The organism is Geminicoccaceae bacterium (genome assembly GCA_020638465.1).
Classification (GTDB): Bacteria; Pseudomonadota; Alphaproteobacteria; order Geminicoccales; family Geminicoccaceae; genus JAGREO01.
The window spans coordinates 1,355,301-1,470,643 of the sequence record JACKIM010000001.1; the positions used below are offsets into that span (position 1 = coordinate 1,355,301).

Here is a 115,343-nt window from a genome sequence, read left to right on the forward strand (position 1 = left end):
GGGGATATTCAACGCACGAAGCAGGTCATCATCCCACTTATGACGCGAAATGTCGAAAATCATGGTGCGCGCAGCATTCGTGGCGTCAGTCGCATGTTCGCGACCACCAGTAAGCCGCCACAGGAGAAAGCAATCAATGGTACCGAAGGCGAGCTCACCACGCTCGGCACGAGCGCGAGCACCGTCTACATTGTCGAGGATCCAGGCGATCTTGGTAGCCGAGAAATAGGCATCGACCACAAGACCGGTACGCTCGCGCACGGTCTCCACATAACCATCTTCCACCAGCTTGCGGCACACCGGCGCAGTACGCCGATCCTGCCAGACGATCGCACGGTAAACCGGGATGCCGGTATCTCGATCCCATACAACCGTGGTCTCCCGCTGGTTGGTGATGCCGATCGAAGCGATATCCGCCGGCTTCAGTCCGGCTGCCTGACCCGCCTTGTCGAGCGCGTCCCTGCAAACGAGGACGATATCGTTCCAGATCTGCTCGGGGTCGTGCTCCACCCAACCATCGGCTGGATAATACTGCTGCAATTCACGCTGGGCGGTCGCCACGGCCGTACCGGTCCGATCAAAGATTATGGCACGACTGCTCGTCGTACCCTGATCGATCGCCAGCACATAATTCGACACCATCGCCCCCTCCCTGAAGCCGAGATCCTTCAGGCAGGTTAGCAGCGCGTCGATGAAATGACGACAGTGGCGACACCCCTCGACAAGGTCATCGCCCCGCCGGAGAGCATTCCCCTACCAGTTGGAGTCGGACGATGCCGGAGCAGCCGCCGGTGCAGGTGAAGTAGACTGGGTGTTGTCGGTGGGTCGAACGAGAATCTCGACACGTCGGTTCAGTTCGCGGCCGCGGGCTGTCGAATTGTCCGCCCGGGGTTCGGCTTCCCCCCGCCCTTCGGCCTGCAGGCGCCAGGCAGACACACCGTCCTGTTCGAGAGCATCGCGCACGGCATAGGCGCGTTGCTGGCTCAATTGCAAGTTATACTCTTCCGTTCCCGTGGAATCGGTATAGCCGATAATAGTAGCCTCGGTCTCGCTGTACTTCTCCAGAACATCGGCGAGCTTTGCGAGACTTGGTTCGAACGCCGGATTGAGCGTGGCACTGTTGACCTCGAACGACACCTCATTGGAGAGATTGATACGCAGGAGATCGTCGCGCACCCGTTCGATCTGAACCTGATTGTCGGCCCGTTCCTGCTCAAGCTGGTTTTCGAGATCCTTCTGCTGGCGATCGAAGATCGACCCGACGGCAGCACCGGCAGCAGCACCAAGCGCGCCACCGACGGCAACACCACGGACATCATTCTTGTCGACGATAGCACCGATGACACCACCGAGAACCGCCCCGACGCCTGCCCCCGTACCGGTGCCCTTTTCGATCCGGGGCTCACCGGATCCGTTCTGGCAGGCGGAAAGAACAAAGGCGGTAGCAACAAAAAGAGCAGTACGCCGCATGAAACACTCCAGGCAAAAAAGTCAGCACATACCGTACTTCAACCCGGTTAAAGAAAAAAGTACAAGCCTGTCAGCCCGTTGTCATATCGCATGCGATTTTTTGGCGATACGATGCGCAATCGCGCGAGGAAAGGTGAGAAACGACCCGCGACAGCCACGCGTGGAGGGTATCCGCGGATGGCGAAAACGTTCATATGGCAATATGTAATCGTGAACAAATTTCCCCAGCAGTTACTGTTTTCACCATGAAAAGAAATAGAGTTTAACAAAAATTAACTTCGATATGCGACAATGAAATCCATTTTCAACATGGAGGATAGGTAAATGTCTTCAAATGTTGACAAACTTGTCGAGTACGGACACGAAGTCGTCAATCTTGTCATTGCAAATCTGGCGGGCGATAACGGAATGGGTGCGGCATTGCAGACCGAAATGGTCTTTGTCGTGCTGTTTCTTGCCCTGGTGGTGCTGGTGACAAGCAGGCTCTGAGAACCTGAATCATGATTCAGTGAGTTGACCATGCTCTTGCCTGTCGCCGTACAAGGAGTCTCCGGCAAACCCGGAGCCGTCATCATGTCAGATCGGGCGTCATTGACGGATGGCGGTTGGCGGCCGTTGCGAGCGGTGGGCTCAACCACAGGCGATGGAAAACCGGGCCCGGATAGACGACAGCGCCTCCATCCCAGGCGCTGGCTTCACCGAGACTGTCGAGCCGCCACCAGCAACCGCCGGCGCGGGCTCCAAGGAACGCATGCCGACCTACACGAGGAACGTCGGCAATCACGAGGCGCAGATCGCTCGGCAACCACCCGCATTCGGCAAGAATGGCGGCCTTGAGCAGGGCGAAGTCCTCGCAATCCCCTCCTTCCCGCCAGGTCAGTTCGGCCGGTTCCCAATGATCTTCGCCCTCGGGCTCGACACGGAAGGGCCTTTCGTTGACGACACGATTGACACGATGAATGGCGGTGACCGGATCGAGTTGGCGCAGCCCGGCCATGAACATTGTCAGTTCGTGATCGTCAACCGAACCAGGGCCGAACAGGCGTCCCGCCTGCCGTGTCCACCTGTCGAATTTCGACCTCCAGTAAGCCGTGCCATCGGCACGCGCATCCCGGGGACGAATGAACATGCCGGTCCCCAGTGCGGCGACAACACCCAGGAGCCATCGGCGGCTGCACGCATCGTTCAACGGCTGGATCCCTCATAAGTAGCTGAGGGAAATTACAATTAATAAATGGTTAATAGCATCCCGATTTGATTCGATCATACGGAAATGCACTCATGCCGGTAACACCATGCCAACCGCATGATGATGAAATGTGGGCAATGATGAGATGGTGTCGGGCGCACCGGGACGGCAAACAACCATTCCACACGCCAACGTGAAGGTCCGTGCATCGCCCGCCGATTGCATGACGTGCTATCAGGATCCATGGATATCGGCATGACCTGGACCCCGCTTCTGCCGGGTGCCAGTTCGGGTGCCGCCCATACACGGATGAACAGGATCATGGGACATGATGGATAAGCGCTGGCTGCCGTTCCTGTTCCTGCCGCTGGCCTCGGTCATGGCCGGTTCGGTCGCGGCGGAGCAATTCGTCGTGCGCATGGGTACAGCTGCCGATCCGTTCCGTTTCGCCCCGGAGATCACCTATATCCAGCCGCACGATACGGTGGAATTCGTGGCTACCGATCATCTCCATGCCAGCCGATCAATCGCCAGCATGTGCTCGGGCGAGACAGCCTGGCGCGGCCAGATGGGAAAAAGCGTCACGGTAACTTTCGATCAGCCGGGCATTTACGGATTTCGCTGCGATGCGCACTATAATATGGGCATGGTCGGGCTCATCGTCGTGGGAGACAATCCACCGGTCAGCAACGGAATGATGACCATGCATCATCCTCCGCGCGCGGAAGCAGAATTCAGACGCCTTTTCGACCAGTTGGCCGAACACGAGGCCGGCAACCGCTGACCTCGACTGACAGCCCCACGCCCTTTCGTCCGGCCATATTTCCCGAGTTCAGTCGCACTGCCCCATCGTTCGGGCGGAGATCCATCTGAACAGTGAACGGAGAAAGGCTAACGGCGAACGTAGACTTCCACCCGACGATTGGCTCTGCGGCCGGCAATGGTGTCGTTGGAAGCGATCGGAACTTCCTCGCCCATGCCCTCGGTTATGATCCGGGCGGGATCGATGCCGTAATTGCGCGTGAGGTAATCACGCACGCTGTTGGCACGACGCAGGGACAGATCACGATTGACCGCGGCGTCGCCGAAGGAATCGGTGTGGCCGACGATACGCACGTCCGACTGGTCGAAATGCTCGACGAGCGAGGCGATCTTCGAAAGGGCCGGTGAGGCTTCGACAGCCAGCTCGTCACTGCCGGGAGCGAATACGATACCATCCGGCACGGTCATGAGCCAGCCATCGCCCGTGTCCCGGGCATGGAGATCGTTGAGGAAGGAATTGATCTCGGCAATCGGCTCCACCGTGGCCACGACGACCTCAGGTGCCGGCGCCTCGATCCGTTCAGGGACCTCCTGGGCCTGATCGGCCGGAGCCGCCGCGGGTTCCACTGAAGGAGGCGGATTGTCGCGCAGGCTTACGAGTTGCGCCTCAAGCTTGTCGCGATCGGATTCGGTCGCCGCCAGCTGATCTTCCAGAGCGGCGATCCGGGCGTTGGAACTCTCGCCATTCTGGCCACCCGCAGCAAGCTCGGTCAAACGGCTTTCCCGGGAAATAAGTTCTTCCGTCAGTCGTTCGATCTCGGCCTGGGCTTCCTGCAACCGTTGTGCCGTCACATCGTCGCCCCGGGCGGTCGCAGCCTGCGCAGCCTCTCCCGCGGCACCGCTTTGGACCCTGGACAATTCCTCGCGCAGCGCCGAGGCATCGGCCGCGTAGACGCTCACATCCTTGCGCGCAGCCTGAAGCTCTTCATCCAACAACTGCTTGCTTGCCCGCACTTCGGACAGCGCCGTGACCATAACCTCATTCTCGTTGAGGGATTCGAGCAGTTGCTGGCCAAGATTCTCGACCTCGGCCACCGAAGTGGTCGCCACTTCGCGCAGCCCCTGCATCTCGGCTTCAAGTTTTTCGAGACGGCTATTGGCACTTTCGAGATTATTGGTGAGTGTCTGGGTCCGCTCGCGCAGCCGGCCTTCGGACTCGCGCTCCACCTGTTGCACCCGGGCAACCAGTTCGGTCAGCTTCGATTCGGCACCCTGCAATTCGGCAGAACGGGCCTCCAGATCGGTAGTGCGCTGGTTGAGCTGTTCGGTCAGCGTCGCGACCTGCTTGGCCCGCAGATCGGCTTCAGTGCTGCTTTCGGCCAGCGCTTGCCGGAGCCTTGCCAGTTCGGCTGTTTGCTGATCCTGTTCGGCAAGTTTGGCCGAGAGCTGGGCCTCGATTTCGGCCAGCTTGCTCTGGGCATCGCTGAGAGCGGTGTCGCGGGTAGCCACTTCGCTGGTGGCCTGATCGCGGGCTTCCTTGAGCGACTGTTCGACGGAATCGCGGTCAGCCCAGGCCTGCTTGACCGTGGCGGTCAAATCGTCGATTTCGGCCAGCGCATTCTCCAGCCGCTTGCCCGCTTCGGCTGCTTCACTGCGCAGGGCATCGCGTTCGGCCTCGCGCTTGCGCAGGTCGCTATCCAGTGCGGCGATGCGGTTCTTCGTCTCCTCGTTGGCGGTCGCCATCTCGTTCTGCAGGTCGGCGATGCGCTTGTCGCGCTGTGCCAGTTCGTCGGAAAGGTTCTTCAGCTCGGCAAGAATCGAATCACGTTCGCCGCGCAGGCGCGACAGGCTATCGGTGAGGTCGGCGATGCGCTCGCGTGCGTTCTTCAACTCGGCGGCGAGTTCACTGGTACCAGTGCTGGCGCGTCCCTGCTGCTGTTTGGCAAGGCGTTGCTTGATCGCATCGATGGCGGCCTTGAGATCGTTGGCCGAGGCCGGTTCATTGCCGGCATTCGCAGGCTGGCCGTCGCTGCCGACCGGCTGCTGCACGGCTTCGGGCGGGGCGTTGCCGGTATCGCTCTGGGCAACCACGATGAACTCGTCCGAAACCGACATCGTTCTCGGCATGGCCTGAGATGCCGATCGGGCGTGGGCCGTGGAGGCAACGGCCAAACAGCAGCCGGCCAGAAGGAACGACTTGAGCCGTAGCCGGCCGAGTTCATCGCGGTACAACGAAACCATGTCGGGAACTCCCCCACCTGGGAATGCGGCTTTCAGGCCACCTTGATGCGTCAGGCAAACATTTACTTCAACGGGTGATACCGGGTTCGGACGAACCTAGCAATGCAATGGAACTGAACGCTTTCCCGCCAAAGTTGTGAATTTTTCAACTTGGGCACCCTGAAAGTGTCACCTGCATCAACCGCCTGCCCTTGATCCGATGCGCCCGTCGCGATCAGTTGGCCATGAACACCGGTAACTTGGCTTCCGCAAGGATATGGCTGGTCGCACCACCGAAGATCATCTGGCGAAAGCGACTCTGGGTATAGGCCCCCTTGATGAGCAGGTCGCCGCCAACCCGAGCGGTTTCTTCAAGAATGGCCTCGCCAACACTGCGGCCATCCGGCTGCACGTCGTCGAAGGTCACATTGAGTCCCTGCCGGGCAAGATTCTGACACAATTCTGCACCGCTCGGTCCGGGAACGAGCCCTTTTTCGACCGTTATCACGGTAATTTGTTCGGCGGCCCGAAGATAGGGCATGGCAAAGCTGATCGTACGCGCCGTCTCCGTGCTGCCGTTCCAGCCGATGACGACATGCCGGCCCATCGACTGGACAGGTTCGGGCGACGCTACCAGCACAGGCCGCCCGGCGTCGAACAGTGCCGCTTCCAGTGCTGCGACGCTGGGAGTGACATGATCCTTGAGCGGTCGGCCGACGACGATCAGGTCAAAGATACGGCCACGGCTGCCAATCGCCGCCTGTCCACCCCCCAGTTCGATGCGCCAGTCCGCGCACAGTCCGGTTTTACTCTCGCTCGCGCGCTTGAGGCCATGCCTTGCCATGAACGCTTCAAAACGCTCGCTGGCCATCTGCGCACGTTCCTTGGCCTCGCGCTCGAAGCCGGCGACAAGATCCGGCGCTGCTGCCACGAAGCCGTCAGCACCGGCGGCTATGACATCCGGCTGGCCCGGCCGCATATGAAAGCCCTCGATATAGCTGTCGAATTGACGCGCAACCAGGAATGCTGTCTCCAGAATCGAATCGAGCCCCGGGCTGATTTCGAGATGGGCTAGGATCGTGCGCATGGCTGTGTCTCCGGGCTGTGCTGCTGGACTGGAAAAGGGCAATAACTGGAGAATTTCCCGATTGGAAGTGTCCGGGACGTTGCTCCGGAATGCTGTTCTACCGCAATTCCATATTCAGCCGGTTGTTCTTGTCCCATCTGGAAAAACTCAATCATCTCCTTCGCCAGATGCGACCAGCTGCTGATACAGTTCGGGTCGACGCGGGGGCTTTGCAAGTGAAATCGACGGAACATCGATCATGACCAGTTCGCAGGGACCGGACTGTGCGGCAATCCTGCCGGCATCGGGTGCAAAGGCATAGACCCGCCCGTCAAGCAGCCCGATGGCGGTGATCGCGTTCTCGTAAGCCCGGACCCGCAAGAGTGCTTCTTCGAGCCGGGGATCGGCCAGGGGCGACCGCCGCAGCGCAAGAACCAGGGCCGCTCCTTTCAGGGTCACCGCACGAGTGACTTCAGGAAAGAGCACATCGTCGCCAAGCAGGATCGACATCGGCATCTCGAGGCCGTGGCTGACGGTCATCCAGTTGCCGGCATCGAGTGACGGACCGTCCGCGGACGCATCCGGTGGAGGCGTGGGATGCGCACAACGGGTATTTGAAAGGGAATATCCCCTGTCGTCGATAATCTGGGCTGCTGAAAATACACCGGTTCGACAGCGTTCGCGGTAACCGAACAACAGTGCCAGACCATGCCGTTGCGCGGCCACGGCCAACCCGTCGATGCGTTCCTCGTCACTCTCGATACCGCCCTCGGCATCGAGCCACAGTTCAGGCAGCACCAGCAGGCGCACATTCTTCGAGGCGGCAGCCACCATGAGCGCATCAAGGGTAGCACCGGAACGGGTGGCAAGGGCGATACGCAAGGGAGGTTCTCCGGAAAAATCGACCGACATGGCAAACATGAACGACATTTCATCCGGGCGCAAAGTTCCTGACAGGATCGCTCCCCAACTACGCCCTATCGGTCCGCAGAGGGTCGAACGGAATCATCCCACAAGGTCGAAAGAAAATGAGCATTGCTTCCCTGTTCAGTATCAAGAAGTCGCTCGCAATGGCGGGTATCAGCACGCTGGCGCTCGCGTCGGCTGGCGCGCTGGCAGCGGCCAGTCAGGGTGAACCCATCACCGTTCCTCACGAGATCACCACCGATTCCGCCTATCGCGACGGCTATGTCGACCTTGTCGACGCTGTCATTCCGGCAGTCGTCAATGTCCGCGTGAGCGGTGAAGCCGACGAGCAGATGGCGGGCGGGACGGGCATGAGCCCGGAAATCTCCCCGGACATGCGCGACTTCTTCGAGCATTTCTTCGGTCAGCAGTTTGGCCAGCGCTTCGGCAATCAGGATGGACAGCCCGAACGCCATTCCAACCGCCAGCACGTGCGTGGCGAGGGGTCCGGTTTCTTCATTGATGCGGACGGTCACGTCGTCACCAATGCCCATGTGGTACGCCAGGCCTCGAAGATCGAGGTCGTGACCCATGACGGCACGGTCTATCCGGCTACCCTCAAGGGGGTCGATGAAAAGACGGATCTGGCCGTCCTGCAGATCGATGCCGGCAAGCCGACGCCCTATGTGGCTTTTGCCGACAGCGACAAGGTGAAGGTCGGTGAACGAGTCGTGGCGGTCGGCAACCCGTTCGGCCTCGGCGGCACCGTCACCTCGGGTATCGTCTCGGCAACGGGCCGTGAACTGGGTGCCGGGCCCTATGATGACTTCATGCAGATCGATGCTTCGATCAATCGCGGCAACTCCGGCGGCCCGACGTTCAATCTCGACGGTCAGGTGGTCGGTGTGAACAGCATGATCTATTCGCCGTCGGGCGGCAGTGTCGGTATCGGTTTCGCCATAGCGTCCAACCTCGTCCACGATGTCGTCAATGATCTGCTTGACGATGGCAGGGTCGAGCGTGGCTGGCTCGGTGTCACCATCCAGCCGCTTGACGACGATCTGGCCAAGGCGCTGGAGCTTGGCGATGACGAGGGCGTGCTGGTCGCCAATGTCATGGATGACAGCCCGGCGGCGAAGGCGGGCATTCAGTCGGGCGATGTGATCCGCAAAATCGACGGCGACAAGGTCGCGAAGGTTCGTGACGTGACCCGCAAGGTCGCTGCCATTCAGCCTGGTACCGAGGCCGTGCTCGACGTCATTCGCGAGGGCGAGCCGGTAGAGCTGAGTGTTGCGATCGGCAGCATGCCCAATGAGCAGGTAGCATCGGCCGACAGTGTCCAGGGTGACAGCGATCAGCCCCGGCTGGGCCTGCACCTTCAGACGATGGATCCGCAGTCCCGGGAAAAGGCCGGGGTCGACCACGGTCTTCTGATTACCGATGTCGATTTCGATTCGCCTGCTTCGGAAAAGGATATCCGCCCCGGCGACATCCTGCTCGAGGCCGATGGCCGGCCGATCAACACGGTCGACGATGTCCGCAAGGCCGTTCGCGAGCGTCACGACGAGAAGGGCGAGGCGATCCTGTTGCGAATTGCCCGCAATCAGAACCAGATCTTCGTCGCGGTACCCATTTCGGTTTCATGATGTCTTCTCCTTACCCTAGCCTGAGGGAGGCAGCCCGTGCTGCCTCCTCTTTTTTTCAGGCGCCAGCACCACGCGAGTTCCATGAAGATATTGATCATCGAAGACGATCCTTCGACGGCCGATTTCATGCGCAAGGGCCTCACCGAAGCAGGGCATGCGGTGGATGTGGCTCACGACGGACGCAAAGGCCTGTTGATGGCCGCCAGCGAGAGCTTTGATTCGATCGTCACCGATCGAATGCTGCCCGAACTCGATGGACTCGCGGTCATTCGCACCTTGAGAGCGACCGGCAATACCACGCCGGTTCTGGTCCTGAGTGCTCTGGGCGAGGTCGACGACCGTGTCGAAGGACTCAAGGCGGGCGGAGACGACTATCTGGTCAAGCCTTATGCCTTCAGCGAACTGCTCGCACGCCTTGAGGCTCTCGACCGACGTGGCAGTTCCAGACCCGACGGCGGTCATTCATCGGACACACGGTTGACCTATGCCGATCTGGAAATGGATCTCATCAGCCGGCAGGTCCGTCGTGGAGGCAAGCCGATCGACCTCAAGCCTCGGGAATATCTCCTATTGGAGATTCTCATGCGTCATGCCGGACGGGTGATGACGCGCACGATGCTGCTGGAGAAAGTCTGGAACTACCATTTCGACCCGCAAACCAACCTGATCGATGTCCATATCAGCCGCCTGCGCAACAAGATCGACAAGGGGTTCGATACCTCCTTGATCCAGACGGTGCGGGGTGCAGGATACAGCTTGCGTGCCGGTTAGCCAGCACCTGTTGCGGTCGGCGACACTACGCCTGACCATCGTCTATCTCCTGACATTCGCGGTCCTCGCCGCCGGATTGCTCACCTTCATCTATCGCGAGAGCACGTCCTACATGCGGCAGCAGACGGACGAGACGATTTCCGCGGAAATCACCGGCTTGCGCGAGCAGTTCGATCAGGGCGGGCTGGTCGGGCTCGGTATCGTGATCGACCAGCGTATCCGTTCACCTGATCGCGACCGCGAGAGCATCTATCTGCTGGTGGATCGCGCGGGTCAGCCTATCGCCGGCAATCTGCCCTACTGGCCGGACAGTATCCAGACCGACGACGGCTATAACTACTTTGCCATTCCCACCCGCAATGGCGGTGCGGCGCGCGCCGTGGCACGTACCATCCAGATCAAGAATGTCGCCCGGTTGCTGGTCGGACGCAGCATCGAGGACAGGGTGCGGCTGGAAGAAAGTCTTCGAAGCAAGATCATGCAGGGTGCGGCATTCATGTTGCTGATCGCCGTTGTCGTCGGCTTTCTCATTGCCCGCTGGACCACCCGCAGGCTCGATGAGGTCAACCGCGCTGCACGCGAGATCATGGCCGGCGATCTCGGCCGCAGGATCGAGACGCGCGGTGGCGGTGACGAGTTCGATCAGCTCGCGCACAACCTGAATGCCATGTTGGCCCGCATCGAGCGGCTGGTGGTCGGCATGCGGGAAGTGACGGATAACATCGCGCACGATCTGCGCACACCACTGTCGCGGATGCGCATGAGGCTGGAAATGGCGTTATCCGAAGAGCCGAGCGATCCCGCCACTCGCGAACTCATTGCGACAACGATTGCCGATGCCGAAGGGCTGATCGGTACTTTCAACGCATTGTTGAGCATTGCCCGGGCCGATGCGGGCGAACGTCGGGCGGAATGGGAAGTGCTTGACCTGTCGGCCTTGCTTGCCGATGTCTATGAACTGTTCGAACCGCTGGCTGACGAGAACGGCATCGGCCTGGCCGTCGAAACGAATGGAAAATGCCTTGTCACCGGCAGCCGTCAGTTGCTGTCGCAGGCATTGGCCAATCTCGTCGACAATGCGATCAAGTACAGCCACGATGGTGGCCATGTGATCATGAGCTGCGGGGTGAGGAGCGGCAGCACGCGTGCCGAGCGTATTCCCTGGCTCAGCGTGAGCGATAACGGCCCGGGCATTCCGGCCGGGATGCGCGACAAGGTGCTTGAGCGTTTTGTCCGGTTGGCACCGGAACGTTCGACACCCGGCAACGGTCTCGGTCTCAGCCTGGTCAAGGCGGTGGCCCGCCTCCACGAAGCGGAAATGCTGATCGAGGACGCGTCCCGCGAAACACCTCCCGGGTTGCGCATAACGCTGCTGTTCCAGACACAGCCCCACAACGGCAATCCTGCCTCCGGTGCAGCCTCCCTGTCGCAGTAGCAAAACAAGCGACTGGATATCCGCACCTGTTCATGTGCACATATCAGCAATCTTCTTTTACATGATTCGGACTGGAAATACCGTCACAGACGTCATGCAGATGCGAAAAATGACCAAAGCAAAAAAATAAAGGAGGCACGAATGCCTCCTATTGAGATCGGACCTGCGTGTGTGGGCTTTTACCTCTTTATGAATCAACGATTAACAGAAGATAACAGAGCCGCCAAGGCTACAATTAAGGGAACATTTATAGCTTTCTTTCTACTTGAAGTTTCTTGATCTCGGCGATTGCCTTCGCCGGATTGAGGCCCTTCGGGCAGGTATTGGTGCAGTTCATGATGGTATGGCAGCGGTACAGCTTGAACGGATCCTCGAGATCATCGAGCCGTTCCCCCTTGGTTTCATCACGGCTGTCGGCCATCCAGCGATAGGATTGCAGCAATGCGGCCGGACCGAGATAACGATCGCTGTTCCACCAGTAAGATGGACACGATGTGCTGCAACAGGCACACAGGATGCACTCATAGAGCCCATCGAGCTTTTCCCGGTCTTCCACGGACTGGGTTCGTTCCTTGGGCGGATCGGCGCTTTCTGTACGCAGCCAGGGATGAATCGATTCGTACTGCGCCCAGAAATGCGTGAAATCGACGACCAGGTCCTTGATCACGGACATGTGCGGTAAAGGATAGACCGTCACTTCGCCGGACTTCACATCCTCGATGGCACAGGTACAGGCCAGCGTATTGTGTCCGTCGATGTTCATTGCACACGAGCCGCAGATGCCCTCGCGGCAGGAACGGCGGAAGGTCAGCGAACTGTCCGTCTCACCCTTGATCTTGATCAGCGCATCGAGAACCATCGGCCCGCAATCGTCGAGATCGATCTCGAAGGAGTCCATGTGGGGGTTCTGCTGGTCTTCGGGCTCGTAGCGATAGATGCGGAAAGTCTTTGTACGCTTCGCGCCGGCCGGTGCCGGATGCTTCTTTCCTTCTTCGATACGGCTGTTTTTCGGAAGATTGATTTCGGCCATGAGAAGATCCTCAACCGTTCGAATCAGTAAACACGTTTGGCGGGGGGAACGACATCGACCTCGTTCGAGAGCGTATAGTAATGTACCGGTCGCATCTCTATGCGGGGTTTGAACTGTTCATCCACCCATACGAGCGTGTGCTGCATCCAGTTCTCGTCGTCGCGCTCCGGATAATCCTCGCGCGCATGAGCTCCGCGGCTCTCGGTGCGATGCAAGGCCGAGTTTACCGTGGCAACCGCCTGCGACATCAGGTTTTGCAGCTCCAGCGCCTCGACGAGATCACTGTTCCAGATCCGCGACTTGTCCGAGATGGCCAGTTTATCGAGCGTGGAAGCAATGCTGTCGATGGAACGGCAGCCCTCTTCGAGCGCCGGCCCCTCGCGGAAAACGGTGGCATGTTTCTGCATGGAGCGCTGCATCGCCAGGCGTATCTCACCTGTCGGTGTACCCCCCTTGCCGGACAGCAGCCTGTCGACACGGGAGACCGCCTTGTCGTGGCTGTCCTTGGGCAGCGGGCGGAGGCTGGCTCCTGGCTGGACCAGTTCCGCAGCCCTGTGAGCCGCAGCACGGCCAAATACGACAAGATCGATGAGCGAATTGCCACCGAGACGATTGGCCCCGTGCACCGACGCACAGCTCGCCTCGCCGACGGCCATCAGCCCCGGCACCGGCGTATCGGGATTGCCATCCTTCGAATTGAGCGCCTCGGTCCGATGCGATGTGGGAATGCCGCCCATATTGTAGTGGCAGGTCGGCACGACAGGTATCGGCTCCTTGGTTACATCCACGCCGGCGAAGATCTTCGCAGTTTCGGAAATGCCCGGCAGGCGCTGATGCAGCAACTCGGCATCGAGATGCTCCAGGTGCAGATGAATGTGATCCTTGTTCGATCCCACACCACGGCCTTCGTTGATTTCGATGGTCATGGCCCGGCTGACCACATCGCGGCTGGCAAGATCCTTGGCCGATGGAGCATACCGTTCCATGAAACGTTCGCCATCGCTGTTGGTCAGATAGCCGCCTTCGCCACGTGCGCCCTCGGTGATCAGGCATCCGGCGCCATAGATGCCGGTGGGGTGAAACTGCACGAACTCCAGATCCTGCAATGGGAGGCCGGCTCGCAGCACCATCGCATTGCCATCGCCGGTGCAGGTATGGGCCGAGGTGCAGGAAAAATAGACGCGGCCGTAACCACCCGTGGCCAGACAGGTCTGCTGGGCACGGAAACGGTGGATGGAACCGTCCTCGATGCACATGGCCATGACGCCGCAACAGACACCTTCATCATCCATCAACAATTCGAGCGCGAAATACTCGTTGAAGAACTGGACCTTGTTCTTCAGGGCCTGCTGGAACAGCGTGTGCAGGATGACATGCCCCGTGCGGTCGGCCGCCGCACAGGTACGGTAGGCCTGCGACTTGCCGAAACCCACCGATTGACCGCCGAAGGCGCGCTGATAGATCCTGCCTTCCTCGGTGCGTGAGAACGGCACACCGTAGTGATCGAGTTCGTAGACCGCCGCCGGAGCGTTCCTCGTCATGTACTCGATGGCATCCTGATCGCCGAGCCAGTCGGAGCCTTTCACAGTATCATACATGTGAAAGCGCCAGTCGTCCTCGTTCATGTTCCCGAGCGCGGCATTGATGCCCCCTTGGGCCGCAACGGTGTGCGAACGGGTCGGGTAGACCTTGGTGATGCAGGCAACGAACAGCCCTGCCTCGACCATCCCCACGGCAGCTCGAAGGCCCGAGCCTCCCGCGCCGACAACGATGCAGTCGAAGCTGTGGTCTGTGATCGGATAGGCCTCGGCCATGCCTCAAGCACCTCCAGTGGCAAGCATGAGAATGGAAACGACACCGACCGCGGCCAGCGCGAAGCTGACCAGCGCGAGTGCCGTCAACGAAGCGACTTTCAGCGCCTCGCAATGAATGTAGTCTTCGATGACCACCTGAACTCCCAATGCCGCGTGCCAGAAGCCCGACATGACGAGCAGCACCATACCGGTGGCGTGGATGGGACTGGCAAACCATTCGAGCCAGTCCAGCCGGGTGGCGTTGGTCATACCGACGGCCTGGAAGACAAACCATACGATGAGGATGACATTGGCAACGCCAGTGAGCCGCTGGTTCTTCCAGTGACCGACACCTTCCCCGGCAGAACCGAGACCGCGAACCTGGCCAATAGCTGAGCGCATGATAAATTCCCTCCCGTTCGACCGTCAGGCGGCGATGACGACACTGATCCAGGTGATCAACGTCAGCACAGCGGCGACGAGAATGACGATCATGCCGGAGGACCGCGCCGTTTCCTTGTCGAAGCCGTAACCCGCATCCCAGACGAGGTGGCGAATGCCATTGGCGGTATGGAAGAACAGCGCGAGAGTCAGGCCGATCATCACGAGCCAACCGAACGGATTGTCCATGATGGACCGCATGGTGCTGAAGCTGTCCTCGCCCCCGGCGAGGGCCAGCAGCCAGAACGTGAGCAGGACGAGCCCGAAGGTCAGTGCAGCGCCGGTAACGCGATGAGCGATTGAAAGCGCCATCGTCAGATACCAGCGATAAATCTGCAGATGCGGCGAGACAGGTCTGGCGGCGCGTGCCATGGGCTCCCCTTCCAGGTTGCTGGTCATGTGCGAACTGTGGACAGTGTCTTACGTGGTCATGCCGCATGCCGCAACGGTATCCTGTTGACGCACCCCTTCGACGAAGGTCCCTTGCCGGCGACGTCAATGTGGTTTCAAGTTGCGAAAGGGGGATTTCATTTCTACCTTGGGGCAATGGCATGGTGTCGACAACCGATGCTGGCCGGTTCAGCCATCGAAGGACCGCAACTATGAAAAAGAGCCTGGGATCGATTCTGATCGCTCTGGCCGGATTCTCCTGCCTGTCATGGGCACTGACCGCCAATGCTGCGGACTCCGAAGGGCGGTATGCGGTCAAGGGGGCCGGAGGCATCGTGTGCAAGCAACTGGCCGATGTCGTTGCCAAGAAGGACGAACGGACACTGCTCCTGTTAGGCTGGCTTGAGGGATATATCACCGCGGCAAACCGTCATACCGACAAGCTGTTCGATGCAACGCCGTGGCAGCGGGTGGAACTGCTTGCCGAACTCCTTACGGTTCATTGTCAGAACCGGCCCGACCAGCCGGTCTATGTTGCCGTGGAACTGATGCTGGGCGCCATGAAATCCACGAGCCTCAAGACGCAAAGTCCAGTAGAGACCGTGGACATCGGTGATGGCAAGAAGCTCGAAATCTATCGCGAGATCATGCGAATGGCGCAGCAGCGCCTCATTGACCTGGGACATCTTACGGGTACGGCAGACGGCAAATACGGACCCAAGACCGCCAGTGGGTTCAAGAGTTTCCAGAGATCGATCGGCCTCGATACCAACGGCCTGCCCGACCAGGCAACCTTGCTCAATCTGTTCCGCGGCCTGTTCGGCAGCTGAACTCCGCACCTTTCCGACCACGATATTCATCCATTCGACCAAGCCTGGGTTTGCTGTCCGCAGACAAACAACGCGAGACTGACTGATGGTCTACAAGGAGTTCGGCAGGATCGAGGGCTTTGCTAACCGACTAGCCCGAAAAATTGATGAGGGTTGGGAAGTGTCATTTTTTGGCTGAGCTTTTCGGTGGCGCCGTTGGCGCGAACTTTTGGATTGTTTGAGGTTGCAGGGACGGGTTTTCGTTTGGGCACACTGCCCCGCGTTTCATGGCGGCTAGGCGCAATGCCGTTCACTTTATAATGACGATGGTCGGTTTTTGCTGTTTCGGGTTGTATGGTCCGGTGCGGGATTTGGTGGGGTAGTTGTTTATCTTGCGTTTGACGGCGCGTGGGTTGGTTCGGCCTGGTCTCTGCGGGACGCGTTCGTCGAGGATTTCCATGAGCACGGCGTCATGGAATGCGGTCCGGAGTTTCGGGGGGAATGGCGATGGCTTGCGGGAGTTTGCGGCGGATGACGCGCACGGCATGGAGGAATGAGAGCCGGTTGGGGTCTTCGTCGGCGGTGAGCGCGGCGTCGTGCATGAGTTGGCGGACTGCGAAGTGGGCCATGAGGAGGCCGTAGAATTCCTGGATGGCGAGATCGGGAGTGCGGCTTCGCAGTACGATCCGGGCGCCGCGCAAGTGGGTTTTCAATTCGTCGAAAGCGGTTTCGATTTGCCAGCGCTCTTGATAGAGGGCGGCGAGTTCGTCGGCCGGTGCGGTCTTGGGATCGAGGATGGTGGTGATCAGCCGGTAGAGCGGCTCGGCATTTTCGACACCTTCGAGCTGGTAGTCGATGACCCGGACGGTGACGGCATTCGCGCCGTGCGGGCGATCCTTCTCGCAAGGATAGATGCGGCTGAGCCAGGAACCGTCATCAAAGCGCTTTTCGACCTCAAGCCGGATGTTCTTCTTGACCCGCCAGAGCAGATCGGCGCCGGTTCCGGCCGCTTCCTGCCAAAGAGCAAAGCCGAAGGCTCAGTTCCCGTTAGCTGTTGTTCGTGTTATGTTCTCTATAGATTTGGGAGAACCGACTGATGCGCAACGAGGAATTCGAACTCCTTCTTTCGATGGTTGCTCGCCTTGACGTTGAGCAGAAACAGCGGCTCGAAGCGGCGCTTGCCGGTGGCGGGGACGAGGCGGTGGTGATCGGGCTTCTGGAAGCTCGCCTTGGCCCGGAGCCGGCCTGCCCGCATTGCCGGGCGGAAGGTTCGCGGCCGTGGGGCAGGAGTCACGGGTTGCGGCGTTTTCGGTGTGCGACCTGCGGCCGGACGTTCAACGCGCTGACCGGCACACCGCTGGCGCGCCTGCGCAGGAAGGCGCAATGGTTGAGCTTCACCGCCTGTCTTTCCCGAAGTGACACTGTTCGCAAGGCAGCGAAGATCTGCCGGGTGGCGGTGGCGACGAGCTTTCGCTGGCGGCATCGCTTTCTTCGGGCGGGAGTGGCCGATGCCGAGGCGCTTTCGGGTATCGTCGAAGCCGACGAGACCTTCTTCCGGCGTTCGTTCAAGGGGTCGCGGGGGCCTGTCAGGACTTTCGTGTACGGGCCATGATGATGGAAAGAGAGGAACCATCACATGCCTGCACGCAAGAAGCCTGTTTTGTCGGATGAACTCGTCGACCAGTTGATGGCCGGCCGTGACCCGTCGACGATGTTCGACAAGGGTGGGTTATTGGATGATCTCAAGCGCTCGATCGCCGAGCGGGTTTTGAATGCCGAGATGGACCATCACCTAGCCGCTGAGGTGGCGGATGGTGGCAGCAATAGCCGCAACGGCTATGGCAAGAAGACGGTGATGCGGGCCGTCCCGTTGTCATCTCGCGCTCAACAGATTCTCGCCGAGCACCTTCCTTGGCCATTTTCACTGTCCACGCTCCGCCGCCGCGTCAAGGAATGCCGGGAAGCCCTGGGTCTCGAACACTGGGTTCTCCATTCGATGCGTCACACCGCCGCGACCCGGCTGGTCGCCAAAGGAGCCAATCCGGCGCACATCCAGAAGTTCCTTGGCCATCGCACCCAGGCCATGACGAACCGTTACACGCACCTTCAGGCTGCCGACATCAGAGGGATTGCCGACCTCATCGACGAATGAAGGGCACTCAGTCGCGTAGAAGAAAAACGGACCACGCGGTCAATAAAGAAGAAGGCAGGGAGGCAACCTGCGGCGACCTCGGGCTAACTCTTTGAATTTCCAAAGCCTAACCTATGCGCCTAACTCTCAGAGATCGTTTCAGCCTTGAAACAATGAACCTCTGGAATAAATCTAGGGTTGATTACCCCGATTTACCCCGCTGCGGGTAAAATCGCCGACTTCTTTCGATTTATGCCAAAAATCCTAGGAACTGCTAGGCGCTAACTTCTTGAAATTTCTTGGAAAATGGTGGAGCCGAAGGGAGTCGAACCCTCGACCTCTAGAGTGCGATTCTAGCGCTCTCCCAACTGAGCTACGGCCCCACGGGTAGTTCGTTCGGGATGGGTGTATGCGAGGTGGGGGAGGGGAAGTCAAGATACTTGCAAGTTTGTGGCGAAGACCATAACTGGCAGACACGTACTTTGCTACGATGGAGCGTCGCCGGCGCCTGCATCGCTTTTTTCCCGGATCTGAAAGGCTCAGTCATGATTGCCATCTGCCAGCTCGTCGATACGGTCATCAGCCTCTACATCTGGCTGCTCATCGCATCGGTCGTGCTGACATGGCTGGTGGCGTTCAACGTGGTCAATACGGGAAATCGCTTCGTCTACCAGATCGGTGAGTTCCTCCACCGGATTACCGAACCCGCCCTGCGTCCGATCCGCAATTTCCTGCCCTCCATGGGCGGGCTCGACATCTCGCCGATGATCCTCATCCTGGGATTGATGTTCCTGCGTACCTTGCTGATCAGCGATGTTCTCGGCTGTTACTGAAACGGGAATGGGTGCCTGGTGACAGTTGTGCCCGAAAAGCTGGAAAGCTGTTGCAAAATTGTCGATAATGCCCTGGTCCTGCAGGTGCGGCTTACTCCCAATGCCCGCCAGCAACGCATCAACGGCGTGAGCGAGACCCACGATGGTGAGAGCTGGCTTGCGGTAGGAGTCACGCCGCCGCCAGACAAGGGTAAGGCCAACGCAGCTTTGGTGAAATTGCTGTCAAAGGTGCTGGGAGTGGCGAAATCGTCGATCAGCATCGTTCATGGCGAGCTGTCACGGCAAAAGCGCCTGCGGATCGAGGGCGACGTACGGGCGATTGTCGAGACCCTGAGCCGCCACTGCTGACAGATTTCAACCTTTACCGATGTTCTCTTCGGTAGTCGCATTCTCGTCCGCGAGGGTATCCCTTCCGGAAGGCAGGACCGGCAATCGACCCGCCACGCCGCCGAGAAGGAGTGCTTCGACCAGATGACGCCCGGTGTCGATGACCTCGGGAATGACGGATGTGGCGCCCGCCCGCTCCAGCAATTGTCCATGGGCCTCGTCATGAGCGCGGGCGAGGATCGGCATGTCCAGGAAGAGGTAACGCAACACGCCGACAACCAGCAGGTCCTGGCGGGGGTCGTCGAGCGCGATCACGACCGCCCGGGCGCGCTCGATGTGGATCATCTCCAGCACATCGGGTTGGGTGGCGTCGCCGAAGAATGCATGTTCGGTGTGCCGCCGCAACTGGCGGACCTTGTCGACATCGCGGTCGAGAGCCAGCACCGGGACGTGTCGCTCGCTCAATTGCAGAAGCACCTGAGTACCCACAACGCCGCAGCCGATGACGACCACATGATCCTCGATCTCCTCGATCGATTCAGGCTCATTGACGACAGGCGCCGATGATGGTCCCGATGGCACCGCCAGACGGTCGAGAAGCATGAACAGGAACGGGGTCAGGGCCATGCTGATCGCCACCGCCACGATCAGCAACCGGCTGACCTGATCGCCCAGCAGTCCCTGTGAACTCGCCTCGGACCATAACACAAACGCAAATTCACCCCCCTGCGCCAGCATGATGCCAAGGCGAACGGCGTTGCGTAACCCCAAGCCCGACAACAATCCCAATGTGGCGATAATGACGGCCTTGATGGCAAACAGGGAGGCGACGACGAGCAGCACCTCGATCGGAAGATCGAACAGGATGCCCAGATCCAGCTGCATGCCGACACTGACAAAGAACAGGCCCAGCAGCAGCCCGCGAAACGGACGGATGTCGGCTGCGATCTGATGCCGATAGACGCTGTCGGCCAGCAGGACGCCTGCAAGGAAGCCGCCGAAGGCAAGCGACAGGCCGGCGGCGTGGGTGAGAAAGCCGACGCCCAGCACGACAAGTACGCTCAGCCCGGTGAACAGTTCGGGAGTCTTGACCGCTGCGATTGGCAGGTAGAGCAAGGCCAGAAGACGCCCCCCGATGGCAAAGATCAGGGCAACCGCCAGAACCGCCTTGCCAAGGGCAAGCCCCAGAACGAGTGGCAGGTTGTCGCTGCCTTCGCCCAGCGCCAGGATCGCCACCAGCAACGGGCCGACCAGCAGATCCTGGATCATCAGGATGGCAAAGACGGCCCGTCCGACGCGCGAAGTGAGCTGGCCTCGGTCAGTGAGCAGGCGCAGGACGATGGTCGTCGAGGACAGTGCAAGGCCGGCGCCGATCGCCATGGAACCGGCCGATCCGATACCGAAAGTCGAGGCGATCCAGGCAATGATGGCCGTTGTCACACCCACCTGCAGCACGCCGATCACCAGGGTGCGCATGCCGATTGTGCGAATGCGTTGCACCGGCAGTTCGAGGCCGATGGTGAACAGCAGGAAAACGACACCGATCTCGCCAAGGAAGCCCGACAGCTCCGGGCTTTTGACAAGATTAAGCAGGGGCGGGCCAATGACCGCACCGCCGACCAGGTATCCGACGATCGGGCCAAGGTTGAGCCGTATGGCGGCCGCCGCGAAGACCACGGCCGCCGCCAGCACGATCAGAACTTCGACGAGGTAATGCAACTCTTCCATGGCGTCAGAAAGAACCAGAAGTTGACGGCGTCAACTCGAATTATCGCGTCACGATGCGATATGCCCCGTCGGAACTCTGGAAGCGGCTCCGGTGAATGTGTCATCCGGGCATCCTTGCCCTGGTTGGCCGGTTTTGCCAACCGACAAGGATGCCCGGACGTTGCTAGTTGGTGATGATCTCCGGCCCCATCATGACTGTGGGCAGCCAGGTGGAGATGATCGGCACGTAGGTGACGAGAATGAGGAAGATGAACAGGATTCCCAACCACGGCATCGCCGCCCTGACAACCCGCATCAGGGGCATCCCGGCGACGCCGGAGGTCACGAACAGGTTAAGGCCGACCGGTGGGGTGATCATGCCGATCTCCATGTTCACCACCATGATGATCCCCAGGTGAATGGGATCAATACCCAGCTGGATCGCGATCGGGAAAACCAGCGGGGCAACGATGACGATGAGCCCTGACGGTTCCATGAACTGGCCGCCGATGAGCAGGATGACATTGACCACGACGAGGAACATCAGTGGCCCGAAGCCTGCTTGCAACATTGACCCGGCAATGGCCTGCGGAATTTGCTCGTCGGTGAGCACATGCTTGAGGATCAGCGCATTGGCGATGATGAACATCAGCATGATGGTAAGTTTGCCGGCTTCGAACAGTGAGTTCTTCGTGTCCGGGTGGAAGAGGACGGTGATGATGCTGTGCGGCCGCTTCCAGAACGAGAGGTGCTGTTCGCCATCGCCCTTGAGCGGACCCATGTCCTTGTAGACGAAATTGGCGATGATGAAGGCATACACCGCGGCCACGGCCGCAGCTTCGGTGGGAGTGAAGATGCCGCCATAGATGCCACCGAGAATGATGACGATGAGGAACAATCCCCAACCTGCATCGCGGGCGGAAGCGAAGACCTCTTCCCATCCGGCCCATGGCTGGGCGGGCAGGCCCTTGACCTTGGCGGCGATGTAGATGCCCGCCATCAGCATCAGGCCGGCAATCAGGCCGGGAAATACGCCAGCAAGGAACATGCGCCCGACCGATACGTCCACCGATGCGGCATAGACCACCATGACGATAGATGGCGGGATGAGGATCCCGAGTGTGCCGGCATTGCAGATGACGCCCGCGGCGAAATCCTTGGTGTAACCCACCTGACGCATGCCGGCGATGACGATCGAGCCGATGGCCACCACGGTTGCCGGCGACGAGCCGGACAGGGCGGCGAACAGCATGCAGGCGAATACGCCGGCGATGGCGAGGCCGCCTTGCAGGTGGCCGACGCAGGCGATGGCGAAGCGAATGATGCGCTTGGCCACACCGCCGGTCGACATGAAGGTCGAGGCGAGTATGAAGAAGGGAATGGCGAGAAGCGTGTAATGACCGGCAAAGGCGTTGAAAAGCGTCTGGGCGATGGAACCGAGCGAACTGTCGCTGAGAACCATGAGGAAGAGGATCGAGGACAAGCCCAGCGATACGGCGATCGGCACGCCGATGAGCAAAAAGGCAATGACCATCAAAAAGAGAATGACGACATCCATGGATCAGTCCCCCTTGTCCGCTTTTGCTGCAGCTTCTTCGACGAGGTCTTCAGCCTCATGGCTGGCGATGATGCGGTCGGTCTCGCCCCTGAAAACGGCGATGGCGGCCTGGATGAAGCGAAACGTGATGAGGGTCATGCCGAGCGGCAAGGCGAAATAGGGAATGAATCTCGGCAGTTTCTCGTAAGGCTCGTTCTCGTTCATCAGTGGTTCGATGAAGCGCAGCCAGTCGAACATCGGGATGTCATTGACTTCGTACCAGACATTCTTGGTAACGAATGGCCACCAGTATTCCCACGCGCCGATGAGCAACAGTGCGCTGAACAGCAAGCAACTGAGGACGGAGACGATGGCGAGGATCCTGCGAACCGGTGGCGAGACGATGTTGATCACCGCATCCACACCCAGATGTGCGCGGGTCTTCACGCAATATGATGCACCCAGCAATACCAGCCAGGCGAACAGGAAGACCGTGGTCTCCAATGCCCACAGGATATTGGTATTGAAGACGTAGCGGGCTATCACATTGACGAAGGTGATGACGGTCATCAAACCGAGAATGATTGCAATCAGCGATTCTTCGATCTCGTTGACTATTCGACCGAATCCGGTCGCGGCTGGCGCGCTCATTATCCTGTTCCCCCCTGCGGGACGGCTCGTCGTATATCGTGCGAGCCTTGGTCGGGCTGCGTCAGAAGGTCGACGGGATTGCTGTCCCCGTCGACCTTCGGCCGTTCGATGCGATCAGTTCGAGGCGTCGTTATACGACACCGCCTTGTCGATCACGTCCTGACCGATATCGCCGGCGAACTTCTCCCAGACGGGTTTCATCGCCGCTACCCATGCATCGCGCTGCTCCTTGTCGAGTTCGCGGATGACGCCGCCGGCATCAAGGATCGCCTGCCGGTTCTGTAGATCGACCGCCGTCGACTCGGCATTGCGCTGTGACGTCACCTCATCGAGGATCGTCTTGAGCTGGGTACGGACGTCATCGGGCAGACCGTCCCAGAAGTCGGTGGACGTCACCACGAGATAGTCCAGAATGCCATGATTGGTCTCGGTGGTGCCATCCTGCACCTCGAAGAACTTCTGCCCGTAGATGTTCGACCAGCTGTTTTCCTGACCGTCGACGACGCCGGTCTGCAGTGCGCCATAGACCTCGGAGAAGGCCATCTTCTGGGGATTGGCGCCGAGAGCCTCGAACTGGGCCTGTAGAACGTCGGAGGGCTGGATGCGGAACTTCAGGCCCCTGGCGTCCTCCGGCATCAGCAGCGGCTTGTTGGCCGAAAGCTGTTTCATGCCGTTGTGCCAGAAGCCGAGCCCCTGCAGGCCGCGGCGGCGCATGCTGTCGAGCAGGGCCTTGCCATCGTCGGATGCCTGGTAACGGTCCACCGCGTCGACGTCCTCGAACACGAAGGGAAGGTCGAACAGGCGGAACTTCTTGGTGAAGGTCTCGAATTTCGACAGCGATGGGGCGGCCATCTGGACATCGCCGGCCAGCATCGCTTCGAGCACCTTGTCATCATCATAGAGCTGCGAGTTCGGATAGACCTCCATGCAGGCGGTGCCGTTCATCTCGTCATTGACACGCTGAGCCAGCAGGGCTGCGGCAATACCCTTCGGGTGTTTGTCCGTGTTGGTCACATGGGTGAACTTGATCACGGTCTCACCGGGATCGCAATTCGCCTGCGCGGCCGAGGCGCCCAGTGCAACCATGGCAGTCGCCATCAGGGCGGAAAGCAGTTTTGTGGGGGACTTCATGAGGATGCTCCCTGGTCGTTCCAGTCTTGCGGTCGGCCGCAAGATCGGAAGTTGGATCAGTCGGTCGACACAGCGCGACCATACTTCAGTTTTCCGGCGAGGCAATTCATGTGCCGGTCGCCCGGTGCAGAATTTGTAGGCTATCGGAGTATCGAGGTGCCGGAAATTCGGTACGGAACTGATCGCCCACTGCATATTTTCACTGGACGATGATGTTGTCAGATGTGTGAAATTCGAGGTTCTGTGGGTGATATTTTTGCAACTTGCCGGTCAATACCTGACAGGGGTACCCGGCTTCCGAACATCCCAGATACAGTCGCAGGCATACCTGACGCCCGCGACGATGCTCCATCATGGAACTGGAGGTCTGCCCGCGTCAAGCGCACCATGGCGCGCTTGACGCGATGATGTGCGGGACTGTTGTCAGTGCGAGATCAATACCGGCACGGTCATGCTCTCCAGCAGCTTGCGGGTCGCTCCGCCGAGCACCATCTCACGCAGGCGCGAGTGGCCATAACCGCCCATGACGACCAGATCGGCGCCGTTGTCACTGATCTCGTTCAGTATGACTTCACCGGTCGCCATGCCATTTCCTGTCACCGTCCTGATCTGGACATTGATGCCATGGCGGGCAAGGTGGGTGGCTGCATCTGCTCCGGGAAGTTCCCCGACCGTTGACCGGTACTTCTCGGGATCGATGATCAGCAATGTGGTCGAGCGCGCGCTTTCGATGATCGGCAGGCTGTCGTTCAGGGCACGCGCCGCTTCCGGCGACCCGTCCCAGCAGACAAGAACCCGCTCGGGCGGCAGGTTGCGTGCGCCGACATAGGGGACGACCAGAGCCGGGCGGCCCGATTGCATGAATGCAGCCTCGATCATCAGGGCCACTTCGGCACTGTCGTCTTCTTCCGGCTCGACCTGGCCGATGATGGTCAGATCGGCATGGCGTGCCTGGCGTGCTAGTCGCGACGGCCACTGTTCGAAGGATGCCGTCTCGGTGCGGGTCTCCAGGGGTATTCCTGCACGGTCGGCGTGGGAACGTACCGTGGCAATGGTGTCGGCCGCCTCTTTCGCGATAAGCTCGCGCTGGTTCTCCAGAATCTCCAGCGGCATGGGTACGCCGGCAATGACAGGATTGGCCGGTTCGGGAATCATCAGCAGCGCCGTCAGATGGGCATCGAGTGCGCGGGCCAGTTCAAAGGCGGTTTCGAGACGCTTGGTCGCGGTCGGCTTGCGGTCGACAACGACAAGAAGATCCTTGTACTGCATGGCTGAAATGAACCTCTGACTTGTCACATCCGTTATCTAGAGAGGGGCTGTCACCACTTGCATTGATCTGTATCAGCGTCGGGGATTCGTCAATGGCGTCGCTTTTGGCGACTAGCCCGGCATCTAACGTCCGAGGGGGGACATGCCGGATGGTAGACCATTGCACTTCACAGGAGATCGAACTCAAGCTGCTGCTGGATCCCCGGAAGGCGACAAAGCTGGATCTCAACGAGCTTCCGATCCTGTCGGACAAGTCCGACATACGGCGGCAGTCGCTCGAAACCACCTATTACGATACGGATGACGGACGGCTCCGGCAACGTCGCATGGCGCTGCGCGTCCGTCGTGTCGGCAAGCACTATCTGCAGACGCTCAAGACTGCCGGGAGTGGTGGAGTGCTCTCGGTCCGCGGCGAGTGGGAGGTCGCGCTGGACGGGCCCGATCCCGACATGACCCGCATCGGCGATGCGAAGGCGCTCGATCGCCTGGGACTGGTGCTGCCCGAGCAGATCAAGCCGGTGTTCACGACCATGTTCGAGCGGCAGAAGGCCATATGGAGCGATGGTTCGAACAAGGTGGAGATTGCCCTCGACGTCGGTCGCATCGATGCCAACGACAAGAGCCTGCCTGTTGCCGAGATCGAGCTGGAACTCAAGGGAGGTCATTCGCGGGCGATCTTTTCCCTTGTCGAGGAAATTCGCGATTGGGTTCCCGTGCGCATCGGAACCGAGCCCAAGGCCGAACGGGGTTACCGGTTGTGCCACGACCAGCCGCCCGCCTGGAGCAAGAGGCAGTCGCCGCACTTCGAGAAGGATATCTCGCTCAGGGATGGAATACGCACGATCCTGCGTGATTGCCTGACGACCTGGCTGGACAACGAACCTGCCGCGATCGACGGTCGCGACAGCGAAGGTGTGCATCAGTTGCGCATCGCGATCCGCAGGATGCGTTCGGCTCTTGTCCTGTTTGCGCCATGGATGGATGAAGCGGGGCTGAGGACACTGGCGCCGAGGTTGCAGACAGCGCTCAAGGCGCTGGGACCGGCGCGGGAGATCGATGTCTTTGTCGAGGAGCTGCTGGAGCCCTACTGGAACGATCTGGTCGTGCATGCCGATCTGACGGGCCTGCTGGATGTGGCTGCACGTGCCCGCATGGAGGCTCACGCCGATCTCCGCCACTATCTGACCAGCCGCGACCATGCCGACCTGGTCCTTGACCTCGTTGCCTGGATCGAACTCGATCGCTGGAAGGCGCCGCATGTGAGCGGCAGGCTCGTGACCGTTGCCGAGGTGCTTTTGGACAAGCGGCTGAAGAAATTGCTCAAGCGTGGACGCAGGATCGAGCGTCTCTCCGATGAGGAACGCCACGAATTGCGGCTGGCATTGAAAAAACTGCGTTATGCCACCGATTTCCTTTCGCCGTTGTTCCCGGGCCGCAAGGTGAAGAAAGGGCGCAAACTTCTGGCATCGCTACAGGACTCGATGGGGCAGGCCAACGATCTGGCGGAATGCAGCGACCGGATCGATAGTCTTCTCGCGCGAAATGACCTTGGTGAAGATCGCTTTGAAATTGTTCGCAGCGCGGGCTTCCTGCATGGCTGGCACGCTTGCGCCCTGGCGGTATCGCGTGCAGAACTTGACGAGGCGTGGCGGGCATTTGCCGAGAGCAAGCCCTTCTGGAAGTGAAGTCGTGTGGTGCTGCGCCGGGAACCGGGTATCGTGGGGCATGATGCAGGGAGAAGGCGGCCGTGTTGTCCGTGCTGGTGACCAACATCAAGGGAGGCTGCGGGAAGACGACGATCGCCACCAATCTCGCCACGGCATTTGCCCAGGGAGGGTTCAGGACAGCACTTGCGGATGTTGACCGGCAGAAGAGCAGTCTCACCTGGCTGAAGTCCCGCCCGGACACCATGCCCGCGATCATGGGGCTGGACTGGCGCAAGGGCATGGACAAGGTTCCGGAAGATGTCCAGCGACTGGTGATCGACGTACCGGCCGGTTTGAGCATTGGTGACGTGGACGATCTGGTGCGCGAGGCCGACCTGCTGCTCATCCCGGTGCTTCCGTCGACCTTCGACGAAGGGAGCACGCGGCGGTTCCTTGATCGGCTTGATCGCATCAAGCCCATCCGCAAGGGAAAGAAGTCGGTTCTGGTGGTGGCCAATCGTGTCCGGCAACGATCCCGTTCGGCCCAGCGGCAGCTGGCTTTCCTTGCCGACGTGGGACATGGGCCGGTAGCCACCATTCATGATCGGGCAATCTATGACGAAACCGCCTGTTCAGGGCTGGGGATATTCGATCTGGATGCCCGCAAGGCTGAGGAATTCCGCCGGGACTGGCTGCCGCTGATCTCGATTGTCGAGGATGCTGCCTGATCGGCGATCGTCCGAACCATGGTGCCAGGGTCCACGTGGCACGCGGGAGGCGAGGACGCCAATCGGGCAGCCGTGGTGCGGCGAACATTTTGGAACGGCAATTTCCTCGACGGATTGCTTCTGGCTGGCAGGACGGAATTGAAAACGCTAGGTTGTACACGCATATGTGCTTATGTCGTTGACGCCTGCGAGGTCTCCCAAAGCATGCTACGATTTTTCAATCAAAGGTTGCATCATGCCATGCGGCGCCTTTCCCTTGGTGTTGCAGGACTGCTACTTGCATCGCTGGTTGGCTGTGCCGGCCAGAAGGCGGGCGACGAGGAATATGTCGAGCGACCGGCGGAGGAACTGTACGCCGACGCCCAGACCCTGCTGGAGGCCAGGGACTACAAGGCGGCAGCTCGTGGATTCGAGGAGGTCGAGCGTCAGCATCCCTATTCGACCTGGGCAGTCCGCGGCGAGATCATGGCCGCCTATGCGTATTACGAGGGGCAGTTCTACCCCGACGCCATATCCACGCTGGAGAGTTTCATCGAACTCCATCCCGGCAACAAGGATGTGCCCTATGCCCAGTATCTGATCGGCCGGTCCTATTACGATCAGATTACCGATGTGGGGCGCGACCAGGAGATGACCGAAAAGGCGCTCGAGGCCTTTCGTGTGCTCACCCAGCGTTATCCCGAAAGCGACTACTCGCGCGACGCCATTTTGAAAATGGATCTCGCCAGGGATCATCTCGCCGGCAAGGAAATGTCGGTAGGGCGCTATTACGAGCGCAAGCAGCAATACGTGGCCGCGATCAATCGCTTTCGCGAAGTGGTGGAGGCCTACCAGACGACCACTCATGTGCCCGAAGCGCTGCATCGCCTGACAGAATGCTATATGGCTCTCGGTGTGACGACCGAGGCGCAGGCATCTGCTGCGGTTCTCGGATATAATTATCCCGACAGCAGCTGGTACGCGGAGAGTTACGCCCTGCTCGAAGACAAGGGACTCAAGCCCGAGGCCGACGAGGGTTCGTGGTTGTCGCGGATCTTCTAGGCCGGTTTCCGGTATCCCGTTCGAGGCGGATGGATTCCCGGTATCATGCTGTTTGGCTGAAAGTCGGCTGGAACAACAATCATGCTCGCGGGGCTTTCCATCCGTGATATCGTCCTGATCGAACGTCTCGATCTGGATTTTTTCGAGGGGCTCACCGTGCTCACCGGTGAAACCGGTGCCGGCAAGTCGATCCTGCTCGACGCGCTGGGATTGGCCATGGGCGATCGTGCGGATCGCAGGCTGGTGCGCGCGGGTTGCGAACAGGGAAGCGTGGCGGCCACGTTCGCGATCGCGGCCGATCATCCGCTTCAGGCCGTCCTTGCGGAACGTGACATAGACGGAGGTGAGGAAATCGTCATCCGGCGGACGCTTGCGGCGGATGGCCGTAGCCGGGCCTTCGTCAATGACCAGCCGGTGGCGACGGCCCTGTTGCGCGAACTGGCTGCGCAACTGCTGGAAATCCATGGCCAGATGGACCAGCATGGTCTGCTCGATGCCCGCAATCATCGGGCCTTGCTCGACAAGGCCGGTGGACATCAGGCTCTGGTTGCTGCCACGGGCGAGGCGCATGGCCGCTGGAAGGCGCTCGCGAACGAACTCGCACGACTTCGCGACAGGCTTGAACATTCCCGGCGTGAGGAAGAGTATCTTCGCCACCGTCTTCTCGAACTGGAGGATCTCGCTCCACGCACGGGAGAGGAAGAGGAACTGGCGGCGGAACGGCAAAAGCTGATGGCGCGGGAAAAGTTGCTGCAACTGTTCGCCGAGGCGGCCGATCTGCTGAGCGGGTCCGGCGGTGCGATCGAGAAACTGGGGACGGCACAGCGACGACTCGATCGCAACGCCGATCATGCCCGGGACACCCTGCAACCGGCGATCGATGCACTGGAACGCGCGCTGATCGAAGCCGCCGAGGCCGAAGCGCAGATCGAAATCCGGCAACAGGAGCTTGAAGCGGGCGATGTGCGGCTGGAGACCGTGGAGGAGCGTCTGTTTGCCTTGCGCGACATGGCCCGCAAGCATCGCGTCGCCGTCGATGAACTGCCCGCGCTGCTGGAGCGGACGCAGGCGGAGCTTGCCGATATCGATGCTGGCAGCGCCAGTCTCTGCAAGCTGGAGAAGGCTGTCGAAACGGAAAGGCTGGCTCTGGTCGGGCATGCCGAGGCCTTGAGCAGGTCGCGGCACGAGATGGCGCTGCGTCTGCCTGAAGAGATCCACCGTGAATTGCCACCGCTCAAGCTGGAAAAGACCCGTTTCGAGGTGCGCATCGACCGGCTCGATGAACCCACGGCCGAGGGTTTCGACCGGGTCGGATTCGAGGTTTCGACCAATCCAGGCCAGCCTGTCGGGCCATTGGCGAAGATTGCATCCGGTGGGGAACTGTCGCGGCTCATGCTGGCCCTCAAGGTGGTGCTGGGCCGGGGTGAGGACGTGCGCACGCTGATCTTCGACGAGGTTGACTCCGGGATTGGCGGAGCGACGGCCGATGCCGTGGGCGAACGGTTGGCACGTCTGGCACGGGGGCGGCAGGTGATCGTCGTGACCCATGCACCGCAGGTTGCGGCCCGGGCGGATCATCACCTCAATGTCGTCAAGGCGGCGAGGGGACAGTCGACATCGGTCGATGTGCGACGGCTGGAGATCGAGCAGCGCAAGGATGAGATTGCCCGCATGCTGGCGGGTGCGGAAATCACCAAGGCGGCCCGGGCCGCCGCCGAAAGCCTGATGGCAGCGGGAGCCCGCAATCAATGAGTGTCGAGCGATGCAAGGTGGAGGATCTGGACCCGCAGGAGGCAGCGGGCGAACTTGAGCGGCTGGCGCGGCTGATCGCCCATCATGACCGCCTCTACCATCAGCTCGACGCACCCGAGCTCGATGATGGCGAATACGATGCGCTGCGGCGGCGCAATGATGCCATCGAGGAACGTTTTCCCGATCTCGTTCGTCCCGACAGTCCGGCATTCCGGATCGGAGCAGCGCCCGTCGAGGCATTCGGCAAGGTCACTCACAGCGTGCCGATGCTGTCTCTCGACAACGCGATGAATGCCGGGGATGTGGAGGAATTTCTCGCTCGCATCCGTCGTTTTCTCAACATGCCGGTTGACATGCCTGTCGACATCGCGGCCGAGCCCAAGATTGACGGGCTGTCTTGCGCCCTGCGTTATGAGGATGGTTTTCTGGTACGCGGAGCGACTCGCGGGGACGGGACGACCGGCGAAGATATTACGGCCAATGTGCGGACAATCTTCGACATTCCACAACGGCTGACCGGGGAAGCGCCTTCGCTTCTCGAAGTTCGCGGGGAAATCTTCATGCGCCACGATGATTTCCGGGTGCTCAACCGGCGCAGGGAGGATGAGGGCGAATCCGTTTTCGCCAATCCGCGCAACGCCGCAGCCGGTTCGGTGCGCCAACTGGACAGCCGGGTTACCGCAAGCCGCCGCCTGCGCTTTTTCGCTTACGGCTGGGGCGAGGCCGATCCCGCGATCGACGGGAAATACAGCGACTTCCTGACCCTGCTTGAGCGAATCGGCTTCCGCGTCAACCCGCTTCGCCATGTATGCTCATCCGCGCAGGAGCTTGTCGACTATCACGGGGAAATCGGTGTACAACGCCATGCGCTCGGCTATGACATCGACGGAGTCGTTCTCAAGGTCGATGATATTGCCCTTCAGAGAAGACTTGGCTTTGTCGGCCGCGCCCCGCGCTGGGCCATTGCCCACAAGTTTCCGGCAGAACGGGCACAGACCCGCGTCCATGAAATCTGTATCCAGGTAGGCCGCACCGGCGCGCTTACTCCCGTGGCCGAACTCGAACCCGTCACCGTCGGCGGGGTGGTTGTCGCTCGGGCGACATTGCACAATCAGGACTATATCGAGGAGAAGGACATCCGGGTGGGCGATCTGGTCGCCATCCAGCGGGCGGGTGATGTCATCCCGCAGGTGGTGGAGGTCCTCCTCGACCAGCGGCCCGACGATGCGATGGCCTTCGCCTTTCCCGACCATTGTCCCGAGTGCGGCAGCCTTGCGATCCGACCGGAAGGGGAGGCGGTAAGGCGTTGCACCGGCGGTCTTGTCTGTCCGGCACAACTCATCGAACGCTTGCGCCATTTCGTCAGCCGCGAGGCTTTCGATATCGAAGGCCTCGGCAGGAAGCAGGTGCCGCAACTGGTCGATGCCGGCCTCGTTCGCGAGCCTGCCGACATCTTCCGGCTTGTCCGGGATCCCGACAAGCTGGCGCAGCTTGAAGCTCTGGATGGCTGGGCTGCAAGGAAGGTGCAAAAGCTGGTGAAGGCCCTGAACGAGCGGCGGCATATCGGCCTCGATCGGGTCATTTATGGACTTGGCATCCGTTTCGTTGGTGAGACCAACGCCAGGTTGCTCGCTCGTCACTACGGCAGTCTTGATGGCTGGCGATCGGCAATGCTGAGGGTCGCGGCCGGCGACGGGGAAGCTCATGCCGAACTGGCAGATATCGATGGTATCGGACCACGTATCGTCGAGGCATTGCGTGAATTTTTCGTCGAGGAGCGCAATATCGCTGTTCTCGATGCGTTGACCGGTGAACTCGATGTGGAGGCGGTGACGGTTGGTGGCGGAGGAGAAACGCCATTTTCCGGAAAGACGGTGGTGTTCACCGGTTCGCTCGGAACCATGAGCCGGGCGGAGGCCAAGGCGCGGGCCGAGACGTTGGGGGCGAAGGTCGCGGGTAGCGTTTCGAAAAAGACTGACTATGTAATCATTGGGGCCGAAGCCGGCTCCAAGGCAAAGAAGGCAGCCGAACTCGGGGTGGCGGTGCTCAGCGAGGCCGAGTGGCTGGAAATGGCAGGAGCGACATGACGCGAATCGCAATACAGGGTGTTGGCTATACTTTTCTGGTACTGGGTGTTCTCGGCCTGTTCCTGCCGATTCTTCAAGGCATCCTGTTCATCGCCGTGGGGTTGATCATCCTCTCGCGCCATGCGACTTGGGCGGAGAACCTTCTGGCCAGACTCAAGGCCAGGCATCCCAGGGCCGATGACATCATCACCAGGGCAGAGGACTTTGCCGAAAAGTGGACCGCCAGGACGGTCGACTTCGTTCGCAGTAAATTCTGACCGTCATGTAAGCTATCGGGGCGATGGCATTTCGCCCAAGTAGCGAATGGTCAGATCTAGCCAGATATGAGATTGTCTTGTTCGGAGAATCAACCAAAGAACAGGAGAGGCTCCATGAAGAATACCTTGGCCAAGGATGTGCTTACTGGTCGTTCTCTCGTCAGTGCCTATGAGGTCGTATCGGTGAGGGCGGCTGCCCAACTCATGAAACGGCACCATTGCGGAAGTGTGGTGATCACGAAGCACGATGCGCAACTCGTCGGAATTTTTACCGAAAGCGATCTTGCATCAAGGGTCGTTGCCGCCAATCGCGATCCTGACACGACCCTGCTTGGTGAGGTGATGACTCCTCGCCCGATGACGATCGGTCCTCATGATACGGTGCTCGACGCTATTCGAACGATGCACGAATGCCGCTTCCACCATTTGCCGTATGTCGAAGATGATCGGGTGACATCAGTCCTGTGCTGGGTTGATCTACCACTGGATGACCTTTCCATGATGCAGCCTGAACTGCGCGAGCGGACCTTCCTGGCCGAGCGTATCTGGTAGCAGGGCATCGATCAGGCGAGCGGCGCTGTCGCCCGTTCGAACCAGGCGCGACAGGCCGCTTCGTCGATAAGCGGCAGCAAGCGAGACCGGACACGCTCGTGGTATGCGTCAAGCCACTGTTTTTCGTCAGTATCGAGCAGGGCCATGTCGATCATGCGCCTGTCGATGGGGCAAAGCGTGATCGTCTTGAAACGATGGAATTCACGCTCTTCGCCGTCCGTCTTCGGTACCGCTTCGACCACGACAAGATTTTCGATCCGGATGCCGAAATGACCGGTCTTGTAGTAGCCGGGTTCATTGGAAACGATCATGCCCGGTTTCAGCGGAACATTGCCCGTCCGGGCGATACGCTGCGGGCCTTCGTGCACACAAAGATAGGCGCCGATCCCATGTCCGGTGCCGTGGTCGAAATCGAGTCCGGCCTGCCAGAGCGGATAACGCGCCAGCGTATCGAGTTGTGCGCCCGATGTTCCCCTGGGGAACAGTGCTGTCGCGAGGGCAATATGCCCCTTGAGTACCAGGGTGAACGTCCGCTTCACCTCTGGCGAAACCTCGCCCATGGCGATGGTGCGTGTGATGTCGGTTGTGCCGTCCGGATATTGGCCTCCACTGTCGACGAGATAGGTCGTGCCCGCCGTGAGCGGACGATTGCTCTTGTCGCTGACGCGGTAGTGGGGCAGGGCGGCATCGGGACCATGTGCCGAGATGGTATCGAAGGAAGGGCCCCTGTAAAGCGGATCGGCGGCACGTTCCAACTCGAGCTGTCGGACTGCGTCCATTTCGCTGACCGTTCCGTCATGGGGAATGTTGTCGAGCCAGTGCAGAAAGCGGACCATTGCGGCGCCGTCACGCTCCTGCGCCGCGATGGCGCCCCGGATTTCGACATCGTTCTTGACGGCCTTGGCCATGACGATCGGATCATCGCCCTCGACGACCCGCGCTCCGGCAGCTTCCAATATGTCAATGAACCCCACATGGGTATAAGCCGGATCGACCAGCACGGCCTTGCCGGATAGCGAGGATATTGTCTGGTCGAGCGCATCATAGGGCGCTATTTCGATGCCGTCTCCCAACGTCTCAAGGTCGCCGAGCTTGCGAGGATCGACCATCCACAAACAGCGGCCATCACTTTTCAGCAGAAGATAGCTCAGGCATAATGGATTGAACGGGATATCGTTGCCACGAATGTTGAGCAACCAGGCGATGTGATCCGTCGCGGTGACCAGCAACGCGTCAGCGCCGGCCTTGGCGATACTCTTGGCCATCGCCGTCTGCTTCGCGGACGTGGCCAGGCCGGAATATTCGATGTCAAGTGCATGGACGGGAGCCAGAGGTGCCGCGGGCCGATCCTTCCACACGGCATCTACAGGATTTTCGATGGTGATCAGCTCGCCGCCCTTGCGACTCATCATCGCCTTCAGCGACTTCCGTTCGGCCTTCTTCGTCAGCCAGGCATCGTGTCCAAGGCGGGACCCGCTGCTCAGCCTCTCCTCAAGCCACTGCCGCGGCGGCTCGTCGATCAGGTGGCAACGCTCGAACAACGCGCTGTCCACCTCTTCGCCGAGTTGAACCGTGTAACGGCCGTCGCTGAAAACGGCCGCTTGATCGATGGTCACGGCTACGGTGGCTGCCGAACCCGTGAAACCCGTCAACCATGCAACACGTTGCTCGCACTCTGGCAGATACTCGCTGCCGTGACGATCTGTGCGTTGCAGGATGAAGGCATCGACAGATGAACGACGCAGCTCATCCCGAACGGCTTCCAGCCGCTTCGCGAAGGACATGGCCGCTACTTCAATGGCGCCATGACCATGACCATCTGCCGACCTTCGAGTTTCGGCATCTGTTCTACCTTGGCCAGCTCAGCCATCTCACTGCGTACACGCTCAAGAATGCCCATGGCAATGTCCTGATGCGCCATTTCACGTCCGCGAAAACGCATGGTGACCTTGACCTTGTCTCCATCGTCGAGGAAGGTCCGCACCTTCTTCATCTTGATGGCGTAATCGTTGTCATCGATCGCGGGACGCATCTTGATCTCCTTGACCTCGATGACTTTTTGCTTCTTGCGCGCGGCATTCGCCTTCTTCTGCGCGTCATATTTGTATTTGCCGAAGTCGAGTATCTTGCAAACCGGAGGTGTGGCGTTGGATGCCACCTCGACAAGGTCCAGCCCCACTTCCTCGGCCCGGCGAATGGCGTCACGCGTGGAGACCACACCGATCATATTGCCATCCTGATCCACGAGCCTGACTTCTCTTGAGTCAATGCGATCGTTGACGCGAACCTCATCGCGAACATTATTTACCATCAGGTTCGATTGACCTCCTGTAGTTTCACCAGAAATTTCGGCCAAGGTCCATTTTTCGACCTGCCGGCCTTTCCCCCTGAAGCAATCATATCATGGTTGTAAGTCAGGAGGTAATATTTCCCGCTGGCACATTGCTATGACCTCGTCAAGAGAAAGCGCCGACTGGTCCTTGCTTCCGAGTCTTCGGAGGCTGACCGTGCGCTCCTCGGCTTCCCGCCCGCCGACGGCCATGATCAATGGTACCTTGGCCACCGAATGTTCCCGAACCTTGTAGGAAATCTTGTCGCTGCGCAGATCGGTTTCAATCCGCACGCCCGCTGCTCGCAGAGCCTCGCCCACTTCGCGCGCATAACTGTCGGCCTCGTTGGTCACCGTGGCCACCACGGCCTGCACGGGCGCCAGCCACAGAGGCAGGCGTCCGGCATAGTGCTCGATCAGGATGCCGATGAAGCGCTCCATCGACCCGAGAATGGCGCGATGCAACATGACCGGCCGGTGCTTGGCACCGTCGGGACCGATATAGTTCGCGTCCAGCCGCTCGGGCAGGACGAAGTCGACCTGCAGGGTTCCGCATTGCCAGTCGCGACCGATGGCGTCGCGCAGCACGAATTCCAGCTTGGGGCCGTAGAAGGCGCCTTCGCCCGGATTGAGTGTCGTCTCCAGACCGGCAGCATTGACGGCATCCATCAGGGCCGTTTCGGCCCGGTCCCAGACGGAATCTTCTCCCGCCCGGACGGGTGGCCGGTCGGAGAATTTCACGTGCAGATCGGAAAACCCGAAGTCCCTGTAGATACTCTTGAGCAGATCACAGAAAGCGACCGATTCCGAGGTGATCTGGTCGGGAGTGCAGAAGATGTGCGCGTCGTCCTGGGTGAAGGCGCGAACCCGCATGATCCCGTGCAGTGCACCCGAAGGCTCGTTGCGATGGCAGGAACCGAATTCGGCCATGCGCAGGGGCAGGTCACGATAGGAGTGCAGCTTCTGGTTGAAAATCTGTACATGACACGGACAATTCATCGGCTTGAGCGCCAGTGCACGCTCCTCGGCCTCCAGCGTGAACATGTTCTCGCGGAACTTGTCCCAATGGCCGGAACGCTCCCACAGCGAACGATCGACCAATTGCGGCGTCTTCACCTCGTCATAACCGGAACGGTCGAGCTTGCGGCGAACGTAATTTTCCACTTCGCGCCAGACGATCCAACCCTTGGGATGCCAGAAGACGGAACCGACGGCTTCCTCCTGCACGTGGAAGAGGTCCATCTCCCGACCGAGCTTGCGATGGTCGCGACGCTCGGCTTCCTCAAGCTGATGAAGATAGGCCTTCAGTTCCTTGTCCGAAGCAAAGGCGGTCCCGTAAATGCGTTGCAACTGCGGATTGCGCGAATCGCCGCGCCAGTACGCACCGGCAACCTTCATGAGCTTGAATGCACCAATGCGTCCCGTGGAAGGTGCGTGCGGTCCGCGACACAAGTCGAACCATTTTCCCTGATGATAGAGCGTCACCGGCTCGTTCTCGGGAATCGCATCGAGCAGTTCGAGCTTGTAGGTCTCGCCCGCCGCACTGAAGCGCTCATGCGCCTCGTTCCGGCTCACTTCCTCGCGCCGGAACGGTCGATCGGACTTGATGATCTCGGCCATGCGCATCTCGATCTTCCCGAGATCTTCGGGACGGAACGGCTCATCGCGGTCGAAATCATAGTAGAAGCCGTTCTCGATGGCCGGGCCGATCGTCACCTGCGTACCGGGGAACAGATCCTGCACTGCCTCGGCCATGACATGCGCACAGTCGTGCCTCAAAAGGCCAAGGGCCTCGGGATCTTCCTTCTTGATGATGCGAACCCGTGCATCGTCGCCAATCGGCCAGTCCATGTCACGCAGCTGGCCATCGACCTCGATCGCCAGTGCCTGTTTTGCCAGTGACTTGCTGATCGAGGCGGCAATATCGTGACCCGTCACGGGCGTATCGAAGACCCGTTCAGAGCCATCGGGCAGCATAATCGTCGTCATCTGGGGGAAGGCCGTTCCTTGGAAAGTTTGGGCTAAACCCATAACGCTCCGGCGGGCGCTGTCAACCATTGTGCAATGCGTCAATGGCGATGTCCGGCCGTCCGGATCGCGGCGAAAACCATGATCCGGCTCCGATTGTCACGGATTGACGAGATCCTGTCCCTCGTTGTCGGTACGTGTCATGGCTTGAGGAGGTGGACGGGGAGCATCGCGTACCAGCTCACGATAGACATCCAGCGTACGGCAGCACATCTGGTCGACGCTGAGCTCCTCGGCAACGAAATGACGGGCGCGTTCGGCGAGACGCAGGCCGACTTCCTCGTCCATGGACAGGGCCAGATCCAGTGCCCAGGCGAGCTCGTCGGGATTGTCGGGGGCCACCAGCCATCCTGTTGCAGCCGGCATCACGGTTTCGGGCAGGCCACCCGTATGAGTGACGATCACAGGTTTGCCCATGGCCTGCGCCTCGATCACGACGCGGCCGAAAGCCTCGGGTCCGATAGCCGGCAGGGCTACGGCATCGGCGAGCATGTAGGCTGCCGCCATATCGTCGCAGTGGCCACCGAAATGGACGCGATCGGTCAGACCTTTCCTGATGATGTCCTTCTCGATTTCGCGAACATACTGGCTCGACGGATCGAGATCGCCGACGATGAGGACGATGAAGTCCTTGCGGGACATGCGCATCATCGCTTCGAGCATGACGAGATGCCCCTTGATGCGCACGACCCGGCCGGGCAGCATCACGACCTTGCGATCGTAGCCCAGTTGCCAGCGGTCGCTGAGGGCCGCCAGTCGATGGCCGCGGATGAGGGAAGGGTCGAAAGTCTGCAGATCGACACCCCGGCGAATGACGCGAATCCGCGACGGGTCCACGTTGTAGACCTGCTGGATATGTTCGAGAACATAGTCGGAGACGGCAATCACCCGGTCGCCTGCGGTCATGATCGCGTTGTAGCGTTTCTTCAGCCGGTGCTCATATCCCTGATAGACACCGTGGAATGTCGTCATGAACGAGATGCCGGTCCGTTTTGCGGCAAAGGCCGAACTCCAGGCAGGCGCACGCGAGCGGGCATGGACAAGCCGGACATTGTGCTCGCGGATGATCTTCGACAGACGGAGAACGTTGATCGCAATGACCACCGGATTTTTCGAATCCACGGGCAGTTCGATATGGCTTGCACCGGTTGCAACGAGCTCGCGCACAAGTCTGCCGCCCGATGATGCGACGATCGCATTCCATCCATTGTCGACCAGCGCTTTGGCGATCTGCAGCGTGCCCCGCTCGGCACCGCCGCTTTCCAGCGCCGGCAGGACCTGCAGCACGGCGGGACGGGCTTGAGGTTGCATCGATGGCGCAGCTGTCATCATGAACGAGGGCAAACTCCATCCGCGGGGGCAGGGCGGGCCTGATTCACCGGCCGGACGGTCCGTTTCGCGGTTGAACACACCGCTCCTTGCCGTACCATGCCGATGTCCCGATTTCCGGTGGCGCATGTGTCCTTCCACCAGGGGGTGATCGGAACTCGCCACCTTGCCAGTCGCGTGCTAGCACGATTGTTGCATTTGACAAACCAGGGAAGAGACGAACCGTGATCGATGGGCCGAGTTTTCTCGACGATGAGGACGGACGGCGCCTCGCTTTTGTCCGCTCTGCGGGACATTCTCCAGAAATTGTATTTCTTGGGGGCTATGCGTCCGACATGACCGGCACCAAGGCCCTGTTCCTCGAAGCGCATGCCCGGCACCTGGGGCAGGCTTTCACCCGGTTCGACTATCGCGGTCATGGCCAGTCTCCCGGCGTGTTCGAGGAGCATACCATCTCGGACTGGAAAGATGACGTTCTCGCCATTCTCGATCGGGTGGTCAGGCATCCCTTTGTGCTGGTGGGGTCCAGCATGGGAGGATGGCTCATGCTGCTCGCCGGGCTGGCGAGGAAGGAACGGCTCAAGGGGCTGGTCGGCATCGCCGCAGCTCCGGACTTCACGCAAAGGTTGATGGAGCCCGGGCTCAGCGATGAACAGCGCGCCGAGTTGAGTGCTACCGGGCGGATTCTCATGCCATCGACCTATGGTGAACCGGTTCCTCTCCAGCAGGGCTTCCTCGAAGACGGACGCAGGAATCTCGTACTTGACGAGCCGGTGGAGATCGACCGGCCGGTGCATCTGCTGCACGGTCAGCTCGACCCTGACGTGCCCTGGCAGACGTCGCTCGATCTCGCCGCACGGCTGCGGTCGAGTCATGTGACAGTCGAACTGGTGAAAGATGGGGACCATCGCCTGTCGAGGGATGAAGACCTGCGGCGCATTGCCCATGCTGTCGACCGAGTGCTGGATGCCAACATATGACCCAACGATCCGTTCTTTTTCGTGAATTGCGGGCGCCTGAACTGCGAGCCCTTGCGACCCCGTCAACGATTGTCCTTCTGCCGGTGGCGTCCATGGAGCAGCATGGCCCGCACCTTCCGGTAGGGACGGACAGCATGCTGGGCCATGCTGTCTGCGAGCGGGCTGCAAGGATGCTCGTTCGTGAGCGGCCGGTGGTTGTCATGGACACGGTGTGGACCGGGCTGAGCGAGCATCACATGGCCTTCGGGGCGACCGTGACGCTCGATTTCGATACATTTCACAAGCTGATTTCCGGAATTTGCCGGTCTCTCCAGCGACATGGCTTTCGCAGGATCGCGCTGGTCAATGCTCATGGCGGCAATATCGCGGCATTGCACACCATCACGGACGAAATTACGAGGGATACCGGATTGCCCATCGTGTCGCTGACCTACTGGCAGCTGGCCGCGGACAAGCTCGGTGCGCAGTTGACGACGCAAAAGGGCATACGTCACGCCTGCGAGGCCGAGACATCGATGGTCATGGCGCTCGCTCCGGAACTGGTCGACTGTAATGCCCTGGAGCAGGCCCGCTGGCCGGACATGCGCGATCGGCAGGATTCAACGCCGGATGATGGCTATCACTGGTTGAGTTTTGCGGAGAAGACGCCGACGGGCGTGCTGGGCGATCCGACCGCTTCCAGTGCCGAACAGGGCGAAGTCCTTCTCGACATGGCGGCCTCCCACCTTGCGGAAAGGCTGGCATCTCCGGATTTCTGGGGACCTCGCGACAAACCTTGAGACAATGGAGTGGTCATGACCCGGGTGCGGGAAGATATCATGCCCGGGACTTGACCAGATCGTCGACTTTCAGTTCACCCTTGTCGAAGATGGCCGAGCGTACATGTTTGAGACGTGGCGGTTCTTCCGAGATGTAGGGTAAAGGTCGTGCCTGACGAATGGCCTCAAGCCCGAGCCGTGCCGCAAGAAGTGCATTGCCCGCACCCTGTCCGGCACGAGCCGAAAGCATTGCCGTGATCGATGCGCCCACATGCTCGACCGTCGCGTGGCTGACAGCGTCGGCAACGCCGGCGATGGCGGCATTGCGCAGGCATTTCCTGAGCAGGCTGAAGCTGGCGGCCGGACCCATGTGCAGCCCGTAGAGCCGCGCGACCTGCCGGATCATCACCAGCGTGCGCCAGATGACCAGAAATCCGTCGAGCAGTCCGAGCGGGCTGAGGGCGGTGAGGAGACCGATGTCCCGGCTGCCCTCAAGGACCAGCCTGTAGGCCCCCTTGTCGAGTGGGGCCATGACATGACGTTCAAAGATGGCGAGCTGTTCGCCATCGCTGTACTGGTCGCGGTTGGCCTGCTCGAAGCGCTGCAAGCCCTGTGGCGAACCCAGCCGCTGGCTGATGCGTGAGATCAGCGGGCGGGCCTCGCCGTGCAATTCGGAACTTTTGAGGCGCTCGGCGGTATCCCGCAACATGCTGCCGTTGCGCATGGCCCGGATGTCGAGAACCTCGCGGGCAAGAAACATGACCGTCGTTGCGCCCACCACCAGCAGCAACACCAGAAATGGCCAGCCGATCAGGGGATTGGTATCGATCATGCCGGTGACATGGCGAACAGCCTCAAGTGTCACCAATCCCCCTAGTGCGGCAAAGAAGGCGCCGGCAAGACGGCCGGTCCAGCCCTTCTTCTCCTTCCTTTCCGGTACGGTCTCGCTGCGTCCCGTCCGTCTGCCTTCCGGGGACGGGAAGGTGGCAACGGGCTTGCTTTCAGCACCGCTTTCCGGTTCCAGTTCGAAGGGCAGAATCTGTGGCTTGCCCTCGTTCATGCGAGTTTGTCTCCCAACAGGAACTCGATCGCCTGATCGAGGCGAACATGCTGTCCGCGCTTGCGCCGCTTCAACCTGCGCGGAGCGAAGTCGTGGAAGCGGAAACGTCCGCTTTGCCAGTCCTCGTCACTGGGCAGTTCGGGAGGGATTTCCCCCGGAAACAACACCGTCTCGCGATCCTCGTTCTTGAGCTTCCCGCGCACGCAGGAAAGCAACTGTCCTTGATGTTCGGTCGTCACCGTATCGGTACAACGCAGCGCAGACAATGCCAGGACATCCTGGCTGATGCCTTCGAAGCGGGCCCGCCGGGAGGCCGGTTCAACCATGAGTTCCAGAAGCTGCTTGAGGTTCGGGTGCTGGTTGGCGGCGACGTGATCCGCCTTGCTGGCGGCGAACAGCACCTTGTCGATGCGCGGAGCCACCAGCCGCCTCAGCCAGCTGCCCTGACCGTAGGTGAAGCTTTCAAGGATTGTGGACAGGGCCTTCATGCTGTCGTCGAACCAGGCTGGGCCGGCATTGAGGCAGGTGAACAGGTCGACCAGCACGATCTGGCGGTCGAAATTGCTGAAATGGTCGTAGTAGAATGGCTTCACGACTTCCTCGACGTACCGCTGGTAGCGGTGGGCCATTTCGGCCTCGAGCCGGTGCCGGCTCGGCACGGGAGAAAAGGTGGCGCCGTCGGGCAGGTCGTCGAGGCCGTGCATCAGCCGTCCGGGCTGGACGAAGGACAGTCCAAGCTCATGCTGACAGCGTTCGAGGTAACGACGATAGCTGTCGATCAGTACAGTCGTGTCGCCATTCTCGATCTGGTCCAGCCACTCGCGAGCCACGGTGCTGCGGGGATGCCGCTCGGCGAGGGCCAGAGTATCCCGCGAGAGCTGGGCAAAGCTGGTGGCGACCAGCGGCAGGTCCAGTAGCCATTCGCCCGGGTAATCGATGATATCGACAACCAGCGTCTGAACGGATGACCTCAGGCTCGAAAAAAAACCCGAGGCGCGATATCGCATTTCGAGCCGCAGGGAGGTGAGGCGGTCGGTGGCTTCGGGCCACCGTGGCGGTTCCGCCAGCAGGTCGGTCTCGAACGATTCGAAAGGGAAGCGTTCTCCCAGTCCATCAACGACCCGCGCGCCGAGGAACCTGTCCTGGTGTGCCGCGGACATGAAATCGAGATCGTGAGCCTGCAGCAGATGATGAACGAAGGCCGTCGTGAACACCGTCTTGCCGCTGCGGCGAAGGCCGGTGATGGCCAGCCGGACGTGGTTGTCGAACAGCCGGCTACCAACTTCGCCCACGATGTTCAGGGCCTGGTCGAGCGGACCGATCCTTTTCATAGGTGGCCCAGTGCCAGGGCTGCGAGAACGAGGAGACCGGCAAGCCGATTGGCGCGAAAGATCATGAGGCAGTTGTCCCGGTCATCGATGGAAAGCGAGCGGACCTGCCAGACCATGTGGGCGGCGGGCACGAGCAGGGCAGGGTATAGCGGCCATGAAAGACCAGCCATGGTTCCGGCCACTGCTATAAGGACAATGGCAATCGTGTAAAAGCCGCAGATCCACGGAACGGTCGCCGAACCGAGCCTCAATGCGGAGGAACGTACCCCGACGAGGATATCGTCTTCCTTGTCCTGATGGGCATAGATCGTGTCATACCCCAATGTCCAGGCGATGCCGCCCGCGTAGAGGACGACGGCTGACCAGTCGAGTTGATCCGCCATGGCCGCATATCCCACCAGGGCTCCCCAGTTGAAGGTCAGGCCGAGAAATGCCTGCGGCCAGTAAGTAATACGCTTCATGAAGGGATAAATGACAATGAGCGGAAGACTGCCGATGGCAATCAATTGCGCTGTGCGCGGCAACCAGAAAAGTACCGAGAGGCCAATCAGCGATTGAAACGCCGTAAAAAGCACGGCCGCCGGAATACTCACGCGACCTGCCGCAAGGGGGCGATTTCGGGTTCGTTCGACGCGGGCATCGAATTTTCTGTCGGCAAGATCATTGACAGTGCAACCGGCACCGCGCATGGCGATAGCGCCGATTGCGAAAAGCAGTCCTGTGACAGGATCGAGCCCGCCTTCGACCAGCGCCATGCCCCACCAGCACGGGATGAGGAGGAGCCAGGTTCCGATCGGGCGGTCGAGACGAGCGAGCGTGGCGTAATCACGCCACGCCGCCGGCAGCCAGCCCAGGAACGGGATCTGCTGGTCTGCGACATTTTCGATTTTGTGGTAGGATCGTTGATGCATGGCTGTTCATTTAGAGTTTTTGGTCGCCACATGTAAGCCACCTAGAGGCAGTATGAGAATTCCCCGTCTTTTTGTCGACCTGCCGCTGGGCTCCGGCGCGACGATCGAAATCACCGACGAGCGTGCGCACTACTTGCGCAATGTCCTGCGTCTTCGGCCCGGCGCCCAGGTCAGCCTGTTCAACGGCGAATCGGGTGAGTGGCGCGCGACGATGACCGGCATCGAGCGTCGCACGATCAGCCTCGATATTTCCGAACGCCTCCGGGCGCCGCGGAAGGTGCCGGGACCGTCCCTCTATTTCTCGCCGATCCGCCGCAACCGCCTCGAATGGATGCTGGAAAAGGCTGTGGAGTTCGGTGTCGCGAAACTCGTTCCCGTCCTGACGGAACGCTCGGTTGTCGAACTGGGCCGCGTCGACCGGCTGCGGGCACGCCTCATCGAGGCCGCCGAGCAGTGTGAACGGATCGATGTGCCCGAAATCGAGGATGCGCAAACCCTGGAGGATGTCATCGGCAGCGGCGTGAAACTCGTTGTCGGTGTCGAGCGCCACAAGAACGGCTCCCTGCTTCAGGCCCTCGAAGAACTTCCCGATGCGGGACTGCTTGTCGGTCCTGAAGGGGGCTTCACCGATGACGAGCGGCGCATGCTGGGTGAGGCGGATGCCCGCATGGTCAGCTTCGGCCCCTTGATCCTGCGCTCCGAGACCGCTGTGCTGCACATGCTGAGCGTGTGGCGGGCTCTCGAAAATGACGTCGTTGAAGGCGATGCGGGGGGCGAGTGACGTCGTGCCGGACGAAAGGCCCGCCATTACGCGCATTTATGCGACACCATGTCACTGACGCCGGGCGGGCTGCATTTCTATCTTCGAGCCGACCGCGACCAGCCTGCCAATCAGGGGCTGTCGTGCCATTGTTCCACCATCAAGAGAGTGACCACGCACGCCGGTGGTCGACATAAGGACGGAGAGCCCATGCGCTGGCTAGCTGCCTCGATCGTGTTCCTGACGGCATCATTCGCCAATGCTCCGGCGATGGCCGAAGCGGTGTCCTGGCAGATGGGGCTTCAGGGTGCCGTCTCCCCGATCATGGACCGGATCGCGAGCTTCCATCACCTGCTGTTGTGGATCATCACGATCGTCACGTTGTTCGTGCTGGGATTGTTGATCTATGTCTGCGTGAATTTCCGGGAGGAGAAAAACCCGACGCCATCGCGCCGGTCGCATCACACCATGCTCGAAGTGGTATGGACGGCAGTGCCGGTGTTGATCCTCATCATCATTGCGATTCCGTCGTTCAAGCTGTTGTACTACAGCGATATTGTTCCGAAGACCGACATGACGGTGAAGGCCACGGGCCACCAGTGGTACTGGTCGTACGAATATCCCGATAACGGGGATTTCGGTTTTGATGCCTATCTGATTGCCGACGAGGATCTTCAAGAGGGGCAGAAGCGCCTTCTTGAAACCGACAACCGTGTGGTCCTGCCTGCCAATACCAACATTCGCATTCAGGTAACGTCTGCCGATGTGCTCCATTCCTGGGCGATGCCGCCCATGGGCATCAAGATCGATGCCGTTCCCGGCCGCCTCAACGAGGTCTGGGTGAACATCGAGGAGCCCGGTACCTATTACGGCCAGTGCTCGGAGTTGTGTGGCGTCAATCACGGTTTCATGCCGATCACCATCGAGGCGCTGCCGAAGGCGGAATTTGATGCGTGGGTGGAGACGGCCAAGCAACAGTTCGCTCGTGCAGATGGCGTGACGACAAGGGTCGCCGATGCCTCGGCCGCGGTCAGTAACGCGAAGTAACCGGAAAGCGGAGTTCAAACGATGGCACATGCCGTTCACGACGACCATCATGGGGCGCCATCCAGCTTCTTTCTTCGCTGGATCTGCTCGACCAATCACAAGGATATCGGGACACTCTACCTGATCTTCGCCTTCTTTGCCGGCGTGATCGGGATGCTGATGTCCGTGGTATTCCGTCTCGAACTTTTCGCACCGGGTACCCAGCTCATCCAGGACCATCATGTGTTCAACATGCTGGTTACCGCGCACGGCCTCATCATGATCTTCTTCTTCGTGATGCCGGCGCTGATCGGCGGCTTCGGCAACTGGATGGTGCCTCTCATGATCGGAGCGCCGGACATGGCGTTCCCGCGGATGAACAACATCAGCTTCTGGTTGCTGGTTCCCGCGTTCGCCCTCCTGCTGCTCTCCCCGTTCTTCGGCGGTGTGGACGGCGGCTGGACAATGTATCCGCCCCTCTCGTCAACGCTCGGCAATCCTTCGCCCGCGGTCGACATGGCGATCTTCGCCCTTCATCTCGCCGGTGCCAGTTCATTGCTGGGTGCCATCAACTTCATCACCACGATCTTCAACATGCGCGCTCCCGGCATGACCATGCACAAGATGCCGCTGTTCGCTTGGTCGGTGCTGGTGACCGCATTCCTATTGCTGTTGTCGCTGCCGGTCCTGGCCGGTGCGATCACCATGCTGCTGACCGATCGCAATTTCGGAACGCATTTCTTCATCCCCGAAGGTGGCGGTGATCCGATCCTCTTCCAGCATCTGTTCTGGTTCTTCGGTCACCCCGAGGTGTACATCCTGATCCTGCCCGGATTCGGCATCATCAGCCACATCGTGTCGACCTTCTCGCGCAAGCCGGTTTTCGGCTATCTCGGCATGGCCTATGCGATGGTCGCCATCGGGGCGATCGGCTTCATCGTCTGGGCGCACCACATGTACACGGTGGGCATGGGCGTTGATATCAAGGCCTATTTCACGGCGGCGACCATGGTCATCGCGGTACCCACGGGCATCAAGATCTTCTCCTGGATCGCGACAATGTGGGGCGGGTCGATCCGTTTCACGGTGCCGATGATGTGGGCGATCGGTTTCATCTTCCTGTTCACCATCGGTGGCGTGACCGGTGTCGTCCTGGCGAATGCCGGCATGGATGCCGCCCTGCACGATACCTATTATGTCGTGGCTCACTTCCACTATGTCCTGTCGCTGGGCGCCGTGTTTGCCGTCTTCGGTGGCTTCTACTACTGGATCGGCAAGATCACCGGTTACCAGTATTCCGAGCGGCTGGCGAAAATCCACTTCTGGCTTACCTTCGTGGGTGTGAACGTCACCTTCTTCCCGCAGCATTTCCTGGGTCTTGCAGGAATGCCCCGGCGTATTCCCGACTATCCCGATGCCTTCGCACCGTGGAACATGATCAGCTCGATCGGTGCGCTGATCGCCGGCATGAGCGCCTTCTTCTTCTTCTACGTCCTCTACGACATGTTCTCGAACAAGGAGAAGTGTGCGGGCAATCCGTGGGGTGAAGGTGCGACGACGTTGGAATGGACGCACAGTTCACCGCCTCCGTTCCACACCTATGACGAACTTCCTCAGATTCGCTGAAGTTTGTCAGGAAACGCAAGGTCATGGCTACAGTCGTGCGTGAAGCAGAAGACATGGACCTGGTCGGCATTGCCGGTCAGGTATCCAGCCCGCACGACTATTGGCGTTTGCTCAAACCGAACGTGATGCAACTGGTGGTTTTCACCGGGGGTGTGGGAGTTTATCTCGCTCCTGGTGAAATTCACCCGTTACTTGCATTCGTGGCCATTCTCTGCATCGCCGTCGGTGCGGGTGCATCGGCGGCCATCAACAATTGGTACGATGTCGACATCGATCGGGTGATGGTCCGCACGCGGAGGCGTCCGACCGCCAGCGGTCGTATCGACCCTGCCGAGGCGCTCGGTACAGGCATCGTGCTCGCCATTCTTTCCGTATTGCTCATGGCCGTGGCGGTCGGTCTGCTTGCTGCGGTGTTGCTTGCCTTCACGATTTTCTTCTACACCGTCATTTATACGATGGTGCTCAAACGCCGTACCCCGCAGAACATCGTCATCGGTGGAGCGGCCGGTGCCTTTCCCCCCATGGTTGGCTGGGCGGCGGTCTCGGGGGACATATCGACGATGCCCGTCCTTCTGTTCCTGTTGATCTTCTTCTGGACGCCGCCACATTTCTGGGCCTTGGCCCTCTATCGTACGGGAGACTACGAGCGCGTCGGGATTCCCATGCTGCCCGTGGTGTTCGGGCCCGAAACAACCCGGCGGCACATCCTCGCATACAGTGTCATTCTGGCATTCATTTCTGTTTTGCCGAGTGTAATAGGCACGGCCGGCTGGCTGTATCTTCTGGTTTCGATCGTTGGCAGTGGCATTTTCCTGACCAGGGCGTGGCAATTGTATAGAGCACCGTCCGACCGTAATGCGCTACGATTGTTCAAGTTCTCCATAGGTTATCTGTTTGGGTTATTTCTCGGATTGGTTGTCGACCACGCATTAATTGCCTCCGGTGGAACATGGATCGGAGGGGCATGATCATGTCGTCGGAGTCGACGCTGGACCGCAGAAGGAAACAGCGTGCAAAGAATATTGCCGTGGCCTTGGTATTGCTCGGATTCGTTGTGCTCGTCTATTTCGTATCGATTGTGAGGATGGGGGGCGCATGAACGATATCGAACGTCGCAAAAGACGGACGGCCCTGGCGGGGGGAGTCATTATCGCATGCATGCTCGGGCTTACTGCCGCATCGGTGCCACTGTACAATCTCTTCTGCAGTGTCACGGGGTACGGTGGAACGCCGAAGCGTGCCCTGGAGGAAGATGTCCCGCGGGAAGTTCGCGATGTTGTCATCGAGGTGAGCTTCAATGCGGACGTGGCGCCGGGGCTTCCCTGGGCGTTCAAGCCCATGCAGCGAAGCGTCGATGTCCATCCCGGCGAGAATACTTTGGTGTTCTTCGAAGCCGTCAATCACGGGACGCAACCCATTGTCGGTCGTGCCGTGTACAATGTGACGCCACACAAGACAGGCTATTATTTCAACAAGATCCAGTGTTTCTGCTTCGACGAACAGGTGTTGCAGCCCGGGGAGCGGGCCGAGATGCCGGTGTCGTTCTTCGTCGATCCGGAGATGCTGGGCGATCCCGATACGAAGGATGTGCGGCAGTTGACGCTGTCCTACACCTTCTTTGCGGATGACGAGGCCACTCAGGAGCTTGCCCGATCCGCTGATGACAAACAGAGCCCAGCCAAGAAAGACACCTCCTTGCAGGGGAATGGAGTATAAGCATGGCCGATACTGCCCACGCCGGCGCCCATCACGGTCCCAGGCACAACTTTAATCTCGTCGATCCCAGTCCCTGGCCCATGGTGGGGTCGATGTCGGCCTTTATCCTTGCGGTCGGTGCCGTCATGTGGATGCATGATGTCGGCGGTGGCATCGTCGTTCTGCTGCTGGGATTCCTGGCCGTCCTTTTCACCATGGTCGTATGGTGGCGGGACGTCCTGAAGGAAGCGTATCGGGGCGATTACCACGAAATTGTCTCGCGCATGCTGCGCATCGGCATGGTGTTGTTCATCACTTCGGAAGTGATGTTCTTCGTTGCCTGGTTCTGGGGCTATTTCTGGGGGGCGCTGGTGCCACCGGAACTGGTTGCCACGAGCTGGCCGCCAGCCGAAGTGACGCCCGTTCCGGCCTGGGGAATTCCCTTCCTCAATACAATGATCCTGTTGCTGTCCGGCACGACGGTGACGTGGGCGCATCATGCACTGCGGGAAGGGGATCAGGAGACGACCTTCAAGGCGCTGCTTTTGACGGTATGTCTCGGCCTGATCTTCACCGGTTTTCAGGCTTATGAATATATCCATACCATTCATGAAGGCTTGACCATCGACAAGGGAATATTCGGTTCCGCCTTCTACATGGCTACCGGTTTCCATGGTTTTCATGTTATTGTCGGTACCATTTTCCTGATCGTGTGCACGGTTCGCGCTTATCGGCGGAGGTTCGATCCCAAGACCCATGTGGGATTCGAAGCGGCGGCATGGTACTGGCATTTCGTCGATGTCGTCTGGTTGTTCCTGTTCGTCTGGGTGTATGTCTGGGGTGGCAGTCTCAGCTGGACGGTTTCGGGCACGGGCAATTGATCCTGGGTTGAACAGGTTCAGGTTCGGGGGAACGGCGTCAGGGTCGTTGCCCCGTCCGGAACACGTGTGGTCTCTTGCGATTTCTGCAAGAGTGCCCTCCTTCTTCGGGGATTGAGTTTTCCCACCCGACACTTGTGCTCAACGGGAGTATTCGTTGCCATGTCAGTATCTCCCATTTCGGCCGGCTTGGGGTGCAGATGTCCAAACTGCGGGAAAGGCCCGCTTTTTGACGGCTTCCTTACCGTTCGAAAGAAATGCGAGCATTGTGGAGTTGATCTCGCGGGTCAGGACAGTGGGGACGGTCCCGTAGCGTTTATCATTCTCATCGTCGGTTTCGTCGTTGTAGGCGCTGCACTTGTTGTTGAGGTGAAATACGGTTGGCCGGTGTGGTTACACATGGTTGTGTGGCTGCCGCTGGCCCTGGTTGGTTGCCTCGGACTGATGCGTCCGGCGAAGTCCCTGCTGATCGCGATGCAGTTCCGCCATCTGCGGCACAGCTTTGAGGGGGAGCGTCCGGACAGGACGTGATTGGATGAGCCCCTTCAGACCGGGTATGGCCGCCACCGTTGCGGCCATCATTTCGTTATGTATCCTTCTGGCTCTGGGGACATGGCAGATCCGGCGCCTCCATTGGAAGGAGGCGTTGATCGCGGACATCGCCAATGGTCTTTCGTTACCCGCCACGGACCTGTCCGAAGTGCTCCATTCCACCTACAGGCATGTAACTGCGAGTGGAGAAATTCTCGCCGAACCGCGGTTCTTCCTTGGCAGCGCCACCCGATCCAGTGAACTGGGTACATCACTGGAGCAGGTCTTTGTCGATTCGAGCGGACGCCAGTGGCTGCTTGAGCGTGGATGGATCCCGGATCCGGCGATGGAGTCGGGCAGGAGAGGGGCCTTCGACATTGGCGGCACCGTGCAGATCGAAGCGGTGACCCGACCCCTGAAGGCGACCGGTGTTTTCACACCATCGGCCGATTATGTGCAAGGCCGGATCTATGGCGAGGATGTGTCCGATCTCGACCGGCGTTTCGGTCTTGAGCTGCAACCAATGGCACTGGTCCTGCAATCCGTGGCACCCGCCTCGGGTGGTGCGAACCTGCAGCCGGTGCCCGTCGATGTCGATCCGCATCTGCCGAACAACCATCTGGGCTATGTCATTACATGGTACGGGCTGGCCCTGGCTCTCATCGGGGTCTACATCGCCTTCGGATGGAGCCGGGGCCGGGAGGAGAGCGAATGACCTTTCAACGTGCACTGGCCGCCCTGACGCTCGGTCTGGTCTATGTGCTCATCATCCTCGGCGGCTGGATACGGGCGAACAACGCGGGGCTGTCCTGTCCCGACTGGCCGACCTGCTATGGGCATTGGGTGTTGACACCGGGGCAGTTCGATGCGCTGGGCGATGTCGGCTACAGCTACTATCAGATGATGCTTGAGTGGACGCACCGTTTCATCGCGGGCGTTGTGGTGGGGCCGTCCATTCTGGTGTTGACCGTCCTTGCCTGGCGTCGTCGCGGCATGGATCCCGCGGGTTTCAGGATTGCAGTCGCGATTATGGCCGTGCTTTTGGTGCAGGCATCGCTTGGCGGGATCACTGTGCTCGATCAGAACAGCCCGTGGTCGGTGGCATTGCACCTCGGAACGGCTCTGCTGCTGCTCTCCTTGATGGTGCTTGTCGTCCAGCGGCTGGGACGGTCTTCAATGGAGGAGGCATCGGGCGCGCTGCGGATCTTTGCTTTCACGTTGTGGCTGCTGGCGATCGGGACGATGGTCACCGCAGCCATGACGGCCAAATCCGGTGCATCGCTGGCCTGTTACGAATGGCCATCCTGCGATGGAAGCTATTTCCCTTCACTGGATGATCCCCTGGTCCGCATCCATTACATTCATCGTACACTGGCGGCGCTGACGGGGATCGGCGTATTCCTCATGCTGCTCTGGACACGTCATGCCGGTATGCAGCACCTTTCCGGCAGGGTTCTCGCGGCTTGTGTCGTGGTCATCGTGCAGGTGGCGCTCGGTGCCACGGTGATCCTACTTGAAGTTCCGCGCTGGTCGCAGTCGGCGCATCAGGCCACCGGGGTACTGCTTTTTGTATTTCTCTCCAGCATACTCTGGCAGACGTTGCGCAGCGGACAGGAAGTGGAGCATTCCCATGCAGGCTTATCCAGCGCTCAGGGAGCGATTTAGGCGTATTTCCGGCCTCAGTGGAGCTTCCGCGATTCTCGGCTGGGATCAATCGGTGATGATGCCGAAAGGAGCCAGTGCTGTCCGCGGGGAGCAACTGGCAGTGCTCAGCGGCATGATTCACGAATTGGTCGCGGCGGCCGAAACCGGCGATCTCATCGAACGGGCACGCGAGGAGGAACTTGACGGTTGGGAGGCTGCCAACCTGCGGGAGATCGAACGCAGTTTTCGTCGGGCGACGGCGCTTGATGGTCGGCTGGTGGAGGCGATCACCCGGGCCACCAGCGCTTGTGAAATGACCTGGCGCACAGCGCGTGCCGACAATGACTTTGCGTCGCTGGCACCCCGGCTGGAGGAGGTTCTTGCGCTCACCCGGGAGTCTGCCCAGCGTTATGGTGAAGTTCTCGATCTGAAGCCCTATGACGCCTGTCTCGAAAATTTCCAGCCCGGGCTGAAACGCGGTGAGATCGAGTCGCTGTTCGCGCCACTGGAAGAACAACTTCCGGAAATGATCGACGCAGCCCTGGCGCGTCAGGGAAAGCCGCAAAGACCCACGGGGCCGTTTGTCCTCGACAAGCAGCGCCAGCTTGCCCGTTCGCTCATGGAGCAGATCGGTTTCGACTTCGATCATGGCCGCCTGGATGAAAGCGCCCATCCCTTCTGCGGTGGCGTGCCCGGCGATCACCGGCTCACGACGCGTTATCGCGAGGATGAACTGACGTCAGCGCTCATGGGCGTGCTGCATGAAACCGGGCATGCGCTCTACGAGGCCGGTCTGCCGGCGGAATGGGTCAGCCAGCCGGTGGGCGAGGCTCGCGGCATGGCGGCTCATGAAAGCCAGTCGCTGCTGATGGAGATGCAGGCCTGTCGTTCGCCGCAATTCGTCGGCTATCTCTCCGGTCGCCTGATCGAGACCTTCGGCGATCAGGCAGCCTTTGCCACCGGCAATCTCACACAACTTTATACCCATGTGGAGCGTGGGCTCATCCGTGTGGATGCCGATGAACTCACCTATCCCCTTCACATCATCCTGCGCTTCCGGCTGGAACGGGCTTTGATGGAAGGTGATCTCGCCGTGGCCGACCTCCCCGGAGCATGGAATGACGGCATGGAGGAATTGCTGCAACGCCGCCCCGACACCGATCGCGAAGGTCTGATGCAGGACATCCACTGGCCGATCGGAGCGATCGGCTATTTTCCCAGCTATACCGTCGGCGCCATTCTTGCAGCCCAGCTTTTCGCGGCGGCGCGGCGAGCCATGCCGCAGATGCCGGATGAAATAGGCCGGGGCGATTTCTCCGGCCTCCTGAGCTGGTTGCGCGAGCATGTGCACGGCAAGGCGTCGCGGCTGGAGCTGTCGGCACTGGTCGAGGAAGCGACCGGCAGACCCTTGGGAACGGAGGATTTTCTTGCGCATCTTCGGCAGCGCTACCTGACGTAGGTCAGGTTTGTCCACTCCTTGGGTTCGTTGTCATATCGGCACTGAACGGTTGCAGTCATCTCCTTCCCGGAGTGCCGAACGATCTCGATGGATTGATCATAATGTTTTCGAGAATGTCGCCAATTCGTGTTCGACATGTTCGATGGTCTGGCAGCCGACGGCCAGCGCATGCGCCCTGCCGTCATTCATGGCCAGCAGCATCGGGTAGCCGGTAACCCCCATGGAAACCGTCTGTTGCCATTCGCGGTGCACGGCATCGGCCAATGCCGGATCGTCGAGGCGCTCCCGGAATTCGGCGACATCCTGTCCGAAGTCACCGGCGATGGCCGAGAGGCGGTCGGGATCGGTGATGTCGTCGTTAAAGGCGTAGAAGCGTTCCTGCAGGCGATGCAGGAACACCGGTGCGAGGGCGGGGTAGGAGGCGCGCATCAACGCGAGTGCCCGGCATGCGGGAGCGGTATCGTAGACGAAGCCATCGCGATCGAAGAACGAGACGTCGAAAGGCTGGCCTGTCAGCTCGATGACATGCTGCCAGTGCTTGCGAACGGCCTGCTTGTCCTTGTCGCGCATGGGTTCGCCCGTGGACCGGCCCAGCGGTCCCGTGGCGACGGTCAGCCTGAAACGACCCGAATGACGGGATCGCAGGGTCTGGATGACCGGCGAAAAACCCCAGCACCATGAACACATCGGGTTGGCAAAGTACAACAGTTCCATGCGTGCGACCATGCCCGATCGGGGCAGGGCACTCAAGGTCTGCCGTCGAGCGATTCCCGTTTCACGCGTCCCTGCTCATCCCGGGAACGGTGTCGAGGCGATGATGATCGCTGTTGTCATGATCTTCGTCATGGCGATGTCTGCGTTCGCGATGATGCCTGTGCCTTCGGGAGCGCCGACGCCGATAGTGTCTCTTGACGTAGTCCTGACCGACACCCAGTCCCAGGATGACACCCGCCGCGTTGGTGGCCGCATCGAAGATGTCGTCCGTACCGATGCCGGTGGTAATGGACTGAATCAGCTCGACCATCGCGGCGACTGCGATGAGCGGGATGGCGAGCTTGCGGACGGGATCACGGCGCCGCGCCAGCCGCACCAGGAATCCGATCATCATGAAAGCCACCATGTGCAGGGATCGGTCGGTCCAATCGCGCTCCGCCATGTCGTTGTGCGGGGTGAAGGCCGAGATCATGTCCATGAACGGCTCCTTGAGCGCGTAGGGCATGAGTGCGAAGGCGCCGCCAATGGCAACGATGGTCACGGCTGCCACTGCTGCCGGTTTGTGTGCGGCCGCGGCAATGAACCAGCCGCCGGCGATGACCAGCAACGCAAACCAGCCCCCGCGAACGATGAGCGACATCTGCGCGAATTCGGCACGTTCGACGGCCGGACGCAATTGGAGGTGAGACAGGGTCATCCGGCCGGTCGTCTTGGCCATGCGAATCGACAGCCTGGCCTCGGTGATATCGGGGGCGATCTCGATGACCTGCCGGTAGGGGAAGGCCGGTCGCGTACCGACCGTGTCGAACAGCTTGTGCGGCCGGCCATAGTCGGCCTTGCCGTCGACGCGCAGGCCGACAAGTTCGACCCGGGCCCGTTCCCAGGGCTTGTCGCCGCCCACGCCCAGCGCCAGTTCGATCACCGCGCCGAGTTCGAACGACCGCTGGCCATCGGGCAGCCTGATCGTCTGTTCGATGCCGGCCGTGGCATTGGGATGGTCGTTGTCGATGATGACCCGGTCGCCGCGGAAGACGATCCTGCCGACCTTGCCGATGCGATCCCAGCCCTCCGGCATCGGTTCGGCGAAAAGGAGGTCGTCGATGGCCATCGAAAAACCGGGATTGACCAGATAGGCCGGTTCGCCGATGTCCCAGCGTTTCATGGTCAAAAACACGATGGCCGTGAGGACGCAGAGAGCCAGTGCCATGAGGGTGAGCAGGACGAAGCCGATGGTTGCCTTCTTCACGCCCATCGCTGCCTGTCCTGAAGTTTCATGTCGACGATACATTTCCAGGCTATCAATTCCTGACCGTCAAGGTTCCGGTCAATTCTCTCAAAAGTTGAAATATTCCGTTTCACGAGATGTTGCAACATGGCGGTGCAAATTGTGACATTTCGAGGATAACACGTTTTTCCGCATCGCGATGCGAGTGGGACAGGCTGCCACTGGACCATCAACGCGACCTGTGGCAGGCATGGTCGCGACGCCTCATTGCCGGGATCGGCCAAGCCTGATCGGGACACCATGACCACGCCATTGCCCAGTTCGATCGATGATACTGTGGAACTCCTGCGACAGGCGGACTATGTCCCCGATCGTCCATTGTCGACCGCCACCTTTCTCGCCCTCAAGCTTGGCCGGCCGCTTTTCCTTGAAGGGGAAGCCGGCGTGGGCAAGACCGAAATCGCCAAGGTGCTGGCCAGCAGTCTTGGACGCAAACTGGTCCGCCTTCAGTGCTACGAGGGGCTCGATGTTGCCTCGGCGGTTTATGAATGGAACTACCAGCGGCAGATGATGGAGATTCGTCTGGCCGAGGTAGCCGGCGATACCAGCCGCGAAGGTCTCGCTCAGGATATTTTCGACGAGCGCTTCCTTGTGCGGCGTCCGCTTCTGCAGGCCCTTGAGGAAAATGCGGGTGGTCCACCAGTGCTGCTCATCGACGAGCTCGATCGAACCGACGAGCCGTTCGAGGCCTACCTTCTTGAGGTACTCTCGGATTTCCAGATCACCATTCCCGAAATCGGCACGATCAGGGCGGCCGAACCGCCGATCGTCATCATCACCAGCAATCGCACGCGCGAGATTCATGATGCGCTCAAGCGCCGCTGTTTTTATCACTGGGTCGACTATCCCGGTGTTGAGCGTGAACTGGAAATTATTCGGGTAAAACTGCCTGGTGTGGAAGAACGCCTGGCGCGGAAGATCGTCGAATTTGTTCACAGTGTCCGTCAGCGCGACCTGTTCAAGTTGCCCGGTGTTGCCGAAACGCTCGACTGGACACGCGCGCTCACGACGCTCGACGTTCTTGAGATTACCCCCGATGTTGTTAGTGATACACTTGGAACCCTTCTCAAGTATCAGGACGATATCGCCCGCATCCAGGGTAGTGAAGCGGCCAAGATCCTTGGCGAGATCAACATGAAGATCGGAGCTGCAGCGAAGTGAACGGAGTGCGGCCGGTCACGTCGCGACAACCCGCCTCCGATCCCTCGGGCCGTTTTGCGCGCAACATCATGCATTTCGCCCGGACGCTTCGCACGGCTGGGCTGCCGGTGGGGCCGGGTCGGGTGCTTGCCGCCCTGCGTGCAGTGGAAGCTGCCGGCGTTTCCAGCCGACAGGACCTGTACTGGACCCTGTTTGCGGTGTTCGTCAACCGGCAGGACCAGCGCGAACTGTTCGACCAGTGTTTCCATGTCTACTGGCGCGATCCGAAGCTGCTCGAACGCATGATGCACATGCTGCTGCCGACCCTGCAACCTGAACAGCAGCAGCAGACCGAAGACATCAATCGCCGGGTCGCCGAAGCGCTCGCGCCGGAGAAGACCCCGGGACAGGGAGAGTCTCCCGAAGACGAAGAAGACCCGCATATCGAACTCGACGCCGTGATGACGTGGTCGGAAAGGGAAATTCTCCAGACGAAGGACTTCGAGCAGATGACGGCCGACGAACTCGATGCCGCCCGGCGCGAGATCGCCCGTTTCCGGCTGCCGGTGATGGAGGTGCCGACCCGGCGCTTTGCCCTGCACCCGCACGGTCGCCGCATCGACATGCGCAAGACCCTGCGCCAGTCGCTGCGTGGTGGCGGCGGTTCCATCGACATCGCCCGCAAGAAGCGCATCCGCCGTCATCCGCCCCTGGTCATTCTTTGCGACATTTCCGGCTCGATGAGCCGCTATTCGCGCATGCTGCTGTTGTTCATGCACGCGATCACCAATGATCGCGACCGCGTGCACTCTTTCGTCTTCGGCACGCGACTGACCAACATCACCCGCTATCTGCGCCACAAGGATGTCGACATCGCGCTCGATCGCATTGGCGATCTTGTCGAGGACTGGTCGGGTGGTACGCGTATCGGTCACGCGCTGCACGACTTCAATACACACTGGTCCCGGCGGGTTTTGGGACAGGGACCCGTGGTATTGCTCATCACCGACGGACTGGATCGTGACGCGGGCGAGGGACTCGCGCCCGAGATCGAACGCCTGCACAAGAGTTGTCGACGGTTGATCTGGCTCAACCCCCTGCTGCGCTTCGAGCGCTACCAGCCGATCACTCGCGGTGCGCGTGCCATCATCCGCCATGTTGACGATTTCCGCACCGTTCACAATCTGTCAAGTCTGCGCGAACTTGCCGACGTGCTCGGCCAGCCGCCGAGCCGGCGGTCCGGGGAGCTGCTGGAATGGAACCGCCAGTCCGAAGGAGGATAGGATCGATGGAACCGCAAGAGGACTTGCTGCGTCTTGCCTCGTCATGGAAGGAAGAAGGGCGCAAGGTCGCCATGGCGACCGTGGTCTCGACCTGGGGATCGAGCCCGCGGCCAGCCGGTAGCCAGCTTGTGGTGGATGATGCCGACCATATGCAGGGCTCCGTTTCGGGGGGGTGTATCGAGGGGGCGGTCATCAGGGAAGCGCGCGAATGCATGGCTGGCGCCCCGCCCCGGCTCCTGTCGTTTGGCGTCAGCAACGAGCAGGCGTGGGAAGTGGGGTTGGCCTGCGGCGGCAAGGTCGAGGTCTATGTCGAGGCGCTGGCATGAAGACCGACCTCCTTGTCGCCCTCAACGAGGCGCGTGCCGCCAAGAAGCGTACCGCACTGGTCCGTCTGCTTGAGAGCCATGAACAGGCGCTGGTGGTCGAGGACGAGGTGGTGAGCGGTACGCTCGACGAGGATGGTCGCGAACAGGTGCGCATCGGCCTGCGCCAGGATCGCTCGAAAACGGTCGATCTTGCGGCCGGCCGGGCGTTCATTCAGGTATTCAACCCGCCCTTGCGTCTGGCGATCGTCGGTGCGGTACATATCAGTCAGGCCCTCGCACCGATGGCCCGGCTCACCGGCTACGATGTCAGCATCATTGATCCGCGTGGAACCTTCGCAACCGAGGAACGCTTTCCGGGGATCGCCCTGCTCGACGACTGGCCGGACGAGGCCATGCAGGAACTCGATCCCGACCGGCGCACCGCCGTAGTGACGCTCACGCATGATCCCAAGCTCGACGATCCCGCGCTCGACGTGGCATTGCGCTCCGAGGCGTTCTACATTGCAGCACTGGGCAGCAGGCGTACCCATGCCGGCCGTATCGAGCGCCTGAAGGCCCTGGGACACGGCGAGGCCGCCATCGCCCGTATCCATGGGCCGGCCGGGCTGGATATCGGTGCGGTGAGCCCGCAGGAGATTGCCATTTCGGTGCTTGCCGAAATGACTGCCGCGCTGCGCAAGGAGCCCGGCTGAACCTGCCTGCCACCAGCCATCATCGAAAAGAAAGCACTCAACAAACGGGGAGGATCGATATCATGGGTGTACAGGAACGCTTCCGTCTCGACGGCAAGGTCGCTGTCGTCACCGGTGCCACCAAGGGCATCGGCTTCGAGATCTGCCGCGTGCTGGCAGATGCCGGTGCCGACATCATCGCCATGGGTCGTGACGAGGGCGGGCTTGCGGACGTTGCCCGTGAGGTCGAGGCATTGGGACGCAAGTGTCATCGCGTGCCGGTGGATCTCGCCGACGCGCCGGCGGTGAAGAAGGCTGCTGCCCGAGCGCTGGAGATCGCCCCGGATATCGATGTGCTTGTCAACAATGCCGGCATCGCCCTCAATGAACCCCTGCTCGAAGCGACGGTCGAGAACTGGGACATGACCCAGGCGGTCAACCTGCGCGCACCTTTCCTGATGGCCCAGGCCATCGTACCGCAGATGATTCGCCGGGGGGCGGGCAAGATCGTCAATGTCTCGTCGCAGACCAGCCAACTCGCCCTTCAGGACCACGGTGCCTATGCCGCCTCGAAGAATGGCCTGAATGCGCTCACCAAGGTGATGACCATCGAATGGGCGAAGCACAACATTCAATGCAATGCCGTGTTGCCCACCGTCATCCTAACCCCCATGGGCGAGATGGTCTGGGGCAAGCCGGAAAAGGGCGATCCGATGAAGGCCAGAATCCCGCAGGGGCGCTTCGGCTCGACCACAGAAGTGGCCGATGTCGTACTCTTCCTCTCCACCACCGCCTCCGACATGGTCAACGGCGAAACCGTCCTCGTCGATGGCGGCTACACGGCGCAGTAGCCGCAAAACCACAGAATCTCCTCGGGTTTGCCGGCTTTCAATGACCTGCAAATGTTGTTCGTCAGTTGCGGATGACCAGGTGGATCAGCTTCTTTCGCAGTACCTGGTTTCAGCAATTTGACGATGTTTGTTGTGTAGAATATCTTCCGGATCCCGGCGCTGAGAGTCTCCCGATTACAACCGCAGATCGCTTTGGTCGGCGGGCAGGACATATTTCAGATCATAGAGAACATGGTCGGCGCGTCCCAGGCGTCTCATGCCGGACGCGCCGATATCGACAAACTCATTGTGTGCGACGGCGAGGATGATGCCATCATAGCAGGCGAGCCCGGGCTGGCTGATCGGTGTTATGCCGTATTCATGCTCGGCTTCGGCGGCGTTGACCCAGGGATCGAAGACATCGACCTCAATGCCGTAATCCCGCAACTCGGTGATCACGTCGACGACGCGGGTGTTACGCAGGTCGGGGCAGTTCTCCTTGAAGGTCAGGCCCATCACCAGAACCCGTGCGCCCTGGACGTGAATACGCTTGCGCAGCAGGGCCTTGACCATTTGCCCGGCCACATAGGCCCCCATGCCGTCGTTCAGCCGCCGTCCGGCGAGGATGATCTGCGGATGATAACCGATCGATTCTGCCTTGTGGGTCAGGTAATACGGATCGACGCCGATGCAGTGACCGCCAACGAGACCGGGGCGGAAAGGCAGGAAGTTCCACTTGGTTCCCGCGGCCTTGAGGACGGCTTCGGTCTCGATGCCCATGCGGTTGAAGATCACCGCGAGTTCATTGATCAAGGCGATGTTCAGGTCGCGCTGGGTGTTCTCGATGACCTTCGCCGCCTCGGCTACCCGGATCGAAGATGCCTTGTGCGTGCCCGCCTTGATGATCGAGGCATAGAGGCTGTCGACGAACTCTGCGACCTCGGGGGTCGAGCCCGAGGTGACCTTGATGATCGTCGTCAGTCGATGCGTCTTGTCGCCCGGGTTGATCCGTTCGGGGCTGTAGCCGGCGAAGAAATCCTCGTTGAACTGCAGGCCCGACTTGCGCTCGAGAACCGGCACGCAGTCCTCCTCGGTGGCACCCGGGTAAACGGTCGATTCGTAGATCACCAAGTCACCGCGCTTGAGTACCTTGCCTATGGTCGCGGACGCCTTGATCAGCGACGTCAGGTCGGGGCGCTTGTGGTCGTCGATCGGGGTGGGCACCGTGATGATATAAATGTTGCACCCTTCGAGATCGACGGGATCCGACGAGTAGCTGAGCTTCCTGGCCTCTTTGAGTTCCTCGTTGCTTACTTCGAGCGTTGCATCGTGCCCGTCCTGCAATGCCTTGATGCGCGCGGGATTGATGTCGAAACCAACCACGTCGTGGATCTTCCCGAATTCCACCGCAAGCGGCAACCCGACATAGCCAAGGCCAATAACTGCAAGCTTGGCGGTTTCGAGGGAGAAATCATGCACTTTGATCTCGGACATCGTAATTGGTCCACTCCCCCTTGCCCCTTTGTAACCAGTTCAGGACTCGCAAATTTCGATAGAGACGGCATTTGCGTTGAGAAGATCGAGGCTCATCATCACGAGGTCATCGCTCAGAAGCTCCCCGCTACCCGATACGCGTGTACGCAATCCCTTCACCAGGCGGTGCGTGACCCGAAAGCCGAGTTTCTCGTAGAATCGGCCCGCTGTTTGCGTGCCGAGATGCAGGACGGTCACGTCTTGTCGGCGTAGAATGTCGAAGACTGCCTCGGCGAGACGGGTGCCAGTTGTGGGCGGCAGTCCCGGCACCAGCGACAGGGTCGCGAGATAGGCGAAGCGTTTCCCGTCGCGCTCATGGATCGAACCGCAAGCGCCGCCACGGAGGTGGCCATCGACATCGGCCAGCCTGACGACAAATGCGGGACGGATTTTGTCATCCGCCTCGTCGACCGCTTCGAGATAGAGCACGCATCCTTCCGTCGCCTGGTTCTCAAGATCCCGGGTGAACGCGTATGTATGGTCAGGGCCAGCCGGCATATCGATCCATGCAGGTGTGTAGCCGGCGGCAGAGAGCGGTCCGAGCAATTGCTGGCCATAGGTTGTCAGGATGACAATTCGCGAGATTGACCGGCTCTTTTGAAGCTCGGCCACACGCGTGGCGATGTAGCCAACAGGATCAGTGAGAAAGCCGCTTGTTTGCGATTCCCCGATCGGGGGATATTCGACCATGACATTCGGGCCGAACCCGAATTCGCGTTCGCGCTCGGCGAAGATCTGATAGATGGCGAGGGCTTCCGCATCGAGTTGCTCGCGCGGCGTATCGGCCAGCATCATGACGCTCAGGCTGAATGCTTCAGCACCCGCTTTTATCGTCGCCACAAAACCCTCCATCTCCATTGAAGAACACGCAGTGGATGTCCGCCGGACCGTCGGTAGGGCAGCATCCGTACGAAGACAAGGCAATTCAAGGCCAGGTGATACCGGTCGCCACGATGTCCCTGTGTCCCGCCGATCGATAGCTACGCCCGCGACCTGTTCGCGGAATAGGAAGGTGCCGGTCTTGCCTCCAATTTTCGTAGAATTTTATCGATCGGGGCGAATCCGGTGCGCGCGTATGATGGCTCTTGCGGTGGGGAAGGTCTCCACGGGGGGAGGGATGGCGCTCCGGGATGCATGGCCTGCCGTCCGCAGTGGCCGGGTATCGGCCGGAGCCACAACCGCAACGCGCATGTAGTGAAGGGCTACAGGTGCGGCGGGAGCGGCCGCGATGGGGGCAGGCCGCATCCGCTGCCACGCCTCGCGCCGATGGGTGCGATGGGCCAGTTCGGCATCGGCCGTCCGCGGGCCTTCAACCTCGTCCAGGTACATCATCCGCCAGAAATCGCGGTAATACCCGGCCGCCATGATGGCAAAACGCAACTGCCGGGCGAGATCGCCGCCCCTGAGCGTGGCGTAGCAGAACGAACCCGCCGGTATCCGCAGGAAGCCGGGCAGGGCCGCCTCGCGGACCCCGCCATGCGCCCTGCGCCGCGACACCAGCAGCCAGCCCAGCAGCAGGAGCCGCCCCAGGCACAGCAACAGGATCTCCCGCCCCGCCGACAGCGGGCGCACGGGATTTCCGGCAGGAACGGGGCTCGGGGCACATCGTGTCATGCTCCCGTACCTGCCATGAACCGCAACGAAAAGTCAAGGAAATAATTCCTTGCACCGTCATTTGAGCGAAATGCCGGAAGTCCTCAGTGCGAGGCGTTGGGGAAGAAGAGTTGCTGACCGTCGATCCTGTAACCGGCGATGGCGTCCTGCCCCTCGGGCGAAAGGATCCAGTCGATGAACTGCTGACCCAGTTCGGCCTTCACGTTCGGGTGCTTCGCCGGATTGACCAGCGTGATGCCGTACTGGTTGAACAGTGCGGGATCGCCCTCGACGAGGATTTCGAAGTCACCCTTGTTCTTGAACGAGATCCAGGTGGCGCGGTCGGTGAGGGTATAGGCTCCCATGCCCGTGGCGGCATTCAGCGTGGCTCCCATGCCCGAGCCGGTTTCGCGATACCAGCCGCCGGAAGCCGCCTCGATGTTGATGTCGGTCTTCTTCCAGAGCCTGAGCTCCGCCTTGTTGGTGCCGCTGTCGTCGCCGCGTGAGGCGAAGGGAGCCTCGGCGCCGGCTATGGCCTCCAGCGCGGGCACGGCATCCTTCATGCCCTTGACATGGGCGGGATCGGCTGCCGGGCCGACGATGACGAAGTCGTTGTACATGACATCGAAGCGCCTGACGCCATCACCGTCGGCCACGAACTTCTCTTCGGCCGCCTTCGCGTGAACGAACAGGACATCGCCGTCGCCGTTGGCGGCGTTCTTGATGGCCTGACCGGTTCCCACCGCCACCACGCGGACCTCGATGCCCGTCTTGTCGGTGAACATCGGCAGGAGATGGTCGAACAGTCCGGAGTTCTGGGTCGATGTGGTCGACTGCACGACGATGAAGTTGTCGTCGGCCGCATGGGCCGGGGGAGCGGCGAGCCCGGCAGCGATGCCCGCGAGGGTCGCAAGGGCCAGCAGGGTTTGCCGGAGCGCGTGGCGTCGGGTCATGATTTCCTCCATTGTCCTGTCACGGGTTCGGATTGTCGTCATCGGATGGCAGCCGGCCTTCGAGCCACTCGCGGGCGGCCCTGGAGCGGGGCTGGTCGAGGATCTGCGCAGCCGGGCCGGATTCGACCAAACGGCCATGATGCATGAACAGGATGTCCTGGGCGAGCCGCCGTGCCTGGCCCTGGTCGTGGGTGACGAGCACGGTGGTGACACCGCGTTCATGTGCCGCCAGGATCTGCTGTTCGATGGCCAGCGTCGAGGCGGGGTCGAGGCTGGCGCTGGGTTCGTCGAGGAACAGCAGTTCGGGGCTGCAGGCAATGGCCCGGGCGATGGCGAGGCGCTGCTGTTCGCCGCCGGAAAGGACACGGGCCGGGCGGTGAATGACGTGCTCAAGGCGGGCGGCACGCACGGCATCGGCGATGCGGCGATTGCGTTCCGCGCCGCGGAACCCGCGCACGGCGAGCGCGAATTGCAGGTTCGCCAGGACCGAGCGCCGCAACATGACGGGACGCTGGAACACCATGGCCTGCGCGCGACGGGCAGCACGGTCGAGCGGTTCGCCTTTCCACATTATGGCACCCGAGGTCGGGACGATGAGACCGTGGAGCAGGCGCAGCAGCAGGCTCTTGCCGCTGCCGTTGGCCCCCATGATCACGGTGCGCCGGCCCGGTTCTATGATGAGGTCGACATGATCGACAAGCCGCTTGCCGCCGGCTTCATAGATGAGGTCGCGGGTTTCGATCAGGGCGGCACCGCGGGAGCCGAAACCGGCCAGCGGCAGGGGCGTGAAGCAGGTGACCGGGTTCGTCTCGTCCATGGCTCAGACGAATGCCGAGCGGGCGGCCGACGCGCGAAGGCTCATGACGGCGGCGTTGACGGCGATGACGATGGCCAGCAGCACCATGCCGAGCGCCAGGGCGAGTTGCAGGTTGCCCTTCGACGTTTCGAGAGCGATGGTGGTCGTCATGACCCGGGTGACGTGGTTGATGTTGCCGCCGACTATGATGACCGCTCCCACTTCCGCCACGGCCCGGCCGAAGCCGGCGAGGGCGACGGTGAGCAGGCTGTAGCGGGCATCCCACAGCAGTGCCGTCACGCGGTCGAGCGGCTGCACGTCGAGCGATGCGAATTGTTCGGCATATTCGCTGTGGAGATCTTCGATGACCTGGCGGGTTAGGGCGGCGACGATCGGTGTGACGAGGATGACCTGTGCCATGACCATGGCTGCCGGTGTATAAAGCAGGGCGAGCCACCCCAGCGGTCCCGCAGCCGAGAGCATCAGGTAGACGGTAAGCCCGACCACGACGGGCGGCAGGCCCATGAGAGCGTTGAGGATGATCGTGACCAGACTGCGGCCGGGAAAGGTGAAGGCGCCGACGACGGCCCCCAGCGGCAGGCCGATGAGGCAGGCGACGGCAACGGCACTGATCGTCACCTTCAACGAAAGGGCGATGATCTCAAGCAGTGCAGGATCGCCGCTTGTGATCAGGTTGAAGGCCTGGACCAGAATGGTGGAAAATTCCATGTTTACGGCATTTCCTTCGATAACGCGGAAAAAATACATGAAAATGCAGAATTGGCCATGCCCGAATCATGACGGGAACCGGTCTCGGCCCGGCATCAGCGGAATGTCGGTCGCGAGCCGTGCCCGAGCGAGCGGACGCGACGATGGCAGGTCGATGTGAGCGATTTTGGCCTGACATTCGACAACAGCTTTTTCAGGCAGCTGGAAGGCTTCCATGTGCCGATGCGGGCGACGCCGTCGCCGTCGCCCCGGCTGGTGCGGATGAATTGCGAGCTTGCCGCCGAACTGGGGATGCGACTTGATGGGGTCGATCCTCATGTGCTGGCCAGCGCGTTGTCGGGAACATCCCCGATGGCTGGTTCCGATCCGTTGGCGATGGTCTATGCCGGACACCAGTTCGGCGGTTTCAGCCCGCAACTCGGCGATGGGCGCGCCCTGCTGCTGGGCGAGGTGATCGATACCCACGGCGTGCGCCGTGATATTCATCTCAAGGGCTCGGGCCGCACGCCCTTCTCGCGAGGCGGCGATGGCAAGGCGGTGCTGGGGCCGGTACTGCGGGAATATCTCATTGGCGAGGCCATGTACGCCCTGGGAATTCCCACCACCCGGGCGCTTGCCGCGATCACTACCGGCGAGGAGGTGATGCGCGAACAGCCGGAACCGGGGGCGATCCTCGTGCGGGTGGCGCAAAGTCATCTGCGTGTGGGGACATTCCAGTACTTTGCAGCACGAGGCGCACACGGTCAGGTGCGCCAGCTGGCCAACTATGCCATCGAACGACATTATCCCGAACTGGAGCCATCCGACGACCGTTATCTGCTGCTGTTTGCGGAGGTCATGCAAAGGCAGGCATTCCTCGTCGCGCAATGGATGCTTGTGGGGTTCGTTCATGGCGTGATGAACACCGACAACATGACAATATCCGGCGAAACCATCGACTACGGCCCCTGCGCCTTCATCGACGCCTTCGATCAGGCAGCCGTGTTCAGCTCCATTGACGAGGGCGGACGCTACGCCTATGGCAACCAGCCGGGTATCGCCCAGTGGAACCTCGCCCGTTTCGCAGAAACCCTGGTGCCGCTCATCGACCCGGACGATGCCGACAAGGCGGTGTCGAAGCTGACCGACACGATCAACCGTTTCCCCCAGCTCTACGTGGAGGCATGGCTTTCCGGCATGCGGGCGAAGCTCGGCCTGACGACCGCGCGGGAGGAAGACCTGTCGCTGGCTCATGATCTCATCAAGGCGATGGACGCCCAGCGTGTCGATTTCACCCTGCTGTTTCGCCGTCTTGCCGGTGCCGTGCAGGGCGATGTCGAACCCGCTCGGGCACTTTTCGCCGATCCGGCATTGTTCGACGGATGGCATGATCGCTGGAACGAGCGTATCGCGGTTGAGGGAAACGTGTCATCCATGGAGCGCGTGGCTGCCATGAATCGCGTCAATCCACTGTATATCGCCCGCAATCACAAGGTCGAGGAGGCATTGTCCGCCGCCCGATGCGGCGATCTCGCACCATTCGACCGGCTGCTCGAAGCGATCGGCAAACCTTTCGAGGAGCGGCCGGGGTTCGAGGAATTCGCCCAGCCTGCGCCCGCCGGTTTCGGCCCCTACCGAACCTTCTGCGGCACCTGAGTTCGAGCGAATCCTTCGCGCTCGAACATGGACAATGCGCCATTGTACAAGAATGAACTGGAAACCTTGCGCCCGCCGGCATCGACGTCCTTGCGTCGATATTCTACGGAACCGAGCTGGTGAATGGCCGTCGGGTGAGAAAGTCGAGATCGGCTCCCTCATCGGCCTGCAGGACATGCTCCAGATGCAGCCTGCGGTACCCGCGCAGTGCGGGATCGGCCGCCGGCGGCCGCCATGCGGCGCGGCGGTGTTCGAACGCCTCGTCGCCGATGTCCAGCGTCAGCCGGCGGTTGGGGACGTCGAGCGTGATCGTGTCGCCGGTTTCGACCAGCGCCAGCGGCCCGCCGACGGCGGCCTCCGGTGTGGCATGAAGGACGATGGTGCCGAAGGCCGTCCCGCTCATGCGGCAATCGGAGATGCGTACCATGTCCTTGATACCTTGCATCGCCAGCTTTTTCGGAATGGGGATGTACCCCGCTTCGGGCATTCCGGGAGCCCCCTTCGGTCCGGCATTGCGCAGGACGAGGACATCGCCAGCCTGAACGTCAAGGTCGTCGGCGTCGATGCGTGCGGCCAGATCCTCGAGTCCGTCGAATACCACGGCACGACCGCTGTGGGTCAGCAGTTCCCGGCTGCATGCCGATTGCTTGATGATCGCTCCGTCACCGGCAAGATTGCCTTCGAGGAAGGCGATGCTGCCGCCGGAATGGATGGGCGCGCTGCGTGTACGGACGACATGCTGGGGGAAGGGGGCGGGCAGGGCGTCGATTTCCTCGCCCAGCGTGCGCCCGGTCACGGTCATGCAGTCGCGGTGCAGGAGCGGCGCGAGCTCCCGCAGGATCGTCCCGCTGCCGCCGGCACGGTGCAGATCGTCCATGTAGTGCTGACCGCTGGGCTTGAGGTCGACCAGCACGGGCGTTTCGGCTCCGATCCGGTCGAATGCGCGCATGTCGATGCGGATGCCGAGTCGTCCGGCAATGGCGGCCAGATGGACGATGCCGTTGGTCGAGCCGCCCACCGCCAGCAACATGCGCAGCGCGTTTTCCAGGGATTGGGGTGTGATGATGTCGGACGGCCTCAGTTTCCGTTTCACCAGTTCCATCGCCTGCGTGCCGGCAGCTTCGGCATGGCGGAGCCGGTCGGCGGTCACGGCCGGGATGGTGGCCCCGCCGGGAAGCATCATGCCCAACGCCTCGGTCATGAGGGCCATGGTCGACGCGGTGCCCATGACACCGCAGGTTCCGGCTGTCGGAACCAGTCGCCCCTCGATCTCGTTGATCTCGGCCTCGTCGATGCGTCCACCGCGATAATCGGCCCAGAAGCGCCGGCAGTCGGTGCAGGCGCCGAGTCGGGAGTCCTTGTGGGTTCCGGACAGCATCGGCCCGGTGACGAGCTGGATGGCGGGAATGTCGGCACTGGCAGCGGCCATGAGCTGGGCCGGAACGGTCTTGTCACAGCCGCCGACGAGAACGCAGGCATCCATCGGCAGGGCCATCAGCATCTCCTCGGTATCCATCGCCATCAGGTTGCGCAGATACATGCTGGTGGGAAATGCAAAGGCCTCATGCAGCGAGAGGGTCGGGAATTCCATGGGCATTCCGCCGGCGAGCATCACCCCGCGCCGGACCGCCTCGATCATCTGCGGCACGTTGGCGTGACAGGCGTTGTAGGCCGACGCCGTATTGGCGATGCCGACCACCGGCCGCGACAGGGCGTCGTCCGAATAGCCCATGGCCTTGATGAAGGCCTTGCGCAGGTAGAGCGAGAACGCCTCGTCGCCATAGCGCGTCAGACCGCGCCGCATCCCCGTTCGATCATCGTCCATCATTCCCCTCCCCGGGACGGATATTGGCTTGCCGTGCAGCGGTGCGCGAGCCGATGACGGCTCGCTCAGCAGGCATCAGTAGGCGTAGGCCTCGAACACGGGGTCGACATGACCGCCCCATTCGGTCTCCACCCGTTGCAGCAGTTCCTCGGCGCGGGTGGTACCCGACCGGGCGATGTCCCACAGGCCGCGAATGTACTTGCGTTCATCGGTGCTGCCGTCCCAGTCCAGCACGCCGCGGGCGGCCAGTCCGGCATCCGCGATCTCCATCATGCGCAGGGCGATGTCCTGGAGGGTGCCATTGCGGAACTTCGTGTGCAGGGCGGTCTTCGGTACCTCGCGACGGAGTATCTCGTGCTCCTCGATGGTCCAGTCCTTCGCCAGATCCCATGCCGCGTCGAGCGAGCCCTGGTCGTAGAGCAGTCCGACCCAGAGGGCCGGCAAGGCGCACAGATTGCGCCACGGACCGCCGTCGGCACCACGCATCTCGATGTAGCGCTTGAGCCGGGCCTCGGGGAACAGGGTGGTGATGTGATCGGCCCAGTCGCTGATGGTTGGCTTTTCACCGGGCAGCGCCGGCAATCGGCCGTCGAGAAAGTCGCGGAAGGATTGTCCACTGGCGTCGATGTATTGACCATCGCGGTAGACGAAATACATCGGTACGTCGAGGACGTGCTCGGCATAGCGCTCGAAACCCATGCCATCCTCGAACACGAACGGCAGGATGCCGCAACGGTCGGGATCGGTGTCGGTCCATATCTGGCTGCGGTAGCTCAGGAAGCCGTTGGGTTTGCCATCGGAGAACGGTGAATTGGCGAAAAGCGCGGTGGCCACGGGCTGGAGGGCGAGCCCCACCCGGAGCTTCTTCACCATGTCGGCTTCCGACGAGAAATCGAGATTGACCTGGATGGTGCAGGTACGCAGCATCATGTCGAGGCCGAGTTTGCCCACCTTGGGCATGTAGGCGCCCATGATGCGGTAGCGGCCCTTGGGCATCCAGGGGATCTCGTCCCGCGGCCATTTGGGCTGGAAGCCCATGCCGAGCATGCCGACATTGAGCGGATCGGCGATTTCGCGTACCTGCGAGAGGTGATTGTGAACCTCGCTGCAGGTGTGGTGAATGTGCTGGAGCGGAGCACCGGAGAGCTCGAACTGGCCACCCGGCTCAAGCGTGATCGAACCGCCTTCGCCCTTGAGGGCGATCACCTTGCCGGCTTCTTCCACCGGTTGCCAGTCGAACCGTTCGGCCATGCCGGTGAGCAGGTCGCGGATGCCGCCGGGTTCATCATAGGCGAGCGGCCGCAGCGTATCCTTGTGGAAACCGAATTTCTCGTGCTCGGTGCCGATACGCCAGTCCGCCTTGGGTTTGCAGCCCTGCTCGAAATACTCGACAAGCTGCCGACGGTCGGTGATGGGCTCACCCTGACCTTCCGGAGGTGCGGACATGGGACGTCTCCTCAGCTGAGCCCCGACGTCATCGCGCGGGCTTCTAGTTGATCAGGGCAAGGGTCTCGGCGACGAGTGCCCTGCATTCGTCTGTCGCCGGGCTTTTCGGATCGCTCTCCACAACTCCCAGTCCTTTCGCGAGACTGGTAACAAAGGCCTGCCGATTGCCGAAACGCGTGGTCAGTGCCGGATAGCCGTCACGCTCGATTGTCGCAAGGGCCTGATCGAGGCTCCTGCCCCGGGGCGGCACGCGGTTCATCAGCAACGCCGGGCGGATTCCCTCGCGTACGGCCGTCTCCACGGTGACCTTCGAAGCCCATATGTCGAGCGGGCTCGGCTGCACGGGAATGATGACGAGGCGTGCCGCCTTGATCGCGTTCTTTGCATCGCTTTCGGCATGGGGCGGGCTGTCGACGATGATGAACTCGTGATCGCGGCGCATCCTGTCGAGCTCGGCATCGAGACGCCATCCGCCCACCATGGAGAACCGGATCTCCCGCGCGTCGCGAGCCTGATGCTCGCGCACCTTCATCCATTCGGTAAGGCTGCCCTGGGGATCGATGTCGACCAGTGCGACGTTGCGGCCCCGTTCGGCGAAACCGGTCGCGAGCTGGGCCGCAACGGTGGTCTTGCCGGCGCCACCCTTCTGCTGGGCGATGGTGATGACTGTGGCGGTGGTCATGATGGCTAATATCCCCTGCTGCGGTCGACCACACCACGCAGTTCATCACCACGGCGCAGACGTCGCAGATTGTCGATGACATTCTCCGCAGCAGTGGAAGGGTGGCAGTAGCTGGCGGCATGCGGGGTCAGGTCTATGGCCGGATGCCGCCACAGTGGCGATTGAGCCGGAAGCGGCTCCACCGGGGTGACATCGAGCGCCGCGGCGGCAAGGTGGCCGCGATCCAGCGCATTGATCAGATCCCGCTCCACCAGCTGGCGACCGCGCCCGACATGGATGAGGATCGCCCCTCTCGGAAGTCTGGCGAACAGTGACGCGTCGAGAAAGTTCTCCGTTTCGGAGGTCAACGGCAGCAGGCAGACGAGCATTTCGCAGCCGGAGAGAAAATCACCAAGTGCGGAAGTTCCCGCGAAGCACTCCACGTTGTCGATGACCTTGCGGCTGCGGCTCCACCCGCGTACGGCAAAGCCGTTGGCCGCCAGTCTCGATGCCGTGGCGGTCCCCAGTTCGCCCAGGCCCATGATTCCCACCGTGCGCTCGAAGGAAGGCTTCGGCAAATGGAGGTTCCACTCGCAGCGGCGCTGCTGGGCCGCATAGATGTGCAGGTCGCGATGATAGCGCAGCACATGGGCGAGCACGAATTCGGTCATGCCGTCGGTCAGCGAACGGTCGATCATCCGGCAAAGCGGCAGGTCGGGCAGGCTCGGGTCCTGCAGCATCGCATCGACGCCCGCCGCCAGCGAGAGGATGGCTTTCAGGTTGGGCAGGCTGGCCAGCAAGCCTGGTGGCGGGAGCCAGACCAGCGCAGCCTCGATGTCCCCGACGTCGCCCAGGTCCGGATGAATGCGGAAATCCAGATCGGGCTCCAGCCGTTTCAGGGCGGCTTCCCAGCTCGCCGGATCGTCATCATTGCTGTACCACAGGAGCGCCATGGGTCTCTTTCGGAGATGTGATGTTTCCGTTACCCGACTTGTGCAACCATGGCGGCGAATTGACAAGGCGGGCCTGCGGGAAGGGCGGATACCTCCGCGCCGGTCGGGGTGCCGAATTTCATGCGGCGGATGGAGAAAGGTGTGCTGACGGTTTTCTTGCGCGGCTTCGGGCTGCTGCTGCTCGCGGGTGTTCTGGGCACGGGCATTGCGACGGTCAGGTACTTTTCCGGCGAACGGCCGCACTGGAGCTCGGCCCGCTGGGACAGTGCGGGAAGCGCACCGGACCCGACCGCCGAGCGGGAGGCCATCATTCAGGTCTATGGCGCGCGTGCATGGGGTTGGCGGGGCATTTTCGGAATGCACACGTGGATCGCTATCAAACGGGAAAATGCACCAATTTTCGAACGTTACGAAGTGGTGGGCTTCGGCGTGTCGGGTGGCGCGCGCGCCGTGCGCCGGAACCGCTATCCCGTGGATGCCTACTGGGCCGGCAATGCTCCGGTGCTGCTGGGCGAGATACGCGGGGAACGGGCCGCAGCGGCCATTCCGCGACTGATCGAGGCCGTCGATGCCTATCCCTACGATCACCGCTATACGATCTGGCCCGGCCCCAATTCCAACAGCTTCACGGCGTTCGTCCTTCGTCGGGCGGGTGGTATCGGCATCGAACTGCCACCGCTTGCGGTGGGCAAGGACTATATCGGACAGGGGCGATGGTATGCCCGTGCGCCATCGGGCACCGGCTTCCAGTTTTCGATGATGGGGCTCATCGGCATGACCATCGCAGCTGACGAAGGTTTGGAAATCAATCTGTTGGGCCTCACCTTCGGTGTCGATTTCACCCGCCCGGCGCTGAAATTACCTGGTCTGGGCCGTATCGGGCTGAGCTGAGCATTCACTCAACAACCGAGGAAGTTCGCCCAACGGGCATCGGTTGGTCTCCCGCCGAAGACGCTCCAGTTCGTTATGGCGGGTTTCAAGGCCGCGCCGGCCGAATTCGTCGCGAACATGGCTTTCAAGCCAGCAACAGGCCTGGACATGGCGGTGCCGGACGAGGTCTCCCGTTTCGATCCTGTGGGACGCATGACGGGCAATCAGCAACCGCAGTTCGTCGATGCCGAGCCCCGTGGTGGCCGACACCTTGAGCGCCTCCGGTTTCCAGCCTTCGAGTTTGCGGCGTCCACGCAGGATAGGCAGCAGGGTCTTGAGCGCATCGTCGGCGAGCCGGCCCAGATCAGCTTTGGTGACAATCGCGATATGGGGAATTTCGACAATGCCTGCCTTGATCATCTGCAGGCCATCCCCCGACGCGGGTTGAATGGCCAGCAGCACGGTATCGGCGACATCCCCGATCTCGGTCTCGGACTGCCCCACACCCACCGTCTCGATCAACACGATGTCGAACACGGCACGCAGGATCACCATGGTCGGAAAGACCGGTGTCGCGAGCCCGCCCAGCCGCTGCCGTGCCGCCATGGAGCGAACGAAGATCCCCCGATCCTCCGGGTCGAGGTCCAGCCGGGTACGGTCGCCGAGCAGTGCGCCACCACTGCGACGCGAGGAGGGATCGACCGCGATGACCGCAACCGTCGTGCCGGATCGGCGCCAGCTGTCGACGAGGGCCGAGACGAGCGTCGATTTCCCGACGCCGGGCGGACCGGTAAGGCCGACCGCATGCCCACGCGGCGTTCGCCACGCCTCGTCGAGCCGTGCGATTTCACCGTCGCCCAGAACCGGCCGGTCGAGCCGGGCGAGCAATCGCGCGAGCTCGACCTTGCCCATCGAGGAAAGTACGGCGCTCATCCCGGATTTCAGACGATCATCCCGGCATGGTCAGCCGCGCAGGGCGGCCTGGGCCGCAGCGAGACGGGCAATGGGAACGCGGTAGGGGGAGCAGGAGACGTAGTCGAGGCCGGCCTCGTGGCAGAACATCACCGAGGCCGGATCGCCACCATGCTCACCGCAGATGCCGAGCTTGAGATCGCCGCGTACCGCGCGTCCGCGCTCCACGCCGATGAGCACCAGCTCACCGACACCCTCTCGATCGATGGTCTGGAACGGATCGCCCTTGTAGATCTCCGCACGGACATATTGTTCGAGGAACGAGCCCGCATCGTCCCGGCTGAGGCCCAGCGCCATCTGGGTGAGGTCGTTCGTGCCGAAGCTGAAGAAGTCGGCAGCCTCCGCGATTTCGCCGGCGCGCAGGGCGGCCCGCGGCAGCTCGATCATCGTACCCGTGAGATATTCAATGGATTGACCGGTTTCCTTGCGGACATCCTCGGCGACTGCATCGATACGGGCCTTGAGAATCTCGAACTCGCGCTTGGTGGCAATGAGCGGAATCATCACTTCGGGGATGACCGTGTCGCCGCTCTTCTTCTTCACCTCGACAGCGGCCTCGAAGATGGCCCTGGCCTGCATCTCGGTGATTTCGGGGTAGAGGATCGCCAGCCGGCAACCGCGCAGGCCCAGCATCGGATTGGTTTCGCGCAGCTCCAGAACCCGGCGGCGCACGGTCTTGACGTCGACACCCACGGCGGCGGCCACCGCCTCGTCCTCGTCCTCGCCATGCGGCAGGAATTCGTGCAACGGCGGATCGAGCAGGCGGATGGTGATCGGCTTGCCCTTCATGATCTCGAACAGCTCGACGAAATCGGCGCGTTGCATCGGCAGGATACGGGCCAGCGCCTTCTTGCGGCCTTCGACATTCGAGGCAAGGATCATCTCGCGCATGGCAACGATGCGGTCTTCCTGGAAGAACATGTGCTCGGTGCGGCACAGTCCGATACCTTCGGCGCCAAAGCGCAGGGCGGCACGGGCATCCAGTGGCGTTTCGGCATTGGTGCGGACGCCCAGTCGACGGACTTCGTCGGCCCAGCCCATCAACGTCGCAAAGTCGCCCGAAAGCTGGGGATCGACCGTGGGAACCTCTCCCAGCATCACCAGACCGGACGAGCCGTCGATGGTGATGCTTTCGCCGTCCTTGACCACCTTGCCGGCCGCCGTCAGCGTGCGTTCGGCATAGTCGATGAGGATCTCGCCCGCGCCACAGACGCAGGCCTTGCCCATGCCGCGGGCGACCACCGCCGCATGGCTGGTCATGCCACCGCGCGAGGTGAGGATTCCCCGGGCGGCATGCATGCCGTGAATATCGTCAGGTGACGTCTCGATACGGACGAGGATGACCTTCTCACCTGCACCGGCCGAGGCTTCGGCCTCGTCGGCGGTGAATACCACCTTGCCGGAAACGGCTCCGGGCGAAGCCGGCAGTCCGCGGGCGAATATCTGGATTTCGGCCCTGGGGTCGAGCGTCGGGTGGAGCAGCTGGTCGAGCGAGGCGGGATCGACGCGCCGTATCGCCTCGTCGCGGGTGATGACCTTTTCGGCCGCCATGTCGACGGCGATCTTGAGGGCGGCCGCCGCCGTGCGCTTGCCCGTCCGGGTCTGAAGGACATAGAGTGTCCCGCTCTCGATGGTGAACTCGATGTCCTGCATGTCCCGATAGTGGCTCTCCAGCCGCTCGAACACCGACACCAGCTCGCTGAAGGATCGCGGAAGCAGGGTCTCCATCGAGGTGCCGGGTGACCCGCCCGCGACCGCCATGGACTCGCTGAGGGCCTGCGGCGTGCGGATGCCTGCCACGACGTCCTCGCCCTGGGCATTGACCAGGAATTCGCCGTAATAGACCTTTTCGCCTGTCGACGGGTTGCGGGTGAAGGCGACGCCGGTCGCGCAGTCGTCACCCATGTTGCCGAAGACCATGGCCTGCACGTTGACCGCGGTACCCATCTCCGCACCGATATTGTGCAGCCGCCGATATGTGATCGCCCGCGGGACCATCCACGAGCCGAAAACGGCACCTATGGCACCCCAGAGCTGCTCGCGCGGATCGGCGGGGAAGGCGGCGCCGGTATCCTTTTTGACGATATCCTTGTATGTCTTGACGAGTGCCTTGAGCGCATTCGCGTCGAGATCGGTATCGAAGCGACAGTTCCGTTCGCGCTTGAGGTCCTCAAGTGCCTCCTCGAACATGTAGTGGTCGACGCCCAGGACCACGTCGCCATACATCTGGATGAAGCGGCGGTAGCTGTCGAAGGCGAAACGCTCGTCGCCGCTCCTCTCGGCCAGACCCTTCACCGTCTCGTCATTGAGCCCCAGATTGAGAACGGTGTCCATCATGCCCGGCATCGACACCGGCGCGCCGGAGCGCACCGATACCAGCAGTGGATCGGCCGCATCGCCGAACGACTTGCCGGCAATGGCCTCGATGGCAGCCACGGCCTCCTCGACCTCGGACGCGAGGCTTTCCGGGTAGGACCGCTCATGAGCGTAATAATGGGAACATACATCGGTCGAGATGGTGAAACCCGGCGGTACCGGCAGGCCAAGGCTCGACATCTCGGCGAGATTGGCACCCTTGCCGCCGAGCAGCGCCTTCATGTCCGAACGCCCTTCGGCCTTGCCGCCCCCGAAGCCGTAAACCCATTTGCTCATGACCAGGATCCCGTAATTGCGCCAAGCCCTTCCGGAGCCTAGCCTGTACTGGTTAAGACGCTGTTAAGTCTCGATGACTGAAAAATCGGCGATGTCGTCGAACTGGAGGACGAAGCCCGCGAGGAGCCGCAACCGGTTGCTTCGCAGCTGCGGGTTCTCTGAATTGACCATGATCTTCTCGAAGAACCGGTCGATCGGGCTGCGCAGTCCGGCCGCAGTCATCATCGCTGCCGCATATTTCTCGCCGTCGAGAAGGTCTCGCATTTCGGCGCTTGCCGATCGCAAGGCCTCGTACAGCTCGCGCTCCGTTTCTTCATGCAGTGCATCTTCGTCGATGTCGGCATTGAAATGGTCGACGGTCACACCGTCCTTGCCAGCCTCGATCTGCAGGATGTTGTTGGCCCGGCGATAGGCGGCGAGCAGGTCGCTGCCGGCTTCGCTGTCGAGCAATTGCTGTACGGCCGAGGCACGGGCCGCGAGATCCACCAGATCCTCGCTGCCCTCGCGTGACGAGACGGCGCGGACCACATCGTGACGTGTGCCGCTGCCGCGCTGCTGCACGGCCAGCCGGTCATGGAGGAATTCGATGATCTCCCGACCGAGGGCCTTCCCGTCGAGGGCGGCAAATCGTTCGCCATAGCCAGCAAGAGCCATCTCGACCACGTCGCGCAGGTCCAGGCGGATGTCCTTTTCCAGGAGCAGGCGGATGATCGAGAGGGCAGCGCGGCGCAGCGCGAACGGATCCTTCGAACCCGTGGGGCGAATGCCGGCGGCGAAGAACCCTACAAGGGTGTCGAATTTATCGGCCAGTGCAACAGCCACGCCCTCGGCACTTTCCGGTAGGCTGTCAGCCGGACCCTGCGGGCGATAATGCTGGGCGATGGCGGTGGCGACGCGCTCGTCGAGACCCTCGTGCCGGGCGTAATAGCCGCCCATGATGCCCTGCAATTCGGGAAATTCCCCGACCATGCCGGATACGAGATCGGATTTGGCGAGAAGGCCAGCCTGCCGGGCACAGGTCTCGTCGGCGCCGCAGGCCGCTGCCAGCCATCCGGCCAGCCTTTCCACTCTGTTGACCTTATCGCAAAGGCTGCCGAGTTCGGCATGGAAGACCATGGGTACAAGGGCGTCCAGGCGGCTTTCCAGCGAGCTCTTGCGGTCGAGGTCCCAGAAGAACTTCGCATCCCAGAGACGGGCCCTCAGTACCCGCTCGTTGCCCTCGATGATCGCCTTGCCGCCGTCCGGAGCCTCGATGTTCGCCACTGTAATGAAGAATGGTGCAAGTTTTCCGGCATCGTCTTCCAGGGCCAGGTAGCGCTGATGCTCACGCATGGAGGTGACGAGAACTTCCTCCGGCAATTCCATGAAACCGTCGTCAATTCGCCCCAGCAGCGGCACCGGCCATTCCACGATCCCCTTCAACTCATCGAGCAGGGCCTCATCCTCGCGCAGGCGAAGATTCCTTCCACGGGCGAGATCGGCGGCGAGCCGGGCGATGGTCTCACGCCGCCGCGCTCCATCGAGGACCACCCGGGCCTGTTCCAGCTTGGCAGCATAGTCGGCAAAACCGCTCACCTCGAAAGGGGTGGGAGCCATGAACCTGTGCCCGCGAGTCGCCGATCCACTCTGGACACCCGAAAAGGTCATGTCCAGCACGTCGTTACCCACGCGTGCCAGAATGCCGTGCAACGGCCGCACCCAGCGTGCCTCGTCGTCGCCATGACGCATGGATTTCGGCCAGGGGAATCCGGCAAGAACACCGGGCAGCGCTTCTTCGAGCAGATGTCGGGTCGTGCGGCCCTTTTCAGTGTAGCGGGCGAGGATGAAGCGCCCTTTCTTGTCCTCGACCTCGCCCAGTACGTAGTCGACGTCACCGAGGCTGCGCAGGAAGCCGTCACGGGCCTTTTCCGGGGCATCGCTCCGCGGCCCCCGGCGCTCGATCTCACGGTCGGCCTGCTCAATGGCGACATTCTCCATGACGAGACAAAGACGGCGGGGAGTGGCAAAGGTCGAGACATCGCCATGATCGAGGCCGGCTTCATCGAGCACGGTGCTGACCATCGTCGCAAGATCGGCCCGGGCACGATCCTGCATCCGCGCCGGAATCTCTTCTGACAGGATTTCCAACAAGAACTCAGCCATGGGTCGGCTCCCGGCTGGCCAGCCATGATTGCGCACAGGCCTTGGCCAGCGCGCGCACACGGCCGATATAGGCCTGGCGCTCGGCCACGCTGATGACGCCGCGGGCATCCAGCAGGTTGAAGGTGTGGCTTGCCTTGAGGCACTGGTCGTAGGCGGGCAGGGCGAGGCCGCGTTCGAGAATGCTGGCGCATTCCTTCTCGGCATCGGCGAAGTGGCGAAACAGCATGGCCGTGTCCGCGACCTCGAAATTGTAGGCCGAATATTCGCGCTCGGCCTGGAGGAAGACATCGCCGTAGCGCACGCCGGCACCGTTGAAGTCGAGGTCGTAGACGTTCTCGACGCCTTGAATATACATGGCAAGCCGTTCGAGCCCGTAGGTGAGTTCGCCCGAGACCGGCCTGCAATCGAAGCCGCCCACCTGCTGGAAATAGGTGAACTGGCTCACTTCCATGCCGTCGCACCAGACTTCCCAGCCAAGTCCCCAGGCGCCGAGTGTCGGGCTTTCCCAGTCATCCTCCACAAAACGGAGGTCATGCAGGCGGGGGTCGATACCCAGGGCGTAAAGGCTGTTCAGGTAGCGTTCCTGGAAGTCCGGCGGCGAGGGCTTCATGATGACCTGATACTGGTAGTAGTGCTGGAGCCGGTTCGGATTCTCGCCATAACGTCCGTCGGTCGGGCGTCGCGACGGTTGCACGTAGGCCGCGTTCCAGGGCTCGCTACCCAGTGCGCGCAGAGTCGTCGCCGGATGGAACGTCCCCGCTCCGACCTCCATGTCGTAGGGTTGGAGGATGACGCAACCCTGTTCCGCCCAATAGCGGTGCAAGGTGAGGATGAGATCCTGGAAGCTGGGTGCTGACAAGGCGGAGTTCCGGCCCGTTGGGTTCATGTTGCGCTGCGGCAAGCTAGTGAGCGGGATGGTGAGGGTCAAGCGTGCGCGGTGCCGCAAGGCGACCGGTAACGCCATCGTCGTCTCATGGTCCTTGCATCGGCGGGCAACACTTGTTGAACTGGAGAAGGGCACCAAACAAAGAAAGGTGCCTTTCACGGGGAGGATAACATGCCGTTCATGGAAGCCCGGCGTCGGCGCCCGGGCGAGACCAGTATCGGTTGGGCACTGTCGTCGCTTGCCGCCGTCATGGTCGCGCTCATTTTTTTCTTTCCCCTTTACTGGGGATTGTCAACCAGCCTGCGCAATCCGATGGATACCTTCACCACGGCGGGATTGGGTATTCCCTGGTTGAATTTCGAGCCAACGCTCGACAATTGGCGGGATCAGTTGTCCAATCGGGAAACTCAGGCAGCACTCGTCAATTCCACCTTCATCTCGACTTTCGCCACCTTTCTGGCCTTGTTCATCGGCATACCCGCCTCTTATGCCCTCGCGCGATTTCACTTCGCCTGGCCGTCCAATCGCGACCTCACCATCTTCTTCTTCATGCAGCGGGTATTGCCGCCGGTCGCCACCGTCATTCCATTCTACCTGATGATGCGCTTCGTCGGTCTGCTCGACACCTATTCCGCACTGATCCTGGTCAACACCACGTTCATTCTGCCGTTCGTCATCATCATCCTTCGGCAGGCTTTCCTCGACATGCCTCGTGAACTGGAGGAGGCCGCACTGGTGGACGGGGCCGGTTATGTCGGAGCATTCTGGCGTATTGCCCTCCCGCTGGCGGCACCGGCCGCCGCCGCCGCGGGGCTCATCATCTACGGGCGTGTCTGGAACGAGTTCCTTTTTGCCATCGCCATCGGCTCACGCGATGCGATCACCGTCCCGGTCCATCTGGGCGCCTCGAACACCACCCGCGGCGTGCAGTTCTGGTTCATGGCGGTAAGGCAGATGGCGGCCATCGTGCCACCGGTGATCCTCGCCCTGCTCGCCCAGCGCTATATCGTCCGTGGGCTGACGATGGGGGCAACCAAGGGATGAGCGGCTGTCCGGCATTTTTCTGTTGTTCGAGTATTCTGCCTGAACGGGAAAGGCCCTAAACTAAAATAGGAGATCCCCCGGCTATGCCGGGGCGGCAGCCCGAGTTTGACGTTTCCGGCAGTCCATCGCCGGGTTTCTTTCGTTTGCCACCACGCATACGGAAGGAACGTCAGCGATGGACACGTATCAGAGCCTAAGTCACAGCGTTTGGGACTGCAAATATCATGTCGTCTTTATCCCGAAATGCCGACGCAAGACGCTGTATACAGGCCTGCGCCCACATCTCGGCGCGGTTTTTCGACAGCTAGCCAAACAAAAGGAGAGCAAGGTCATAGAAGGTCATCTGCTACCGGATCACGTCCACATGATGCTCGCCATTCCCCCCAAATATGCTGTCTCCAATGTCGTCGGCTTCATCAAAGGGAAGAGCGCCATTCACTTAGCCCGTGTTTATGGCGAACGCCGACGCAATTTCGTTGGCCAACATTTCTGGGCAAGAGGATATTTTGTCAGCACGGTCGGGCGAGACGAAACGGTCATCCGCGACTACATTCGCAATCAGGAGAAGGAAGATCGCCGGCTCGATCAACTCGCGCTGTTACCCTGAACATGCCGCCTTCAGGCGGCGAACGGATTGCGGCCGCGCAGCGCCGCAAACCGCCGCTTTGAGCGGCTCTCAACCAAAGCCCCCGGCTCTGCCGGGGGATATTTACTTCCGGCTGAAGGCGACGTTCAGACCGAGGGCGACGAGGATGCTCCCGCCAATCCGTCGGGCGACACGGCCGGCTGTCTCCGAGCCGCGCAGCACGGTCGTCACTCTGTCAGCAAGCCATACGCCAAGGACGTCGGCACTGGAAAACATCACGTTGACAATCGTTCCGAGCACGAACAATTGCAACCAGATCGGAAAACTTGCTGCCGGATCGGTAAATTGCGGCAAAAATGCGACATAGAAGATCGCTGTCTTGGGGTTGAGTATCTCAACAGTGACGCTTTCCCAGAACGCCCGCCCGGGATTTGTTTCATGAAGGCGAAGATCAACTTCGCCGGTTGCCTGCCGGGTCCGAAACATGCCGATGCCGAGCCAGACCAGATAGGCGGCTCCACCGAACTTGAATATTGCATAAAGAACCGGAACGGCCTCGAAGAGCATGGCAAGCCCGAGAACAGCGGCCATGACATGCACATAGCCACCAAGATGCACGCCAAGCACGGCTCGCCAACCCGCGATTCGGCCACGCGCCATTGTCTGCGCCGCGACATAAAGAAGTGCCGGCCCCGGCATGTAGGCAAAGATGCCGGTTGCTATCAAAAATGAAAGAAGGATATCGGTTGATGGCATCTTTCCCGCCCAGTGTTGATTCTCTTGCCAGTCAGGCTTGCCCGGATTCCCATGACGGTCCACCAGCTGATTGCCGCAGGTGAATGCTCCCAGACTTGTTCAGGCCGAAGCCTGATCATGCTGGTGTCGGGAAATCCTGTAATGTGAGCTTACAAGACCGCTGGGATATTGCCGTGTATCGACATGCGACAAGACAATGTCTTCGACCAGCGAACCGAACAACAGTCGTCCGGATCCCAGCAGAACGGGTACGCGCGCGATTGTCATCTCGCTGATCAGGCCGGCACGCAAGAAGGACTGCACGAGTCTGGCGCCATCGACCTGGACCCGTTTCCAATCGGTCTCGGCTGCCCTGTCGAGAAGGTCTTCCGGCCGTGCGGCGCTGACCTGTACCCGGTCAGCGAGATCCGCCGGGAGAGTTGCCGCCTCGATCGAGCGGCTGGCCACGAGGACCGGTTTCTCGTGAGGCCAGGTTTCAAACCGGCGAACCACATCGAAGGTGCCGCGGCCCATGATCAGCCCGTCGATGCTGTCCATGAAGGCGGCGTAACCATAGTCCTCGTCGGGGCGGTCGAATTCTGTCAACCAGTCGACATTACCGTCGGCGCGGGCGACATAGCCGTCAAGACTGGTGGCAATGAAGACGTGGGCTGTCGTGGGCATGATCGATCAGAGGTCCGGTATGCCGCCGACAAAGCTGCGATAGGGCGTGGCGGCGGTCCAGCCCGCATCCACCGGCATCATGACACCGGTGACCGCCCGTGCGGCATCGCTGGCCAGGAAGGCAACGACATCGGCTATGTGTTTGGGATAGACAAGCATGTTGAGGGCGCCGCTCTCGCGGATCCGCCCGGGATCGCGTTCGCCGGCGTCAATACGGCTCTGCATCGCAGGCGTGATGACATAAGTCGGTGCGACACCGTTGACGCGGATGTCATAAGGACCGAGTTCGACGGCAAGAATCTCGGTGAGCCGCAATATGGCAGTCTTGCTCACGCAATAGGCGGGCAGGGGAAGGGCGGCAAAGCTGTTGATCGAACCGACGGTGACAATCGCGCCGCTTCGGCGCCGTTTCATGATCTGTCCGAAAACGCGGCAGGCATGGACGGTGCCATGGTAATTGACCCGCCAAAGGCGGTCATGAGCCTCGACGTCCATCGAGGTGAACGTATCGATTCCCTGCAGGATCCCGGCGGAGGTCAGCAGAACGTCGACGCGCTCGAACTGTTCGGTGATCCGGCCCGCAGCATTTTCCACTGCGGACAGGTCGGCAACATCGGTCTGGATGGCCATGGCATCCGGCAGGTCGGCCGCGACCGCCCGAGCGCGTTCGGTATCGCAATCGAGAATGGCGATCGTGTACCCATCCTTAGCCAGTCTGCGTGCCGAAGCCTCGCCAATGCCGCTTGCCCCGCCCGTAACGACGGCGACCTTGCGCTCCATGTTCCGTTCCCCCCTGCACACTGCGGTCATTTCGACCGGACGCCTCCATCAAAGCGCAGCTGCCGTTGCGTGTCACGACTGCCCGTCCGCAATCGCCGGGGTTTCGGCTGGCGACGCGATCATCCGACGTTGCTCGAAACCGTCTTCTGATCGCATTGGTGAACGCCCAGATAAAGGAGGAGAATGCGCTCATCGACCTTTTCCTGAGTCGAAAGCGTGACCCGTGCCTTCGGCCAGTGGTGACGGATTTCGCTTTGGAAATCCATCGGATCGCCCATCATGCCCGCGCGGAAACGAATTGCAATGACGGCCTCATCGGACTGGTGAAAGCCGAAATCGACGCCGAAAGGAATGGCGTTGCTGGCCTGGCAGGCCAGGTAGATGTCCCGGATGACATCTCCGTAGGTGTGCTCGGGAGTATACAGTTCAAGACGGACGAATTCATCAATGGCGGTAGGCCGGCGGCGATGGCCGATACGGACCGAACGCGTGATCATCGCCGGTTGCAGAGGAGCTTCCGACTTGTCGGTGCGATGACCTAGCAGCGCTTCGAGCCTCTTGAGTGCCGCGCAGCGTTCGGCTTCGGGCGTACCATGATGCGTAATCATTTGGCGAAGCTTGTCGAGTCGGTCCGTCAAGGGCCCCGTTCCAGCATTGCGGTGGTGCAGGGAAGATAACCTGAAACGGTAAGAATTTTATTAACAACGCCCCGATGAAAACGACTGCCGAAAATTTTTCCCGGGCCAGGTCCGGTGGGCAATGGACCTTGATGCGCCGATGATTGCGGCGGTGTGCACCCCACTATCGGCATTTTGCCGGTGGGCTGTTAGACTGCCCGGCAACACGCTGGGAAACGGTGCGGGAGGGCAGGTGCCGATGGCGGCCGAAGAGATTGTCGCCACGTTGGTCGGAAGGGCGCGCGAGGCCATGGGCGCCTTTCGCAACGATGACCAGCAGGCGATTGACGAGGCTGTCACGGCGCTGGCCTGGTCGCTTTATGAACCGGGCCGCGCGCGGGCGATGGCCGAGCTGGCAGTGGCGACGACGGGCCTGGGGGAGGTCGAGAGCAAGGTCGCCAAGAACCAGCGCAAGACGTTCGGAACGTTGCGTGACCTGTTGCGGGTGAAGTCGACTGGCGCCGTTGCGCGGGACGAAACTCGCGGTCTGGTAAAATATGCCAAGCCGGTTGGTGTCGTGGCGGCGGTGACCCCTTCGACCAACCCGTCGGCCACGCCCGTGAACAAGGCGATGATGGCGGTGAAGGGCGGCAATGCGGTGATCATCGCGCCTTCGCCGGCAGCCTTCGAGGCGACGGCGGCGACAGTTGCCAACATGCGCAGTGAACTGGAGCGGGCAGGGGCGCCTGCGGATCTGGTGCAGATCGTGCCCCAGCCGGTCGATCGTGAACGGACGGCGGCCCTGATGAGGGCGGTCGACCTCGTGGTATGTACCGGCAGTCAGAACAACGTGCGGGCCGCTTATGCCTCCGGCACGCCCGCCATCGGCGTCGGCGCCGGCAATGTGCCGGTGATTATTGACGAAAGCGCGGATTTCGACGACGCGGCGGAAAAAATCGCCCGTTCGAAATGTTTCGACAATGCCACATCGTGCAGTTCGGAGAACAGTCTCGTCATTGTCGATGATGTATATGACGAGATGGTATCCGCCCTGGAGAAAGCGGGAGGCTATCTCGCCGACAGTGACGAACGGGCGCGTATCATTGATCGGCTCTGGGTGAACGGCAGGCTCGGGCGGGATGTCATTGCACGAGACTATGCCGTGCTTGCCCGGGTCTTCGGTCTTTCGCGAACGGACGCGCGGTTCGTGATGGTGGAGGACAGCGGCGTCGGGCCGGGGCATCCGCTGTCGGGCGAGAAGCTGTCGCTGGTCCTGACGCTCTATCGCGCCCGCGATTTTTCCGATGCAGGGCGGATCGCCCGGGCCATTCTCGATCATCAGGGCCGGGGGCATTCCATCGGCATCCACACGCGCAACATGGATCGCGCCCATGAGCTGGCGCGGACAGTCGACGTGGTCCGGGTGCTGGTCAATCAGGCCCACACCTTCGCCAATGGTGGCGGCTTCGATACGGGCCTGCCGTTCACGCTGAGCATGGGGTGCGGTACCTGGGCCGGGAACTCGATCAGCGGGAACCTCGCCTGGCACCACTTCGTCAATATCACCCATCTGGTGACAACCATCAAGGAAGACAGGCCTGCCGAAGAGGAGCTGTTCGGAGCCTACTGGGAGAAATTCGGCCGATGAATCTTCTCGAACATGCGGGCAAGTCATTGCTGGCGGTCGCCGGAATCAATGTTCCCCAAGGATATGTCTGCCGGAATCTGGACGAGGTGGCTGTCGCGGCCGAGGCGCTCGGACCCTGCGTCGTCAAGGCTCAGGTACCCGCGGGACGGCGCGGCAAGGCGGGTGGCATCCGGCTGGCGGACAACATCGAGGAGGCCGTGGCGGCAGCCGAGCAGGTCTTCGACATGGTCATCGGCGGGCATGTGGTCCGCGAATTGCTCGTGGAACAGCAGGTCGAGATCGTCGAGGAGATCTATGTCGCGCTCGTCAACGATCCGGAAACGAAAGGGCCGATGCTGCTTTTCAGCGCCGAGGGCGGGATGGAGGTCGAGGACCTGGTGCGTGAACGGCCGGAAACGCTGCTGCGCCTGCCGGTCGACATCCGTGATGGCATGGGGCAGGTTCCGCTGGAACGTGGCGTCTCGCAACTCATTCAGATCCTCTATCTGCTGTTCATCGAGGCCGATGCGGAGCTGCTGGAGATCAACCCGCTGGTGCGTACCGTGGACGGCGAACTCGTGGCCCTCGATTGCAAGCTCGCCTTTGACGACTCGTCGGCCTGGCGGCAGCCGGACCTGGTCGAGATCAGCGAGCCGGAACGGCTGACGGCGCTGGAGGCCCGGGCACGGGACATGGGGTTGCGGTACATCGAGCTGGACGGTGACGTGGGCATTCTCGCCAATGGTGCAGGACTGACCATGACGACAATGGATGCGGTCACTCACTATGGTGGCCGGCCGGCCAATTTTCTCGAGATCGGCGGCGATGCCTACACGCGGGCCAAGGATGCCCTGTCGCTGGTGCTGTCGAACCCGAGGGTGAAGAGCTTGCTGGTCAATTTCTGCGGTGCGTTCGCCCGCACCGATGTGATGACCGAGGGACTGCTTGCCGCATGGGACGAGGTCCCCGACGACATGCCCGTATTCTTCACGATCCATGGCACGGGCGACGAGGAGGCCATTGCCATGATCCGGGATAGGCTGGGAATGGAACCGTTCGAGTTGATGGACGATGCGGTCGTCGCGGCGGTCGAGGCTGCACGATGATCGTCGGCGGGAACGAGACGGTTCTCGTCCAGGGCATGACCGGCAGGCAGGGCACCTTCTGGACAGGGCGCATGCGCGAGTATGGCACCGGCATCATCGGCGGCGTCAATCCGAAGAAGGCCGGAACCCGACACATCGGCCTTCCGGTCTGGGGATCGGCAGTCGAGGCCGCGGGCGATGTCGCCATCGATGCGACGGTGCTGTTCATTCCGCCGCAAGGTGTCAAGGCCGCAGCCCTTGATGCCCTTGCTGCCGGTATCCGCAAGCTTGTCATCCTGACCGAGCACGTGCCGGTGCACGACGTCATGTGGGTGCTCGCTGCCGCACGCGAGGCGGGGGCGCAGGTGATCGGTCCCAACACGGCTGGCATCGTTACCGCGGGCGAGAGCTTTGTCGGCTTCATGCCGGCCTCCAATCCGCGCATCTTTCGTTCAGGCACCGTGGGGGTCATCTCCCGGTCCGGCTCGCTGGGAACCTTTGTCTGCCTGCGCCTGTGCCAGGCCGGACTCGGTATCTCGCATTTCATAGGTATCGGCGGCGATCCGGTGACCGGCACCACGACGCTGGATGCCGTGCGCATTCTCGATGCCGATGAACATACCGAAGCGATCGCCATCGTGGGTGAGATTGGTGGATCGATGGAGGAAGCTGCCGCTGAATATGTGAGCACCATGACCAAGCCGGTTGCCGCCTTCATCGCCGGCGCTGCCGCGCCCGAAGGCCGCAGGATGGGGCATGCCGGGGCGATCGTCGTCGGTGGCAAGGGATCGTTCGCCAGCAAGCGCAGGGCCCTGGAGCGTGCGGGGGTACGCGTCGTGCCGACACCCGCCGGTATTCCCGATGCCCTGCAGCTGTGATGGAGGTGGTTCGAAACGGACAGTGCCGGAACTTTTGTGATTGACACGAAATGCGGGAAAAGTGCATATTTCCCAGTACACCGATAGACTATCACAGGAGGTCAAGTGTTGGTCACGCAAGTAGGCGTGATCTGATAAGGTAAGCAATTCCGTCAACTTCCAGTGTGGAGAATATGATGGAGACTCTGCCACCCACTTGTTCTTTTCGGTCCTGATATCCTTCCAGATTATACCTTCTCATTATGCAGTATATACTGCGTAATGAAATGTCAGTGCTTGGAGGGTTGTGTCGTCTGCAGCATGATTGATGACACCATACAGGGCTATCGGAAATTTCTTCAACTGCCTTCGGCAGTATGTACCGTGTCATGATACGGTGAGTTTTCGGTTCAAAAACCGGAAAGCCTTACGGCAATGACAATATGGCCCCGTTTGCCTTCGAGCAAACGGGGCCTTGCTGTTATAATGACCACCCTGCCACAAGCAGCCGGGTGGAGAACAGGCCGCCCGTAACGGGTCGTGCCGCTCGCCATCGGTTGCTGTGCTGCCGGCCGGGCCGTCTCGCGATTTGAACCGACAACCACACGCCGCCAAAATGACCCACCCGCCATCGAACGCGGCGATGATCTTCTTGCGGAACACCGCTGGCAGGGCGAGCGGCAAATGGCCATTGCCGGTCATGGCGAGCATGACCAGACCGGTCGGTCGTACGGAACGGGCTCGAACGCCAGTTCCTTGTACCATCCCGGATACCTGGGCCATGCCCGCCAGCCCGAAAACGAATCGTCGATGAATGGAGCGGGTTAGTGGATATCCTCCGCTTCTCCCATTGCCGCGCGCAGCTTCTCGATGGAGAAGTCATGACTGCGTGCCGCCTTGAGAACGGGTTCCTCCTTGCGCACACAAAGATCGATGGCCGCTGGCAATTCGGCAACGCGGTCATGCGGGATGACCACGGCACCATGGCGGTCGGCGTGGATGAGGTCTCCGTGATTGACCGTCATCCCGTGGATATTGACCGGCACGTTGAAGGCTTCGACATGCACCTTGGCATGGCTCGGGCCGACGAGGCCGGCCAGAAGCTGGAAGCGGGAGTCGACGGCATCGAGGTCGCGGATAGAGCCGTTGGTAATGCAGCCGAGTACGCCGAGACCACGATGCACAGCCGTGTTGACCTCGCCCCACATGGCACCGATCCCCGGTTGGGGATCGAGGTCCTGGACAACGGCAATCGTCGGGCCGGGCTTGCTGGCCACGTATTCGTAATAGGCGAGGCGGTGGGCCTTGGCTTCGGCACCGGCAAGCCTGGAACCCTGAACCGCGCGCATCGTGGAGGTACGGGCGAAACCGACGATGGGTTTCATGTCGGGGAAAGCGCAAAAGAACGGCTTGGTGGTGAAACCGGTTATCACCCGGTCGCCATAGACGACTTCCAGCGCGTTGCAGATGGTCGGTGTATCGAAGCCGGCCAGATGGTCGAGAAGTGATTGTTCCAGGGTCATGACTTATCCCAAAAGATCGTTGATGCGGCCGTCATCGATACCCACCGAGCGGGCAGCACCGAGAATGGCGTTCCAGGTATCCTCCGGAAGGGGTATTCCGTTGGCTGTGCGTTCGCTCTCAAGCTTGCGCTCCTTGTCGCCCGGAACCATCACGGGCGTGTCCGGGTCGGCAGGTTCGCTCGCGTGAATCCAGTCAACATAGGCCTGGGCTTCATCGCGCAACGCCTCTTCCCCGCCGAAGAAGGAAGGCTTGAGATAGATCGAAAGCATGCCGTTGTGGAATATCCCCACTTCGCCCTTGTTGGCACCGGACCCGCCCAGCGCGCCGGCGAGCAGGTCGCAGGCAAGCGACAGGCCCGAGCCCTTGTGTTCGCCGAAGGTGCGCAGCGCACCCGGTCCTTTCGTGGGGTCGGGATAACCATCATCCGGCGGAGGTCCATAAAGGGCGGAGGTATCGTTGGTGAGCGTACCGTCGGGGCTGACAAGCGCGTCGCCGGGGATCGGCTTGCCCCCCTGACGAGCCACCAGCGCCTTTCCCTCGGCGACCATCGACGTGGCGAAGTCGAGGATGAAGGGCTTGCCGTCGCGGGTCGGGACACCGATGGCTATGGGATTGGTCGATGTGCGGCGGTCCCGACCGCCATAGGGCGCGACCAGCAATGAACTGTGAACATTGACGAAATGCAGTGAAACCAACCCGGCTTTCACAGCCATTTCGGCATAGTCGCCAATACGGCCCAGGTGTCCGGCATTGCGCAATGCCACTACCGACACGCCGTGAGCTTCGGCCTTCTCGATGCCGATCTGGCAAGCCTCGGGACCGACCGTCTGACCCATGCCGTGCTTGCCATCGAGCATGGTGATGGCCGGCGTATCGACCAGTCGTTCAACATGCTGGCCGGGCTTCACACGGCCGATGCCGATCCACTCGACATAGCGTGGAACACGGATCACGCCATGACTGTCGTGACCGGTCAGGTTGGCCTTGCTGAGATAGTGCGCGATACGAACGGCTTCGTCGTCGGGACATCCGGCTTCGACGAAAATGGCCTGAACGAGACGCTTGAGTGACGTCACTGTGACGAGCACACCAATTTCCTCCCCTTTTGCAGAATTGCCGGATGAACCTAGCGAAGCGGGGCGGAAACGAAAAGTGCGGTTGAAGGTCGATTATCGCGCCTGCATGCCGTGCAGCGTCAGACAGCGGCTTTCAGGGGTTGGCCCGGGATCTCGATGTTGACTTCGAGGGTCGAGAATCCGGTGCCGGCCTGGAAGTCGACATTCACCTTCTCGTCGTCGATCTCGACATATTTGCGGATGACCTCGATCAGCTCCTTTTGCATCAGGGGCAGGAAGTCGGGTCCCCCGCCACACTTGCGATCGAGTGCCACGAGCACCTGAAGCCGCTGTTTTGCCGTATCGGCCGAGGACGGGCCCCGGCGCGACAACTGCGAGAGCTTGAAGAAATCGAAAAGCCTCATGCACTTCTCCTCCAGAGCCAGCTCATCAGACCCCGCTTCTGCGGTTCGAGAAAGCGCATTTCGACTTCCTCGCCGAGCAGGCGCCTGACGGCGTCGAGGTAGGCCTGGCTTGCCGGAGACTTCTCATCGAGAGTGACCGGCATGCCCAGATTGGATGCCTGCAGTACCGATGGGCACTGGGGAATCACGCCGAGCACGGGAATGGCGAGGATTTCGAGAACATCATCGAGCCGGACCATCTCGCCCTTTTCCACGCGGTTCGGATCGTAACGGGTCAGCAACAGGTGAGCCTTGACCGAACCGTTGCCCTCTTCGGCGCGCTTGGACTTGCTGTTGAGGATGCCCAGAATGCGGTCACTGTCCCGGACCGAGGAGACCTCCGGGTTGGTCACGACAATGGCCTCGTCGGCGAAATAAAGTGCCATGAAGGCGCCCATCTCGATGCCGGCCGGGCTGTCGCAGATGATGAAGTCGAAGTCCTTGCGCAACTCGTCGATGACCATTTCCACGCCCTCCCGACTGAGCGCATCCTTGTCGCGCGTCTGGGATGTGGGAAGGATGTAGAGATTATCGACTCGCTTGTCCTTGATCAACGCCTGGTTGAGGCGAATGCCATCATTGATGACGTTGATGAAGTCGAACACGACACGCCGCTCACAGCCCATGATGAGGTCGAGGTTGCGCAGTCCGACATCGAAGTCGATGACGACGGTCTTCTTCCCCTTGAGGGCGAGACCCGTGGCGATCGCGGCTGCGGAAGTTGTCTTGCCGACCCCGCCCTTTCCAGATGTGACGACAATGACCTTGGTCAAAGGAACCTCCTGAGAACAGCACCGAATACGTGGGCGTGCACCTCAATGGATGACACAGGCCCGTCAACTCTAGGGCAAGGGCTGGAAGTGCAGCCTTTGACCTTCGCACGAAACGCGCACCCGCTTGCCCAGCAGACGCTCGTCGATATCCTCGTTGACCGCATGGATGCCGGCAATCGAGACCAGCTCGGCATTCATCTGGTCGCAGAAAATCATGGTGGTCTCGTCTCCGTCGATACCGGCAAAGACGCGCCCGCGCAGCGAGCCGTAGACATGAACATTGCCCACCGCGGCAATCTCGGCTCCGGAGCTGACGGCCGCCATCACGACGAGATCCCCCTCGCTCATCACCTGCTGGCCACCGCGTACCGGCTGGCGCGCGACCACCGAGGCTACCCGCTCGATCCTGACCTGTTCGCCACGGGCGGGAGAATTCGGCCGGCGAGGCGGCGCCTGCTTCGGCTCGGCGCCAGCAGCGAAGACGCCCAGCCCCAACCGTCCGGCCTCCTCGTTCCACTCATCGGAACCATTCTGCAGGCCGACGGGAGCAAGGTGCTGCGAACGCAGGCGCTCGACCAGAAGCTTGAGATCGGACGGATCCATCCCGAGGGCAGTCCCTACGTCGATAACCAGTGGCGCATTGCGAAAGAACTCGGGATTGTGGGCAATCTTGGCAGTCAGATTTTCGAAGAAGGCCGGATCATTGGGCCGAAGCACGCGCAAGCAGAGCACGGTCTGCAACGAACCGCGAATCTGGAAGGGCAGATCAGATGCGCCTCCCAGAGCCAGTCCCGAACTCGATGTCGATGTGTTGTCCACTCCTGTCCCCTGCACGGCGCTCATGCACCCCTTGCTCCGATCTTTTGTATGCTTTCAAGGCGTCAAACACAAGATCTGGTATTCACTCATCGCAATACCACCATGCATGGATTCGCTGATCCGCCAGCATGGATGTTTGAGGTGTTGTTCTAGGCTGCGGAACTCGATTGACAAGCCCCCAACTGCCTTAGCCCATAAGTTGCGATCCATTCGTCGATGTGATCCAGTGCCCGCCGCGCCATTGCGGGCTTGCGATCGCGTTTCCCAACCCTGGTCGCAAGCGGCGGGAAGAGACCGAAATTGACGTTCATCGGCTGGAAGGTGGATGCGTCGGCGCCGCCGGTCACATGCTCGAGGATCGCGCCATGGGCGGTCTCGGGAGGTGGCCGCCGGAACGCGCGCCCATGCCATTCGGAAGCGGCAGCCAGCCCTGCCATCAGCCCTACGGCAGCACTCTCCACGTACCCTTCGCATCCGGTGATCTGCCCTGCAAAGCGAACATGCGGCGCCGACCTGAGCCGCAATTCGCCGTCAAGCAGCCGGGGGCTGTTGATGAAGGTGTTGCGATGGATACCCCCGAGGCGGGCGAAGACGGCTTCCTCAAGGCCCGGAATCATCGAGAACACCCGCTTCTGCTCGCCATGCTTCAGCTTGGTCTGGAACCCGACCATGTTGTACAGGGTGCCAAGCCTGTTGTCCTGACGCAACTGTACGACGGCATGCGGCCGTTTTCCGGTACGCGGATCGGTCAGTCCCACCGGTTTCATCGGGCCGAACCGCAGGGTTTCGCGACCGCGTTCCGCCATCACCTCGATCGGCAGGCAGCCCTCGAAATAGGGTGTGTCAGCCTCCCAGGCCCTGAAGGTGGTCTTCTCGGCCGCAAGCAGCGCATCGATGAACGCCTCGTATTGCGCCTCGTCCAGCGGGCAGTTGATATAATCGGCAGTGCCACCGCCGGGACCCGGCTTGTCATAGCGCGATTGAAACCATGCCACATCGAGGTCGATACTGTCGCGGTGAAGGATGGGAGCAATGGCATCGAAGAATGCCAGCGAGGTTTCGCCCGTCGCTTCGCCTATCGCGCGGGCCAGTGCCGGCGAGGTGAGCGGGCCGGTGGCGATGATGGCAAGGCCGTCCCCGGCATCGGGCAGAGTCGTGAGTTCCTCGCGATGCAACTCGATCAGCGGTTCATCGAGGATCGCCTGTTGAACCCTCGCGGAAAACGCCTCCCGATCGACGGCCAGGGCTCCACCTGCCGGTAGCTTGGACTCATCGCCCGAGCGCATGACCAGCGACCCGACGCGGCGCATTTCCTCGTGCAGGAGGCCCACGGCGTTGTTCAGTGCATCGTCGGAGCGAAACGAGTTCGAGCAGACCAATTCGGCCAGACCATCGGTCTGATGGGCTTCCGTGCGGCGCATCGGGCGCATTTCATGCAGTTTGACGGGAACACCGCAACGCGCAAGCTGCCAGGCTGCTTCCGATCCCGCAAGCCCGCCTCCCACGACATGGACGGGACGGTCGTTCATTGTCCTGCCCTTCCGGGAAGGGGGCTGTACAACTGGCTGTACAACGGGAAGCGCTTGGTCAACGGGTCCGGCTCCGTGTGAATGTCCGTGCCCCGATGGGCACGTGCCTGTCCGACAACAAAAATCGCACGCACCTTGAAACCCGGCAAGTCCCGACCACATCTAATTCGTGCGGTTGCCTTGAGGACCGCTTTCGTAGAGCCCGGGTGGGCATGCTGGCCCGCCTTCATCAAGTCATGGCGCGGACTTGTGCTTCATCAGGCAGGTTCGCGCTGTTCATGTCGCTTTTTGGAGAACATGATGCGTAATTTCGACCTGAGCCCCCTTTTCCGTTCCACGGTCGGTTTCGACCAGCTTGACAAGCTGCTTGACTCGGCCCTTCGCGACAGTGCCCGCGAGAATTCGTATCCGCCCTACAACATCGCAAAGCTGGGGCAGGACAAGTACCGGATCACCATGGCTGTTGCCGGTTTTGCCGAGGAAGACCTCGACATCACCGCCCATGAGAACATGCTGATCGTCAAGGGTCAGATTGCCAAGGCTGACCAGAATGTCGAATTCCTTCATCGGGGGATTGCCCAGCGCGCCTTCGAACATCGTTTCCAGTTGGCGGATCATGTCCGCGTCGACGGTGCATCCCTGGAGCGCGGCTTGCTGAGTATCGAACTGCGCCGTGAAGTCCCCGATGCGATGAAGCCCCGCAAGGTGCAGATTGGTGGTGCAAAGCGACCGACCGTCATTGAGACGTCGGCCAGTGACGCCGCCTGAGGTGCAGCATTTTCTTTCTCTCCATCGATAACGTGCTTTCGGTCTTCCGGTTTTCGGACCAATAGACCGAATTCCCGCCCGGTTCCTCCCCACCGGGCGGGATTTTTGTTGTGTGTCGCTGGCGTCCGAGGCTGCCGGACCCGGCGGGAATAAGGGAACCCTTGATGCGTATCCTTGTCAGTGCCTGTTTGCTGGGGCACGCTGTTCGATATGATGGCGGGCATCGCCGGCTTGGGGATCATCGGCTTGAAAGCTGGCGCAGGGAAGGAGCGCTGGTGCCCTTCTGTCCCGAGGTGGCCGCCGGCCTGGCGGTTCCGCGTCCTCCGGCGGAAATCGAACCCGGCAAGGATGCCGATGACGTGCTGAATGGCAGGGGCCGAATCCTCACCAGTTCCGGCGAGGACGTCAGTCAGGCGTTCATGGATGGTGCGGCCAGGGCGCTGGCCGAGGTGCTGGCTCATCGCTGCCGGTTTGCCCTGCTCACCGATGGCAGCCCGTCCTGTGGCTCGACCTTCGTCTATTCCGGCCATTTCGACGGACGCAGGCAGGTGGGGCTGGGGGTGGTCGCAGCGCTGCTGACACGCCACGGGGTCGCGGTCTATCCTGCACATGAGATCGGGGCGTTGGCCGCCGATCGGGAAATTGCCTTGTCTGAGTTGAATATCTTCCGATAGAATTCTCTTATGAATAGAAAATCTAAAGTTCCTCTTGTGGCGATCTGCTGCTGTTTGCGTGAAATCGGCAGTGGTACCGCCCACACTGTGCGCGAGCGCTACATCGAGGGACTGCTTGAGGGCGCCGGTGTTGCGCCGGTGCTTCTGCCGGCCATCGGCGAGGGTGCCCATGTCGAGACCTGGCTTGAGCGCATCGAGGGATTGGTGCTCACGGGCAGTCCTTCCAATGTCGAGCCCTTCCATTATGGTGGTGGAGAGCCGCTCGACAGGCATCTGCGCGACCCGGCCCGCGATTCAACCACGCTGCCGCTGATCCGTGCGGCGGTCGCGCGTGGCCTGCCCTTGCTGGGCATCTGCCGCGGCATTCAGGAACTCAATGTCGCCCTGGGCGGCAGCTTGCATCAGCGCGTGCATGAGGTTCCGGGTCGTATCGACCACCGCTCGAACAAGACCGTTCCGGCGGACGAACGCTATCTCGATGCTCACCTTGTCAGCCTGCGGCCGGGCGGGCTTCTCGAACGGATCACCGGACTGACCGGGCGCGTTGCCGTCAATTCGTTGCACGCGCAGGCAATCGATCGCCTGGCCGAACCGCTGGTTATCGAGGCGCAGGCGGATGACGGTACCATCGAGGCCGTATCGTTGAGTCAACCCAAAGGCTTCGTGCTCGCGGTTCAGTGGCATCCGGAGTATCAAGTCCGCAGTCACCCCTTCAACCTCGCCCTTTTCGAGGGGTTCGGGAACGCCTGTCGGGGCGCGGCCGTACATCGGGACTGATGGTCGGGGATATGAGAACGGAACATGGTTGACCTGGAAAGTTGGCTGAAGGAACGACGCATTACGGAGGTCGAATGCATCGTTGCCGATATTAACGGGGTTGCGCGGGGCAAGATCCTGCCCGGCTACAAGTTCATAAAATCTACTCGGGATGACAGTCTCCGACTGCCGGAAAGCATCTTCATCCAGACGGTGACCGGCGATTATCCCGAAGGAGACGTCATCGACCCCACCGATCGCGATGTGCGGTTGCGCGCCGACCCGTCGACGATCAGGGTTGTCCCATGGTATGATGAGCCCACGGCGCAGGTAATTGCCGACTGTTTTCACCATGACGGCGATCCGGTGGAGATTTCCGCACGTTTCGTGCTGCGCAAGGTTCTGGAGCTGTATGCGGCGAGGGGCTGGCGACCGGTGGTCGCCCCGGAGCTTGAATTCTTCCTCACGAGAGTCAATGCCGATCCGGACTATCCGCTCGAACCGCCGATCGGCCGTTCAAAGCGCGCCGAGACCGCAAGGCAGAGCTACGGCATCGATGCCGTCAACGAGTTCGATCCGGTATTCGAGGATGTCTATGACTGGTGCGAAGCGCAGGCGCTGGATGTCGATACGCTGATCCACGAAGCTGGTGCTGCGCAAATGGAGATCAACTTCAATCATGGAGATCCGCTGGAGCTGGCCGACCAGGCCTTCCTGTTCAAGCGGACGCTGCGCCAGGCGGCGCTCAAGCACGACATCTACGCCACCTTCATGGCCAAGCCGATGGAAGGCGAGCCGGGCAGTTCGATGCATGTGCACCTGTCGATCTACGATGCGGGGACAGGCGACAACCTGTTTGCCGGGAATGGCGAAGAAGCCTATTCGCCATTGTTCTTGAGTTTCATCGCCGGGTTGCAGAAATATCTGCCGCAGGCGATGCCGTTGCTGGCCCCCAATGTGAATTCCTATCGTCGTCTGCGCCGCTGGTCGACCGCCCCTATCAATGTCCACTGGGGCTGGGAGAACCGCACGGTCGGCCTGCGTGTCCCGGCATCGACGCCTGAAGCGCGCCGCGTCGAGAACCGTATCGCAGGAGCCGACGCCAATCCCTACCTCGCGATTGCAGCATCTCTGGCCTGCGGGTATCTGGGCATGGTCGATGGACTCGAGCCCACCGACCCGATCACCGGCAGTGCCTATCGCCTCGCCCAGACACTGCCGCAGCAGATGCCCGAAGGGTTGAAGAAGCTGAACAGCTCCACACCGCTGAAGGAGTGTCTGGGCGAACAGTTCGTCAAGGTGCTATTGGCAGTGAAGCTCGCGGAGCACGACGCCTATCAGAGCGTCATCAGCTCCTGGGAGCGCGAGCACCTGCTCTTGAACGTATGACGTGTGTCGCAACCGGCAGGGGCATCCGGAGGATTTCCCCCGTCTGATATCATGCTGGAGCCCTGTTGATGACAGAAGCCTTATCGGCGCAGAGGATTCGCGAGCTCGATGACCGGCACCACCTGCACCCGTTCACCGTGTTCAGGGAACTGTCCCGGAAGGGAGCGCGGGTCATCACGCGTGCCGAGGGATGTTATATCTATGATGCCGACGGCAAGAAGATATTCGACGGCATGTCGGGACTGTGGTGCGTCAATGTCGGCTACGGCCGGGAAAGGCTGGCGAAAGCCGCCTATCAACAGCTGCATGACCTTCCCTACTACAACACCTTCTTCCAGACGACGACACCACCGGTGGCCGAACTGGCCGCAAGGCTTGCCGGGATCCTCCCGTCGGGCATGGATAGGGTGATCTTCAACAATTCGGGATCAGAGACCAACGACACCATCATCAAGACCATCTGGTATTACTGGAACCTGATGGGCAAACCGGAAAAGAAGCATTTCATCAGCCGAACACTGGGTTATCATGGCGTCGGTCTCGGTTCGGCCAGTCTCACCGGCATGAGCTTCATGCACGAGCCCTTCGATCTCCCGCTCGACCGCTTCCATCATATTGGCAATCCCTACTGGTTCGCGGTGGGCGAGGGGGAGGATCCGGCCGCGTTCGGTCGCAGGGCCGCGAAATGGCTCGAGGACAAGATCCGGGCCATCGGTGCCGACAAGGTGGCGGCATTCTACGCGGAGCCCATTCAGGGCGCGGGGGGCGTCATCATCCCGCCCGACACCTACTGGCCCGAAATCCAGCGCATCTGCCGGGAAAACGACGTCCTGCTGGTGGCCGACGAGGTGATCTGCGGTTTCGGCCGTACCGGCAACTGGTGGGGAAGCGAGACCTTCGACATCCAGCCGGATATCATCGCCATGGCCAAGGGCCTTTCATCGGGCTACCTGCCGATCTCTGCTGCCGCCCTGGGCAAGCGCGTGGGCGACGTGGTCTGGGCCGGCGAGAAGGAATATGCGCATGGCGTGACCTATTCCGGCCACCCTGTCGCGGCCGCGGTGGCGCTGGAGAATATACGCATCATCGAGGAGGAAGATCTGCACATGGCAGCCTCCGGTCCGGTGGGTTGTTATTTTCGCGAGCAGATTGCCACACTTGCTGATCATCCGTTGGTGGGGGAAGTCCGCAGTCAGGGTTACCTGGCCGCCATCGAACTTGTCGAGGACAAGGCGACACGCAAGCCCTTCCCGAGCGAGCGCAAGGTCGGTTACACTTGTCGGGAACTGTCGATTGACGGAGGTCTCGTCATGCGTGCTGTCCGTGATGCGATGATCCTTGCCCCGCCGCTCATCATCGAGCGCCATCATGTCGACGAGATCGTCGAAAAGGCCCGCAGGGCCATTGATGGAACCGTTACCGCTCTCGGACTTTGACAGGTCATCCGCACGATTTTCCGATCGAGCCGGCACAATGGCCGGTCCCCGGAATGAAACGTTCACCAGTCGGGTTTCAATGACGACACCGCAGATCTCGCTGCTGTTGCTCTTTGCCCTCATGCTCGTCCTCTTCATCTGGGGACGGATCCGCCATGATGTCGTCGCTTTCGGCGGCCTGATGCTGGCGGTAATGGCCGGGCTGGTGCCGATCGGTCAGGCTTTTGACGGGCTTTCGCACACGGCGACCATCACGGTCGCCCTCATGCTGATCCTCAGCCGGGCGCTGATGACCAGCGGTGCCACCAACAGCATCAGCGACTGGGTCTCGCGTCGTACAGGGACCATTTCAAGCCATGTCGGCGCGCTGGCGGGCGTCACCGCGGCGATGTCGACCGTGATGAACAATGTGGGCGCTCTCGCCCTCACGCTGCCGGTGGCCATCCGCACGGCCAAGAATGCGGGGCGTTCGCCGTCGCTGCTGCTGATGCCCATCTCGTTCGCCGCGCTGCTGGGGGGACTTGTCACCCTGATCGGAACGCCGCCCAACATCATCGCCGCGAGTTATCGCGAACAGGCCATGGGCGAGCCGTTTCATCTGCTCGATTATACATGGGTCGGACTGCCGCTGGCCGTGGTCGGGGTGACATTCCTTGCTCTGGTTGGCTGGCGCTTCCTTCCCCAGCGTGCCCGTCCGGCAGCCGGTACGGAGGATTTCCTCGATATCGGCGACTATGTCACCGAAGTGCGCTGCGGAGCCAGGAACAAGCTGATCGGCCAGACCATCGGCGATGTTGCCAACCAGTTCCGTGAACTCGACGTGGCCATTCTGGGTCTGCTGCGCGATGGCCGCAGGGTACCGAACGTGCCCAGGCGTTTCCTCGTGCGTCCCGATGACGTCCTCATCGTCGAAGTCTCTCCGGCCGCGCTGCCGCGGCTGCTTGAGCATTTCGATCTTGAAATAGAGGGACAGAAGGGCGGCGCGGCCATGAGCCTGCTCAGCAATGACGATGTCCGTCTGGCCGAGGTGGTCGTGACCCACGGTTCCGACCTCGACGGTTGCAGCGATACCCGCGAGCGGCTCGCACACCAGTTCAATGTCAACCTGCTGGCGGTCGCACGTCAGGGCGCGCGGGTCCGCGACAGGATCGACCGGGTGGTGGTCCGTGCCGGCGACGTGCTGCTGTTGCAGGGGGAGGAGCAGAGGCTCGGCGAGGTCATGCGTCTTCTGGGGTTCCTGCCTCTTGCCGGCCGCGAACTCGACGTGGGCAAGCGCAAGAAGAGCATGGCGCTCCCGACCATAGCCCTGTTCGTGTCGGCGATCCTGTTGTCGGGGTTGGGAATATTGCCGTTGGAGATCGCTCTCGGTTCGGCGGTGTTCCTCATGGTGGTCGCGGGTATCATTCCCACCCGCGAGATCTATGACGCGGTGGAGTGGCCCGTGATCCTCCTGCTGGCGTGCATGATCCCCATCGGGGACGCGCTGGAAACCACGGGGCTGGCGACCATGTTCGCCCAACTCATCATCGGCATCGCCCGTGACAACGGTCCGATGATATCGCTGGTCATCCTGTTCTTCATGACGATGCTGCTCACCGACGTCATCAACAATGCGGCGACCGTGGTCATCATGGCACCGGTGGCGATTGCCGTGGCACAGGCCCAGGAGGCCAATGTCGACACCTTCATCATGGCCGTGGCCATCGGCGCATCCTGCGCCTTCCTCACGCCCATCGGCCACCAGAACAATACGCTGGTGATGGGGCCGGGCGGTTACAATTTCGGCGATTATTGGCGCATGGGCCTGCCTTTGCAGGTCGTCCTCGTATTGATCGGTATCCCCTTGCTGCTGTGGATGTGGCCCATCCACGGATAGCCGGTTCCTCAGGTAGCGGAAGGCCAAGTTCTTGACGTTCGACCAGGCCACGTTGTTCTCGATCCTCGCGTTTGTTTTCATCTTCCTGCTATGGGGCCGGTGGCGATACGATATCGTGGCCTTTTCAGCATTGCTGATCGCCCTGCTTGCCGGCGTTGTAACCACGGACGATGCCTTTTCGGGCTTCGGTCATCCGGCCACGGTTATCATCGCCCTCGTTCTCATCGTCAGCCGCGGCCTTGCCAATTCCGGCGCGATCGAGCTTCTCGCGAGGCTGGTGGTCGACAGTTCGCGTCGTCTTGCCGCGCATATCGCGATCATGGGCGCGCTGGCTGCCGCACTGTCGGCGATGATGAACAATGTGGCGGCCCTGGCCCTGCTGATGCCTATCGATCTCCAGGCTGCGAAAAGTGCCAAGCGTAGTCCTTCCCTGTCGCTCATGCCGCTTTCCTTCGCCTCGATCCTGGGCGGTCTGGTTACGCTGATCGGCACGCCGCCCAATATCGTCATCTCGGCCTTTCGCGAGAAGGCTTTCGGCGAACCGTTCGGCATGTTCTCGTTCACTCCGGTTGGCCTCGTCTGTGCCGTGGTCGGCGTCGGGTTCATCGTGGCCGGAGGCTGGCGGCTCATACCGCGTCCCGATGCCGGCGACGTCATCGACGACAGTACCGCACTGGGCGACTACATTGCCGAATTGCGGGTCAAGGATGGTTCCAGATCGCAGGGACAAAAGCTGATCGACCTGCGAGAGCAGGTCGAGGACGACGGTGTCACCGTCATCGGTCTCGTACGGCGTGGTCAGCGACTGCCCGGCTATGGCCTGCAACAGCAGGTCGAGGCCGGCGACCTCATTGTCGTCGAGGCCTCGGCGCAGGCCATTGACGGAGTGGTCGGCAAGCTTGACCTCGAATACCTGGGCACGGGCAAGGATGATGGCGGTCTGATCGGCACGGGTGATCTGCAACTGGTCGAGGTTGTCGTACAGGAAGGAGCGCTGATCGAGGGGCGCTCGGCGGTCGGGTTGTCGCTGCTTTCGCGCTTCGGTACCCATCTGCTCGGAATTCGCCGACAGGGGACGCGGTTCCGCGAAAGGGTGCGCCGCCTGCAGGTCGAGGCAGGAGACGTGCTGCTGTTGCTGGGGCCGGCCGAGCGCCTGCCTGAGACCGTGAACTGGTTGGGCTGCCTGCCTCTGGCGGAGCGAGGGCTCACCGTGGTGCGCCGCGACAAGGCGTGGCTGGCGGTCGGCATGTTCGCGGCCGCAATCGTCCTGGCCTCGCTGGGAGTAGTCTACCTGGCCGTGGCACTGGCCTGCGTCGCCGTGCTGATGGTGCTCACCGGTATTCTTCCCGCACGTGAGATCTATGCCAGCGTGGAATGGCCGGTGATCGTATTGCTGGGCTCCATGATCCCGATCGGTGCCGCTTTGGAGACCAGTGGCGGTACGGGACTGATCGCCGGCTGGATTCTGGATGTCGCCGAAGGACAGTCGCCGGTGGTGGTCCTTCTCCTGTTGATGGTGGTCACCATGACGTTGTCGGATGTCATGAACAACACCGCGACCGCTGTCATTGCGGCCCCGATTGCCGTCGACATTGCCGGCCGGCTGGGTGTGAATGCCGATCCGTTCCTGATGGCCATCGCGGTTGCTGCATCCTGTGCCTTCCTCACGCCCATCGGCCACAAGAACAACATGCTCGTCATGGGGCCGGGAGGATATCGCTTTGGCGATTACTGGCGCCTGGGGCTGCCCCTCGAACTGTTGATCATCGCCGTCGGTGTACCGATGATCCTGCTGGTATGGCCGCTTTGAGCGGAATTCTTCCGGGGAGGAAATGATCATGAACCTGTTTTCCGGGCTTCGGCGACGGGCTGCACAAGGGGAACCCCTGCGACTGGGGATGATCGGTGCCGGCAAGTTCGGCACCATGTTCCTTGCGCAGGCCACACGCCTGCCCGGCATCCATCTGGTCGCGGTCGCCGATCTGCGGGTCGATGGTGCCCGCTCCAACATGGTGCTTGCAGGGTGGACCGATGAGCGCATGCAGGCGGTCTCCATCGATGATGCCGCGCAAGGCGGACGGACGCATGTGGGCGATGACTGGCAGGCGCTGGTCGATCATCCCTCCATCGATATCGTCATCGAGTGCACGGGAAATCCGGTCGCCGCTGTCGATCACATCCTGCGGGCCTTCGCGCAGCACAAGCATGTCATCAACGTCACCGTCGAGGCCGACGCCTTCTGCGGTCATGGTCTCGCCCGCAAGGCCGCCGAGGCGGGAGTGGTCTATTCGATGGCCTATGGCGACCAGCCCGCGCTGACCTGCGACCTGGTGGACTGGGCGCGAACCTGCGGCTTTCCGGTGGTGGCGGCCGGTCGCGGGCACAAGTGGCTGCCGCATTATCGCAAGTCGACGCCCGATACGGTATGGGACCATTGGGGGCTCACCCGCGAGCAGGCCGAACGCGGCCGGCTCAATCCCAAGATGTTCAATTCCTTCCTCGACGGATCCAAGCCCGCCATCGAATCGGCAGCCATCGCCAATGCCTGCGGCCTCGATGCGCCCGAAGGCGGACTGGTCTTCCCGCCCGGCTCGGCCGAGGATATCCCGACCTTGATGCGGCCCCGGGACGAGGGGGGCGTGCTCGACCACAAGGGCATGGTCGACGTCATCTCCTGCCTGCGCGAGGATGGTAGCGCGATCGACCATGACATCCGTCAGGGCGTGTGGGTGTGTGTCGAGGCCGATACCGACTATCTACGCCATTGCTTCGAGGAATATGGTGTCTTTACGGACCCGTCGGGGAGGTATTGCTGCAACTACCGGCGGTGGCATCTGATTGGTCTGGAACTGGGCATATCCGTGGCTTCGGTTGGTCTGCAACGGGAACCGACTGGTGTTGCCCGTGAATTTCGTGCCGATGTGACGGCCATTGCCAAGCGCGACCTGAAACGAGGCGAGATGCTCGACGGCGAGGGAGGGGCTACCATCGCCGGCGGTCTGCGCCCGGCGAAGATCTCCGTTGGAGGCAACTACCTCCCTTTGGGACTGGCTCACGATGTGCGCCTTCGCCGGGACATTGCCGACGGCGAGCCCGTGCGATGGGACGATGTCGATATCGACCGCAGCTCCGCCGCCGCGCGGCTCCGTCTGGCCATGGAGGACGAGTTGCGCGCGACGAGCTGCTGACCGGCCATACCACCGGCCGAAGGGCGCTGCGTGGTCAGGTGATGGCCGGGCGCCCGCTGGCGACGGCGCGCAGGCGGATCTCGACGATCATTTCCCGGCCGGTATCGATCATGGCTTTCCTGTCGTCGCGTTCGAACGCGATGTCGGCATCCACACCGCCAGACTCGCTGAATGCGGCCCGGACCATCCGCGCCAGGGCTGCACGCGCGTGCTCGACGGCGACTTCGGCATCGGTCGTCTCGAATCGGTCGTTGCCGATCTGTACCGCATAGCGGTCCTCGGCGACCTGCAGGATGGTCGTCTCCGCATGGCGGATGACGTCGCCTGTGACGGCGCCAATGGCGTTGCACACGACGTGGTGCCGGGGAATCGTGAGTGTGGTCGACAGGCGGTCGGTTGCCTGCGGATAGAAGATCGGCGCCGGGCCACCCACTGCAATCACCGGGAGACCCAGTGTCAGCCGGGTTTCGAACCGGTATTCGCCTTCGGGTTCCGGATCCAGTGCGCGGTCGATCGCGGGCAGGTCGAGCCAGCGGGGGCTTTCCTCACCGCTGGCCAGATCCATCAGGGCACGTGCCGTGCGCTTGCGGGCGAGATTGAGAACGGCGCGGGCGAAGTCCTCGCCCGTCTCGCCCAGTGGAGCCTGCCTGCGCCCCTTGCGTCCCTCCAGAGTGGCTCCCAGGGTGGCGGCAGCCCGGCTCCAGGTCCGTTGTGAGCCAAGCAGATGGGCGGCATCGGATGGCGTGAAACCGGCCAGCAGCACGTGTCCGCGTTCGACCATCCGCTTCAGCGGGATGTGCAGGTGATCGCGGTCGACGATCTCCTCCATGCTGCGAGGGCCTGCATCCAGCAGTTCGACGAGCTGTCGCTGGCTTCTGGACAAGGTGCCCGATACGGGGTTCGCCAGCATGGCGAATCGGGCATCGAGCGCTCGCGGCAGCGGCCTTTCCGCCTGCTTTTGCATCTCCAGCAAGGTTTCGGGGTATTGCTCCGCGAGCAGGCTCAAGGGCATGTCGCGTCTCGGACCGAGGGTGAGCTGCCTTTCATCGTCGCGATCCACCGCACTGTCGCCGCCGAGGCCGCTGGTGCGCAACTCGATCGCCTCGACCATGGTACGAAAGCCGCCGACCATCGCACCGCGCGGGTCGATGCGCGGCCGGCCGTTCTCCAGCAGGGCGATATCGGTCGTCGTGCCGCCGACATCGGCGACAAGGGTATCTCCCGCCGATGATCCCGCCAGCCGGGCAGTGCCCACGACGCTCGCTGCGGGGCCGGAGAGAATGGTCTCCACCGGTCTCAGCCGCACGGCGTCGGCACGCATGAGCGAACCGTCGCCGCGCACGACCATGAGCGATGCCCGGATGGAGAACTGTTCCAGCAGGCTTTGGGTGGCATCGAGCAGACGAGTGATCTCGGGGATCAGCCGCGCATTGAGAACGGTGGTGAGCGCCCGTCGCGGTGCGTCGAGCCGGGCACTGAGCTCGTGCCCCATGGTGCAGGGTCTGTCGCAGATCTCCGCAACGACGGCGGCCAGTGTTCGTTCATGTTCCGGATTGCGCACGGCAAAGCGGCTGGTGATGGCGAATGCGTCGACGCTGCGGGCCATCTCCGCGATGTGCCTGCGGGCTGCGACCGTGTCGAGCGGCCGCCGTTCGACGCCATGGGCATCGTGACCGCCTTCCAGCAGGGCAACCGGATCGGACCCCAGGGCGGTCGAGAGGCCGGCCCGGCGGATGAGGTCCGCTTCGAAGCCCGCCAGCAGCAGACCGACACGGCCGCCGCGCCCCTCGACGATGGCATTGGTGGCGAGTGTGGTCGACAGGCCGACCAGTTCAATCTCGACATCGCGGCCCTGGAGTACGGCGCTCACGGCGTTGCGAATCCCGATGGCGAGGTCGTGGCGGGTCGTGACCGATTTGCTCGATGCCAGCAATTCGCCCTCGCTCGAGAGAATGACGGCATCCGTGTAGGTTCCGCCTGTGTCGATTCCGAGACGCGCCTTCACATCGCCTCCTTTTTCCTCTGGCTGCAACCAACAGGTGGCGATATGAGCGCCGCCATGCTTTTGTCGGCGCGACGCGCATGCCGTTTGCACGCATGTGCCTTTTCCCCGCATCGACTAGTGTCATGTTTCGTTGCGGACCAAGGACGGCTCATGCTTGTCACCATCAGATCCAACTGGGCGCTACTCGTCGGCATCGGGTTGCTCATGCTCGGCCATGGGCTGCAGGGCACCCTGCTCGGTGTGCGCGCAGTCATCGAGAACTTCTCGTCGGCGACCACCGGTATCGTCATGTCCGGCTATTCGCTGGGTTTCCTTGCCAGCGCGGTCATCACCCAGAAGTTGGTTCGTCATGTCGGCCATGTACGGGTGTTCGCGGCACTCGCGTCGGTGGCATCCTCGGCCATCCTCCTGCATTCCGTGCAGGCGGAGCCGTTCACCTGGTTCATTCTCCGCTTCATCACCGGGTTTTGCATGAGCGGCGTCTATGTGATCGCCGAAAGCTGGCTCAATGCCTCGACGGACAATCAGCATCGCGGACAGCTCCTGTCCATCTACATGGTGGTCCAGCTTTCAGCCTGGGCCTGCGGGCAGCTCCTCCTGAACCTCGACGATCCGGCCAGCTTCGGCCTGTTCATCATCGTTTCGGTTCTGGTATCGCTTGCGGTCGTTCCCCTGCTGCTGTCGGCGGTGCCGACTCCGGTGGTCTCGGCTCCAAGCAAGTTCAGCCTCGGAGATCTCTATCACACCTCGCCGCTAGGTTGTATCGGCATGGTCGCCGTGGGCGTCAGTCAGGGCAGCTTCTACAGCATGGCGGCGGTGTTTGCGCGGAACATCGGCTTCACCGTGGCCGATATTTCCATGATGCTGGCGGTGGCGACGTTTGGCGGAATGCTGCTGCAATGGCCCATCGGCCAACTCTCCGACAAGCTCGACCGTCGTACCGTGCTGACCGTGGTGACCCTCGTCGCCTCGCTTGCGCTGGCCCTGGCGCTGCTGCTGGGCCTCGATGATCCGCTATCGCTCTCGGTCGCCTTTTTCGTCTATGGCGGCATGTGCCTGCCCATGTATGCCCTGTGCATCGCGCACACCAACGACTATCTCGACAGCGACCAGATGATCGGAGCATCCAGCACGCTGGTGTTCGCCAGCGGACTCGGCATGGTGGCGGGTCCGCTGATCGTGGGCCAGTTGATGAGCGTCCTCACGCCGTTCGCCTTCCTCGCCTTCATCTCGATCGTTCATGGCGCACTCGGGCTGTTCGCCATCTACCGCTCGCGGGTCCGTTCTTCCGTACCCCTGGATGCGCAGGGGCAGTATGTCTACATCCCGACGGCCGCTCCCACGGTCATGGTCACCTCGATCGCCCAGGAGGAAGCGGCCGAACAACTCGATTCCTGATGGAGGCGACCGGGGAGGGCGGCAGGTCAGGCGGCGCTGGCCGTAGTTCCCTTCGCCGCAATCCGCTCGATGAGACCGGCGAGACGGCGGATGCCTTCCTCGATGAGCGGAGCATCGTTCATCGAGAAATTGAGGCGGATGGTCGATGCACCCGAGCCGTCGGCGAAGAACGCCTTGCCCGGGACGAACGCCACACGTTCCTCCGCCAGCGAGCGTTGCAGCAGGGCTGCCCCGTCGATATCCGCCTGCATGTCCAGCCAGACGAACATGCCGCCTTCGGGCCGGGTCCAGCGCACGCTCTCAGGCATGTGCCGCTCCAGCGCGTCGAGCATAGCGTCGCGCCGCTGACGATAGACCTCGGTATTGCGGGCGGCCTGGGTGTCGAAACACCGGCGAGCCAGCTGCTCGATGATCATCTGGTTCAGGGGCGGGCTGTGAAGGTCGCTCGCCTGCTTGGCAAGGACCAGCTTCTGCACCAGCCGCGCCGAGGCACAGATCCAGCCCACCCGCAGGCCGGGTGAAAGGGTCTTGGAAAACGTGCCGCAGTAGGCGGTGATCGTGTTGTCGATCCCGCCTGCTGCGGCACAGTCTATGGCTAGGCACGAGGGGACGCTCTCGCCCTCGAAGCGCAGCGCACGATAGGCTGCGTCCTCGATCAGCGGTACGCCCGTTCGCCGCAGTCGTTCGACCAGCGCCTTGCGCGCCTCGAATGACAGTGTTTCTCCCGTGGGATTGGCAAAGTCGGGGACCAGATAGGCCACCGTCAGCCCATCGTCGAGGCCATCCGGGTTGTCCGGATCCAGAACGGAATAGGTGGGCTCATAGGCGTTGAACGCCTGTAGCGCACCCAGATAGGTCGGGGCGGTGACAGCGATCCGGTCGCCGGGATCGACCAGCAGCTTGGCCAGCAGGTCGAGGCCCTGCTGCGAGCCGGTGGTGAGCAGGATATTGTCGGTGGTGCATGCGACACCTTCGCGCGCCATGTACTCGACCAGCCACTGGCGCAGCGGCATGTAGCCCTCGCTCGGCGCATATTGCAGCGCCTGGATACCGCTCCGGCGATCGGAGAGCAGGCTGGCGGCGATCTCACATGCCTCGTCGAGCGGGAACAACTCGCCTTCGGGAATGCCACCGGCAAAGGAAATCACGTCGGGCTGGTCGAGCAGTTTCAGCAACTCGCGGATCTCGGAAGCCTGCATGCGGCTGGTCCGCCCGGCCAGGGCTTGCAACCAGGAATTGTCAGGCTCGATGGTCATGAATAATCTCCCCGGATAGGTCCCTCAGCCTGAGGGGTACGCATGATCCCGGCAGACCCAGGTCGTCGTCAACCGGAACATTGTGACCCGGACAAAATGGTGTGTTCATCCGTCTTCGTCGATATTCCCTCATCGTTGCGCAGGCCGCCGCAGGGCAATGACGGTCAGGGCGGTCGCCATCAACGAATAGGCGGCACAGCCCAGCAGCAGGACGGGAAGGGCCATTCCGTTGTCGATGCCGAAGCCGAAGATCGGCGGTCCCAGCGCACTCGCGAACACGCCCAGCGACATCATCAGCGCCTTGATCGCGCCCAGATACCGTCGGCCGTACAATTCCGGCCACAGGGCGCTCATTGTCGTCTGGTTCATGCCGACATGGACGCCGATCGCCGTCATGAACAGCCAGGCGCCCGAAGGCGCGGCGGACAGTGCGAGGATCACCAGCGCGGCGCACATGACCGGCATGGTCAGGGGAGCGATCCGCGCCGCCGTGAACCGGTCGATGGCCGTCCCGGTCAGCAGCCCGACGGCCACCTTGGTCACGGCGAAGGCGGTGAAGGCCAGTGCGAAGGTGGAAAATTCCCATCCCTTGGTGGCGACGATCACCCCCTGGTGAAAGAACACGGCTGTAAGGATCCAGGCCGGTCCGGTCGTGGTCGGCAGCATCAGCCAGAAACGCGGGTCACGCAGGACTTGTGCCCGCGACCATGACGGTATCTCGTCGTCATACGGGGCATCGTCGATGCCTCTCTTCGGCGTCCGTTCGCCGTGCCAGACCAGCATCAGACACAAGGGGGCCAGGATCGCGGCGACAATGGTGGCGAACAGCCACCAGACGTCGCGCCATTGCATTGCGCCCAGCAGAACCACCACCAGCGGCGGCAGCAGCGCCTCGCCGATGGGTGCGCCGAGGCTGGCGATGCTGATGGCCTTGCCGCGATTGCGCGCGAACCAGCGGGCCATGCAGGTGATCGCGATATGTGTGGACATGCCCTGACCGCACAGGCGCAGCATCAAGAAGGCGATGGTAAGCGTGACAACGCCCGTGCTCGAGGCCAGCACCGCTCCCGCCGCCGCCAGCCCCACGAGGGTGAAGCCCGTGATCAGATGGACCGGATTGTGATCGATGGCCCGCCCGATCCAGAACAGCACCAGACTGCCGAAAATGGTGCCTATCGCATAGAGGCTGGCGAAATCGGCGTGTCCGAGCCCCAACTCCTGCCGGATCGGTTCATTGAACAGGGAGATGAAGAACGTCTGTCCGAGATTGCCGGTAAAGGTCAGTACTACCCCGAAGAACAGCCACCGCGCCTCGGCACGAACGAAGGAAAGGTAGGATTTCAAGGAATGAAAGTCCAATCATGGCACGAAACAACGCCAATGCTCACAAAGGTCTACGCTCAGGGCGACAGGTATTCAACCACCCGTCTGTCAAGGTCCGGGAGCCGGGGAAAGCCTGGTCGGGAACCCTTCGCACGGGACGGGTCGATCGCCGGCGCCAGGATCTTGCGGTGTTCCTCGGGAAGCGTCAGCCGACGGGCGTCAGCACCTTCTTGCCAGAGAAATGTGCCGCAAGGTTATCAACGACCAGTTGTGCCATGGCGTCACGGGTTTCGACCGTGCCGCTGGCCATGTGCGGTTGAAGCACGACATTGGTCATCTGCCGCAATGCGTCCGGCACATGCGGCTCCCTTGCGAAGACATCAAGTCCCGCTCCGGCAATTTTCCCCTGTTGCAGGGCGTCGACGAGGGCAGATTCGTCGACGACGCTGCCGCGGGCGATGTTCACCAGATACCCGTCATGGCCGAGGGCCTCCAGTACCGCGGCATTGACGAGGCCATGCGTTGCCGGGCCGCCCGGGCAACACAGCGCCAGCACATCGCTCTGCCGTGCAAGTTCGACGAGGTCATCGACATGGGTGTAGGCGACACCCTTGTCGCTGCGGTTGTGATAGCTCACGCTCATGCCCAGCACCTCGGCCCGGCGCGCCAGCTCCATGCCGATGCGCCCCAGGCCGAGGATGCCGAGCCGCTTCCCGCGCGGCGTGTGCCCGAGCGGGAACGGCCCGTCCGCCGGCCAGCGGCCGTTGCGCACATAGCCGTCGGCCTGAATCATGTTGCGCATCGTCATCAGGATCAAGGCGATCCCCATGTCGGCAACTTCTTCACTGAGGATATCCGGCGTATTGGTGACGATGACCGAGCGTTCCCTCGCTGCCGGCAGGTCGATGGCGTCGACACCTACGCCAAAACAGGAGATGATCTCCAGATTGGGCATCTTGTCCATCTGGGCTGCACTGACGCCATACTCGCCGATGGATACGGCTCCCGTGATGCGTTGGCCCACATCGGCCAGAAGGGCTTCGCCATCCTGTGCCTTGTAGTAATGATGACATATGTAGGTCTCTTCGAGCGCGGCCATCGCCTTCGGGCGGATGGGGGCAACGATCAGGATTTCCTGCTTGCTCAAGAGCGAAACTCCCTTTTCTTCAAATGTCTCAGACCTGGAATTGCTCGTCGACCGGGACCTTCATGGCCGTCACCATCGCATTGCCCTGCGATGCAAGCCCCACGACCGCCAGGAATTCGTTGTACTGTTCCTGCGTCAGTCCTTTCGCCCGGGCAGCGGCCGTATGCGAATGAATGCAATACTCGCAGCTGTTGGCGATCGAGATGGCCACATAGACCAGCTCCTTGGTCAGCGGATCCAGCGCTCCCTTTCCCATCACGGCCTTCATGCGTTCCCAGAACTGGCGCATGGCTGCCGGATCGTTGGCCATCGCCTTCCAGAAATTGTTGACATCATCCACGTTTCTCGTGGCCTTGATCTCATCGAAGACAGCTTTTGCGTCGCCCTCGACCTCGTCCTGCCCGAGCAGCCTGACCGTTGCCATGTCAGCCTCCCACCGGCTTGTAGGCGATGGCCTCGACCTCGACCTTGCCGCTGATCATGAGCTTGCTTTCGACGCAGGAGCGGGCCGGGAGCGGCTCCTCGAAATAGCCTACATAGATCTTGTTGAACCGGACAAAGTCGCGTGCGTCGTCGAGCCAGCAGGTACACTTGACGACATCGCCCATGTCGCAGCCTGCTTCCTCCAGCGCGGACCTGATGTTGTCCATGACCTGCCGGGTCTCGACCTCGATGGAGCCGGTCACGAGATTGCCATCCTTGTCAAATGGTACCTGTCCCGAAACAAAGACGAAATCGCCGGCACGGACGGCCTTGGAGTAAGGCATTCCGGCGGGTGCTTTGGTGGCGGCCTGACGTGGCATCGGAGTTCCTCCCCTGACAGTGTGAACGTGGCCTGTTCGGACCCGTTCACATCACTCATCGACATGCCCGTGAAATGCAACCAAAACGTCCGGGATCAACGACATGAGGCATCATGGACAAGCTGCCGCCACTTGTGACTCCGATCGAAAACGCCGGCTTCATCGTGCTTGGCTCGTTCGCGCTCCAGTCCGCCGACGGGGCGGGGGAAGGCTTTGTCGTCCTTGTCGGCAGCGGAGGAGCCGCATTCGAGCGCACTTTCTTTGCCAGTGCTGAAGCTCGTGACGGTATCGTTCATCCGCTCGACCGCTGGACCCGGCGGACCCTCGGGGCAATCGCGCAGGATCTCGGTGGCCACCTTGTCCTGCCTTTCGATGGACCGCCCTATCATCCGTTCCAGCGATGGGCCCGGCGGGCCGATCCGCGTTTCCACATCTCTCCGCTGGGCCTCCTGATCCACCCGGTCCACGGACTGTGGATCGGATTGCGCGGTGCGATCATCCTCGACTCCGACCCGCAGCTATCCGCGCACCGACCCGAGCCGTCTCCGTGCGATGATTGTCGCTCGCGTCCATGCCTGTCGACGTGTCCCGTGAGCGCATTTGACGGTCAAGGCTATGATGCCGACGGCTGCAGGGAGCATCTGCACGGTCCACATGGCCGGACGTGCCTGGAGGGCGGCTGCCTTGCACGTCATGCCTGTCCCGTGGGTGCGCCGTGGCGTCAGGGAGCACGCATGGCGAGGCTGCACATGCGCGCCTTCGCACGGGCCTGAGATCGCCGCCGCCTCGCCGGGACTGACCTGCATGGTTCTTTTCTGCTAAGAAGGGGCATGCAGACAGGGGAGGAAAAACGGTGGCCGGAGACCTTACCGTCACGCTCGGCGACAAGTATGAACTCGCCAGTGGCCGGATCTTCCTGACCGGTATTCAGGCGCTGGTCCGGCTGCCGTTGGTGCAAAAGGAGCGCGACCGTGCGAACGGGTTGAACACCGCCGGTCTCGTCACCGGCTACCGCGGTTCGCCGCTGGGAGCCTATGACCAGCAACTGGCTCTGGCGACAAGATATCTTGCGGCCTCGGACATCATTCACCAGCCCGCCGTCAACGAGGACCTCGCGGCTACGGCATGCCAGGGAACCCAGCAGGTGGGGCACATGCGCGAAGGGCGCTTCGACGGCGTCTTCGCCATCTGGTATGGCAAGGGACCCGGCGTCGATCGTTCGGGCGATGCCTTCCGGCACGGCAATCTGTTCGGTTCATCGAGGCATGGCGGTGTCCTGCTGCTGCTGGGGGATGACCACATCTGCGAAAGTTCGACGACGGCTCACCAAAGCGAATACGCGATGGTCGACGCATTGATTCCTGTCCTCAATCCGGCAGGTGTGCAGGAGATCCTGGAGTTCGGCCTGCTGGGGATCGCCATGTCGCGCTTCAGCGGCGCCTGGGTTTCGCTCAAGTGCATTCATGATACGGTCGAAGCCACCGCGAGCATCGATGTCGGCCCCGACCTTCCGGCGATCCGCCTGCCAGATGAACACGAAATCGAAGCCGGCGAACGCAACCTGGATCTCGATACCCGCAAACCCCTGCCTCGCGTCGCAGTCGATCTGGAACGCCGGTTGAAGACGGTGAAGATGGAAGCTGCCCGCGCGTTCGCGCGCGCCAATGCCATCGACAAGGTCGTGATGGGCGACGAGCGGGCGAAACTGGGGGTCATCAGCTGCGGCAAGTCCTATCTCGATCTGGTCGCGGCCCTGGCATTGCTGGGCATCGACGAGGGCCAGGCACGTCGGCTCGGCCTGCGAATCTACAAGGTCGGCATGGTCTTTCCACTCGAACCGCTGATGCTGGAAACGGCCCTGCGCGGGCTGGAAAAGGCGATGGTGATCGAGGAAAAGCGCGGCCTGATCGAAAGCCAGGCGAAGGAGCTGCTCTATGGCGGCGACGTGCGGCCCGTGATCATCGGCAAGGAGGACGAGATGGGAGCGCCGCTGTTCCCGTCCCATGGCAGCCTCGACGCCAATATCATCGCCGTGGCCATCGCCCGCCGTCTTCTGGATCTGGGCGAGGATGCCCAACTGCGGCGGAGGCTTGAGGCGATCGAGGCGGCGATGTCCGCCCATTCGGGTTTCACACCGGCCATGGTGCGCTTGCCGTGGTTCTGCCCCGGTTGCCCGCACAATACGTCGACCCGGGTGCCGGAAGGCAGTCAGGCGATGGCAGGTATCGGTTGTCACACCATGACAATCTGGATGGACCGCGAGACGTTCGGCTTTACCCAGATGGGGGGGGAGGGGGCATCATGGTGCGGAGAAGCTCCCTTCAGCAAGACCGGCCACATTTTCCAGAATGTCGGTGACGGCACATTCTTCCATTCGGGATCCCTCGCCATCCGGGCAGCAATCGCCAGCGGCCAGAACATTACGTATAAATTGCTGTATAATGATGCGGTGGCCATGACCGGCGGCCAGAAGATGGAAACGGGCAACCTTTCCGTCCCGCAGATCTGTCGCATGCTCGCAGCCGAAGGTGTGGCCGAGACCGTCGTGGTGACCGACGACGTCGGCAAATATCCCATCGCCGCGGGCTTCCCCCATGGTGTCAGGGTCCGCCATCGGGACGATCTCATGGAAGTGCAGAAACGGTTGCGCCGGATCGCAGGCGTGACCGTCATCATCTATGACCAGACCTGTGCTGCAGAGAAGCGGCGGCGCCGAAAACGCGGACGCTTGGCCGACCCAGATGAGCGAATATTCATCAACGATCTGGTCTGCGAAGGTTGCGGCGATTGCGGCGTGCAATCCAATTGTGTCGCCATTCAGCCCCTTGAGACCGATTTCGGGCGCAAGCGCCGCATCGACCAGTCAGCCTGCAACAAGGACTATTCCTGCATCAAGGGCTTCTGTCCGTCGTTTGTCAGTGTCCATGGTGGAAAGCTGCGCAAGCCGGCGCGGCAGGAGGTGAGCGCATTGGGCGCATTGCCCGTACCGACGCTGCCCGGATTGACGGCGACGATGGGCATTCTGGTCGTGGGCATCGGCGGTACCGGCGTGGTCACGATAGCGGCCCTGCTGGGCATGGCCGCCCATATCGAGGGCAAGGGCGTGGCCGGCCTCGACATGATCGGACTGGCCCAGAAGGGAGGAGCCGTTGTCTCGCACCTCAAGCTCGCCCCTGATCCGGCCGGAACCGGTTCGCCTCGACTGACACATGGCGGAGCGGATCTGGTGATCGCCGCCGATCTGGTCGTTGCGGCCGGTCCCACGGTCATTCCGCTGATGCGGCATGGCCGGACGCGGATCGTGCTGAACACCGAGCAGACCACGACC

At 61.4% G+C, this 115,343-nt stretch carries 107 protein-coding genes and 1 tRNA gene (2 of these 108 cut by a window edge); 52 read left to right on the forward strand and 56 right to left on the reverse strand.

Annotated features, from left to right (window positions below; genetic code table 11):
* Together glpK and H6851_06455 are read right to left on the reverse strand one after the other, a co-directional pair.
* Positions 1 to 642, reverse strand: the start of a protein-coding gene (gene glpK / locus H6851_06450) for a glycerol kinase GlpK (GenBank protein MCB9943247.1). The gene continues 882 nt to the left of window position 1, outside the view; the window shows 642 of its 1,524 coding nt (coding positions 1–642); it begins with the start codon at positions 640 to 642; its stop codon lies off the left edge, out of view.
* 111 nt (positions 643 to 753) lie between these two features.
* On the reverse strand, positions 754 to 1,470 hold the full coding sequence (locus H6851_06455) for an OmpA family protein (protein ID MCB9943248.1): 717 nt from the start codon (positions 1,468 to 1,470) through the stop codon (positions 754 to 756).
* A gap of 324 nt (positions 1,471 to 1,794) precedes the next feature.
* Here H6851_06455 and H6851_06460 point away from each other — a divergent pair, with 324 nt between their 5' ends.
* Complete coding sequence (locus H6851_06460; GenBank protein ID MCB9943249.1) at positions 1,795 to 1,959, forward strand: hypothetical protein; 165 nt, start codon at positions 1,795 to 1,797, stop codon at positions 1,957 to 1,959.
* 82 nt (positions 1,960 to 2,041) lie between these two features.
* On the opposite strand, the gene H6851_06465 is transcribed toward H6851_06460, so the two are convergent.
* Entirely contained in the window at positions 2,042 to 2,659 is a 618-nt protein-coding gene (locus H6851_06465) for a transglutaminase-like cysteine peptidase (GenBank protein MCB9943250.1), read from the reverse strand.
* Between the two features lie 328 nt (positions 2,660 to 2,987).
* On the opposite strand from H6851_06465, the gene H6851_06470 reads away from it, so the two are divergent.
* Positions 2,988 to 3,443, forward strand: a complete 456-nt coding sequence (locus H6851_06470) for a pseudoazurin (GenBank protein MCB9943251.1) — start codon at positions 2,988 to 2,990, stop codon at positions 3,441 to 3,443.
* 107 nt (positions 3,444 to 3,550) lie between these two features.
* Here H6851_06470 and H6851_06475 read toward each other — a convergent pair whose 3' ends face one another.
* From H6851_06475 to H6851_06485, 3 genes are all read right to left on the reverse strand, one after another.
* Positions 3,551 to 5,662 (reverse strand): OmpA family protein, encoded by a 2,112-nt coding sequence (locus H6851_06475; protein ID MCB9943252.1) that lies wholly within the window; start codon positions 5,660 to 5,662, stop codon positions 3,551 to 3,553.
* A gap of 214 nt (positions 5,663 to 5,876) precedes the next feature.
* The gene (locus H6851_06480) at positions 5,877 to 6,728 is read right to left on the reverse strand and encodes a universal stress protein (protein MCB9943253.1); all 852 of its coding nucleotides are present in this window, start codon (positions 6,726 to 6,728) and stop codon (positions 5,877 to 5,879) included.
* Positions 6,729 to 6,875: 147 nt separating this feature from the next.
* The gene (locus tag H6851_06485) at positions 6,876 to 7,637 is read right to left on the reverse strand and encodes a carbon-nitrogen hydrolase family protein (protein ID MCB9943254.1); all 762 of its coding nucleotides are present in this window, start codon (positions 7,635 to 7,637) and stop codon (positions 6,876 to 6,878) included.
* Between the two features lie 98 nt (positions 7,638 to 7,735).
* Between H6851_06485 and H6851_06490 the strand changes: the two genes are divergently transcribed.
* The 3 genes from H6851_06490 (at position 7,736) to H6851_06500 (ending at position 11,465) form a co-directional block, all read left to right on the forward strand.
* Complete coding sequence (locus H6851_06490) at positions 7,736 to 9,259, forward strand: Do family serine endopeptidase (GenBank protein ID MCB9943255.1); 1,524 nt, start codon at positions 7,736 to 7,738, stop codon at positions 9,257 to 9,259.
* An 81-nt stretch (positions 9,260 to 9,340) separates the two neighbouring features.
* A complete protein-coding gene (locus H6851_06495) occupies positions 9,341 to 10,030 on the forward strand; it encodes a response regulator transcription factor (protein MCB9943256.1) in 690 nt (229 codons plus the stop codon).
* Positions 10,020 to 11,465: a HAMP domain-containing protein gene (locus H6851_06500; protein ID MCB9943257.1), complete on the forward strand. Its 1,446-nt coding sequence runs from the start codon at positions 10,020 to 10,022 to the stop codon at positions 11,463 to 11,465. Before H6851_06495 ends, H6851_06500 begins: the two co-directional genes overlap by 11 nt.
* Positions 11,466 to 11,712: 247 nt before the next feature.
* Here H6851_06500 and H6851_06505 read toward each other — a convergent pair whose 3' ends face one another.
* From H6851_06505 to sdhC, 4 genes are read right to left on the reverse strand one after another with little or no spacing between them, the layout of a single operon-like run.
* Positions 11,713 to 12,495 (reverse strand): succinate dehydrogenase iron-sulfur subunit, encoded by a 783-nt coding sequence (locus H6851_06505; GenBank protein ID MCB9943258.1) that lies wholly within the window; start codon positions 12,493 to 12,495, stop codon positions 11,713 to 11,715.
* A 23-nt stretch (positions 12,496 to 12,518) separates the two neighbouring features.
* Entirely contained in the window at positions 12,519 to 14,309 is a 1,791-nt protein-coding gene (locus tag H6851_06510) for a succinate dehydrogenase flavoprotein subunit (protein MCB9943259.1), read from the reverse strand.
* A 3-nt stretch (positions 14,310 to 14,312) separates the two neighbouring features.
* Positions 14,313 to 14,690, reverse strand: a complete 378-nt coding sequence (sdhD, locus tag H6851_06515; GenBank protein ID MCB9943260.1) for a succinate dehydrogenase, hydrophobic membrane anchor protein — start codon at positions 14,688 to 14,690, stop codon at positions 14,313 to 14,315.
* Positions 14,691 to 14,714: 24 nt separating this feature from the next.
* On the reverse strand, positions 14,715 to 15,101 hold the full coding sequence (gene sdhC, locus H6851_06520) for a succinate dehydrogenase, cytochrome b556 subunit (GenBank protein MCB9943261.1): 387 nt from the start codon (positions 15,099 to 15,101) through the stop codon (positions 14,715 to 14,717).
* A gap of 230 nt (positions 15,102 to 15,331) precedes the next feature.
* Between sdhC and H6851_06525 the strand changes: the two genes are divergently transcribed.
* Positions 15,332 to 15,949, forward strand: a complete 618-nt coding sequence (locus H6851_06525) for a peptidoglycan-binding protein (GenBank protein ID MCB9943262.1) — start codon at positions 15,332 to 15,334, stop codon at positions 15,947 to 15,949.
* 449 nt (positions 15,950 to 16,398) lie between these two features.
* Here H6851_06525 and H6851_06530 read toward each other — a convergent pair whose 3' ends face one another.
* Positions 16,399 to 16,917, reverse strand: coding sequence for a transposase (locus H6851_06530; GenBank protein ID MCB9943263.1), 519 nt, complete (start codon positions 16,915 to 16,917; stop codon positions 16,399 to 16,401).
* Between the two features lie 107 nt (positions 16,918 to 17,024).
* Here H6851_06530 and H6851_06535 point away from each other — a divergent pair, with 107 nt between their 5' ends.
* Together H6851_06535 and H6851_06540 are read left to right on the forward strand one after the other, a co-directional pair.
* Positions 17,025 to 17,540 carry an IS1 family transposase gene (locus tag H6851_06535; GenBank protein ID MCB9943264.1) on the forward strand — a complete coding sequence of 172 codons (516 nt, stop codon included), beginning with the start codon at positions 17,025 to 17,027 and terminating at the stop codon, positions 17,538 to 17,540.
* Positions 17,541 to 17,564: 24 nt separating this feature from the next.
* The gene (locus H6851_06540) at positions 17,565 to 18,080 is read left to right on the forward strand and encodes a tyrosine-type recombinase/integrase (protein ID MCB9943265.1); all 516 of its coding nucleotides are present in this window, start codon (positions 17,565 to 17,567) and stop codon (positions 18,078 to 18,080) included.
* A gap of 286 nt (positions 18,081 to 18,366) precedes the next feature.
* Here the strand turns inward: H6851_06540 and H6851_06545 are convergent.
* Positions 18,367 to 18,442: transfer RNA gene (locus H6851_06545), tRNA-Ala, on the reverse strand.
* A gap of 162 nt (positions 18,443 to 18,604) precedes the next feature.
* On the opposite strand from H6851_06545, the gene H6851_06550 reads away from it, so the two are divergent.
* Together H6851_06550 and H6851_06555 are read left to right on the forward strand one after the other, a co-directional pair.
* The gene (locus H6851_06550; protein MCB9943266.1) at positions 18,605 to 18,892 is read left to right on the forward strand and encodes a YggT family protein; all 288 of its coding nucleotides are present in this window, start codon (positions 18,605 to 18,607) and stop codon (positions 18,890 to 18,892) included.
* Between the two features lie 39 nt (positions 18,893 to 18,931).
* Positions 18,932 to 19,240 carry a DUF167 domain-containing protein gene (locus tag H6851_06555; GenBank protein MCB9943267.1) on the forward strand — a complete coding sequence of 103 codons (309 nt, stop codon included), beginning with the start codon at positions 18,932 to 18,934 and terminating at the stop codon, positions 19,238 to 19,240.
* 6 nt (positions 19,241 to 19,246) lie between these two features.
* Here H6851_06555 and H6851_06560 read toward each other — a convergent pair whose 3' ends face one another.
* The 5 genes from H6851_06560 to H6851_06580 form a co-directional block, all read right to left on the reverse strand.
* Positions 19,247 to 20,947, reverse strand: coding sequence for a cation:proton antiporter (locus H6851_06560; protein MCB9943268.1), 1,701 nt, complete (start codon positions 20,945 to 20,947; stop codon positions 19,247 to 19,249).
* A 163-nt stretch (positions 20,948 to 21,110) separates the two neighbouring features.
* Positions 21,111 to 22,484 (reverse strand): TRAP transporter large permease subunit, encoded by a 1,374-nt coding sequence (locus H6851_06565; GenBank protein MCB9943269.1) that lies wholly within the window; start codon positions 22,482 to 22,484, stop codon positions 21,111 to 21,113.
* A 3-nt stretch (positions 22,485 to 22,487) separates the two neighbouring features.
* Positions 22,488 to 23,114: a TRAP transporter small permease gene (locus tag H6851_06570; protein MCB9943270.1), complete on the reverse strand. Its 627-nt coding sequence runs from the start codon at positions 23,112 to 23,114 to the stop codon at positions 22,488 to 22,490.
* A 114-nt stretch (positions 23,115 to 23,228) separates the two neighbouring features.
* On the reverse strand, positions 23,229 to 24,245 hold the full coding sequence (locus H6851_06575; protein ID MCB9943271.1) for a TRAP transporter substrate-binding protein: 1,017 nt from the start codon (positions 24,243 to 24,245) through the stop codon (positions 23,229 to 23,231).
* A gap of 423 nt (positions 24,246 to 24,668) precedes the next feature.
* Positions 24,669 to 25,541 carry a universal stress protein gene (locus tag H6851_06580; GenBank protein MCB9943272.1) on the reverse strand — a complete coding sequence of 291 codons (873 nt, stop codon included), beginning with the start codon at positions 25,539 to 25,541 and terminating at the stop codon, positions 24,669 to 24,671.
* Between the two features lie 122 nt (positions 25,542 to 25,663).
* Here H6851_06580 and H6851_06585 point away from each other — a divergent pair, with 122 nt between their 5' ends.
* From H6851_06585 to H6851_06615, 7 genes are all read left to right on the forward strand, one after another.
* Positions 25,664 to 27,199 carry a CHAD domain-containing protein gene (locus tag H6851_06585; GenBank protein MCB9943273.1) on the forward strand — a complete coding sequence of 512 codons (1,536 nt, stop codon included), beginning with the start codon at positions 25,664 to 25,666 and terminating at the stop codon, positions 27,197 to 27,199.
* A 62-nt stretch (positions 27,200 to 27,261) separates the two neighbouring features.
* Positions 27,262 to 27,888: a ParA family protein gene (locus H6851_06590; protein MCB9943274.1), complete on the forward strand. Its 627-nt coding sequence runs from the start codon at positions 27,262 to 27,264 to the stop codon at positions 27,886 to 27,888.
* 240 nt (positions 27,889 to 28,128) lie between these two features.
* The gene (locus tag H6851_06595; GenBank protein ID MCB9943275.1) at positions 28,129 to 28,929 is read left to right on the forward strand and encodes an outer membrane protein assembly factor BamD; all 801 of its coding nucleotides are present in this window, start codon (positions 28,129 to 28,131) and stop codon (positions 28,927 to 28,929) included.
* Positions 28,930 to 29,010: 81 nt separating this feature from the next.
* A complete protein-coding gene (gene recN, locus H6851_06600) occupies positions 29,011 to 30,681 on the forward strand; it encodes a DNA repair protein RecN (GenBank protein ID MCB9943276.1) in 1,671 nt (556 codons plus the stop codon).
* Positions 30,678 to 32,768: an NAD-dependent DNA ligase LigA gene (gene ligA, locus H6851_06605; protein MCB9943277.1), complete on the forward strand. Its 2,091-nt coding sequence runs from the start codon at positions 30,678 to 30,680 to the stop codon at positions 32,766 to 32,768. The genes recN and ligA overlap by 4 nt, the downstream gene beginning before the upstream one ends.
* On the forward strand, positions 32,765 to 33,025 hold the full coding sequence (locus tag H6851_06610) for a hypothetical protein (GenBank protein MCB9943278.1): 261 nt from the start codon (positions 32,765 to 32,767) through the stop codon (positions 33,023 to 33,025). Before ligA ends, H6851_06610 begins: the two co-directional genes overlap by 4 nt.
* Positions 33,026 to 33,139: 114 nt before the next feature.
* Complete coding sequence (locus H6851_06615; GenBank protein MCB9943279.1) at positions 33,140 to 33,577, forward strand: CBS domain-containing protein; 438 nt, start codon at positions 33,140 to 33,142, stop codon at positions 33,575 to 33,577.
* Between the two features lie 11 nt (positions 33,578 to 33,588).
* Here the strand turns inward: H6851_06615 and H6851_06620 are convergent, their stop codons facing one another.
* The 4 genes from H6851_06620 to H6851_06635 form a co-directional block, all read right to left on the reverse strand.
* A complete protein-coding gene (locus tag H6851_06620; protein ID MCB9943280.1) occupies positions 33,589 to 35,361 on the reverse strand; it encodes an aminopeptidase P family protein in 1,773 nt (590 codons plus the stop codon).
* Positions 35,362 to 35,366: 5 nt separating this feature from the next.
* Entirely contained in the window at positions 35,367 to 35,888 is a 522-nt protein-coding gene (locus H6851_06625) for a translation initiation factor IF-3 (protein MCB9943281.1), read from the reverse strand.
* 90 nt (positions 35,889 to 35,978) lie between these two features.
* Positions 35,979 to 37,895: a threonine--tRNA ligase gene (gene thrS, locus H6851_06630; protein MCB9943282.1), complete on the reverse strand. Its 1,917-nt coding sequence runs from the start codon at positions 37,893 to 37,895 to the stop codon at positions 35,979 to 35,981.
* A 138-nt stretch (positions 37,896 to 38,033) separates the two neighbouring features.
* Entirely contained in the window at positions 38,034 to 39,245 is a 1,212-nt protein-coding gene (locus H6851_06635) for a glycosyltransferase family 4 protein (protein ID MCB9943283.1), read from the reverse strand.
* Between the two features lie 245 nt (positions 39,246 to 39,490).
* Here H6851_06635 and H6851_06640 point away from each other — a divergent pair, with 245 nt between their 5' ends.
* Both H6851_06640 and H6851_06645 read left to right on the forward strand, forming a co-directional pair.
* Positions 39,491 to 40,243: an alpha/beta hydrolase gene (locus H6851_06640; GenBank protein MCB9943284.1), complete on the forward strand. Its 753-nt coding sequence runs from the start codon at positions 39,491 to 39,493 to the stop codon at positions 40,241 to 40,243.
* Positions 40,240 to 41,022, forward strand: coding sequence for a creatininase family protein (locus H6851_06645; GenBank protein ID MCB9943285.1), 783 nt, complete (start codon positions 40,240 to 40,242; stop codon positions 41,020 to 41,022). The genes H6851_06640 and H6851_06645 overlap by 4 nt, the downstream gene beginning before the upstream one ends.
* A 37-nt stretch (positions 41,023 to 41,059) precedes the next feature.
* Here the strand turns inward: H6851_06645 and H6851_06650 are convergent, their stop codons facing one another.
* From H6851_06650 to H6851_06660, 3 genes are read right to left on the reverse strand one after another with little or no spacing between them, the layout of a single operon-like run.
* On the reverse strand, positions 41,060 to 42,061 hold the full coding sequence (locus H6851_06650; protein ID MCB9943286.1) for a DUF697 domain-containing protein: 1,002 nt from the start codon (positions 42,059 to 42,061) through the stop codon (positions 41,060 to 41,062).
* On the reverse strand, positions 42,058 to 43,392 hold the full coding sequence (locus H6851_06655) for a YcjX family protein (GenBank protein MCB9943287.1): 1,335 nt from the start codon (positions 43,390 to 43,392) through the stop codon (positions 42,058 to 42,060). The genes H6851_06650 and H6851_06655 overlap by 4 nt, the downstream gene beginning before the upstream one ends.
* A complete protein-coding gene (locus tag H6851_06660; GenBank protein ID MCB9943288.1) occupies positions 43,389 to 44,303 on the reverse strand; it encodes a 4-hydroxybenzoate octaprenyltransferase in 915 nt (304 codons plus the stop codon). Before H6851_06660 ends, H6851_06655 begins: the two co-directional genes overlap by 4 nt.
* A 52-nt stretch (positions 44,304 to 44,355) precedes the next feature.
* Between H6851_06660 and H6851_06665 the strand changes: the two genes are divergently transcribed.
* From H6851_06665 to H6851_06710, 10 genes are all read left to right on the forward strand, one after another.
* Entirely contained in the window at positions 44,356 to 45,084 is a 729-nt protein-coding gene (locus tag H6851_06665) for a 16S rRNA (uracil(1498)-N(3))-methyltransferase (protein MCB9943289.1), read from the forward strand.
* 189 nt (positions 45,085 to 45,273) lie between these two features.
* Positions 45,274 to 46,110: a cytochrome c oxidase subunit II gene (gene coxB, locus H6851_06670; protein ID MCB9943290.1), complete on the forward strand. Its 837-nt coding sequence runs from the start codon at positions 45,274 to 45,276 to the stop codon at positions 46,108 to 46,110.
* A 21-nt stretch (positions 46,111 to 46,131) separates the two neighbouring features.
* A complete protein-coding gene (gene ctaD / locus H6851_06675) occupies positions 46,132 to 47,715 on the forward strand; it encodes a cytochrome c oxidase subunit I (GenBank protein MCB9943291.1) in 1,584 nt (527 codons plus the stop codon).
* 23 nt (positions 47,716 to 47,738) lie between these two features.
* The gene (locus H6851_06680) at positions 47,739 to 48,683 is read left to right on the forward strand and encodes a protoheme IX farnesyltransferase (protein MCB9943292.1); all 945 of its coding nucleotides are present in this window, start codon (positions 47,739 to 47,741) and stop codon (positions 48,681 to 48,683) included.
* A gap of 127 nt (positions 48,684 to 48,810) precedes the next feature.
* On the forward strand, positions 48,811 to 49,431 hold the full coding sequence (locus tag H6851_06685; GenBank protein MCB9943293.1) for a cytochrome c oxidase assembly protein: 621 nt from the start codon (positions 48,811 to 48,813) through the stop codon (positions 49,429 to 49,431).
* Between the two features lie 2 nt (positions 49,432 to 49,433).
* Positions 49,434 to 50,291, forward strand: a complete 858-nt coding sequence (locus tag H6851_06690; protein MCB9943294.1) for a cytochrome c oxidase subunit 3 — start codon at positions 49,434 to 49,436, stop codon at positions 50,289 to 50,291.
* A gap of 159 nt (positions 50,292 to 50,450) precedes the next feature.
* Positions 50,451 to 50,819, forward strand: a complete 369-nt coding sequence (locus tag H6851_06695; GenBank protein ID MCB9943295.1) for a DUF983 domain-containing protein — start codon at positions 50,451 to 50,453, stop codon at positions 50,817 to 50,819.
* 4 nt (positions 50,820 to 50,823) lie between these two features.
* Positions 50,824 to 51,534 (forward strand): SURF1 family protein, encoded by a 711-nt coding sequence (locus H6851_06700; GenBank protein ID MCB9943296.1) that lies wholly within the window; start codon positions 50,824 to 50,826, stop codon positions 51,532 to 51,534.
* A complete protein-coding gene (locus tag H6851_06705) occupies positions 51,531 to 52,484 on the forward strand; it encodes a COX15/CtaA family protein (protein ID MCB9943297.1) in 954 nt (317 codons plus the stop codon). The genes H6851_06700 and H6851_06705 overlap by 4 nt, the downstream gene beginning before the upstream one ends.
* Positions 52,450 to 53,922 (forward strand): carboxypeptidase M32, encoded by a 1,473-nt coding sequence (locus H6851_06710; protein MCB9943298.1) that lies wholly within the window; start codon positions 52,450 to 52,452, stop codon positions 53,920 to 53,922. Before H6851_06705 ends, H6851_06710 begins: the two co-directional genes overlap by 35 nt.
* 96 nt (positions 53,923 to 54,018) lie before the next feature.
* Here the strand turns inward: H6851_06710 and H6851_06715 are convergent, their stop codons facing one another.
* Positions 54,019 to 54,672, reverse strand: coding sequence for a DsbA family protein (locus tag H6851_06715; protein MCB9943299.1), 654 nt, complete (start codon positions 54,670 to 54,672; stop codon positions 54,019 to 54,021).
* Between the two features lie 25 nt (positions 54,673 to 54,697).
* Positions 54,698 to 55,888 carry a VanZ family protein gene (locus H6851_06720; protein ID MCB9943300.1) on the reverse strand — a complete coding sequence of 397 codons (1,191 nt, stop codon included), beginning with the start codon at positions 55,886 to 55,888 and terminating at the stop codon, positions 54,698 to 54,700.
* A 273-nt stretch (positions 55,889 to 56,161) separates the two neighbouring features.
* On the opposite strand from H6851_06720, the gene H6851_06725 reads away from it, so the two are divergent.
* The 5 genes from H6851_06725 (at position 56,162) to H6851_06745 (ending at position 60,192) form a co-directional block, all read left to right on the forward strand.
* A complete protein-coding gene (locus tag H6851_06725; protein ID MCB9943301.1) occupies positions 56,162 to 57,082 on the forward strand; it encodes a MoxR family ATPase in 921 nt (306 codons plus the stop codon).
* A 68-nt stretch (positions 57,083 to 57,150) separates the two neighbouring features.
* Positions 57,151 to 58,344, forward strand: a complete 1,194-nt coding sequence (locus tag H6851_06730) for a VWA domain-containing protein (protein MCB9943302.1) — start codon at positions 57,151 to 57,153, stop codon at positions 58,342 to 58,344.
* A 5-nt stretch (positions 58,345 to 58,349) separates the two neighbouring features.
* Positions 58,350 to 58,670 carry an XdhC family protein gene (locus H6851_06735; protein MCB9943303.1) on the forward strand — a complete coding sequence of 107 codons (321 nt, stop codon included), beginning with the start codon at positions 58,350 to 58,352 and terminating at the stop codon, positions 58,668 to 58,670.
* Positions 58,667 to 59,362, forward strand: a complete 696-nt coding sequence (locus H6851_06740; protein MCB9943304.1) for an XdhC family protein — start codon at positions 58,667 to 58,669, stop codon at positions 59,360 to 59,362. The genes H6851_06735 and H6851_06740 overlap by 4 nt, the downstream gene beginning before the upstream one ends.
* A gap of 59 nt (positions 59,363 to 59,421) precedes the next feature.
* Positions 59,422 to 60,192, forward strand: coding sequence for an SDR family oxidoreductase (locus H6851_06745; protein MCB9943305.1), 771 nt, complete (start codon positions 59,422 to 59,424; stop codon positions 60,190 to 60,192).
* Between the two features lie 174 nt (positions 60,193 to 60,366).
* Here the strand turns inward: H6851_06745 and tviB are convergent, their stop codons facing one another.
* The 6 genes from tviB to H6851_06775 all read right to left on the reverse strand — a co-directional run bounded on the left by tviB (position 60,367) and on the right by H6851_06775 (position 65,775).
* Positions 60,367 to 61,665, reverse strand: coding sequence for a Vi polysaccharide biosynthesis UDP-N-acetylglucosamine C-6 dehydrogenase TviB (gene tviB / locus H6851_06750; protein MCB9943306.1), 1,299 nt, complete (start codon positions 61,663 to 61,665; stop codon positions 60,367 to 60,369).
* Between the two features lie 39 nt (positions 61,666 to 61,704).
* Positions 61,705 to 62,544 (reverse strand): GNAT family N-acetyltransferase, encoded by an 840-nt coding sequence (locus H6851_06755; GenBank protein ID MCB9943307.1) that lies wholly within the window; start codon positions 62,542 to 62,544, stop codon positions 61,705 to 61,707.
* 204 nt (positions 62,545 to 62,748) lie between these two features.
* Positions 62,749 to 63,318, reverse strand: coding sequence for a hypothetical protein (locus H6851_06760; protein ID MCB9943308.1), 570 nt, complete (start codon positions 63,316 to 63,318; stop codon positions 62,749 to 62,751).
* A gap of 83 nt (positions 63,319 to 63,401) precedes the next feature.
* On the reverse strand, positions 63,402 to 64,250 hold the full coding sequence (locus tag H6851_06765; protein ID MCB9943309.1) for an extracellular solute-binding protein: 849 nt from the start codon (positions 64,248 to 64,250) through the stop codon (positions 63,402 to 63,404).
* Positions 64,251 to 64,269: 19 nt separating this feature from the next.
* The gene (locus H6851_06770; protein MCB9943310.1) at positions 64,270 to 65,067 is read right to left on the reverse strand and encodes an ATP-binding cassette domain-containing protein; all 798 of its coding nucleotides are present in this window, start codon (positions 65,065 to 65,067) and stop codon (positions 64,270 to 64,272) included.
* A 3-nt stretch (positions 65,068 to 65,070) separates the two neighbouring features.
* Positions 65,071 to 65,775 carry an ABC transporter permease gene (locus H6851_06775; protein ID MCB9943311.1) on the reverse strand — a complete coding sequence of 235 codons (705 nt, stop codon included), beginning with the start codon at positions 65,773 to 65,775 and terminating at the stop codon, positions 65,071 to 65,073.
* Between the two features lie 156 nt (positions 65,776 to 65,931).
* Here H6851_06775 and H6851_06780 point away from each other — a divergent pair, with 156 nt between their 5' ends.
* Positions 65,932 to 67,410, forward strand: a complete 1,479-nt coding sequence (locus H6851_06780) for a YdiU family protein (GenBank protein MCB9943312.1) — start codon at positions 65,932 to 65,934, stop codon at positions 67,408 to 67,410.
* A 103-nt stretch (positions 67,411 to 67,513) separates the two neighbouring features.
* Here the strand turns inward: H6851_06780 and H6851_06785 are convergent, their stop codons facing one another.
* The 4 genes from H6851_06785 to H6851_06800 form a co-directional block, all read right to left on the reverse strand.
* Complete coding sequence (locus H6851_06785; GenBank protein MCB9943313.1) at positions 67,514 to 69,235, reverse strand: dihydroxy-acid dehydratase; 1,722 nt, start codon at positions 69,233 to 69,235, stop codon at positions 67,514 to 67,516.
* A 75-nt stretch (positions 69,236 to 69,310) separates the two neighbouring features.
* Complete coding sequence (locus H6851_06790; GenBank protein ID MCB9943314.1) at positions 69,311 to 70,681, reverse strand: glutamate--cysteine ligase; 1,371 nt, start codon at positions 70,679 to 70,681, stop codon at positions 69,311 to 69,313.
* Positions 70,682 to 70,724: 43 nt separating this feature from the next.
* Complete coding sequence (locus tag H6851_06795) at positions 70,725 to 71,363, reverse strand: ParA family protein (GenBank protein MCB9943315.1); 639 nt, start codon at positions 71,361 to 71,363, stop codon at positions 70,725 to 70,727.
* Between the two features lie 5 nt (positions 71,364 to 71,368).
* Positions 71,369 to 72,295, reverse strand: a complete 927-nt coding sequence (locus tag H6851_06800) for a glyoxylate/hydroxypyruvate reductase A (GenBank protein ID MCB9943316.1) — start codon at positions 72,293 to 72,295, stop codon at positions 71,369 to 71,371.
* Positions 72,296 to 72,424: 129 nt separating this feature from the next.
* Here H6851_06800 and H6851_06805 point away from each other — a divergent pair, with 129 nt between their 5' ends.
* Positions 72,425 to 73,186, forward strand: coding sequence for a DUF3750 domain-containing protein (locus tag H6851_06805; protein ID MCB9943317.1), 762 nt, complete (start codon positions 72,425 to 72,427; stop codon positions 73,184 to 73,186).
* Here the strand turns inward: H6851_06805 and H6851_06810 are convergent.
* The 4 genes from H6851_06810 to H6851_06825 form a co-directional block, all read right to left on the reverse strand.
* Positions 73,154 to 74,098 (reverse strand): ATP/GTP-binding protein, encoded by a 945-nt coding sequence (locus H6851_06810; protein MCB9943318.1) that lies wholly within the window; start codon positions 74,096 to 74,098, stop codon positions 73,154 to 73,156. The genes H6851_06805 and H6851_06810 overlap by 33 nt on opposite strands.
* Before the next feature lie 30 nt (positions 74,099 to 74,128).
* On the reverse strand, positions 74,129 to 76,789 hold the full coding sequence (locus H6851_06815; protein MCB9943319.1) for a pyruvate, phosphate dikinase: 2,661 nt from the start codon (positions 76,787 to 76,789) through the stop codon (positions 74,129 to 74,131).
* A 63-nt stretch (positions 76,790 to 76,852) separates the two neighbouring features.
* Complete coding sequence (locus tag H6851_06820) at positions 76,853 to 78,931, reverse strand: glycine--tRNA ligase subunit beta (GenBank protein ID MCB9943320.1); 2,079 nt, start codon at positions 78,929 to 78,931, stop codon at positions 76,853 to 76,855.
* Entirely contained in the window at positions 78,924 to 79,817 is an 894-nt protein-coding gene (locus H6851_06825; GenBank protein ID MCB9943321.1) for a glycine--tRNA ligase subunit alpha, read from the reverse strand. Before H6851_06825 ends, H6851_06820 begins: the two co-directional genes overlap by 8 nt.
* A gap of 180 nt (positions 79,818 to 79,997) precedes the next feature.
* On the opposite strand from H6851_06825, the gene H6851_06830 reads away from it, so the two are divergent.
* Positions 79,998 to 80,861, forward strand: coding sequence for a carbohydrate ABC transporter permease (locus tag H6851_06830; protein ID MCB9943322.1), 864 nt, complete (start codon positions 79,998 to 80,000; stop codon positions 80,859 to 80,861).
* A gap of 175 nt (positions 80,862 to 81,036) precedes the next feature.
* The gene (tnpA, locus tag H6851_06835) at positions 81,037 to 81,468 is read left to right on the forward strand and encodes an IS200/IS605 family transposase (protein ID MCB9943323.1); all 432 of its coding nucleotides are present in this window, start codon (positions 81,037 to 81,039) and stop codon (positions 81,466 to 81,468) included.
* Positions 81,469 to 81,570: 102 nt separating this feature from the next.
* On the opposite strand, the gene H6851_06840 is transcribed toward tnpA, so the two are convergent.
* The 4 genes from H6851_06840 to H6851_06855 all read right to left on the reverse strand — a co-directional run bounded on the left by H6851_06840 (position 81,571) and on the right by H6851_06855 (position 84,254).
* Positions 81,571 to 82,203, reverse strand: a complete 633-nt coding sequence (locus tag H6851_06840; protein MCB9943324.1) for a LysE family translocator — start codon at positions 82,201 to 82,203, stop codon at positions 81,571 to 81,573.
* A gap of 99 nt (positions 82,204 to 82,302) precedes the next feature.
* Positions 82,303 to 82,866, reverse strand: coding sequence for a dihydrofolate reductase (locus tag H6851_06845; protein MCB9943325.1), 564 nt, complete (start codon positions 82,864 to 82,866; stop codon positions 82,303 to 82,305).
* 6 nt (positions 82,867 to 82,872) lie between these two features.
* Positions 82,873 to 83,646: an SDR family oxidoreductase gene (locus H6851_06850; GenBank protein MCB9943326.1), complete on the reverse strand. Its 774-nt coding sequence runs from the start codon at positions 83,644 to 83,646 to the stop codon at positions 82,873 to 82,875.
* Positions 83,647 to 83,765: 119 nt separating this feature from the next.
* Positions 83,766 to 84,254 carry a hypothetical protein gene (locus H6851_06855; GenBank protein MCB9943327.1) on the reverse strand — a complete coding sequence of 163 codons (489 nt, stop codon included), beginning with the start codon at positions 84,252 to 84,254 and terminating at the stop codon, positions 83,766 to 83,768.
* Between the two features lie 268 nt (positions 84,255 to 84,522).
* Here H6851_06855 and H6851_06860 point away from each other — a divergent pair, with 268 nt between their 5' ends.
* The 3 genes from H6851_06860 to H6851_06870 are packed head-to-tail and all read left to right on the forward strand — an operon-like array spanning position 84,523 to position 87,853.
* A complete protein-coding gene (locus H6851_06860) occupies positions 84,523 to 85,911 on the forward strand; it encodes an aldehyde dehydrogenase family protein (GenBank protein MCB9943328.1) in 1,389 nt (462 codons plus the stop codon).
* Positions 85,908 to 86,996: an acetate--CoA ligase family protein gene (locus H6851_06865; protein ID MCB9943329.1), complete on the forward strand. Its 1,089-nt coding sequence runs from the start codon at positions 85,908 to 85,910 to the stop codon at positions 86,994 to 86,996. The genes H6851_06860 and H6851_06865 overlap by 4 nt, the downstream gene beginning before the upstream one ends.
* Complete coding sequence (locus H6851_06870) at positions 86,993 to 87,853, forward strand: succinyl-CoA synthetase subunit alpha (protein ID MCB9943330.1); 861 nt, start codon at positions 86,993 to 86,995, stop codon at positions 87,851 to 87,853. The genes H6851_06865 and H6851_06870 overlap by 4 nt, the downstream gene beginning before the upstream one ends.
* An 803-nt stretch (positions 87,854 to 88,656) precedes the next feature.
* On the opposite strand, the gene H6851_06875 is transcribed toward H6851_06870, so the two are convergent.
* The 6 genes from H6851_06875 to trmFO form a co-directional block, all read right to left on the reverse strand.
* Entirely contained in the window at positions 88,657 to 89,355 is a 699-nt protein-coding gene (locus tag H6851_06875) for an RraA family protein (protein MCB9943331.1), read from the reverse strand.
* 3 nt (positions 89,356 to 89,358) lie between these two features.
* Positions 89,359 to 90,444: a malate/lactate/ureidoglycolate dehydrogenase gene (locus H6851_06880; protein ID MCB9943332.1), complete on the reverse strand. Its 1,086-nt coding sequence runs from the start codon at positions 90,442 to 90,444 to the stop codon at positions 89,359 to 89,361.
* 107 nt (positions 90,445 to 90,551) lie between these two features.
* Positions 90,552 to 90,836 carry a cell division topological specificity factor MinE gene (gene minE, locus H6851_06885; GenBank protein MCB9943333.1) on the reverse strand — a complete coding sequence of 95 codons (285 nt, stop codon included), beginning with the start codon at positions 90,834 to 90,836 and terminating at the stop codon, positions 90,552 to 90,554.
* Positions 90,833 to 91,648: a septum site-determining protein MinD gene (gene minD / locus H6851_06890; GenBank protein MCB9943334.1), complete on the reverse strand. Its 816-nt coding sequence runs from the start codon at positions 91,646 to 91,648 to the stop codon at positions 90,833 to 90,835. The genes minE and minD overlap by 4 nt, the downstream gene beginning before the upstream one ends.
* Before the next feature lie 69 nt (positions 91,649 to 91,717).
* Entirely contained in the window at positions 91,718 to 92,491 is a 774-nt protein-coding gene (gene minC, locus H6851_06895) for a septum site-determining protein MinC (GenBank protein ID MCB9943335.1), read from the reverse strand.
* 125 nt (positions 92,492 to 92,616) lie between these two features.
* On the reverse strand, positions 92,617 to 93,996 hold the full coding sequence (trmFO, locus tag H6851_06900; GenBank protein MCB9943336.1) for a methylenetetrahydrofolate--tRNA-(uracil(54)-C(5))-methyltransferase (FADH(2)-oxidizing) TrmFO: 1,380 nt from the start codon (positions 93,994 to 93,996) through the stop codon (positions 92,617 to 92,619).
* A 300-nt stretch (positions 93,997 to 94,296) separates the two neighbouring features.
* Between trmFO and H6851_06905 the strand changes: the two genes are divergently transcribed.
* The 8 genes from H6851_06905 (at position 94,297) to H6851_06940 (ending at position 104,083) form a co-directional block, all read left to right on the forward strand.
* On the forward strand, positions 94,297 to 94,764 hold the full coding sequence (locus tag H6851_06905; GenBank protein ID MCB9943337.1) for an Hsp20 family protein: 468 nt from the start codon (positions 94,297 to 94,299) through the stop codon (positions 94,762 to 94,764).
* A 164-nt stretch (positions 94,765 to 94,928) separates the two neighbouring features.
* Entirely contained in the window at positions 94,929 to 95,438 is a 510-nt protein-coding gene (locus tag H6851_06910; protein MCB9943338.1) for a DUF523 domain-containing protein, read from the forward strand.
* 9 nt (positions 95,439 to 95,447) lie between these two features.
* A complete protein-coding gene (locus H6851_06915) occupies positions 95,448 to 96,215 on the forward strand; it encodes a gamma-glutamyl-gamma-aminobutyrate hydrolase family protein (protein MCB9943339.1) in 768 nt (255 codons plus the stop codon).
* 24 nt (positions 96,216 to 96,239) lie between these two features.
* The gene (locus H6851_06920) at positions 96,240 to 97,583 is read left to right on the forward strand and encodes a glutamine synthetase (GenBank protein ID MCB9943340.1); all 1,344 of its coding nucleotides are present in this window, start codon (positions 96,240 to 96,242) and stop codon (positions 97,581 to 97,583) included.
* Between the two features lie 68 nt (positions 97,584 to 97,651).
* Positions 97,652 to 99,019 carry an aminotransferase class III-fold pyridoxal phosphate-dependent enzyme gene (locus tag H6851_06925; GenBank protein ID MCB9943341.1) on the forward strand — a complete coding sequence of 456 codons (1,368 nt, stop codon included), beginning with the start codon at positions 97,652 to 97,654 and terminating at the stop codon, positions 99,017 to 99,019.
* A gap of 79 nt (positions 99,020 to 99,098) precedes the next feature.
* On the forward strand, positions 99,099 to 100,895 hold the full coding sequence (locus H6851_06930; protein ID MCB9943342.1) for an SLC13 family permease: 1,797 nt from the start codon (positions 99,099 to 99,101) through the stop codon (positions 100,893 to 100,895).
* Between the two features lie 31 nt (positions 100,896 to 100,926).
* A complete protein-coding gene (locus H6851_06935; GenBank protein ID MCB9943343.1) occupies positions 100,927 to 102,705 on the forward strand; it encodes an anion permease in 1,779 nt (592 codons plus the stop codon).
* 28 nt (positions 102,706 to 102,733) lie between these two features.
* Complete coding sequence (locus tag H6851_06940; GenBank protein ID MCB9943344.1) at positions 102,734 to 104,083, forward strand: flagellar biosynthesis protein FlgA; 1,350 nt, start codon at positions 102,734 to 102,736, stop codon at positions 104,081 to 104,083.
* Positions 104,084 to 104,117: 34 nt separating this feature from the next.
* On the opposite strand, the gene H6851_06945 is transcribed toward H6851_06940, so the two are convergent.
* Positions 104,118 to 106,088, reverse strand: coding sequence for a hydantoinase/oxoprolinase family protein (locus H6851_06945; GenBank protein ID MCB9943345.1), 1,971 nt, complete (start codon positions 106,086 to 106,088; stop codon positions 104,118 to 104,120).
* 150 nt (positions 106,089 to 106,238) lie between these two features.
* Between H6851_06945 and H6851_06950 the strand changes: the two genes are divergently transcribed.
* Entirely contained in the window at positions 106,239 to 107,486 is a 1,248-nt protein-coding gene (locus H6851_06950; GenBank protein MCB9943346.1) for an MFS transporter, read from the forward strand.
* 26 nt (positions 107,487 to 107,512) lie between these two features.
* Here H6851_06950 and H6851_06955 read toward each other — a convergent pair whose 3' ends face one another.
* The 5 genes from H6851_06955 to H6851_06975 all read right to left on the reverse strand — a co-directional run bounded on the left by H6851_06955 (position 107,513) and on the right by H6851_06975 (position 112,015).
* Positions 107,513 to 108,742 carry a PLP-dependent aminotransferase family protein gene (locus H6851_06955; protein ID MCB9943347.1) on the reverse strand — a complete coding sequence of 410 codons (1,230 nt, stop codon included), beginning with the start codon at positions 108,740 to 108,742 and terminating at the stop codon, positions 107,513 to 107,515.
* A gap of 129 nt (positions 108,743 to 108,871) precedes the next feature.
* Entirely contained in the window at positions 108,872 to 110,086 is a 1,215-nt protein-coding gene (locus tag H6851_06960; protein MCB9943348.1) for an MFS transporter, read from the reverse strand.
* 184 nt (positions 110,087 to 110,270) lie between these two features.
* Positions 110,271 to 111,212, reverse strand: a complete 942-nt coding sequence (locus H6851_06965; protein MCB9943349.1) for a 2-hydroxyacid dehydrogenase — start codon at positions 111,210 to 111,212, stop codon at positions 110,271 to 110,273.
* 28 nt (positions 111,213 to 111,240) lie between these two features.
* A complete protein-coding gene (locus tag H6851_06970; protein MCB9943350.1) occupies positions 111,241 to 111,636 on the reverse strand; it encodes a carboxymuconolactone decarboxylase family protein in 396 nt (131 codons plus the stop codon).
* Between the two features lies 1 nt (position 111,637).
* Complete coding sequence (locus H6851_06975) at positions 111,638 to 112,015, reverse strand: RidA family protein (protein MCB9943351.1); 378 nt, start codon at positions 112,013 to 112,015, stop codon at positions 111,638 to 111,640.
* A gap of 113 nt (positions 112,016 to 112,128) precedes the next feature.
* On the opposite strand from H6851_06975, the gene H6851_06980 reads away from it, so the two are divergent.
* Together H6851_06980 and H6851_06985 are read left to right on the forward strand one after the other, a co-directional pair.
* Positions 112,129 to 112,788: a ferredoxin gene (locus tag H6851_06980; protein MCB9943352.1), complete on the forward strand. Its 660-nt coding sequence runs from the start codon at positions 112,129 to 112,131 to the stop codon at positions 112,786 to 112,788.
* Between the two features lie 80 nt (positions 112,789 to 112,868).
* On the forward strand, positions 112,869 to 115,343 hold the 5' portion of the coding sequence (locus H6851_06985; protein MCB9943353.1) for an indolepyruvate ferredoxin oxidoreductase family protein. The gene runs 1,017 nt beyond the window's last position; the window shows 2,475 of its 3,492 coding nt (coding positions 1–2,475); the start codon lies at positions 112,869 to 112,871; the stop codon falls past the right edge of the window.

Coding starts and splice junctions, on each gene's coding strand:
- H6851_06775 (MCB9943311.1), bottom strand. CDS start 65,775: ATGGAATTTTCCACCATTCTGGTCCAGGCCTTCAACCTGATCACAAGC.
- H6851_06665 (MCB9943289.1), top strand. CDS start 44,356: ATGAGAATTCCCCGTCTTTTTGTCGACCTGCCGCTGGGCTCCGGCGCG.
- H6851_06735 (MCB9943303.1), top strand. CDS start 58,350: ATGGAACCGCAAGAGGACTTGCTGCGTCTTGCCTCGTCATGGAAGGAA.
- H6851_06810 (MCB9943318.1), bottom strand. CDS start 74,098: ATGAGCGCCGTACTTTCCTCGATGGGCAAGGTCGAGCTCGCGCGATTG.
- tviB (MCB9943306.1), bottom strand. CDS start 61,665: ATGTCCGAGATCAAAGTGCATGATTTCTCCCTCGAAACCGCCAAGCTT.
- H6851_06820 (MCB9943320.1), bottom strand. CDS start 78,931: ATGGCTGAGTTCTTGTTGGAAATCCTGTCAGAAGAGATTCCGGCGCGG.
- H6851_06470 (MCB9943251.1), top strand. CDS start 2,988: ATGATGGATAAGCGCTGGCTGCCGTTCCTGTTCCTGCCGCTGGCCTCG.
- H6851_06565 (MCB9943269.1), bottom strand. CDS start 22,484: ATGGATGTCGTCATTCTCTTTTTGATGGTCATTGCCTTTTTGCTCATC.
- H6851_06740 (MCB9943304.1), top strand. CDS start 58,667: ATGAAGACCGACCTCCTTGTCGCCCTCAACGAGGCGCGTGCCGCCAAG.
- H6851_06560 (MCB9943268.1), bottom strand. CDS start 20,947: ATGGAAGAGTTGCATTACCTCGTCGAAGTTCTGATCGTGCTGGCGGCG.
- H6851_06615 (MCB9943279.1), top strand. CDS start 33,140: ATGAAGAATACCTTGGCCAAGGATGTGCTTACTGGTCGTTCTCTCGTC.
- minC (MCB9943335.1), bottom strand. CDS start 92,491: ATGAGCGCCGTGCAGGGGACAGGAGTGGACAACACATCGACATCGAGT.
- H6851_06635 (MCB9943283.1), bottom strand. CDS start 39,245: ATGCAACCTCAAGCCCGTCCCGCCGTGCTGCAGGTCCTGCCGGCGCTG.
- coxB (MCB9943290.1), top strand. CDS start 45,274: ATGCGCTGGCTAGCTGCCTCGATCGTGTTCCTGACGGCATCATTCGCC.
- H6851_06865 (MCB9943329.1), top strand. CDS start 85,908: ATGAATCTTCTCGAACATGCGGGCAAGTCATTGCTGGCGGTCGCCGGA.
- H6851_06550 (MCB9943266.1), top strand. CDS start 18,605: ATGATTGCCATCTGCCAGCTCGTCGATACGGTCATCAGCCTCTACATC.
- H6851_06980 (MCB9943352.1), top strand. CDS start 112,129: ATGGACAAGCTGCCGCCACTTGTGACTCCGATCGAAAACGCCGGCTTC.
- H6851_06915 (MCB9943339.1), top strand. CDS start 95,448: ATGAATAGAAAATCTAAAGTTCCTCTTGTGGCGATCTGCTGCTGTTTG.
- H6851_06460 (MCB9943249.1), top strand. CDS start 1,795: ATGTCTTCAAATGTTGACAAACTTGTCGAGTACGGACACGAAGTCGTC.
- H6851_06785 (MCB9943313.1), bottom strand. CDS start 69,235: ATGGACGATGATCGAACGGGGATGCGGCGCGGTCTGACGCGCTATGGC.
- H6851_06860 (MCB9943328.1), top strand. CDS start 84,523: ATGGCGGCCGAAGAGATTGTCGCCACGTTGGTCGGAAGGGCGCGCGAG.
- H6851_06575 (MCB9943271.1), bottom strand. CDS start 24,245: ATGAAGTCCCCCACAAAACTGCTTTCCGCCCTGATGGCGACTGCCATG.
- H6851_06720 (MCB9943300.1), bottom strand. CDS start 55,888: ATGGGCGTGAAGAAGGCAACCATCGGCTTCGTCCTGCTCACCCTCATG.
- sdhD (MCB9943260.1), bottom strand. CDS start 14,690: ATGCGCTCAGCTATTGGCCAGGTTCGCGGTCTCGGTTCTGCCGGGGAA.
- H6851_06795 (MCB9943315.1), bottom strand. CDS start 71,363: ATGACCACCGCCACAGTCATCACCATCGCCCAGCAGAAGGGTGGCGCC.
- H6851_06655 (MCB9943287.1), bottom strand. CDS start 43,392: ATGAAAAGGATCGGTCCGCTCGACCAGGCCCTGAACATCGTGGGCGAA.
- ligA (MCB9943277.1), top strand. CDS start 30,678: ATGAGTGTCGAGCGATGCAAGGTGGAGGATCTGGACCCGCAGGAGGCA.
- trmFO (MCB9943336.1), bottom strand. CDS start 93,996: ATGAACGACCGTCCCGTCCATGTCGTGGGAGGCGGGCTTGCGGGATCG.
- H6851_06540 (MCB9943265.1), top strand. CDS start 17,565: ATGCCTGCACGCAAGAAGCCTGTTTTGTCGGATGAACTCGTCGACCAG.
- H6851_06920 (MCB9943340.1), top strand. CDS start 96,240: ATGGTTGACCTGGAAAGTTGGCTGAAGGAACGACGCATTACGGAGGTC.
- H6851_06695 (MCB9943295.1), top strand. CDS start 50,451: ATGTCAGTATCTCCCATTTCGGCCGGCTTGGGGTGCAGATGTCCAAAC.
- H6851_06680 (MCB9943292.1), top strand. CDS start 47,739: ATGGCTACAGTCGTGCGTGAAGCAGAAGACATGGACCTGGTCGGCATT.
- H6851_06455 (MCB9943248.1), bottom strand. CDS start 1,470: ATGCGGCGTACTGCTCTTTTTGTTGCTACCGCCTTTGTTCTTTCCGCC.
- H6851_06875 (MCB9943331.1), bottom strand. CDS start 89,355: ATGACCCTGGAACAATCACTTCTCGACCATCTGGCCGGCTTCGATACA.
- H6851_06830 (MCB9943322.1), top strand. CDS start 79,998: ATGGAAGCCCGGCGTCGGCGCCCGGGCGAGACCAGTATCGGTTGGGCA.
- H6851_06855 (MCB9943327.1), bottom strand. CDS start 84,254: ATGATTACGCATCATGGTACGCCCGAAGCCGAACGCTGCGCGGCACTC.
- H6851_06660 (MCB9943288.1), bottom strand. CDS start 44,303: ATGCATCAACGATCCTACCACAAAATCGAAAATGTCGCAGACCAGCAG.
- H6851_06495 (MCB9943256.1), top strand. CDS start 9,341: ATGAAGATATTGATCATCGAAGACGATCCTTCGACGGCCGATTTCATG.
- H6851_06815 (MCB9943319.1), bottom strand. CDS start 76,789: ATGAGCAAATGGGTTTACGGCTTCGGGGGCGGCAAGGCCGAAGGGCGT.
- H6851_06805 (MCB9943317.1), top strand. CDS start 72,425: ATGGAGAAAGGTGTGCTGACGGTTTTCTTGCGCGGCTTCGGGCTGCTG.
- H6851_06850 (MCB9943326.1), bottom strand. CDS start 83,646: ATGGAGCGCAAGGTCGCCGTCGTTACGGGCGGGGCAAGCGGCATTGGC.
- H6851_06910 (MCB9943338.1), top strand. CDS start 94,929: ATGCGTATCCTTGTCAGTGCCTGTTTGCTGGGGCACGCTGTTCGATAT.
- sdhC (MCB9943261.1), bottom strand. CDS start 15,101: ATGGCACGCGCCGCCAGACCTGTCTCGCCGCATCTGCAGATTTATCGC.
- H6851_06490 (MCB9943255.1), top strand. CDS start 7,736: ATGAGCATTGCTTCCCTGTTCAGTATCAAGAAGTCGCTCGCAATGGCG.
- H6851_06690 (MCB9943294.1), top strand. CDS start 49,434: ATGGCCGATACTGCCCACGCCGGCGCCCATCACGGTCCCAGGCACAAC.
- H6851_06825 (MCB9943321.1), bottom strand. CDS start 79,817: ATGAACCCAACGGGCCGGAACTCCGCCTTGTCAGCACCCAGCTTCCAG.
- H6851_06535 (MCB9943264.1), top strand. CDS start 17,025: ATGCGCAACGAGGAATTCGAACTCCTTCTTTCGATGGTTGCTCGCCTT.
- H6851_06870 (MCB9943330.1), top strand. CDS start 86,993: ATGATCGTCGGCGGGAACGAGACGGTTCTCGTCCAGGGCATGACCGGC.
- H6851_06905 (MCB9943337.1), top strand. CDS start 94,297: ATGCGTAATTTCGACCTGAGCCCCCTTTTCCGTTCCACGGTCGGTTTC.
- H6851_06505 (MCB9943258.1), bottom strand. CDS start 12,495: ATGGCCGAAATCAATCTTCCGAAAAACAGCCGTATCGAAGAAGGAAAG.
- H6851_06685 (MCB9943293.1), top strand. CDS start 48,811: ATGAACGATATCGAACGTCGCAAAAGACGGACGGCCCTGGCGGGGGGA.
- H6851_06645 (MCB9943285.1), top strand. CDS start 40,240: ATGACCCAACGATCCGTTCTTTTTCGTGAATTGCGGGCGCCTGAACTG.
- H6851_06930 (MCB9943342.1), top strand. CDS start 99,099: ATGACGACACCGCAGATCTCGCTGCTGTTGCTCTTTGCCCTCATGCTC.
- H6851_06970 (MCB9943350.1), bottom strand. CDS start 111,636: ATGGCAACGGTCAGGCTGCTCGGGCAGGACGAGGTCGAGGGCGACGCA.
- H6851_06610 (MCB9943278.1), top strand. CDS start 32,765: ATGACGCGAATCGCAATACAGGGTGTTGGCTATACTTTTCTGGTACTG.
- H6851_06925 (MCB9943341.1), top strand. CDS start 97,652: ATGACAGAAGCCTTATCGGCGCAGAGGATTCGCGAGCTCGATGACCGG.
- H6851_06940 (MCB9943344.1), top strand. CDS start 102,734: ATGAACCTGTTTTCCGGGCTTCGGCGACGGGCTGCACAAGGGGAACCC.
- H6851_06595 (MCB9943275.1), top strand. CDS start 28,129: ATGCGGCGCCTTTCCCTTGGTGTTGCAGGACTGCTACTTGCATCGCTG.
- H6851_06585 (MCB9943273.1), top strand. CDS start 25,664: ATGGTAGACCATTGCACTTCACAGGAGATCGAACTCAAGCTGCTGCTG.
- H6851_06840 (MCB9943324.1), bottom strand. CDS start 82,203: ATGCCATCAACCGATATCCTTCTTTCATTTTTGATAGCAACCGGCATC.
- H6851_06770 (MCB9943310.1), bottom strand. CDS start 65,067: ATGGACGAGACGAACCCGGTCACCTGCTTCACGCCCCTGCCGCTGGCC.
- H6851_06705 (MCB9943297.1), top strand. CDS start 51,531: ATGACCTTTCAACGTGCACTGGCCGCCCTGACGCTCGGTCTGGTCTAT.
- tnpA (MCB9943323.1), top strand. CDS start 81,037: ATGGACACGTATCAGAGCCTAAGTCACAGCGTTTGGGACTGCAAATAT.
- H6851_06845 (MCB9943325.1), bottom strand. CDS start 82,866: ATGCCCACGACAGCCCACGTCTTCATTGCCACCAGTCTTGACGGCTAT.
- H6851_06485 (MCB9943254.1), bottom strand. CDS start 7,637: ATGTCGTTCATGTTTGCCATGTCGGTCGATTTTTCCGGAGAACCTCCC.
- H6851_06975 (MCB9943351.1), bottom strand. CDS start 112,015: ATGCCACGTCAGGCCGCCACCAAAGCACCCGCCGGAATGCCTTACTCC.
- H6851_06525 (MCB9943262.1), top strand. CDS start 15,332: ATGAAAAAGAGCCTGGGATCGATTCTGATCGCTCTGGCCGGATTCTCC.
- H6851_06475 (MCB9943252.1), bottom strand. CDS start 5,662: ATGGTTTCGTTGTACCGCGATGAACTCGGCCGGCTACGGCTCAAGTCG.
- H6851_06710 (MCB9943298.1), top strand. CDS start 52,450: ATGCAGGCTTATCCAGCGCTCAGGGAGCGATTTAGGCGTATTTCCGGC.
- ctaD (MCB9943291.1), top strand. CDS start 46,132: ATGGCACATGCCGTTCACGACGACCATCATGGGGCGCCATCCAGCTTC.
- thrS (MCB9943282.1), bottom strand. CDS start 37,895: ATGACGACGATTATGCTGCCCGATGGCTCTGAACGGGTCTTCGATACG.
- H6851_06480 (MCB9943253.1), bottom strand. CDS start 6,728: ATGCGCACGATCCTAGCCCATCTCGAAATCAGCCCGGGGCTCGATTCG.
- H6851_06510 (MCB9943259.1), bottom strand. CDS start 14,309: ATGGCCGAGGCCTATCCGATCACAGACCACAGCTTCGACTGCATCGTT.
- H6851_06950 (MCB9943346.1), top strand. CDS start 106,239: ATGCTTGTCACCATCAGATCCAACTGGGCGCTACTCGTCGGCATCGGG.
- H6851_06570 (MCB9943270.1), bottom strand. CDS start 23,114: ATGAGCGCGCCAGCCGCGACCGGATTCGGTCGAATAGTCAACGAGATC.
- H6851_06730 (MCB9943302.1), top strand. CDS start 57,151: ATGCATTTCGCCCGGACGCTTCGCACGGCTGGGCTGCCGGTGGGGCCG.
- H6851_06650 (MCB9943286.1), bottom strand. CDS start 42,061: ATGAACGAGGGCAAGCCACAGATTCTGCCCTTCGAACTGGAACCGGAA.
- H6851_06625 (MCB9943281.1), bottom strand. CDS start 35,888: ATGGTAAATAATGTTCGCGATGAGGTTCGCGTCAACGATCGCATTGAC.
- H6851_06700 (MCB9943296.1), top strand. CDS start 50,824: ATGAGCCCCTTCAGACCGGGTATGGCCGCCACCGTTGCGGCCATCATT.
- H6851_06955 (MCB9943347.1), bottom strand. CDS start 108,742: ATGACCATCGAGCCTGACAATTCCTGGTTGCAAGCCCTGGCCGGGCGG.
- H6851_06760 (MCB9943308.1), bottom strand. CDS start 63,318: ATGACACGATGTGCCCCGAGCCCCGTTCCTGCCGGAAATCCCGTGCGC.
- recN (MCB9943276.1), top strand. CDS start 29,011: ATGCTCGCGGGGCTTTCCATCCGTGATATCGTCCTGATCGAACGTCTC.
- minE (MCB9943333.1), bottom strand. CDS start 90,836: ATGAGGCTTTTCGATTTCTTCAAGCTCTCGCAGTTGTCGCGCCGGGGC.
- H6851_06620 (MCB9943280.1), bottom strand. CDS start 35,361: ATGTCCTTCGCGAAGCGGCTGGAAGCCGTTCGGGATGAGCTGCGTCGT.
- H6851_06765 (MCB9943309.1), bottom strand. CDS start 64,250: ATGACCCGACGCCACGCGCTCCGGCAAACCCTGCTGGCCCTTGCGACC.
- H6851_06725 (MCB9943301.1), top strand. CDS start 56,162: ATGACCACGCCATTGCCCAGTTCGATCGATGATACTGTGGAACTCCTG.
- H6851_06800 (MCB9943316.1), bottom strand. CDS start 72,295: ATGGCGCTCCTGTGGTACAGCAATGATGACGATCCGGCGAGCTGGGAA.
- H6851_06790 (MCB9943314.1), bottom strand. CDS start 70,681: ATGTCCGCACCTCCGGAAGGTCAGGGTGAGCCCATCACCGACCGTCGG.